The 115,343-nt window shown below is 38.3% G+C and carries 90 protein-coding genes and 1 pseudogene; 41 read left to right on the top strand and 50 right to left on the bottom strand.

The window, feature by feature from the left end; translation table 11 throughout:
• Positions 1-121 precede the first annotated feature (121 nt).
• Positions 122-1,765 carry an ABC1 kinase family protein gene (locus BMW39_RS16810; RefSeq protein ID WP_034978239.1) on the top strand — a complete coding sequence of 548 codons (1,644 nt, stop codon included), beginning with the start codon at positions 122-124 and terminating at the stop codon, positions 1,763-1,765.
• A gap of 17 nt (positions 1,766-1,782) precedes the next feature.
• Here BMW39_RS16810 and BMW39_RS16805 read toward each other — a convergent pair whose 3' ends face one another.
• Positions 1,783-3,021: an MFS transporter gene (locus BMW39_RS16805; RefSeq protein ID WP_034978242.1), complete on the bottom strand. Its 1,239-nt coding sequence runs from the start codon at positions 3,019-3,021 to the stop codon at positions 1,783-1,785.
• A gap of 216 nt (positions 3,022-3,237) precedes the next feature.
• On the opposite strand from BMW39_RS16805, the gene BMW39_RS16800 reads away from it, so the two are divergent.
• On the top strand, positions 3,238-5,445 hold the full coding sequence (locus BMW39_RS16800) for a polyribonucleotide nucleotidyltransferase (RefSeq protein WP_034965439.1): 2,208 nt from the start codon (positions 3,238-3,240) through the stop codon (positions 5,443-5,445).
• A gap of 474 nt (positions 5,446-5,919) precedes the next feature.
• On the opposite strand, the gene BMW39_RS16795 is transcribed toward BMW39_RS16800, so the two are convergent.
• From BMW39_RS16795 to BMW39_RS16785, 3 genes are all read right to left on the bottom strand, one after another.
• Positions 5,920-6,654, bottom strand: a complete 735-nt coding sequence (locus BMW39_RS16795; RefSeq protein WP_051880033.1) for a hypothetical protein — start codon at positions 6,652-6,654, stop codon at positions 5,920-5,922.
• A gap of 228 nt (positions 6,655-6,882) precedes the next feature.
• Positions 6,883-8,733, bottom strand: coding sequence for an NACHT domain-containing protein (locus tag BMW39_RS16790; RefSeq protein ID WP_034978248.1), 1,851 nt, complete (start codon positions 8,731-8,733; stop codon positions 6,883-6,885).
• A gap of 62 nt (positions 8,734-8,795) precedes the next feature.
• Positions 8,796-10,178 carry an RtcB family protein gene (locus BMW39_RS16785; protein ID WP_034978250.1) on the bottom strand — a complete coding sequence of 461 codons (1,383 nt, stop codon included), beginning with the start codon at positions 10,176-10,178 and terminating at the stop codon, positions 8,796-8,798.
• A 188-nt stretch (positions 10,179-10,366) separates the two neighbouring features.
• Here BMW39_RS16785 and BMW39_RS16780 point away from each other — a divergent pair, with 188 nt between their 5' ends.
• The 4 genes from BMW39_RS16780 to BMW39_RS19635 all read left to right on the top strand — a co-directional run bounded on the left by BMW39_RS16780 (position 10,367) and on the right by BMW39_RS19635 (position 16,014).
• Positions 10,367-14,362 (top strand): AAA domain-containing protein, encoded by a 3,996-nt coding sequence (locus BMW39_RS16780; protein ID WP_034978252.1) that lies wholly within the window; start codon positions 10,367-10,369, stop codon positions 14,360-14,362.
• A complete protein-coding gene (locus BMW39_RS16775; protein WP_034978254.1) occupies positions 14,359-14,691 on the top strand; it encodes a HopJ type III effector protein in 333 nt (110 codons plus the stop codon). Before BMW39_RS16780 ends, BMW39_RS16775 begins: the two co-directional genes overlap by 4 nt.
• 151 nt (positions 14,692-14,842) lie before the next feature.
• Entirely contained in the window at positions 14,843-15,847 is a 1,005-nt protein-coding gene (locus BMW39_RS16770; protein WP_034978256.1) for a helix-turn-helix transcriptional regulator, read from the top strand.
• A 41-nt stretch (positions 15,848-15,888) separates the two neighbouring features.
• Positions 15,889-16,014 (top strand): hypothetical protein, encoded by a 126-nt coding sequence (locus tag BMW39_RS19635; protein ID WP_260262220.1) that lies wholly within the window; start codon positions 15,889-15,891, stop codon positions 16,012-16,014.
• 339 nt (positions 16,015-16,353) lie between these two features.
• Here BMW39_RS19635 and BMW39_RS16765 read toward each other — a convergent pair whose 3' ends face one another.
• Positions 16,354-16,641, bottom strand: a complete 288-nt coding sequence (locus tag BMW39_RS16765; protein ID WP_034978258.1) for a rhodanese-like domain-containing protein — start codon at positions 16,639-16,641, stop codon at positions 16,354-16,356.
• A gap of 147 nt (positions 16,642-16,788) precedes the next feature.
• On the opposite strand from BMW39_RS16765, the gene queG reads away from it, so the two are divergent.
• From queG to alaS, 5 genes are all read left to right on the top strand, one after another.
• Positions 16,789-17,712 carry a tRNA epoxyqueuosine(34) reductase QueG gene (queG, locus tag BMW39_RS16760; protein WP_034978260.1) on the top strand — a complete coding sequence of 308 codons (924 nt, stop codon included), beginning with the start codon at positions 16,789-16,791 and terminating at the stop codon, positions 17,710-17,712.
• Between the two features lie 233 nt (positions 17,713-17,945).
• Positions 17,946-18,623, top strand: a complete 678-nt coding sequence (locus tag BMW39_RS16755) for a TIGR02117 family protein (protein WP_034978262.1) — start codon at positions 17,946-17,948, stop codon at positions 18,621-18,623.
• Between the two features lie 2 nt (positions 18,624-18,625).
• Complete coding sequence (locus BMW39_RS16750; RefSeq protein ID WP_034978265.1) at positions 18,626-19,270, top strand: murein L,D-transpeptidase catalytic domain-containing protein; 645 nt, start codon at positions 18,626-18,628, stop codon at positions 19,268-19,270.
• Between the two features lie 135 nt (positions 19,271-19,405).
• Complete coding sequence (locus BMW39_RS16745; protein WP_034978267.1) at positions 19,406-19,783, top strand: GxxExxY protein; 378 nt, start codon at positions 19,406-19,408, stop codon at positions 19,781-19,783.
• A 329-nt stretch (positions 19,784-20,112) separates the two neighbouring features.
• Positions 20,113-22,716 carry an alanine--tRNA ligase gene (gene alaS, locus BMW39_RS16740; RefSeq protein WP_034978270.1) on the top strand — a complete coding sequence of 868 codons (2,604 nt, stop codon included), beginning with the start codon at positions 20,113-20,115 and terminating at the stop codon, positions 22,714-22,716.
• A 74-nt stretch (positions 22,717-22,790) separates the two neighbouring features.
• Here alaS and tatC read toward each other — a convergent pair whose 3' ends face one another.
• Both tatC and BMW39_RS16730 read right to left on the bottom strand, forming a co-directional pair.
• Positions 22,791-23,615 carry a twin-arginine translocase subunit TatC gene (gene tatC, locus BMW39_RS16735; RefSeq protein ID WP_034978273.1) on the bottom strand — a complete coding sequence of 275 codons (825 nt, stop codon included), beginning with the start codon at positions 23,613-23,615 and terminating at the stop codon, positions 22,791-22,793.
• 82 nt (positions 23,616-23,697) lie between these two features.
• The gene (locus BMW39_RS16730; protein WP_034978275.1) at positions 23,698-24,657 is read right to left on the bottom strand and encodes a KpsF/GutQ family sugar-phosphate isomerase; all 960 of its coding nucleotides are present in this window, start codon (positions 24,655-24,657) and stop codon (positions 23,698-23,700) included.
• Positions 24,658-24,834: 177 nt separating this feature from the next.
• Between BMW39_RS16730 and recQ the strand changes: the two genes are divergently transcribed.
• Positions 24,835-27,045: a DNA helicase RecQ gene (gene recQ, locus BMW39_RS16725; protein ID WP_034978279.1), complete on the top strand. Its 2,211-nt coding sequence runs from the start codon at positions 24,835-24,837 to the stop codon at positions 27,043-27,045.
• Positions 27,046-27,149: 104 nt separating this feature from the next.
• On the opposite strand, the gene BMW39_RS16720 is transcribed toward recQ, so the two are convergent.
• Positions 27,150-27,887 carry a hypothetical protein gene (locus tag BMW39_RS16720; protein WP_034978283.1) on the bottom strand — a complete coding sequence of 246 codons (738 nt, stop codon included), beginning with the start codon at positions 27,885-27,887 and terminating at the stop codon, positions 27,150-27,152.
• A 162-nt stretch (positions 27,888-28,049) separates the two neighbouring features.
• Here BMW39_RS16720 and BMW39_RS16715 point away from each other — a divergent pair, with 162 nt between their 5' ends.
• The gene (locus BMW39_RS16715) at positions 28,050-29,120 is read left to right on the top strand and encodes a glycosyltransferase (protein WP_034978286.1); all 1,071 of its coding nucleotides are present in this window, start codon (positions 28,050-28,052) and stop codon (positions 29,118-29,120) included.
• A gap of 47 nt (positions 29,121-29,167) precedes the next feature.
• Here the strand turns inward: BMW39_RS16715 and BMW39_RS16710 are convergent, their stop codons facing one another.
• Both BMW39_RS16710 and mnmD read right to left on the bottom strand, forming a co-directional pair.
• Positions 29,168-29,584 carry an NUDIX domain-containing protein gene (locus BMW39_RS16710; protein ID WP_034978289.1) on the bottom strand — a complete coding sequence of 139 codons (417 nt, stop codon included), beginning with the start codon at positions 29,582-29,584 and terminating at the stop codon, positions 29,168-29,170.
• A gap of 33 nt (positions 29,585-29,617) precedes the next feature.
• Entirely contained in the window at positions 29,618-30,292 is a 675-nt protein-coding gene (gene mnmD / locus BMW39_RS16705; protein WP_034978291.1) for a tRNA (5-methylaminomethyl-2-thiouridine)(34)-methyltransferase MnmD, read from the bottom strand.
• Between the two features lie 83 nt (positions 30,293-30,375).
• Between mnmD and BMW39_RS16700 the strand changes: the two genes are divergently transcribed.
• The 3 genes from BMW39_RS16700 (at position 30,376) to BMW39_RS16690 (ending at position 33,220) form a co-directional block, all read left to right on the top strand.
• A complete protein-coding gene (locus tag BMW39_RS16700; RefSeq protein WP_034978294.1) occupies positions 30,376-31,446 on the top strand; it encodes a branched-chain amino acid aminotransferase in 1,071 nt (356 codons plus the stop codon).
• Positions 31,447-31,537: 91 nt separating this feature from the next.
• Positions 31,538-32,104 (top strand): FKBP-type peptidyl-prolyl cis-trans isomerase, encoded by a 567-nt coding sequence (locus tag BMW39_RS16695; protein ID WP_245750499.1) that lies wholly within the window; start codon positions 31,538-31,540, stop codon positions 32,102-32,104.
• An 18-nt stretch (positions 32,105-32,122) separates the two neighbouring features.
• Entirely contained in the window at positions 32,123-33,220 is a 1,098-nt protein-coding gene (locus BMW39_RS16690; protein ID WP_034978297.1) for a peptidylprolyl isomerase, read from the top strand.
• A gap of 77 nt (positions 33,221-33,297) precedes the next feature.
• Here the strand turns inward: BMW39_RS16690 and BMW39_RS16685 are convergent, their stop codons facing one another.
• The 6 genes from BMW39_RS16685 to BMW39_RS16660 all read right to left on the bottom strand — a co-directional run bounded on the left by BMW39_RS16685 (position 33,298) and on the right by BMW39_RS16660 (position 40,121).
• Positions 33,298-33,834, bottom strand: coding sequence for a biliverdin-producing heme oxygenase (locus BMW39_RS16685; RefSeq protein ID WP_034978300.1), 537 nt, complete (start codon positions 33,832-33,834; stop codon positions 33,298-33,300).
• Complete coding sequence (locus BMW39_RS16680) at positions 33,815-36,019, bottom strand: ATP-binding protein (RefSeq protein WP_034978303.1); 2,205 nt, start codon at positions 36,017-36,019, stop codon at positions 33,815-33,817. The genes BMW39_RS16685 and BMW39_RS16680 overlap by 20 nt, the downstream gene beginning before the upstream one ends.
• A gap of 241 nt (positions 36,020-36,260) precedes the next feature.
• On the bottom strand, positions 36,261-37,502 hold the full coding sequence (locus BMW39_RS16675; RefSeq protein ID WP_034978305.1) for a DUF1015 domain-containing protein: 1,242 nt from the start codon (positions 37,500-37,502) through the stop codon (positions 36,261-36,263).
• Between the two features lie 2 nt (positions 37,503-37,504).
• Positions 37,505-38,461, bottom strand: coding sequence for a D-2-hydroxyacid dehydrogenase (locus BMW39_RS16670; RefSeq protein WP_034978308.1), 957 nt, complete (start codon positions 38,459-38,461; stop codon positions 37,505-37,507).
• Between the two features lie 160 nt (positions 38,462-38,621).
• The gene (gene serC / locus BMW39_RS16665; protein WP_034978310.1) at positions 38,622-39,677 is read right to left on the bottom strand and encodes a 3-phosphoserine/phosphohydroxythreonine transaminase; all 1,056 of its coding nucleotides are present in this window, start codon (positions 39,675-39,677) and stop codon (positions 38,622-38,624) included.
• A gap of 93 nt (positions 39,678-39,770) precedes the next feature.
• Positions 39,771-40,121 (bottom strand): 4Fe-4S binding protein, encoded by a 351-nt coding sequence (locus BMW39_RS16660; RefSeq protein WP_034970704.1) that lies wholly within the window; start codon positions 40,119-40,121, stop codon positions 39,771-39,773.
• Positions 40,122-40,170: 49 nt separating this feature from the next.
• Between BMW39_RS16660 and BMW39_RS16655 the strand changes: the two genes are divergently transcribed.
• Positions 40,171-41,205 (top strand): acyl-CoA reductase, encoded by a 1,035-nt coding sequence (locus BMW39_RS16655; RefSeq protein ID WP_034978312.1) that lies wholly within the window; start codon positions 40,171-40,173, stop codon positions 41,203-41,205.
• A gap of 409 nt (positions 41,206-41,614) precedes the next feature.
• Here BMW39_RS16655 and BMW39_RS16645 read toward each other — a convergent pair whose 3' ends face one another.
• From BMW39_RS16645 to BMW39_RS16635, 3 genes are all read right to left on the bottom strand, one after another.
• Positions 41,615-42,616 (bottom strand): SDR family oxidoreductase, encoded by a 1,002-nt coding sequence (locus tag BMW39_RS16645; RefSeq protein WP_034978318.1) that lies wholly within the window; start codon positions 42,614-42,616, stop codon positions 41,615-41,617.
• A gap of 79 nt (positions 42,617-42,695) precedes the next feature.
• The gene (locus tag BMW39_RS16640) at positions 42,696-43,217 is read right to left on the bottom strand and encodes an STM3941 family protein (protein ID WP_034978321.1); all 522 of its coding nucleotides are present in this window, start codon (positions 43,215-43,217) and stop codon (positions 42,696-42,698) included.
• Positions 43,218-43,244: 27 nt separating this feature from the next.
• Complete coding sequence (locus tag BMW39_RS16635) at positions 43,245-43,796, bottom strand: hypothetical protein (protein ID WP_034978324.1); 552 nt, start codon at positions 43,794-43,796, stop codon at positions 43,245-43,247.
• Positions 43,797-44,360: 564 nt separating this feature from the next.
• Between BMW39_RS16635 and BMW39_RS16630 the strand changes: the two genes are divergently transcribed.
• The 6 genes from BMW39_RS16630 (at position 44,361) to BMW39_RS16605 (ending at position 49,814) form a co-directional block, all read left to right on the top strand.
• Positions 44,361-45,179 (top strand): hypothetical protein, encoded by an 819-nt coding sequence (locus tag BMW39_RS16630; RefSeq protein ID WP_034978327.1) that lies wholly within the window; start codon positions 44,361-44,363, stop codon positions 45,177-45,179.
• A 160-nt stretch (positions 45,180-45,339) separates the two neighbouring features.
• Positions 45,340-45,747: a hypothetical protein gene (locus BMW39_RS16625; RefSeq protein WP_074719368.1), complete on the top strand. Its 408-nt coding sequence runs from the start codon at positions 45,340-45,342 to the stop codon at positions 45,745-45,747.
• An 11-nt stretch (positions 45,748-45,758) separates the two neighbouring features.
• A complete protein-coding gene (csgH, locus tag BMW39_RS16620; protein WP_034978330.1) occupies positions 45,759-46,490 on the top strand; it encodes a curli-like amyloid fiber formation chaperone CsgH in 732 nt (243 codons plus the stop codon).
• Between the two features lie 13 nt (positions 46,491-46,503).
• Entirely contained in the window at positions 46,504-46,917 is a 414-nt protein-coding gene (locus tag BMW39_RS16615; RefSeq protein WP_034978332.1) for a curli production assembly/transport component CsgF, read from the top strand.
• A gap of 21 nt (positions 46,918-46,938) precedes the next feature.
• A complete protein-coding gene (locus BMW39_RS16610) occupies positions 46,939-48,297 on the top strand; it encodes a CsgG/HfaB family protein (protein ID WP_034978333.1) in 1,359 nt (452 codons plus the stop codon).
• Positions 48,298-48,308: 11 nt separating this feature from the next.
• On the top strand, positions 48,309-49,814 hold the full coding sequence (locus tag BMW39_RS16605) for a carboxypeptidase-like regulatory domain-containing protein (RefSeq protein ID WP_034978338.1): 1,506 nt from the start codon (positions 48,309-48,311) through the stop codon (positions 49,812-49,814).
• 86 nt (positions 49,815-49,900) lie between these two features.
• Here the strand turns inward: BMW39_RS16605 and BMW39_RS16600 are convergent, their stop codons facing one another.
• Entirely contained in the window at positions 49,901-50,545 is a 645-nt protein-coding gene (locus tag BMW39_RS16600; protein ID WP_034978647.1) for a response regulator transcription factor, read from the bottom strand.
• 571 nt (positions 50,546-51,116) lie between these two features.
• Here BMW39_RS16600 and BMW39_RS16595 point away from each other — a divergent pair.
• Positions 51,117-54,029 carry a M16 family metallopeptidase gene (locus tag BMW39_RS16595; RefSeq protein ID WP_051880035.1) on the top strand — a complete coding sequence of 971 codons (2,913 nt, stop codon included), beginning with the start codon at positions 51,117-51,119 and terminating at the stop codon, positions 54,027-54,029.
• A 60-nt stretch (positions 54,030-54,089) separates the two neighbouring features.
• On the opposite strand, the gene BMW39_RS16590 is transcribed toward BMW39_RS16595, so the two are convergent.
• The 10 genes from BMW39_RS16590 to BMW39_RS16545 form a co-directional block, all read right to left on the bottom strand.
• Positions 54,090-54,653 carry a hypothetical protein gene (locus BMW39_RS16590; RefSeq protein WP_034978340.1) on the bottom strand — a complete coding sequence of 188 codons (564 nt, stop codon included), beginning with the start codon at positions 54,651-54,653 and terminating at the stop codon, positions 54,090-54,092.
• A gap of 40 nt (positions 54,654-54,693) precedes the next feature.
• The gene (locus BMW39_RS16585) at positions 54,694-55,293 is read right to left on the bottom strand and encodes a hypothetical protein (protein WP_034978342.1); all 600 of its coding nucleotides are present in this window, start codon (positions 55,291-55,293) and stop codon (positions 54,694-54,696) included.
• Positions 55,294-55,396: 103 nt separating this feature from the next.
• Complete coding sequence (locus BMW39_RS16580; protein ID WP_034978344.1) at positions 55,397-56,089, bottom strand: T9SS type A sorting domain-containing protein; 693 nt, start codon at positions 56,087-56,089, stop codon at positions 55,397-55,399.
• 12 nt (positions 56,090-56,101) lie between these two features.
• The gene (locus BMW39_RS16575) at positions 56,102-56,680 is read right to left on the bottom strand and encodes a phage tail protein (protein ID WP_051880054.1); all 579 of its coding nucleotides are present in this window, start codon (positions 56,678-56,680) and stop codon (positions 56,102-56,104) included.
• A 24-nt stretch (positions 56,681-56,704) separates the two neighbouring features.
• On the bottom strand, positions 56,705-57,274 hold the full coding sequence (locus tag BMW39_RS16570) for a phage tail protein (protein ID WP_245750498.1): 570 nt from the start codon (positions 57,272-57,274) through the stop codon (positions 56,705-56,707).
• Between the two features lie 24 nt (positions 57,275-57,298).
• On the bottom strand, positions 57,299-57,880 hold the full coding sequence (locus BMW39_RS16565) for a phage tail protein (protein ID WP_051880036.1): 582 nt from the start codon (positions 57,878-57,880) through the stop codon (positions 57,299-57,301).
• Positions 57,881-58,078: 198 nt separating this feature from the next.
• The gene (locus BMW39_RS16560) at positions 58,079-60,454 is read right to left on the bottom strand and encodes a hypothetical protein (RefSeq protein ID WP_034978352.1); all 2,376 of its coding nucleotides are present in this window, start codon (positions 60,452-60,454) and stop codon (positions 58,079-58,081) included.
• Positions 60,455-60,575: 121 nt separating this feature from the next.
• Positions 60,576-61,403, bottom strand: coding sequence for an alpha/beta fold hydrolase (locus BMW39_RS16555; RefSeq protein WP_034978354.1), 828 nt, complete (start codon positions 61,401-61,403; stop codon positions 60,576-60,578).
• 101 nt (positions 61,404-61,504) lie between these two features.
• Positions 61,505-63,904, bottom strand: coding sequence for a hypothetical protein (locus BMW39_RS16550; RefSeq protein WP_034978357.1), 2,400 nt, complete (start codon positions 63,902-63,904; stop codon positions 61,505-61,507).
• Positions 63,905-64,222: 318 nt separating this feature from the next.
• On the bottom strand, positions 64,223-64,969 hold the full coding sequence (locus BMW39_RS16545; RefSeq protein ID WP_034978360.1) for an SDR family oxidoreductase: 747 nt from the start codon (positions 64,967-64,969) through the stop codon (positions 64,223-64,225).
• Positions 64,970-65,072: 103 nt separating this feature from the next.
• Here BMW39_RS16545 and BMW39_RS16540 point away from each other — a divergent pair, with 103 nt between their 5' ends.
• Positions 65,073-65,405 (top strand): winged helix-turn-helix transcriptional regulator, encoded by a 333-nt coding sequence (locus BMW39_RS16540; protein ID WP_034978362.1) that lies wholly within the window; start codon positions 65,073-65,075, stop codon positions 65,403-65,405.
• A 48-nt stretch (positions 65,406-65,453) separates the two neighbouring features.
• Here the strand turns inward: BMW39_RS16540 and BMW39_RS16535 are convergent, their stop codons facing one another.
• Positions 65,454-67,673 (bottom strand): NADP-dependent isocitrate dehydrogenase, encoded by a 2,220-nt coding sequence (locus tag BMW39_RS16535; protein ID WP_034978366.1) that lies wholly within the window; start codon positions 67,671-67,673, stop codon positions 65,454-65,456.
• A 203-nt stretch (positions 67,674-67,876) separates the two neighbouring features.
• On the opposite strand from BMW39_RS16535, the gene tpx reads away from it, so the two are divergent.
• Positions 67,877-68,374, top strand: coding sequence for a thiol peroxidase (gene tpx, locus BMW39_RS16530; RefSeq protein WP_034978369.1), 498 nt, complete (start codon positions 67,877-67,879; stop codon positions 68,372-68,374).
• 140 nt (positions 68,375-68,514) lie between these two features.
• Here tpx and BMW39_RS16525 read toward each other — a convergent pair whose 3' ends face one another.
• From BMW39_RS16525 to pelA, 5 genes and pseudogenes are all read right to left on the bottom strand, one after another.
• Positions 68,515-69,936 (bottom strand): efflux transporter outer membrane subunit, encoded by a 1,422-nt coding sequence (locus tag BMW39_RS16525; RefSeq protein ID WP_086045790.1) that lies wholly within the window; start codon positions 69,934-69,936, stop codon positions 68,515-68,517.
• Positions 69,937-70,131: 195 nt separating this feature from the next.
• Positions 70,132-73,302, bottom strand: a complete 3,171-nt coding sequence (locus tag BMW39_RS16520; protein ID WP_034978371.1) for an efflux RND transporter permease subunit — start codon at positions 73,300-73,302, stop codon at positions 70,132-70,134.
• A 105-nt stretch (positions 73,303-73,407) separates the two neighbouring features.
• Positions 73,408-74,568 carry an efflux RND transporter periplasmic adaptor subunit gene (locus tag BMW39_RS16515; RefSeq protein WP_034978374.1) on the bottom strand — a complete coding sequence of 387 codons (1,161 nt, stop codon included), beginning with the start codon at positions 74,566-74,568 and terminating at the stop codon, positions 73,408-73,410.
• A 295-nt stretch (positions 74,569-74,863) separates the two neighbouring features.
• Positions 74,864-75,460: a TetR/AcrR family transcriptional regulator gene (locus BMW39_RS16510; protein WP_034978377.1), complete on the bottom strand. Its 597-nt coding sequence runs from the start codon at positions 75,458-75,460 to the stop codon at positions 74,864-74,866.
• A 94-nt stretch (positions 75,461-75,554) separates the two neighbouring features.
• Positions 75,555-76,571, bottom strand: a pseudogene (pelA, locus tag BMW39_RS16505) (pectate lyase).
• 147 nt (positions 76,572-76,718) lie between these two features.
• Here pelA and BMW39_RS16500 point away from each other — a divergent pair.
• The 4 genes from BMW39_RS16500 to BMW39_RS16485 all read left to right on the top strand — a co-directional run bounded on the left by BMW39_RS16500 (position 76,719) and on the right by BMW39_RS16485 (position 85,701).
• Positions 76,719-81,752: a translocation/assembly module TamB domain-containing protein gene (locus BMW39_RS16500; RefSeq protein ID WP_034978380.1), complete on the top strand. Its 5,034-nt coding sequence runs from the start codon at positions 76,719-76,721 to the stop codon at positions 81,750-81,752.
• Positions 81,752-84,121 carry a translocation and assembly module lipoprotein TamL gene (gene tamL, locus BMW39_RS16495; RefSeq protein WP_034978383.1) on the top strand — a complete coding sequence of 790 codons (2,370 nt, stop codon included), beginning with the start codon at positions 81,752-81,754 and terminating at the stop codon, positions 84,119-84,121. Before BMW39_RS16500 ends, tamL begins: the two co-directional genes overlap by 1 nt.
• Before the next feature lie 88 nt (positions 84,122-84,209).
• Entirely contained in the window at positions 84,210-85,352 is a 1,143-nt protein-coding gene (locus tag BMW39_RS16490; RefSeq protein WP_034978386.1) for a 1-acyl-sn-glycerol-3-phosphate acyltransferase, read from the top strand.
• A gap of 133 nt (positions 85,353-85,485) precedes the next feature.
• Entirely contained in the window at positions 85,486-85,701 is a 216-nt protein-coding gene (locus BMW39_RS16485) for a hypothetical protein (RefSeq protein WP_034978389.1), read from the top strand.
• A gap of 58 nt (positions 85,702-85,759) precedes the next feature.
• Here the strand turns inward: BMW39_RS16485 and BMW39_RS16480 are convergent, their stop codons facing one another.
• Entirely contained in the window at positions 85,760-88,111 is a 2,352-nt protein-coding gene (locus tag BMW39_RS16480) for an outer membrane beta-barrel family protein (protein WP_034978393.1), read from the bottom strand.
• Between the two features lie 184 nt (positions 88,112-88,295).
• Between BMW39_RS16480 and BMW39_RS16475 the strand changes: the two genes are divergently transcribed.
• Positions 88,296-89,597, top strand: coding sequence for a sensor histidine kinase (locus tag BMW39_RS16475; RefSeq protein ID WP_034978397.1), 1,302 nt, complete (start codon positions 88,296-88,298; stop codon positions 89,595-89,597).
• Positions 89,587-90,264 carry a response regulator transcription factor gene (locus BMW39_RS16470; RefSeq protein ID WP_034978400.1) on the top strand — a complete coding sequence of 226 codons (678 nt, stop codon included), beginning with the start codon at positions 89,587-89,589 and terminating at the stop codon, positions 90,262-90,264. Before BMW39_RS16475 ends, BMW39_RS16470 begins: the two co-directional genes overlap by 11 nt.
• Before the next feature lie 15 nt (positions 90,265-90,279).
• On the opposite strand, the gene BMW39_RS16465 is transcribed toward BMW39_RS16470, so the two are convergent.
• From BMW39_RS16465 to BMW39_RS16420, 10 genes are all read right to left on the bottom strand, one after another.
• Positions 90,280-91,320 (bottom strand): hypothetical protein, encoded by a 1,041-nt coding sequence (locus tag BMW39_RS16465; protein ID WP_034978403.1) that lies wholly within the window; start codon positions 91,318-91,320, stop codon positions 90,280-90,282.
• An 18-nt stretch (positions 91,321-91,338) separates the two neighbouring features.
• Entirely contained in the window at positions 91,339-91,899 is a 561-nt protein-coding gene (locus BMW39_RS16460; protein ID WP_034978405.1) for a hypothetical protein, read from the bottom strand.
• Between the two features lie 7 nt (positions 91,900-91,906).
• Positions 91,907-92,734, bottom strand: a complete 828-nt coding sequence (locus BMW39_RS16455) for a hypothetical protein (RefSeq protein WP_165569363.1) — start codon at positions 92,732-92,734, stop codon at positions 91,907-91,909.
• Positions 92,735-92,756: 22 nt separating this feature from the next.
• On the bottom strand, positions 92,757-93,491 hold the full coding sequence (locus BMW39_RS16450) for a PA3715 family protein (RefSeq protein WP_034978411.1): 735 nt from the start codon (positions 93,489-93,491) through the stop codon (positions 92,757-92,759).
• A gap of 20 nt (positions 93,492-93,511) precedes the next feature.
• Positions 93,512-95,275: a hypothetical protein gene (locus tag BMW39_RS16445; RefSeq protein WP_034978414.1), complete on the bottom strand. Its 1,764-nt coding sequence runs from the start codon at positions 95,273-95,275 to the stop codon at positions 93,512-93,514.
• An 11-nt stretch (positions 95,276-95,286) separates the two neighbouring features.
• Positions 95,287-96,261, bottom strand: coding sequence for a hypothetical protein (locus BMW39_RS16440; protein WP_034978417.1), 975 nt, complete (start codon positions 96,259-96,261; stop codon positions 95,287-95,289).
• A 19-nt stretch (positions 96,262-96,280) separates the two neighbouring features.
• A complete protein-coding gene (locus BMW39_RS16435) occupies positions 96,281-97,021 on the bottom strand; it encodes a YARHG domain-containing protein (protein WP_083391950.1) in 741 nt (246 codons plus the stop codon).
• 13 nt (positions 97,022-97,034) lie between these two features.
• On the bottom strand, positions 97,035-97,334 hold the full coding sequence (locus BMW39_RS16430; RefSeq protein WP_051880039.1) for a hypothetical protein: 300 nt from the start codon (positions 97,332-97,334) through the stop codon (positions 97,035-97,037).
• Between the two features lie 24 nt (positions 97,335-97,358).
• Positions 97,359-98,225, bottom strand: coding sequence for a hypothetical protein (locus BMW39_RS16425; protein ID WP_131474358.1), 867 nt, complete (start codon positions 98,223-98,225; stop codon positions 97,359-97,361).
• 161 nt (positions 98,226-98,386) lie between these two features.
• Positions 98,387-98,758, bottom strand: coding sequence for a phosphate ABC transporter permease (locus tag BMW39_RS16420; RefSeq protein ID WP_245750497.1), 372 nt, complete (start codon positions 98,756-98,758; stop codon positions 98,387-98,389).
• Between the two features lie 303 nt (positions 98,759-99,061).
• Here BMW39_RS16420 and BMW39_RS16415 point away from each other — a divergent pair, with 303 nt between their 5' ends.
• A complete protein-coding gene (locus BMW39_RS16415) occupies positions 99,062-100,804 on the top strand; it encodes a DKNYY domain-containing protein (RefSeq protein WP_083391949.1) in 1,743 nt (580 codons plus the stop codon).
• An 88-nt stretch (positions 100,805-100,892) separates the two neighbouring features.
• Here BMW39_RS16415 and BMW39_RS16410 read toward each other — a convergent pair whose 3' ends face one another.
• Both BMW39_RS16410 and BMW39_RS16405 read right to left on the bottom strand, forming a co-directional pair.
• Positions 100,893-101,528, bottom strand: coding sequence for a DUF6266 family protein (locus BMW39_RS16410; RefSeq protein ID WP_034978429.1), 636 nt, complete (start codon positions 101,526-101,528; stop codon positions 100,893-100,895).
• A 723-nt stretch (positions 101,529-102,251) separates the two neighbouring features.
• Positions 102,252-102,515: a MerR family transcriptional regulator gene (locus BMW39_RS16405; RefSeq protein WP_034978434.1), complete on the bottom strand. Its 264-nt coding sequence runs from the start codon at positions 102,513-102,515 to the stop codon at positions 102,252-102,254.
• A gap of 390 nt (positions 102,516-102,905) precedes the next feature.
• Between BMW39_RS16405 and BMW39_RS16400 the strand changes: the two genes are divergently transcribed.
• The 7 genes from BMW39_RS16400 to BMW39_RS16370 all read left to right on the top strand — a co-directional run bounded on the left by BMW39_RS16400 (position 102,906) and on the right by BMW39_RS16370 (position 112,994).
• Entirely contained in the window at positions 102,906-103,163 is a 258-nt protein-coding gene (locus BMW39_RS16400) for a hypothetical protein (protein WP_034978437.1), read from the top strand.
• Between the two features lie 50 nt (positions 103,164-103,213).
• Positions 103,214-103,573, top strand: coding sequence for a hypothetical protein (locus BMW39_RS16395; protein WP_034978440.1), 360 nt, complete (start codon positions 103,214-103,216; stop codon positions 103,571-103,573).
• A 252-nt stretch (positions 103,574-103,825) separates the two neighbouring features.
• Positions 103,826-106,642, top strand: a complete 2,817-nt coding sequence (locus BMW39_RS16390; RefSeq protein WP_034978443.1) for a type I restriction endonuclease subunit R — start codon at positions 103,826-103,828, stop codon at positions 106,640-106,642.
• Positions 106,642-108,576, top strand: a complete 1,935-nt coding sequence (locus BMW39_RS16385) for a restriction endonuclease subunit S (RefSeq protein ID WP_074719366.1) — start codon at positions 106,642-106,644, stop codon at positions 108,574-108,576. Before BMW39_RS16390 ends, BMW39_RS16385 begins: the two co-directional genes overlap by 1 nt.
• Before the next feature lie 24 nt (positions 108,577-108,600).
• Positions 108,601-110,505: a DUF262 domain-containing protein gene (locus tag BMW39_RS16380; protein ID WP_034978446.1), complete on the top strand. Its 1,905-nt coding sequence runs from the start codon at positions 108,601-108,603 to the stop codon at positions 110,503-110,505.
• Complete coding sequence (locus tag BMW39_RS16375) at positions 110,506-112,035, top strand: class I SAM-dependent DNA methyltransferase (RefSeq protein ID WP_034978449.1); 1,530 nt, start codon at positions 110,506-110,508, stop codon at positions 112,033-112,035.
• An 11-nt stretch (positions 112,036-112,046) separates the two neighbouring features.
• Entirely contained in the window at positions 112,047-112,994 is a 948-nt protein-coding gene (locus BMW39_RS16370) for a toll/interleukin-1 receptor domain-containing protein (protein WP_034978451.1), read from the top strand.
• A 331-nt stretch (positions 112,995-113,325) separates the two neighbouring features.
• On the opposite strand, the gene BMW39_RS16365 is transcribed toward BMW39_RS16370, so the two are convergent.
• Positions 113,326-113,679: a hypothetical protein gene (locus tag BMW39_RS16365; RefSeq protein ID WP_034978455.1), complete on the bottom strand. Its 354-nt coding sequence runs from the start codon at positions 113,677-113,679 to the stop codon at positions 113,326-113,328.
• Between the two features lie 348 nt (positions 113,680-114,027).
• On the opposite strand from BMW39_RS16365, the gene BMW39_RS16360 reads away from it, so the two are divergent.
• Positions 114,028-114,576 carry a type 1 glutamine amidotransferase domain-containing protein gene (locus BMW39_RS16360; RefSeq protein ID WP_034978459.1) on the top strand — a complete coding sequence of 183 codons (549 nt, stop codon included), beginning with the start codon at positions 114,028-114,030 and terminating at the stop codon, positions 114,574-114,576.
• The last annotated feature ends 767 nt before the right edge of the window (positions 114,577-115,343 follow it).

Genomic DNA, 115,343 nt, shown 5'->3' with positions numbered 1-115,343 from the left:
AATATCAGTCGGAGCAGAATCAAATACTATCAGATGTCAGTTTAAGGTTCTCGAGGACTTTTTTTTTATTAGTAGGAATAATTTTTGGAGTTACTTTGTAGCTCCTTTATTTTTATAAATTATGTTCGATAAACAACAACGAAAACTAAAACGTTCTGCCAGATTAATTTCCGTTCTCAGCAAGTACGGCTTCAAAGATATGATTGCCAGAATGGGGAAGAAGCCGGAAGAAAGTTCTGTGAATTCTGATGAGATCATTTCCAAAGGAACTGTTTATGAGAGGATTCGATTGGTTTTGGAAGAATTGGGTCCGACTTTCGTGAAGCTCGGGCAGACGTTCAGCAATCGGGAAGATCTGCTTCCGCAAGAGCTGATTCAGGAGTTGCAAAAACTTCAGGATAGAGTAGAAGTTGTTGATATGAATGTTGAGGAGATCCTGGAAAATGAATTCAATATTTTGGTCAAAGAATATTTTTCTAAAATTGTTTCCAAACCTTTGGCAACGGCTTCTATTGCACAAGTTTACAGAGCAACTTTGATCACTGGAGAAGAAGTGATTTTAAAGGTCAAAAAACCGGATGTTCTGAGTGTGATCGAGGATGATTTGCTATTAATAAAAGATTTGGTCAAATTAATTTCAACTTATTCTGAAATTGCTTCAAAATTAAATTTAAAACAAGCCATTGCTACTTTTGAAAAGTCTTTGTTAGAAGAGGTTTCTTTGGTCAATGAAAGCAATAACATCAAACAGTTTGCTTTAAATTTCAAAAATAATAAGGAAACCTACGTTCCAATTGTCTACGACGAATTTTCCAATAATAATGTTCTTTGTATGGAATTTATTGACGGGATTAAAGTCACCGATAAAGCTGAACTTCTTAATAATAATATCAATCCAGTTGTCATTTCGGAAGTTGGTTTGAGGCTTTTCGTTTCTCAGATTTTGGATTACGGATTTTTCCACGCCGATCCACACGCGGGAAATATCTTGGTGAAGAAAGATGGGAGAGTGGTTTTCATTGATTTTGGAGCCGTTGGGAAAATCCAGCCGAATGACAAGGAGATTCTTGAAAGTCTGATCGTGGCTTTTGTCGCGAAAAATTCAAATAAGATCGTAAGGTCATTGAAGAAAATGGCAGTCAGTTACGAGATTCCAGATGACAGGCGATTTGAAAATGATGTGGAAGAAGTTCTGAATTTCGTCCATAGCACGTCATTGAAAAATATCGATCCGCATATTATCATTAATAAAATGAAAGACGTTTTGAAGGACAATCAGCTTTATATGCCGGATTATTTTTATCTGTTGTTCAAAGGTATTGGTCTGATAGAAGGCGTTGGGCGAACCATCAATCCTGATCTGGACATCGTTCAAAGTCTGCATCCTTATACCAAGAAAATTTTATCCAGAAAGATCAGTCCGAAAAAGATCTTCAAATCCGGAATGGACAAAATGCTGAATTTCACAGACAACATTGATGAAATTCCAAAAGAATTGCGCTCCGTTCTGCAGAAATTGGATGATAACAAATTCACCATTTCGAGTGAAATTAAAAATATTGAGAAGACCAATCAACTCATCAAATCGAGTATAATCAATCTGATTTTAGCGATGGTTTTGGGTGCAAATATCATTGCAACATCCATCGTTTTCGTCTCAGAATCCGGACCAAGAGTTGGTGAAATGTCTTTGGTCGCTGTTTTGGGATTTGTATTTTCAGTTGTTTTGGTGATCATTCTTTTGTTGAGAATCACCCGAAAATAGATATTAAGATTAAAATTTTAATTCACTTCTTCTGCTTTTAAATTTCCTGTTTCTCTTAAGAAAATAGAAATGACAATCGCGAAGGAAATTCCTATTACAAAGAATAACAGTGAATGTTGTAACAGGGAATCAGCATCTAAACTCTTCGTCAATTTTGAACCATACAATTTAGAAAACAAAGGTGCTAAAAGTGTCGTCACACCAAAGGTCAAGAAATTGATAGCTCCTGTTGCGCTTCCTTTCACTTTGTCGGGATTCACTTCTTTGATGATGGAGTAAGGAATCATCGCGGCGCCAGAACCAATTCCCATCAATAAAAGAGAAATATTTACTGACATCAAATTCGGTAAATACGCTAATTGTAATAAACTCAAAATCATCAAAACCGCACCTCCGATAATGACCGGAATTCTGCGCTTGATCTTATCTGCAACCCAACCTAGAAGCGGACATCCAATTGCCCAACCAATCGGAACTAAAGCGCAAGCTACTGTTGCAGTTTCGTGGGAAAGACCTCGACTTTTTTGAAGAAAATCTACACCCCAGATCATCGCGAAAATCGTTGTCGGAGCGAATAATAATCCCGAAACCAAACCTGACAAATAACTTTGTGGATTTCCGAAGATGATCTTATAATTATCAAGAAAATTCTTTTGCTTTTCAATCTTTTCTCCTGGTTCTGTTTTGGGTGTGAACAAAAATGCCAGCAAAGCTAAGATCAATGAAGTTATACCAAAAAAAATCCAGATGCTGGTAACGCTATTTCCATTGGTCAAATAAGTGTTGCTTAATTTCTGTCCGGCAGAACCTCCCAGCATTCCTAAAGTTTGTGTTATTCCAATTGCTGTGGCTAGATTTTTCCCGGAGAAAGCTTTCACAGCGATGTAAACCGCGGCCGGAAAAGCCATTGCTGAACCTGCGCCCTGCATCAATCTTCCTGCATATCCAACCACATAATGAGAACCTCCAAATAATAATGAGCCAATTGCCAAAACCAAGATACCGAAGAATACTGGTTTTCTCGCGCCCATTCTGTCCAAAAATAATCCCGCAGCCAAACTCGTGATGGAGTAGCTGATGTAGTAGGCGCTGATCATCGAGCTGACTTCCGTCCTGGTCGCGCCGTAAGATTCTTTGAGGTCGCCAATCATCACGCTGGGAGAAGATCGAATCGCATATTCCAATGTATAGAACAATAAGGCCAATATCCAGGAGATAAAGAAGGGATTTTTCAGAAAAGAAGTTTCGGTTTTCATAGGGGAATTTTGGATGTGAAAACAAACATTTTCACCTCGGTTAAAGAGATTTTTTAAAGCTCTTTTAATTAAATGAATTGTAAAAATAGAATATTAAAATCTATATTTCAATGGAATTTCAGAAAATCCAAACAAAAACTGTAAATTTGCACCAAATTTTTAGACGAAATATAATTAATTAAAGCACTCAATACGGAGTGCAACACAAAACAATTTATGAGTATACCTCAAGCAATTACAGAAACGGTCATTCTTGCAGACGGCAGAGAGATCACAATCGAAACAGGGAAATTGGCAAAACAGGCTGATGGATCTGTAGTAGTAAAAATGGGTGGAACAATGCTTTTAGCAACTGTTGTAGCCAGCAAAGAAGCAAAAGATGGCGTAGATTTCTTGCCATTGACAGTAGATTACAGAGAAAAGTTCTACGCAGGTGGGAAGATCCCTGGAAACTTTTTCAGAAGAGAAGCTAGACCATCTGATCAGGAGATCTTGACGATGCGTTTGGTGGACAGAGTCCTAAGACCATTGTTCCCTGAAGATTTCCACGCGGAAGTACAGGTAATGATCTCTTTGATCTCTTACGATGGACAATCCATTCCGGATGATCTGGCTGGTTTTGCAGCATCTGCAGCAATCGCGATCACGGACATTCCTTTCAACGGACCAATGTCTGAAGTAAGAGTGGTAAGAATCGATGGGAAACTTTCTGTTAATCCAAAATTAGAAGACCTAAAGATCGCTGACCTTGATATTATGGTTGGTGCAACTAAAGATTCTATCGTAATGGTAGAAGGCGAGATGAAGGAGATCTCTGAAGCAGAAATGCTGGAGGCTATCAACTTCGCTCACGTTGAGATCAAAAAACAAGTTGAAGCTCAGGAGAGATTGGCTGAAAAAGTTGGTAAATCTTTCCCGAAAAGAGAATACAGCCACGAGAATCACGACGAAGCAATCCGTGAGAAAGTTTGGAAAGAAACTTACGATAAAGTATATGAAGTAGCGAAATCGCCTTCAGGTAAAGAAGAGAGAAGCGATAAATTCAAAGCGGTGCGTGAAGAGTTCTTGGCTCAATATGTTGATAATGCTGAAGAATTGGAAAGAGTAACACCTTTCGTAAAAGTGTATTACCACGATGTTGAGAAAGAAGCGATGCGTCAGATGATCCTTAATGATAAGATCAGACTTGATGGTCGTGATCCTCAAACAATCCGTCCGATCTGGAGTGAGATCGATTATTTGCCAGGCGCACACGGTTCTGCTATCTTCACAAGAGGGGAAACTCAATCTTTGACAGCTGTAACTCTTGGTTCAGTGAAAGATGCGAATATGGTTGACAGCGTAATGATCAACTATGACGAGAGATTCTTCCTACACTATAACTTCCCACCATTCTCTACTGGTGAAGCTCGTCCTTTGAGAGGAACTTCAAGAAGAGAAGTTGGTCATGGAAACCTTGCTCAAAGAGCTTTGGCGAATATGATCCCGGAAGAAAATCCTTACACGATCCGTATCGTTTCTGATATTTTGGAATCTAATGGTTCATCTTCTATGGCGACTGTTTGTGCAGGAACTTTAGCATTGATGGATGCGGGTGTTCAGATCAAGAAACCAGTTTCTGGTATCGCGATGGGATTGGTAACGGACATCAAAACAGGAAAATTCACAGTGCTTTCTGATATCTTGGGTGATGAAGATCACTTGGGAGATATGGACTTCAAAGTAACTGGAACTGCAGACGGGATCACCGCTTGCCAGATGGATATCAAGATCCAAGGATTGTCTATGGATATTATGGAAAAAGCCCTTCTACAAGCTAGAGACGGAAGATTGCATATCCTTGATAAATTAAATGAAACCATCTCTGCACCAAGAGAAGACGTGAAACCTCATGCTCCGAAAATGGTGATGCTAGAAATCTCTAAAGATTTCATCGGTGCGGTGATCGGACCTGGTGGAAAGATCATTCAGCAGATGCAGAAAGATACGGATACCGTGATCGCTATCGAGGAAGTTGGAGAGATCGGAAGAATCGAGATCTCTGGTGTGAGTAGAGAGAAGATCAACGAGGCTATCGCGAAGATCAACGAGATCACTTTTGTACCAACTGTAGGTGAAGTTTACCAAGGTAGAGTTGTGAAAGTAATGGATTTCGGAGCTTTCGTAGCGATCGCTAAGGGAACTGAAGGACTTCTACACATCTCTGAGATCGAGTGGGCACGTCTTGATAAAGTACCATATAGTGAAGGTGACCAAGTGGAGGTGAAATTTATGGGTTATGATGACCGTAAAAAAATGAAACTTTCCAGAAAGGTATTGTTGCCAAGACCAGAAAAACCGGCACCAAAACCAAGACCGGAAAGTCAAGTGAACCCTGAAGGTAAAGACCAACCAGGAGAGCACAAGCCTTTGAACGAAGCATAAGATTAAGTCTTAATTATATTGAATCCCCCGATAACTCGGGGGATTTTTTATATGTGGATTCTGAGCGTGACAGCTTTGTTTTTTTTAGTAGGAATTATTTTTTTATTGTCCTTCGAGAGCCTCAGGATGACTTGGTTGGGGCGTACCTCCGGCACTCTTTTGTTAGTGGGTTGGGCGTTTCTATTAACAGGTTGCTCCTACGGAGTAGTTGTGGATTGGGAATATTGTTTTACCTCAAGAATATTATATGAATGCGTAAGAATATTCTATTTCTATGCTAAAATATTGAGTTACATCGTGACAATATTATGTTGCAACGGGAGAATATAAATTGACATCGTTAAAATATGCGTTTGCATCGTGCCAATATAGAATTACATTACAAAAAAATAAAGTTACATCGCGAGAATGTAACTTTACATTGCAAGAATGTTGGTTTATCCTGCTCTAATATGCTTTTACTTATTGAGAATATTATTTGCGGTTAGTGAATTTGATATCTGCGACATTGAGATATTCAGCTGAGGTAGCACCATAAAGGCCTTTGACGTATTTTTTGACGTTTTGGGCGATGTCATAAAGTCCGGAGCCTTCTGTGTATAGAATCTGGTTTCTTTCTATGAGTTTGACGTTGAGTTCGGCTTCGGTCTGGTCTACGGGTTGGGTGGTGGCTACTAGTGATTCGTGGTAGGTGTTGAGGTTGTTTAACTTTAAATCTTCTTCGTTGGGTATGTAGCTGGGGATGGTTGCCAGCAACTGCAAAAGAATCCCAAAATTCTCTGCCTGTTGGGTGTAGGATTGGCGGGAAGTAGAAATTGGATTGTTGGATGATGGTTGTCCGTTTTCGGGATTTTCTGTTGGTGGTTTTGGTTTGTTTTTGGTGCCTTGGATTGTACGGTTTAACGTTTTTGCCTGATTGAGCGTTCCTTCTGGCAGACCTAAAATGTCTAAGAGATTGATAATTCTTGTGGCGGTTGGTTTCAGGTTTTCGAAAGCGGATTGACGCAGGGCGATGGCGTTTTTGTTGGCGTTACGTTTTTCTTCTACTTCGCTGAGTTTGGCAACGGCAGTGGTGTAGAGAGTCTGGAGATTTGCGACCGACAATCTTGCTACGGGTGGATTGTAAAGGGTGTAAACGGAAACTTGCTCTGTGAGTTTTTGTAGGTTGGCTACGTTTTTAGCGTGGCCTACTTCTGAGGTGCTTGACATAATATTTGTGTTTTTGAATTATTGTTTTCAAATATAAAATTTATTTTGAATATGACAATAAATTGGGGTAATAATTGTGAATAATTGAATATTATGTTAAATTGGGGATGAGAAACCCCGGCTTGGGGGCTGGGGGTTTGTTTTTTTATATTGATAGTGGGAAGCACGGATTGTAAATGCGCGCTATTGGGCTGGGATAGTTGAGCTAACTTTTAATGCTATTATTATCTATAAATTTAATAATTGTGAAGTGCTTAGGAATTCCTCTTTAATCTGAGTATTTAATTCGGAGATTTTTTCGACCATGAATTTATTAAAATTAGATTCAGCATTAATAAGTTTACTACATTTTATATAACTGAGAGCATCCTCAAAATTTTTATGTAAAAATATTTCCAATTCCTGGCTATCATCATTATCATCATCATCATCATCAAAAGATTCCTCTCTTATGTATTCCAACTTGATTTTTTCCAATAAAGATAAACAGCTAAAATTGTTGTAGTCAAAATCTCCAAATACATTTGTCTTATTAAAGAATTCTAAAAATGTATGTATTGGTCTCACACGATAGCCAGTTCCCACAAATACTAAATTTGATTCAATTTTTCTCAAAATGATTCTCATCTCAAAAAATGCAAAGAAGTTTTTTAATTTGTCATTATGATTTATTCCCGTTGGCTCTAAATTGATATATTCCTCACCCAATGGAATTAGAAAATATCTAAGAAATGCTGGTCCATCTACTTCTTCACATAATTTGAAAAAGTTTTGATTTCCGCCAGTAGTTTTATTCCTTAAGAGTTTAAATTTTTCCGTGTAGATCGCTTTTTTTTGTTCATCATTTAATGACTGTATTAGCATTGATACAAAATATTCTTGAAGTGATTTGTGCGGAAAACTATATTCAATTCCATCCTGGATTAATATAGATATAGACACAGAGAAATCGTAAATCAAATCATCTACTTCACAATTTAACTTAAATTTTTCAACAATCGACGCTAAAGTTTGTCTTAAGTATTCTACATCAAAGTTATATTTGCCTTTGAATAATGATATGTAGGAAAACCATTTGAGAATTAATTCTAATTCCTCATTTTTCAATTTAGACTTTCTTTCATGTAGCCAAAATCCTTTCTTAGTAAATGTATCGTGTTTAGTACACAAAGTATCAAAAACATTCCAGTAAAATTTACTCTTATTTTTAGGTATTTCTGGATGAGAACTAAATGTAAATATGAACATTGAGAGAAGCAATGGATTTGTAAAATAATCCAAATAATGTTTATTTTCTTTTTTTTCAATAACTGAAATTATTTTACCAATAGATTCTTTGTTTTCATGATTTTTAAATTGGATATTAACAAACTCATTTACTTGTTTTGAATTAAGTGGTTGTACAAAAAAATTATTAAATCTTTGGAAAGATTCAGCATTAGCGCCAGGTCTTGAGGTTATAATAAATGCATTATTAGGGTATAAATCAACAAGTTCTTCAATTTCATTTGTTATTTTATTTTTATTGTCGGAGAATATTTCATCATAACCATCTAGTAAAAAGACAAAGTTTCCTTCATGCAGTATTTTTTCTAAAATTTTATCTGATTTAGCTAACTTATTTTTTGTTAAAACAGAAGATATATAGTCAAATATTGTAATGTCTAAATCATTCAAATTTCTTAATTCTACAACAATTGGAACAGTGTAAAATTGATGTATGCATGATAGGAAAATATGTTTCATCAACATACTTTTTCCTGATCCCGCCGAACCAATAATTGTAATAAATTTTTCTTCAAATATTATCTTTTTTAAATCATCAGTGTTTTTACAGATTTTAGATGAATTTTTAATTGTAACAGGGTAAAAAACTTCATAAAAATCGATTTTCTCGTCTCTGTATATAAATGTCTTTGTCTTAGAATATTTATTATAATAATTAGTTACGTAATTATTTAGTGAATTATTAAAAAGATGATCTATTTCAATTGTTAAGTTGTTAAACTTTTTAACAATTGGATCTTTAAATGTTGATAATAAAGTTGTGATGGCTGCAGTTGTTGAAATTGGTTCCATATAATAGTTTTTTTCCAAATCTACTTATTAAAATTTGAATTATATTTTAAATTTACTATTAGTTATTTTCTAAACTTCTTCTTCCTCTTCCAAGGCGCATTCTTCCCCACATCGCCTGCCATAATACAACCATAAGGCATCACTTCGTCCAGAACTTCGCAAAGACCGTATTCCTCAATTTGGGCTCTTACGTTTTTGGCGCTTTTGTAGGCGCTTGGGAGTTCGGAGATGTCGATGTCGTTGGAGAAGAAACGGATGTCGAGACCTTGCGTTTCTTCGGCGAACACTTCGTCGATGGTTTTGTGGGCCAGGGATTTTTTGTGTTGTGTTCTGCTGAAGTTTCTTCCCGCACCGTGTGGCGCAAAACCCAGATTTCTGCCGTTGGTGGTCCCGGAAACGATCAAAACAGGTTCCGCCATATTCAGAGGAATCAACCTCGGGCCTGTGATGTCGGGCAAAAATTTGTCGTCTAGTGGTGTTGCGCCCTTCGCGTGGTAAAACAGGTCACCATCTCTGAATACAAAATTATGCTCGTTCCAATATCGGTCTTGTTTTTCGATACTGAGTTTTTCTAAAACAGCGTTGTGGATGGACTCGTGGTTTTCCTTCGTCCAATCTCTGATGCGTTGCAAGGCTTCCCAATATTGTTTTCCTTCCTCAGTCTCGTAGGGAATCCACGCGTTTTCCTTCAAGGTTTCCGGTGAGAGTTCCATTCGGAAACGGTTGGCGACCTTCATCCCTTTGTCGTACAACATTGCGCCAGGCGCTCTGGAACCGTGGTGCGTTACCAACATTGTGTTTCCTGTATTTTTGGAAATCCCGACGAACAAAAAGTGGTTGCCGTCGCCCTGCGTTCCCATATGCGAACGGGCGATGCTGATGAGTCTCTCGTCGTTCAAAAAGAAATTCTCCCGGAAGGCATCCATCAATTCCTGCGACATTGGCATTTGCGACCCTCGGTCTCTACCGCCGTAACCGAAATGTGTGATGGAATGCGCTGTGTCCAAAACCGTTTTCGGGTCTGCCTTTCCAAAATCGGTCGACATCACGGAACAGCAGATGTCTGCAGAGTGAAATCCAGGATGGATGGCATTTTTCGCAACCACCACACCGCCCACGGGGATGTGACCTTCGGGACCTGTAGGGCAAGCATCTGGCATGATGGCACCGCTGACCAAGGTTGGGGTTTTCATCAAGACCTTCATCGTGTTGATGACTTTTTCCACGTTGTCGGTTTCGCTGTCGTTTTCCGCTTTGATGTTGATGATGAACTCCTGTGGCTCGGAATGGAGTGGGATCGGGTCTGGTGCGCGGAATTGTTCCAGATAGTCCAACATTTCGTTTTCGCTTAATTGATTTTCGCTGATGTGTTCCAAGGCTTCTGCAAACCATTTCTTTGGTGTGAATCCTAATGCGATCAATTCTTTTCCTGTGATTGTAGTCATTGTTTTAGTTAGTTAGTTAGTTAGTTAGTTAGTTAGTTAGTTAGTTAGTTAGTTAGTTAGTTAGTTAGTTAGTTAGTTAGTTAGTTAGTTAGTTGTAATTGGTGATGCAAAGTAAAAGGGTGAGTGCGCAATGTTTTTGCGTATCTTAAATTTTTTATACATTTAATGAAAATTTTTTAAAAAGCACAATGGAGAATTTGAATTCGGAGCTCTTTCAGGCCTTTCAAAACAAGCTCAAAACCGGAAACAGGCGAGGCGTTCACCTGAATGCGATTCCCGGAAACTCGAGGTATAAATTCGACCTTGCTCGGTTGTCGGAGATCAGCAAAAGTCTGCCGGAGCATTTCATCATCGATCTGTTGACGCAGAAAAATGTGAATTTCAAATTCTCTGTCCACCAAAAAACAACCGAGAAGCCTAAGAATGACAGTTATCTCTTGGAGGACGAGGGGAAAACCAATGAAGAACTGTTTCCCAACTCTGCGATTGCGGAAGTTCCCCAGGAGAAAAATCAACTGAGCGCGTTGGATAAGCTGACGACCAGCCTGGAAAATCTGATCTTTCAAAATGAGGTGATCCAGTCTGAGAAAGGCGTGAATTCTTTGGGTTTTGGTTTCCCAATTCTGATCCGGAAAGATATGGACGGACAGATCTCGGCGTCACCCATCCTGATATGGTCTGTGACGATAAAAGCCGTCAACGAGATGAATACCTGGGAGATCAGCAGGACGGAAGATGACCCGATCTATGTGAATGAGGTGCTCATCAACCATCTGCAAAGTGATTCTGGCATTAGCATCAAGCAGATCTCGGAGGAAATGCTGGCCGATGGAAAAATCGACAAGCCAGAACTTTTGAACATCTGTCAGAGCCTTTTGGATCAATTGAAGATCACGCAGAATCTGGATTTCATTCTCAATAATTATGAAGAGATTCCCTTCATCAAAGCCAAAGCCTCTTACGAAAACCGAGTTCCGAATAAAGGTGATTCGGTGATCATGAAGTCTGGTGTCTTTTCCATTTTCGAGGTTCAGAAGCAGAATATTATCAATGATTATGAGACTTTGAAGAAGGAATTCAAACCGCTAGAGCATTTCACAAAAGCTGGTTTCCAAAGTATCACTTCCGTAGAAACCGATCCATCGCAACAAGGGATTTTGGAGTCGTTGAGATCACAATCCAAGATTTTGATCCAAGGTCCGCCGGGAACGGGCAAAAGTCAGACCTTGACCGCTGTTTTGCTGAATGCCCTGGAGAATAAACAAAAAACCATCGTGGTCTGCGAGAAGCAAACGGCGCTTGAAGTGCTTTACAATGCGTTGCAAAAGTTGGGTCTGGGACGCTATTGCATTATGATCAAAGATGCTTCGACTGATAGAAAGTTAGTGGTAGATTCTGTTCGAAATACAATCGACTCGGCGGATTTTAAAAAACTGATCCAGCCTTATTCTGAGCAATCGTTGCAAAATCAACTGACGGAAATCTCCCGGCATAAAGATACAATCAATGCAGTTCACGAGCTCTTGAATTCTGAATTGATTCCGGGGAAAAACTGGACGGAGATCGTCGGAAATCTGTTGAGCTACAAAGATTCTAAGGAAAATATCAATCTGCAAGATCTGAAGTTTTATTTTTCTGAAGATGAGGTAAAAGTCATTGAGAATGTTCTGAAAAATGGGGAAGAATTGTATCAAGATTTTAAACCTTTTGAAGCTTCAACGTTCATCGATCCTGAAAAATTGATCAAAGATAATTTTCATAGCAGTCAGCAGAATTTGGATTCGGCTTTTCAGAATTATGATAATTCTTGGAAGGAAATTCAGCGTTTGATCAGTGATTTCAAACCGATCTTTGAGGAAAAGCGGAAGCAGGATTTTGGGAAGAATCTGCATGACGTTTCCAATTATATCAATGAAACCGAAGTTTTGACCTCGACTTTAAATCAAAATTCGGAGGAATTGCATCCTGAAATCACGAATGGATTTTTCTATAAACTAACGGCGCTATTTTCATCAAGCAAGAAAAATAAAATCAAGACCCAGAAGCGATTGCTGGAGTTGAGTTCATTGGTGAAGAAAATTAGTCTGAAGGCGTTTTTTCCGGCCATCAATCTGTCTGATGACCTTTGGAATAACAGAAATGAGATCATTAACTACAGGCAGAAAGTTCAGGAAATTCAGTCGGGTTTTCTTTCGAAGTTAGAAACAAGTTTTGAAGAGATTGATTTTCTTAATGCCTTTGATCCCGTTATTTCTGGAAGGGAAACCGAAATGATCTCGCAAAAGATCCAGCAGTTGCGGAAGGCAATCTCCAATAATCATTGGGTGAAGAATCTGGATTTTGGGAATACTTATCAAAACTTCAAAACTTATATTGATCACACTTTAAATCTTTATAAAACTTACAGAAACAATCCAGAGAATCCTTTGTTGAAAGAGTTTAGCTGGTTTACTTTTTATTATTCGCTTTCGGATTTTCAGAAGTCGATTTTGGAAAAATTGTATCCGACCAGCAATTGGAAACCGACGTTTTATTCAGCTTATTATCCGTTGTTGCTCAATCATTATTCTGATCCAAAACTGAATTTCAGCGAGAAAAATTATGAGGAAATAGAAAAGAAAATCAAGCAATTGGGAATTTCTCAGAAGAGCTTTGTGGAGTTTTTCTGGAACGTTGCCCAGCAAAATTCAGTGAAGCAATTTGAGCAAAATAACAAAGATGTTACGGTTGCGAATCTTTATAACAAAAGAAGCAGTATCAATCACAAAAGGCTGACCTTAAGACAAATCGTTCAGAAAGATATTGACCTTTTTACACATTTCTTTCCTATTATTTTGACAACGCCAGATGCTTGCAGTAATCTTTTTCAGGGAAAGAATTTTTATTTTGACAATGTCGTTTTTGATGAAGCCAGTCAGTTGAAACTGGAAGACAATCTGCCAGCGATCTTGAAAGGGAAAAACGTGATCATTGCAGGCGACGAACATCAAATGCCACCTTCCAATTATTTCAGCAAAGTATTTGATGGAACTATTGAGGACGAGGATGATATCGAATCTGAAACCGAAGTCATCACATATAAAAATGCAATGTTGAACATCGAATCGCTGTTGGACTATGCGATGGAAAATAATTATGAAAAGAACCATCTGGATTTCCACTACCGTTCCAAACATCCTTATTTGATCGACTTTTCCAACCACGCGTTTTACAATTCGAGGTTGAAACCACTTCCGACAAAGTCTGAAAATAAGCCGATTGAGTTTTTCCAAATTGATGGTGTTTTTGATGACCATACTAATAAGGAAGAAACTGATAAAGTGTTGGAAATCTTGGAACATATTCAGCCTAAAAGTGATGGCAGTTATCCTTCGGTGGGAATTGCTACGTTCAATATTTCGCAACGGAATTACATCAAAAGAAAGATCGTGCAGAAAGCCAGTTTGCCTGAAAATGAACATTTCAAAGAGATAATCCAAGGATTGGAATCTGCAGGATTATTCATTAAAAATCTTGAAAATATCCAAGGTGATGAGCGCGACATTATCATCATTTCTACGACTTACGGGCGGAAAGCGAGTGGAAAATTCATTCAGAGTTTTGGACCGGTGAATCATACCAAAGGTTACAAATTGCTGAACGTAATCATTACGCGAGCCAAAGAAAAGATCTACCTCTGCAACTCGATTCCAGATGAGATTTTTTCCAATTACAAAGACGCATTGCAACAAGAAGGTTCCAACAATCGGAAGGCAGTTTTCTATGCTTATTTGGCTTATTGCAAGGCGGTGAGCGAAGAAAATGAGAATGGACGAATTGAGATTCTGAATGTTTTGGATCAATTTGGATATTCAAAACAAGCTAATGAAAGTGGCAATTCCAATCTGTTTATTGACCATATCTTTGACCGATTGCAAAGGGATTTTCCAGATCACAAATTTTCAAAAAATATTGACTTTGGTGGTTATCAATTTGATATTTTGATTGAAAAAGAAGGAAAGAGATTTGTGGTCGTAGAATGTATGAGCAAAGAAAAATACGACGATGAATTGGGCTATCTGGAAGATCTGCACAAAGAAAAAGTGTTGAAGAATTCGGGGTTTGAGTACGTCAGAATTTGGAGCCAGAATGTTTGGCAGAATTTAGAAAATGAACTTCAAAAAATAAATAAAAAATTACTATGATATTTGAACAATTAGAAAAATCAGCGGGCGAGATTCAGTTTAAAGATGTTATCGCATTCATCGATGAACATTACGATTTTACGCCTACTAAATTTACAAATGGAAACACAGTGAATGAGGCCGACCAGAATAATGGCTCTTGCAAGGTTTTCAGTTTTGCAAAGTTGAATGCGCTTTCTAAGGAAGAGACTTTGGCTTTGTTTGGCGACTTTTACAGAACAGATGTTTTGCAGAATCCGGAGGGTGATGACCATCAGAATATCCGAAACTTTATGACGTTTGGTTGGGATGGGATATCGTTTGAAGGTGAAGCTTTGAAGAGAAAGTAAAAATTTTAAAACACAAAGGCACTAAGTTTATTTTGCAAACTAAATGCTTTAAGGCACTAGGATTTATCTTCGATAAATTTTAAAGAGTCGAATAGGCTATCAATATAAATTACATTTTTTTTTGCCCTTGTGCTAATCTAAATCCAACAAAATGTCATCCAACAAAAACGCATTGATCCGTTACAAAACTCTGGACAAATGTCTGAAGAACAAGTACAAAAAATACACTTTGGAAGATCTAATGGAAGAATGTTCCGAAGCTTTGTTTGAGTTTGAAGGCAAAGAATCTTTTGTGAGCAAACGGACCGTTCAGCTCGATCTGCAGAATATGCGAAGTGAGAAGTTCGGTTATGAAGCGCCAATCGAGGTTTATGAAAGAAGATTTTATCGATACAGCGACCCGGAATATAGTATCCATCAGATTTCAGTCAATGAAAATGATCTGAAGGCGATGAATAATGCGGTGCAAATCCTGAAGCAATTCAAAGATTTTTCGATGTTCAAAGAGATGAATGGAGTGATCCAGAAGCTGGAAGATTCGATACAGTCGACGAGTCAAAAATCCATCATTCATCTGGATAAAAATGAGCAGTTGAAAGGGTTGGAACACATTGACATCTTGTACGAAAGTATTTTGAACAAAAAGGTTTTAAAGATCTGTTACAAGAGCTTCAAGGCAAGGGAAATGAATATTCTGACCGTTCATCCGCAGTTATTAAAGGAATACAACAACCGTTGGTTTCTCATCTGTTATCACAAGAACAGCATTATGAACCTGGCTTTGGATCGAATGGAGGAAATTGAAATCGATGATAAATCTGAATATATCGACAAGGATTTCAATGCTGACCGATATTTCGGAGAAGTGATTGGCGCGACCGTTTCGGAAACTCAAAGGCCTCAGAATGTGATTTTCTTCATCACCAAAAAACACGCACCATACGTGAAAACCAAGCCTTTTCATCACAGTCAAGTGATCATGGAGGAAGATGAATTGGGAACGACTTTCAAGATCTGTGTTCAGCTCAATTTTGAGTTGGAAAGAATGATCCTAGGAATGGGAGAATTCATCAAAGTTTTGGCACCGAGGAAGCTAAAGCAGAGAATCCATAAAAGTCTGAAGGAAGCTTTTAATAATTATGAAAATGAAAATTGATCTTGGCTCACTATTTGCAATTTTGTTGAAAATTTAAAATTATGAACCCGAGATTGATTAGAACAGTATTGACGTGGGCAGCGCCCTTTATCATTGGTTATGTCGTAAAGAAATTCGAAGAAAGGCAAGCCAAAAAATCACAAGAAAAAGCAGTTGCCAAAGCATAGAAAAGCCACCGGAAAAGGTGGCTTTTTTAGTTGCTCTACTCATTGTGGAAATCAGCATTTGTCAATAAAATAAAGGCTTTGGCGCAAAGTTTGAATTTAACTCACAAATTTTATTACTATGAAAAAATATATGAATTTCATTCCATTGTTTTTATTAGCAGGAATGTTGACGAGCTGCGAGACAGTCGAAACCATTTTCAAAGCCGGTATGTGGTGGGGAATCATCGTCGTAGTCGGTATAGTCGCTTTGGTATTATGGTTATTATCAAGGGGTAAAAACTAAATAAAAAAGCGTCTCGAATTTTCGGGACGCTTTTTTTATTTTAAAGGATCTGATCTCTAGAGATTATCCAAAACCTCTTTTAGATCAACATAGCCACCACCGTTGTAAACATCGGTCAATCCTTCAGATTTGAAATATTCTGCTGCTTTGCCTGATCGGTTTCCTGACCTGCAGAAGAAAATCTTAGTTCCATTCAGGTTGGTGATTTCCTGTTTTCTATCTTCCAATTCTCCCAATGGGATATTTTGAGCTTCTTCGATATGTCCGTCCATCTCTAGTTCCAATGGTTCGCGCACATCGATCAAGTGATAATTTCCTGCTCTTAATACATCTTCTAAAGCCATAATTTTTTATTTTTTACATTTTAATACTAACAAAATTACAATATAAATTTTTAATCTCAAATAAAAATTTGGCTCCCTTTAGGGTTGGGGATAAACGAATTTTGATTGATTATATCAAATTTTAAAACATTAATTTTGCGCTGTAAAATGGACAACAAAGAGAAATACAGCGAACTTATCAAATCCAAAGCTTTGGCTTTCGGGTTTCAGTCGTGCGGTATTTCCAAAGCAGATTTTTTGGAAGAGGAAGCGCCACGCTTGGAGAAATGGCTCAAAAACAATTTCCATGGAGAGATGCGCTATATGGAAAATCATTTTGATAAACGTTTGGATCCCCGATTGTTGGTTGAAGGTTCCAAGTCTGTGATTTCCTTAAGTTATAATTACTTTCCAGAAGAACTTCAAAACAATCCTGACTTCAAGCTTGCAAAATATGCGTACGGGGAAGATTATCATGATGTGATCAAAGACAAATTGAGAACGTTGGTTGCTGAACTTCAGGACGAAATAGGCGAGTTTGCATTCCGTGTTTTTGTAGATTCTGCGCCTGTTTTGGAAAAGGCGTGGGCCAAGAAATCTGGAATTGGTTGGGTTGGGAAGAATTCCAATCTGATCACCAAGAAGAATGGTTCGTTTTATTTTTTGGCAGAGATCATTTGTGATTTGGAATTAATTCAAGATTTTGAAGTGACAGATCATTGCGGAAGCTGCACCAAATGCATCGATGCTTGTCCAACAAAGGCCATTGTTTCTGATAAAATCATAGACGGTAGCAAATGCATTTCCTACGCCACCATAGAGTTGAAGGATCATATTCCGGATTTCTTCAAAGATAAGATGGAAGATTGGATGTTCGGCTGCGACATTTGTCAGGATGTTTGTCCTTGGAACAGATTTTCTGCACCAACTTTGGAAGAGAAATTCCGGCCTAATTCCGAAATCAAAAACTTCACAAAACAAGAGTGGAAGGACATTACCCAAGAAATATTTTCCTCGGTTTTCAAAAAGTCTGCGGTGAAGAGAACTAAGTTTTCTGGACTTAAAAGGAATCTTGATTTTCTGTCAGAATAAAATTCCTTGCACCATTATTTTCTTTTCTGAACTCTTTTTGGGGCAACTTTTACTCTGATGGTTTTTCTTTTGTTGGATTGGCGATTTTTCGGCATATTTTCATGTTTTTTCGCTATTAAATTTCATCATAAAATTCCATAAAACCAAGAATTATTAAAAAAAATTAACAACTTGATTTTGTTTGAATAATTTTATTACCTTTATAGTTCGCACGATTCGGGAAACCCAATAAGATGAAAAGAACATTAATTTTAACCTTAAAAATAATCGGCTTCATACTCGGAGCCGTTTTTTTGTATATTACTCTGGGAGTTGTACTTCCATTAATTCCCGTCTCTGCGGAAAAAACCAGTGATCCGAAAGTCATCGAAGCCTACATCTTGACCAATGGCGTTCATACCGATCTGGTGGTTCCTGTGAAAACGGAATTTATCGACTGGAGCAGCAAATTACCTTACAGCAACACAAAATCCAAGCAAGAAAACTTCAAGTTTATCTCTTTTGGCTGGGGCGACAAGGGATTTTATCTCAACACGCCAACTTGGGCCGACCTCAAGTTCTCAACAGCCTTCAATGCCGCATTCTGGTTGAGTGAGTCTGCCATGCACTGCACATATTACAACGATTTGAAGATTGGAGAAGACTGCAAAAAAATAATGCTGACCGAAAAGCAATATCAGGCTTTGATAAAATTCATTGATGACAAATTTGACAAAGATGCTTCCAGCAATTATCAATTCATAAAAACTGACGCCGTGTACGGAAATAATGATGCCTTCTACGATGCAAAAGGAAGCTACAACTTCACATACACTTGCAACACTTGGGCAAATGACGGACTAAAAGTAGCTGGACAAAAGGCTGCATTTTGGACGCCGACAGACTTTGGGATTTTCAGACATTATAAATAAAAATGAAATTATTTTTCGGTCTTTTTTTTTTAATCTTCATTTTAGGTTGTCAAAAAGATAACTCAAAAGCTCCAATCCCCATTGCCAATAATTCAGTTACGAATACAAAACCAGAAATCGATATTTCGAAAACAAATCAGAAAGCCAAAGAAGCTTTAGAATTTTGTAAAGCCAAAAACTTCAACACAGATTTTTGCATTCTGATAGACATGAGTTTGCATTCTGGCGTGAAACGATTTTTCATTTATGATTTCAAAAAGAGCGAGATCTCTCAGCAATATTTGGTGGGTCACGGTTGCGGAACTTCATCTTGGAGTGCAGACGATACAAAAGAAAATCCAAGTTTCAGCAACGAAGACAATAGCCATCTTTCGTCATTAGGAAAATATAAACTAGGAGCCAGAGGTTACAGCAATTGGGGCGTCAATATCAAATATTTGATGCACGGCTTGGAAGAAACCAACAACAATGCGCTCAAAAGAATCATCGTTTTTCATTCCTGGGAAATGATGAGCGATGCTGAAATCTATCCAAAAGGTTCACCAGAAGGTTGGGGTTGCCCTACAGTTTCCAACAATGCTTTCAAAAAAATTGATCCATTGATTAACAATTCTAGGAAGCCGGTTTTGATGTGGATTTTTAATTAAATTTGATTGATATTGTTCTGTTATTTGATGAAAATTTTTAAACGCAAAGGTATTTGAGAGGATTCTTGTATTTGAGGAAGCAAAGGCAGATGAATCTGCATTGATGAAGGTAATAAATTAAAAACACAAAATATTATGACTGAGAACGAATTATCCTATAAAGTTATAGGAGCAGCAATTGAAGTTCACAGAACTTTAGGAGTTGGATTGCTTGAAAGTGCGTACGAATCTGCACTTCTTTATGAATTACAACAATTAGGTCTGGATGTAAAAAATCAAGTTTTTCTATCAACAATTTATAAAGGTATCAAGATAGACAAAGCCTACAAAGTGGATATGATAATCGAAAATAAACTTATAGTTGAAAATAAAGCCGTGCGTGAATTGAATCCAATCGACCATTTTCAAACAAATACCTATTTGAAATTAACAGGTCTCAAGCTTGCACTTTTAATAAATTTCAATACGCCACTTCTAAAAGATGGAATCCATAGAATCGTAAATAAATTATAAGATAAGCTTAATCAAATCGATTCACTACTTTGCTTAAGCTTTGCTCACCTAATATCAGAATTTTCACAGAAATCGTTGCATCTTTATGGGTAAACTTTTTTGAATAATGACGATTGATGTTTTTATAGAATCCAAATTATACAAATGGTAAAATCACACTTCATCAAATCAATTTATTGATTAATCTTTGCTCACTTAAAATCAGAAGAATTACAAAAAATCTTTGCGTTATAATTCACTATTTCAGAACAATATTTAATCCAAAATTTCTTAAATTCGCATCCAATAAAAAGCCAGCAGCAAAAAGCAATTAGCCAAAAGACAAGACTATGACTTCACAAGAAATAAGACAGCAATTTTTAGATTTTTTCAAAAGCAAGGAACATTTGATCGTTCCTTCTGCGCCAATTGTTCTGAAAGATGACCCGACGCTGATGTTTTCCAACTCTGGAATGACACAGTTCAAGGATTATTTTTTAGGTTACAAAGAACCGAAATCTTCCAGAATTGCCGATACGCAAAAATGTCTAAGAGTATCCGGAAAACACAACGATTTGGACGATGTTGGTCGTGATACCTATCACCATACAATGTTCGAGATGTTGGGAAACTGGAGTTTTGGCGATTATTTCAAAAAAGAAGCGATTACTTGGGCTTGGGAACTGTTGACAGAAGTTTATAAAATCCCGAAAGAAAATCTTTATGTGACCATCTTTGAAGGTGACGAAAAAGAAAATCTTGACCGCGATACGGAAGCTTACGATCTGTGGAAACAATTCATTTCCGAAGACCGAATCATCAACGGAAACAAGAAAGATAATTTCTGGGAAATGGGAGCGAGCGGACCTTGTGGGCCTTGTTCCGAAATCCACGTTGACTTGAGAACTCCGGAAGAAAAAGCGAAAGTTTCTGGATTGGAATTGGTGAACAATGACCATCCTCAAGTTGTGGAGATCTGGAATCTCGTTTTTATGCAATTCAACAGAAAAGCAGACGGAAGTTTGGAAAATCTGCCTGCGAAACACATCGATACAGGAATGGGCTTCGAGCGTCTTTGTATGGCGCTTCAAAAGAAAGAATCTAATTATGACACCGATGTTTTCACACCTTTGATTGCTAAGGTGGAAGAACTTTCGGGTAAAAAATATACAGGAATTTTAACGGACGAAAAGGACATCGCCATTCGTGTGGTTGTGGATCACATCCGTGCGGTTTCGTTTGCGATTGCTGACGGACAATTGCCTTCCAATGGTGGCGCAGGTTACGTGATCAGAAGAATTTTAAGAAGAGGAATTTCTTACGCTTACAGATTTTTGGACAGAAAAGAACCTTTCCTTTTCGAATTGGTGGCTGTTCTTCAAGATCAGATGGGCGCATTTTTCCCTGAGCTTCAGAAGCAGGGAACTTTGGTTACAGAAGTCATCAAAAGCGAAGAGGAATCTTTCCTTAAAACCATTGAAAACGGTTTGATCCGAGTTGAGAAATTAATTCAACAAACGATTTCTAACGGTCAAAAAGTATTGCCAAGTGAAGAAGTTTTTGAATTGTACGATACTTATGGTTTTCCTGATGACTTAACGAGAATTATCGCGGAGGAAAAAGGCTTAACGATTGATGAAGCTGGTTTCGAAGCGGAAATGGCAAAACAAAAACAACGTTCCAAAAAAGATTCGGCGGCAAAAGTTTACGATTGGGTTGTTCTTGAGGAAAAGCCTGAAACCTTCGTTGGTTACGATGTTCTTGAAACTGAAACGTACATCACAAGATATAGAAAAATAGAAAACAAAGACGGCGAGTTTTATCAAATTGTTTTGAGCAATTCGCCTTTCTATCCGGAAGGTGGCGGACAAGTTGGCGACAAAGGCGTTCTTGAAAATGCAACCGAAAGCTTCGATGTTCTTGAAACTAAGAAAGAAAACGGATTGATCATTTCTTTAATTAATGGTCTTCCGAAAGATGCAGGTGCAATTTTCTATGCAAAAGTGAATGTTGCTGATAGGAAAAATTCTCAAGCCAATCACTCTGCGACGCACTTGTTGCACGAAGCTTTGAGAGAAGTTCTTGGAACGCACGTTGAGCAGAAAGGTTCTTACGTTGGTCCTGATTATTTGAGATTCGATTTTTCACATTTTAGTAAAATGACCGAGGAGGAATTGGCTTTGGTTGAAGAAAAAGTGAATGCGAAGATCAAAGAGAATTTAGCGCTTCAAGAGTTCAGAAATATTCCGATCCAAGAAGCTTTGGACAAAGGTGCAATGGCTCTTTTCGGAGAGAAATATGGCGATAATGTAAGAATGATCCAATTCGGAACGTCGAAAGAATTATGTGGTGGAACTCACGTGAAAACTACGAGCGAAATTGGACATTTCAAATTAACTTCGGAAAGTTCAACAGCAGCTGGAATCAGAAGGATTGAAGCAATTTCCGGAGAAAAATCTGAGGAATATTTTAAGAATTTGGAAACTCAAGTTTCTGAGATTTCACAATTGTTAAAATCAAAAGATTTAATTAAGTCAATTGAGAAATTATTGGAAGAAAATTCAGCTTTAAAATCTGAAATTGATTCTTTCAAAAAAGAGAAAGCAAAAGGCGAGATCCAAAACTGGAAAAATGAATTCGAAGAAAAGAACGGGAAGAAATTATTAGTTAAGAAAACATCTCTCGACGCAGGTTCTGTAAAAGATATCGTTTTCCAACTGAAAAAAGAAACGCCAAATTCTGTCATTATCATTATCTCTGATGCTAATGAAAAACCAATGGTAACGGTCGGCGTTTCTGAAGATTTGGAAGCAAGTTATCACGCTGGAAATATCGTCAAAGAATTGGCGAAAGAGATCCAAGGTGGTGGCGGTGGAAATCCCGGTTTTGCTACTGCTGGCGGAAAGAATCTCGCTGGTATCGAGAATGCTTTTCAAAAGGCTTTGGCAATTTAATTTATTGAAAATTATAAAAAACAAAAACGTCCTGAAATTTCAGGACGTTTTTTATGCTTTAAGATTTGTGATGATTATTTCACCAAATCTTTATTCAGAAGTTTTCTCTGCATTTTCTTGTAAATGACGTTGGACATGATCACACTGATCTCGTAAAGTAAAACCAAAGGAAGTGCTGCGGCCATCATACTTAAAACGTCGGCTGGTGTGATGATAGCTGCTACGACCATGATCAGAACAATCGCGTGACGTCTGTAAGTTCTGAGGAATTTCGGTGTTAGAATCCCAATCGATGTCAGAATGTAAACGGCAATCGGGAAAAGGAAAACCACACCCATTCCCATCGTAACTTGTAAGAATAGCGTCGTGTAATCCGAAAGGTCAAATAGCTGAACGATATTGTCTGAAACTTTGAACAACAATCCGAAATTGATCGCAAACGGTAAGATCAAAAAATAACCTGTCAGAACGCCCAGCATGAACAATATCCAAACTGAATTAATATAAAAAATAGAATTCTTTCTCTCTGCAGGCATCAATGCTGGGCTGATGAATCTCCAGATCTCCCAGACGATGTACGGAAAAGCCAAGACAACGCCCGAAAAAATAGAAACCGCCATCATCACATTGAACTGTTGGAATAGCTGCTTTTGCTGAACACTGAATTTGGCTGGCATAATGAAGCTATCGACACCTGTAAGCTCTCTGGAAAAATGATTCACCACTTTGAAGGTAAAGAAATCGCTCCTTGTAGGCCCGAAAAAAATATGGTCCATGACCCAATTGATATTAAAACCAACAACGATCGCAAGGATGACAATGGCTAAAATGGCTCTTACCAAGTGTGATCTTAGTTCTCCAATATGCCCGAGAAAGGACATTTCTTTTTCTTCACTCATTATTTATTAATGATAATTGATTATTGATAAAAGATTTTCTTAGAACGAAATTAACCTTTTATCTTTATTATTCTGTACTTTCTTAATTAATTCCTTCATCCAGCAATTTGTGAATATCTATGATACCGTAATATTGCCCATCATTTGTCACCACCAACTGTCCGATATTGAACTCCTTCAAGATCTGCATTGCTTCTTTGGCAAGCTGATTTTTGTCGATGGTCTTAGGATTTTTGCTAATGATGTCAGACGCTTTTACTTTGGATATGTCATCTTGATCCAGGAGCATTCTTCGGATGTCGCCATCTGTGATGACGCCGACAATTTTCCCGTTTTCCACAACTACAGTAATGCCGTGTTTGGATCCGCTGACAGAAATGATAACCTCTCTGATAGAAGTTTCGAGGCTGACTTCCGGCTTGTTGGTTGAGACAAATTGCTCGACTTTCGCGGTTAGATTTTTTCCAAGACTTCCACCTGGGTGAAACTTCGCAAAATCGATTTCTTTAAAATCTTTGAGTTCCATCAGGCAAACCGCAAGTGCATCGCCTAAAGCCATTTGAACTGTCGTAGAGCTTGTTGGCGCAAGTTTATTTGGGCAAGCTTCTTTATCAACATGGGTATTGAGGACAATATCTGCTGCTTTTGCGAGTTTACTTTCCGTGTTTCCTGTCATCGCGATGAGTGCAGATGAATATTCCTTCAGAAAAGGCAAAAGATTGACAATCTCCGGCGAGTTTCCAGAGTAAGAAATGCATAGGACGACATCTTGCTTTTGGATCACACCAAGGTCACCATGGATAGCTTCAGCAGCGTGAAGGAATTGAGAAGGTGTTCCTGTGGAATTGAGTGTTGCGACGATCTTATTGGCAACGTGAGCAGATTTTCCTATGCCAACCACAATTAATTTTCCTTTGACTTCGTTGATGGTCAAAACACTTTTTATAAAGCTGTCATTCAGGCGGTTTCGAAGATTGGTAAGTTCGCTTATTTCGATATCGAGCGCCTGGTGCGCATTGGAAAGAATTTCTTTTGGATCCAAAATTTTAAAATGTTTTATTATTTTTTTTAATAATATTAATTTTGTATCTTCACTTCAATAATTTGAAATTACGAAATGAAGTTTTAGGCTTCATTTTTTTATCTAAAAAAACAAAAAATTACTATCTATAATTTGCGTGACCTATAACAATGCAAATTTAGCAAACTATATCAAAGGATGGACACAAAAGACATCAACTTATCTGCCGAACTGAAAAAATATTTTGGATTTTCTAAATTTAAAGGCCAACAGGAACAGATCATCACTGAACTCCTGGATGGTAAGGATATTTTCGTTCTGATGCCAACCGGTGGCGGAAAATCACTTTGTTACCAATTGCCAGCACTTATTTCGGAAGGAACTGCGATTGTAGTTTCTCCCTTGATCGCCTTAATGAAAAATCAGGTCGATGCTGTGAATGGATTGTCTTCGGACGAAGGCGTTGCGCATGTTCTCAATTCGTCATTGAATAAAACCCAGACAAAACAAGTGATGGACGACATCACGGCTGGGAAAACCAAATTACTTTACGTAGCTCCGGAATCTCTGATAAAAGAAGAATACGTTGATTTTCTCAAAAATGTAAAGATCTCTTTTGTTGCAATAGACGAAGCGCACTGTATCTCGGAATGGGGACATGATTTCCGCCCAGAATACAGGAATCTGAAAGGCATCATTGATAAAATTGCAGATGTTCCCGTAATTGCATTGACAGCAACGGCAACACCAAAAGTTCAGGATGATATCCAGAAAACTTTGGGAATGAATAACGCGTTGGTCTACAAAGAAAGTTTCAACAGGGCCAATTTGTTTTATGAGATCCGTCCAAAGGTGAATGTTGATAAGGAAATTGTAAGATTCATCAACCAACACAAAGGAAAATCCGGAATTGTCTATTGTCTGAGCCGAAGAAAAGTAGAGGAGTTTGCCCAGCTTTTGCAGGTGAATGGCGTGAATGCCTTGCCTTACCACGCTGGTTTGGACCAAAAAACAAGAGTTCTGCATCAGGACAAATTCTTGATGGAAGAAGCAGACGTGATCGTTGCGACGATTGCATTCGGGATGGGAATCGATAAGCCAGATGTTAGGTTTGTGATCCATTACGATATTCCAAAATCTTTGGAAAGTTACTATCAGGAAACTGGTCGTGCCGGTAGAGACGGCGGTGAAGGTTATTGTCTGGCATTCTATGATCCAAAAGACATCGAAAAACTTGAAAAATTCCTTGCTCAAAAACCGGTTTCCGAAAGAGAGATTGGACTTCAATTATTAAATGAAGTTGTTGGCTACGCAGAAACATCGATGAGCAGAAGGCAATATTTGCTTTATTACTTTGGAGAAATATTTGACCCAGTAAAAGGTGAAGGTGCTTTGATGTGCGACAATTCTCAAAATCCACCAACTTTAAAAGATGCGACGAAAGACCTTAAGAAAGTCCTTGAAATGATAAAAGTTCTAGGTGAGAAATTCAAAACCAAAGATCTGATCTCATTAATAACTGGAAAAGAATCTGCAGTTACCAAGTCTTATAAACTAGAGCAGACGGAATATTTCGGTTTCGGAAAATCTGAAAGTGATAACTACTGGAAATCCATCATTAGACAAGCGACTGTTCAGGATTATCTTAAAAAAGACATCGAAACTTACGGTGTTCTGAAGATCTCTGAAAAAGGACAGGACGTCATTAATGGAAAGTCAAAGAATATTTTCCAAATTGCGGAAGATAGAGAATATAATCTTGCCCAATCAAAAACAAAAGCGGACAATGAACAAGTTCAGATTCAAGCTGGAGGTGGATTGGACCAGCTGTTATTCGGACAATTAAAAGAACTTAGAAAGACGGTCGCTAAGAAACACGGGATTCCGCCATACACGGTTTTCATGGATCCAAGTCTTGAGGATATGACAGTTCAATATCCGATTTCTGTAGAAGAGGTTGCTAAAATATATGGTGTTGGTGAAGGAAAAGCGAAAAAATATGGGAAAGATTTTGCTGAGTTCATCAAGAAATATGTGGAAGAAAATGATATCGAAAGGACCCAGGATACAGTCATAAAACAAGTGGCAAACAAGTCCAGCCACAAGGTTTTCATTATTCAAAATACGGATAAGAAAATTGATCTGGAGGATATTGCAAAAGCAAAAAACATCTCGATGATCGATCTTCTGTCCGAGATGGAAAGCATCATCTACCAAGGCACAAAACTGAATATCGATTATTACGTCAACGAAAATTTTGACGAGGATATCGTAGAAGAATTCATGGACTTCATGAAAAACTCGGAAAGTGACAGCATGAAAACGCTTCTTGCGGAATACGGCGATGACCTTACAGATGAAGAAGTGAGAATTTTGAGAATCAAATTCATCAGTGATATTGCCAATTAAATTTAATTTAAAATCATATTAAATATAAAAATCCGCTTCAGTTTTGAGGCGGATTCTTTTTGGTTATTAGTTTAATATTGAGGATTGAAAAATTTGAGATACTCTTATGGATTGGGAAGTTTGGTTCCTGTGATCTCAAATGGAAGACTTACCCGTTGTCCGCCATCGTCCAGGTCGGTCCAGGTGGAAGTAGCCACTACAAATTGTTGTGCATTATTGAACTTTGAACCATCGTGTGGCAATTGCGGATAGAAGTGAGTTCCAGAAGATGTTTTAGATCCCCATTTGATCCAATACGTTCCTGGTGTGAGATTCAGGTCTGTGGCTTGGGTCTTCATTTTATAGATTTTTCGTGTTGTGTTGTCAGGCTGACCTTGCAATATTCTGTAATACTTCGTTTCTTCTGCAGTGACATATCGGTTGGTGGTAATGTCTCCATAGACTTTCACAGCGCCTGCAACAGCTGGGTCAGAAGAATAGATCTCAAAATATAATTCACTTACAGGAAATGTTGTTCCCGAAAACCCCGTTTGGTAGGCATAGAAATAGATGTTCTCAATTTTCCATTTTTCGCCGGCTGGTATTTGAAAATCATCTGCAAGCATACGGTCGGTGATGGTTCCATTCAGTCCCCAAGTGGATTGAGGGGTTTTCACTTCACTCCAATTGTATCCTCCAGGAGCAATTGTTCCAGCTACCGATTTGTTTCCTGTACTCATCCCAGCAGATGCGCTAAAAGTGAAGGCTTCTGGTTGTGGTTCAATGACTTCGTCGTCATCACTTTTACAATTTAAAACTAAGGTCGCTGCGGAAAGCAGGCATAGAAAAAATTTAACTTTCATAATATCTTTATTTTATGGTTCAAAGATATTCTGCTAGTGTCAGGATAAAAATGACAAATCGACGAACGACGATTTTAATAGACCAATGATGCGTTGCGTTTGTGATTTCCAGAAAGTATTTGTTCTGGAGGTTTATTATTAAAATTTCCATAATTTTGAGTAATGAAAAAATCCATTATTTTCATATTGCCAGATCTGGAAACGGGTGGTGCAGAACGCATCATCACAACGATTGCGAACCATCTTCCAAGAGACAGATTTTTTCCTTCCATTTTACTATTGAGGAAAGTAGGTGCGTATCTCGATTTTTTGAGACCTGATGTGGAGATCATCGATATTCAAACGCCTAGGATCAGACATTCTTTGAAGCCGATACTTCTGGAGATCAAACGCCGAAAACCAGACATTGTCTTTTCTGGATTTGGAGAGGTGAATGCTTATTTATCATTATTCATCAAGCTATTTCCTAAAACAAAATTTATAGCCAGAGAAACGAATGTTGTTTCCCAACATGTGACGCGAAAAGAGATCAGATTTTTCTATAAATTTTATAATAATTATGACCGCATCATCGCACAAAGCAATGATATGGAAGCAGATCTGATCAATAATTTTGGAATCAGAAAGCAGAAATTGATCAAGATAAATAATCCTGTAGATATCGATTTCATTGAAGAAAAATTGAAGCAGTCTGAAAGACCCACAGAGTTTTCGCCGCAATACAAACATGTTGTAGCAATAGGAAATCTGTCTGCTAGAAAAGGTTTTGATAATCTTTTGAAGGTTTTTTCACGACTCAAAAATCAGAATATTCTGCTGCATATTCTCGGTGATGGAAGGGATAAAGAAATGCTTTTGCAGATGAAAGAGATGCTGGGTCTGGACCACGTGATCTTTCACGGAAGAAAAAACAATCCGTATCAATATCTAAAGTTTGCGGATCTTTTCGTTCTTTCGTCGAGATATGAAGGTTTTCCTAATGTACTTTTGGAAGCGGGAACTTGTGGTATTTATGCGTTGGCCAACAATTGTCCTGGCGGAATAGATGAGATCATCATCGATCGGATCAATGGTGAAATTGCGAATATTGAGAACTATGATGATTTTGCAGAAAAGATAAAGCACGCCGTTCACAGGAATAGCAGTCGAGAAGATATCAAAACCTCCATAAAATCACGTTTTTCCAAAGATATTATTATGAAAAAATACGAGGAGCTTCTTTGGAACTTATAGTTGTTAATGATGAGCCTAATATTAAACTAATAAAAAATTCCTGAAAGTTACTTCAGGAATTTTTCTTTTGCTAGATCAAAAACGCGTTTGTCAATCGGTAGTGGGAAAGGATTTTCGCCATCCAAAGGAAACCATTCGGTCTTTTCGATGCAAGGATCCAATATCAATTGATCTTCCTCATTAAGGATTTCTGCGAGATAGTAGATTGTGATTAATTGTTCATTGTCACGAAATCTAGAAACAAGGAAATCATCTTGGGTGTAAAAATGTTCTTTGATATTGATGTCAAGATTCAACTCTTCCTGGAACTCACGTTTCAAACATTCGATTGTACTTTCTCCGAATTCTAATCCGCCGCCTGGCAATTTGATGAGGAAATCTCCTGCATATTCCTCGTGCAAGGCAAGGATCTTATTATCTTTAATACAAAGGGCGTAAACCCGAATATTGATCTTATCTATCATAGCTGGGATTTGGTGTGTCTAAATTAGGCAAAATTATTTTTTCCAGGCAATCATCATCTCTCTTTTTCCCGGTGGTCCTTGTTTTTTTTCAACTTTGAAACCTAGTTCGATTAGATTCCTTCGCACACTTCCCTTTGAAGAGTAGGTGGTCAGCAAACCTCCGGATGACATTTTTGAAGCGACAATCTCAAGCAATTCCATTTCCCACAGGTCAGGCTGGACTCTGGCGCCAAAACAATCAAAATAGACTAGGTTGATTGGTGGTAATTCGGTCTCTTTTAATGCGAAAAAATCTTTCTTGATCTTACTTAGATGAAAATTCGTTGTCAATTCATTTGATATTTCCCAATCTAACTCATGGATTTTCAATGACAAATCTTTGACAAAATTGTTCGAAAATAATTCGGAATACGAAAGTTCTGAGGCTTCTTCAAAAAAAATCGGATATTTTTCGATTCCAAAATAATTGATTTTGTAATCTCTATTATTTTTCAAATATGCATCAATTGTTACCAAAACGTTAAGACCTGTTCCAAAACCGAGTTCTAAAATATTAATATCATGATCATTTATCAAATTAAGTCCATTATCGATAAATACATGATTGGCTTCCTGTAAGGCGCCATGTTTGGAATGGTATGTTTCTTCTAATCCATTGATTAGCAGTGTTTTGCTTCCGTCTTTTGTGGTAACTAATTCTCTTTTCACCTTAATTTTTTACAAATTTAACATAAATTTTTATTATTAAATATTTATTATATATTTGTAATACCTCAACAAAAAATTAAAAAATGATAATTCAAAAATCTACCAACCCAAGAATTTCAACATTTGATCCAAGCGATTTCTCTTTCGGAAACACTTTTATCGATCATATGATAATCTGCGAATACGAGAACGGAAAATGGGGGGATCTACAGTTGATTCCTTATGGTCCAATCGGATTTACCCCTGCGATGATGGGGGTCAATTACGGACAAGCGTGTTTTGAGGGAATGAAGGCTTATAAGGATAATGATGGGCAAGTGTTCCTTTTCCGTCCAGAAAAGAACTTTGAACGCATTAACAAATCCGCAAAAAGATTGGCTATTCCTGAGATTTCCGAAGAAATGTTCCTTGGTGGCTTGAAAGCTTTGGTAGATATCGATAGAGAATGGATTCCGCAAGGCGAAGGAATGTCTTTGTACATCAGGCCGCTTTTGTTCGCAACAGAAGAAGCATTGAAAGCTAGGATCTCCGAAAAATACATGTTTGCCATTGTGGCAACGCCTGCAAAAAGTTATTATACAGCTCCAGTTTCTGTGAAGATATCAGACCATTATTCCAGAGCGGCTAGTGGCGGTGTAGGTGCAGCGAAGGCAGCTGGAAACTATGCAGCTTCCTTCTATCCAACGCAATTGGCGATAGAGGAAGGTTATGATCAGATCATTTGGACAGACGATTGTTCCCACGAGTACTTTGAGGAAAGTGGAACGATGAATGTCTTTGTTAGAATCAACGATACGATCTACACACCGAAAACTTCTGATAAAATTTTGGATGGAATTACTAGAGATAGCTTCCTGAAACTTGCTGAAAGAAGAGGAATTGAAGTAGTAGTAGGAAATGTGAAGGTGACAGACGTGATCGAGGCACAAAGAAACGGAACTTTGAAAGAGGTTTGGGGCGTTGGAACTGCTGTGGTAACAAGTATCTTCGAAGCGTTGGGTTATCAAGGTGAGCATCTTGAGTTGCCTAGACTTTCTGATGAAGAGAGTTTTGCAGCACAACTTAAGAATGACCTTGTGAATATCCAGACCAACAATGCAGAGGATCCTTTTGGATGGAGAGTATTGGTGGAAGAAAATGTATACAGTGTATAGAATTAAATAAAAAGTAAATTGAAAAGCAAAACCGGAAATTATCTTCCGGTTTTTGTTTTAATAACAATTAAGTCTTTGAAAATTCTTAATTTTGCCAAAGTTTTTCCAGATCAATTATTTTATCTTTCAGAAAAACGATTCTATTATGACGAAACTGATCTACATCGCATCATTCGCTATCGTTGCATCCTGCGCAAAGCAAAATCCTACACCTATACAAGGTGAGCAATATCTGTCTGCAAGCGAGATGGAAGTTTCCAAAAACAGAACCAAAGACCTCAATAATCTCGAGAGGACCCAGATCCAAGACTGGATCAAGTCACAAGAAATCAAATATTATCCGATGGGAATGAACTATTGGGTAAACATAGAAGGTCTGGAGAAGCAAGCTCGCAAAAACAATGGCGAAAAAGTTTCTTACCAATATGATATCTACGATTTTGACAGAACCAAGTTGTATGATTCATCCATTCAAAATACCGATGTGGAATTTGGTCATTTCAAAGAGATGGATGCGGTAGAAGATGTCATTCGTTATCTTAAAAAAGGAGAGGAAGCAGAAATCCTGGTGCCTTCTGTTTTGGCGTATGGAACTTATGGCGATGGTAAGAAGATCAGCAACGATATGCCTCTCATCATCAAAGTAAAAGTATTATAACTAACGACTATATTAAAAATGAAAAAAATTATAGCACTTTCTATAACATTATTAACACTATTAAATTGTAAAACATTGGAAATAGACAAAGAAGTTTATAAAAGTCTGCCAGACGGGCTTTATGGAAATTTTGTAACAAGCAAAGGAGAGATCTTGGTAAAATTCGAGGACGAGAAATCTCCGGTAACCGTTGCCAATTTTGTTGGACTTGCGGAAGGTAAGATCGAGAACAAAGCTAAGAAAAAAGGGGAACCTTTCTACGATGGTACCATCTTCCACAGAGTGATCAAAGATTTTATGATCCAAGGTGGAGACCCACAAGGAACTGGAATGGGAGATCCTGGATACAAATTTGCTGACGAGAGAAATGACCTTCAACACACAGGAAAAGGAATCCTTTCTATGGCGAATTCTGGACCAAATACCAACGGTTCTCAGTTCTTCATTACAGAGATCGCAACGCCTTGGTTGGACGGAAAACATACGATCTTCGGAAAAGTGGTAGGTGGAGAAGCAACTATCGATTCTATCGCAAACGTAGAAAAAGGACCTCAAGACAAACCTAAAACAGACGTTGTTTTGACAAAAGTTGCAGTGTTTGGAAAAGGTGATGCTTACAAACATTACGATGCAGCGAAGATCTTCTCTGAAGGTAAAGCTAAGATTGAAGAAAAAAACAGAGCATATCTGGCAAAAGCGGAAGAGGAGAAAGCTAAGAAATTGGCTGAGTTCGCTGCGAACCAGGAAAAATTGGTCAACGATATGAAAGCTGGAATGCAATCTACGCCTTCTGGTCTTTACTATAAAATCACTAAAACTACCACTGGTGCTACGCCTACGCCTGGTCAAACAGTTGCTGTACATTATGCAGGAAAGTTGATCAACGGTGAGGAGTTTGATAACTCTTTCAAAAGAAATGCGCCAATCGATATTCCAATCGGTGTTGGTCAGGTGATCAAAGGTTGGGACGAGGGAATTCTTCTATTGAAAGAAGGAGAAACTGCAACATTATTGATTCCACCAGCTTTAGGTTACGGAGAAAGAGGAGCAGGCGGTGTGATCCCACCAAACTCTTGGTTGATCTTTGACGTAGAATTGGTTAAGATCGGTGGATAATTCCAGGTCTTATCAAACAAAATAAAAAAGGAGTGAAATTAATTTTTCACTCCTTTTTATTTATAGTTTAAAATCTTTTATGAAAGTAATTGGTAAGCTTTCTTCGCACCAGCTACGCAAGCATCGTAATGTTCTTCGGTAATTTTTTCATCAATAATGGATTTGAATTCCTGCCAATATGGTCCAGTATTCTCGCCATAAACTCCGAAGTAATTGAACTCTACATTCTCGAATTCCGGATTTCTTTTCAATTGTTTTGCGATGACATTTCCACCCAGTGTTGAACCTTCCATTACGTAAAGAGCGCCGAAGGCCTCAGCTTCGTTTTCCAGGTTTTGTGTGGGAACTTCGTTTTCGGTTTTGATATTTAAGTTGTCAAGGTCAGTTTTAAGGGCTTCGATCTTGCTTCTTAATTCTAACTTCAGTTCTGGATAATTTTGAAGTTGATCATGGATCTGAGGTTCGTATCTGCTGATCAGTTTGTAATTGTGGATTAAAAGCGTCTTGTAATCATCCAGGGTATAGGATTTATCAAAGATCTTTTGGGATTGTAGTTTTGCCTCTGTATCGTCGTGTTGTTGTTTGGTTTGTTCTTTAAGAAATACTGAAATCATAGTCAGGTTTTTGAAATTTTAATATAAAGGTCGTTCCGATGCCACTTTCGCTTTCATAAGTGATCTCGCCACCCATTTTTTCCATTAGGTGATGAACGATGCTAAGACCAACACCATTACCATGGAACGCTTTTGCATTACTCATCCTGCTGAAGATCTTGAACATCTTGCCAGCATCTTCTTTATCAATGCCGATCCCGTTGTCAGATATCTTATAAGTTACCTCATTTTCATAAACTTCACCAATGATTTTTACAGTTGGCTTAGAAGCTCTTGAAGAATATTTGATCGCATTCCCAATCACGTTCCCAAAAACTTGATAAACCATCGTTGGATCTCCCAAAACTTCCGGTGTATTCTCGATGATGATTTCTGTGTGAGGCGAATCAAAACTTATCTTAGATTCGTCTGCCAACTTATTGATTAGTGGATCGATCTCTATTCTTTTAAGTTCTATCTCAGATTTTTTGATCTTGCTCAGTTCCAACACATTTTTGATCATGTCGCTCATAGAATCTACTTGGCCGATGATCGTATCCAGAAATTTCTGAGATTTTTCATCTGGTTGTTGCAGTCTTTTCATCAGCTGAGCATTTAGTTTAATGACGGTCAGCGGTGTGTTCAGATCGTGAGAAATGGTGTATGAGAATGAGTCCAATTCTTCATTTAGTTCTTTCAACTGATTGTTGAGATCTAAGATCTGGGAAGATTTGGTGTGAGAAGCTTTCAGAATGACAGAAGTGATCCATTTTGCAGATTCTATCTCTCTGGTCTTCCAAGGTAGAGCCGTATCTTTCACGTACTGTTTCCATACTTCGAAAGATTTTCGTGGAGAGAATTTGATGATCTCTACGCCATCTTTTATTTCGGAGACGGTTTTCTTCTCTGGGTTTCCAGCCCATTTTATTTTTTGTCCTTGCTCTTTTCTCAGCCAGATCAGCATGTCTGATGTGTTGTTGCCTAAGACGCTGATAATAATGCCACAGCTGATTTCAGAATTGTCTAATTCTAAACCGCTGGTTTGACAAAAGGTATTGGAGATAAAAATATTTTCTTCAAAATCCTGATTGTTATCCTTGCTCCAATTGATGATCTTCTCTATGTCAGAGTGGTTTGGAACATTACCGTGCGTCAGAACCTCATTGTTGATCTTGATGATCATGCCTTCCGCAGCACAAGTATTCATAATATCTTCGATATTACTTTCCAAGGCCACGGCAAAATTCTCTTCACTCAAAAGATTTTGACGAAGCGAAATATTACTGAGATTACTCTTTTGATAATCTTCTAAAGTTTGCAGAGACCGATAAGAACCGTAGGCGTTTGCAGCAGTTCTGGTAAGCGTTTCGACCAAAAGTCTGGATTGTAGGTCAAGGTGTTTGGGTGCCGCATTTTGACACGCGACCATTCCCCACAAAACGCCATTTACAATGATCGAAGTACTGAAACTGGATTCTACACCTGCATTTTTCAGATATTGGCGGTGAACAGGCGATGAAGATCGTGTAACGCTGTAGGTCAAATCGATGTTTTCTTTCTGAATACCAAAAATAGGGTAGGTCTGGCCAGAAACGTGAGAGGTAATTCTCACAGTATTTCTTAAGTAAAGTGCTCTTGCTTGTGCTGGAATATCGGATTCTGGATAATGAAGATGAAGATAGCTGTCCAAACCGGGTTTTACCGATTCTTCGATCACTTCGCCGCTGCCATCATACAAAAATTGATAGATCATTGCTCGGTCAAAATCGATAATGTTTTGAACTTCCTGCAACAATAGTTTCCAGATATTCTCATCATTGGACATTTTGAGAATATTCTGAATCGCTTGATATTCCTGATTGATCTTGTGATTGGGAATTACCTTTTCGATCTCGTAAAAAGTAAACCCTTCATTGGTGTGTATGGAAAGTGTGTATTGTTCTTCTTTAAAATTGATATGCTGGATTGCAAGTTCCTGATTATGAGAAAAATTATTCCAGTTAATATCAAGTTGAAATTCATCAAATAAAACTTTGATATCTTTCCCTATTATCGATTGGGAATCCAGAGAAAATAGATCCAGAATATTCTCACTGTAAAAAGTGATCTTTGAATCTTTCGCACCTAAAAGATATCCATATTTTTGAACTTCTCCACAGATATGAATCGGTTCCTGATCGCAATTAATATATTCCTTTGGATACATTTTTTTTCCTTACTTATTTGATGATATACATTTTGGTTCCAAAGTAAAAATATACTTATGTTAATGATGTAAAGATATAAATAAAAAATCTTTTTTTAGTTGATTTTTCCACAACAAAACAATTCGCGAATGAAAGGTATAACTATTTGATTGCAAATGAGGTATAATTTTTAGTTATTTAATGAAAATAAAAAAAGACGTCAATTTTCATCAACGTCTTTTATAAAGGGAGTAAATTTATTTATTTCATGTCATACATCATCAAAGCTGTGATCAGTTTTGGCTCGATCAAAGTACATTTCGGTGGCATTTTGATTTCCTTGTCAGAGATCTTCAGAAGATCGTTGAAGCTGATCGGATAGATCCCGAATCCAACCTTGTATTCTCCAGAATCTACTTTTTCTTTGATTTCTGTAATGCCTTGTGTATCGGAAGTTCCTTTCAAGTAAGTGATCTTGTCTGTGTGTTTTGCGTTGGTGATCCCGAAGATCTTCTCGAAGATGTATTTGTCCACCAAATGGTGATCTAGGTCATTTTCGTTTTTAAGTTCCTCACGGATATTATGCTTCACGTGCAAACTGTAAAATCTGCCACCCAAATACATGCTGATGTGGAATTTTTGAGAAGGAAAATAGGCTGCTTCTCCTTTATCGTGGATTTGGAAATCTTCCTTCAGTTTTTCAAGAATTTCTTCCTCAGACAAACCATTGAGGTCATCCAAAAGGCGATTGTAATCATTGATCTTGATAGATTGGTTGGAAACGATAAAGCTGTAAACAAAATTGTAATGCTCTGTTCCGTGAGACCTTTTGTATTTATCTCTTTGCTTTTTCGCATACTCTGCAACGGATCCGATCCTGTGGTGTCCATCCGCAATGTAAAAAGAATCGATAGGATCAAGAACTTCCTTGAACTGCTGAAGTTTCAATCGGTTATCGATTTTCCAAATCTTGTGTTTAACACCTTTTTCATCTTTGTAATTGATGATCGGAACGTTCTTCTGCTCATGTGTCATCAACAATTCTACTTTGGAATTTGCGTGATAGGTGAGTAGTACTGGCTCTGCCTGGATGTTGACTTTCTCCAGGTAATGCGCCATTTTCATTCTTCGTTCTGTTATCGTAGATTCGTGTTTTTTGATCTTTCCCTCCCAGAAGTCATCCACGCTTACAAGGCCAAGAAGTCCTCGGAAAGTTGTTTTGTCTGGCAAAGTTTGCTCGTATAAATAATAGGCAGAATCATCTTGCGTCAGTTTTTTCTCCTCAAGAAGTTCTTCATAGTTCGATCTGATCTTTCTGAAGTTTCTGTCAATATCTTTAGATTTGCTTACGACAGCAGGTTTGATCATCTGAATATATGAGTTCTCCTGCTGAGACTTTTTGTTGATCTCTTCCTGAGTGAAATTATCCAAGGAATAGGTCGGAAAAATATCCACAAAATCGTGGTTCGGTCTGATTCCTTTAAATGGTTTAAATACTGGCATATTTATATTTGGTCTTTCAGTTTAATAATTTGAATTGCTAATTCTTCCCCAATTCTGTTTTGCGCATCAATCGTGTTTCCTCCAACGTGTGGAGATAATGACATTCCTGCATTCATAAGAATTTCAACTTCTGGTGCTGGTTCTTTTTCGAAAACATCAAGTGCAGCTCCGGCTAATTTTCCATCTTCAATCGCATCGATCATAGAGACTTCGTTGATGACGCCGCCTCTTGCAGTATTGACGATGAACACGCCCTCTTTCATCTTTGCAAACTCATTGGTGTCAATTAGATATTCGTCAGTCAATCCCGTATTGAGGCTTATGAAATCCGACTGTTCCAGAACTTCATCTAAAGTTACTGATTTAATTTCGAAATTTACGGTTTGTCCATCGAAGAAACTGATTTCGATATTGCTTGTTTTCGGAGTTCTGTTGTAAGCTAAGATTTTCATTCCCAAAGAAATACCAATCTTGATGACCTCGATTCCGATGTTTCCCATCCCGACAACACCCAATGTTTTCCCGGAAAGTTCTGAAGCATTATTGAAGGATTTTTTAAGCGCATTGAAATGAGTTTCACCTTCCAAAGGCATCAATCGATTGCTCTCGTGAAGAAATCTCGCTAATGAAAAGAAGTGCGCAAAAACGAGTTCTGCAACAGATTTGCACGAAGCTTTTGGCGTGTTGATGATGTAAAGCCCTTTATCAATGGCATATTCCACATCAATATTATCCATCCCGATGCCGCCGCGTCCAACTATCTTGAGGTTTGGACATTCGTCTATCAGATTTTGTCTTACCTGCGTAGCGCTTCTTACCAGCAGAACATCCACATTATTTTCATTAATGAATTTGCTGAGATGCTCTGGCGAAACACGGCTTTCCAAAACCGTGATATCGGCGTCTTTCAAAAGTTGAATTCCCGATTCGGAAATCCCATCATTGGCTAATACAATCATGTTTAATTCAAAAATGCTTTTATAATTGAGTTTCCTTGAAATGTTTGAGGTAAATTTCAAGGTGTGCTAAGATACGATATTTTCCCAAATTAACATTCAATTAACAAAAAAACGTCTTCAAACAAATTGAAGACGTTTCTAATTTTATGATAAGAAAATCTTAAATACTTTTCATCACATCCACCAAAACCTGCACGCTTTCAATCGGCATTGCGTTGTAGATGCTCGCTCTGTAACCGCCAACACTTCTGTGGCCATTCAATCCGCTGATTCCTGCTGCTTTCCAAGCTGCATCAAAGGCTTCTTGTTTGGATTCGTCAGTCAAAGTGAAAGTTACATTCATAAAAGAACGGTCTTCGATGGCAGAAACGCCTTGAAAATTTGGATTGCTGTCAATCTCGTCGTAAAGCAATTTCGCTTTGGCGTTATTTCTTGCTTCAGCAGCTGCAATTCCTCCGTTATCTTCCAAATGTTTTAATGTCAGATAAGACGCATAGACTGCAAAAACAGGAGGTGTGTTGGACATTGATTCTTTATCGATGTGAACAGCGTAATCCAGATAAGTTGGAATCGTTCTTCCTGTTTTTCCAAGAATCGATTTTTTCACCACAACCAAAGTTGCACCTGCTGGACCCATATTTTTCTGAGCACCTGCATAAATCAAATCAAATTGAGAAAAATCCAATTCTCTACTGAAAATATCAGATGACATATCACAAACCAAAAGCGTATCTACTTTCGGAAACTCCTTCATCTGCGTTCCAAAAATCGTGTTGTTGGATGTACAATGGAAATAATCATATTCCGAACCTACTTTGAATTCTTTCGGGATGTATGAATAGTTAGCTTCTTTGGAAGTCGCCACTACATCTACATTTCCAATCATCTTAGCTTCCTTGATTGCGCCTGCCGCCCAAGTTCCTGTGTTGGTGTAAGCTGCTTTTCCGTCAACCGAAAGAAGGTTGTAAGGAACCATCAAAAACTGAAGACTTGCGCCACCTTGCAAATACAAAACTTCATAATCGTCGCCCAGATTCATCAATCTTTTTACGATAGCACGAGCCTCGTCCATTACTGCAACAAAATCTTTACTTCTGTGCGAAATTTCCAAAAGCGATAATCCTGAATCATTAAAATTAAGAATTGCTTCTGAAGCTTTCTGAAAAACTTCCTGTGGTAAAATACTTGGACCTGCGCTGAAATTATGTTTTTTCATTATTGATAGAAATTAGAAGTTAGAGTTTAGAAATTAGATTTAATAACTTTTTTTAAAGCAAAAAGCTAATAGCCAATTGTCATCAGCAAGTTATTACTCGTTGTGAAGGAAGGCTTTTTTCGCCAAAAGTTGTTCTTCGGTCTCCACATTGTCTTCGTCTGGAACACAACAGTCAACCGGGCAAACAGCGGCGCACTGAGGTTCCTCGTGGAAGCCTTTGCACTCTGTACATTTATCTGTTACAATGAAGTAGTAATCGTCTGCAACGGGTTGTTGTGCGGCATCTGCACTCACAGAAAGTCCGGATGATAGAACCACCATTCCTTTCAGTTCTGTGCCTTCGGATGCTTTCCAATCTACTGCTCCTTCATAGATGGCGGTGTTCGGGCATTCCGGTTCACAAGCGCCACAATTGATACATTCATCAGTTATCTTGATAGCCATTGCTATTTTATTTTTAATTTTGTGCAAAATTACAAAAAAAAAGCCAGCTATGCTGAACGAAAACAAAATTTTGGGACTCGAAAAATTAGGAAATTTCATCAACGAATTTATTCAAAAAGATGATGAAAATTACAATGAGAAAGAAGAGCGATTGGCTTATCTGATGAAGCGTTCTGAGATTGAAAATCCTTGGTTTACTTTAGAAAATCAACGGTATAATCTGAAACAATGGGCAGGCCTTTTCACAAAAGGAAATATTGAGAACTGGTTGTCCAAATATGAATTATCAAATACGCCAAAAAGGGTAGGACTGATTCTGGCCGGGAATATCCCGATTGTAGGTTTTCACGATATCATCTCTGTGGTTTTGAGCAATCATATTCCTATCATCAAATTATCTTCGAAGGATAAATTGATGTTGCCATTTCTATTAGAATTATGGAAAGAATTTTCAAATAACGAGATTGAATTTGAAATTGTTGATAGACTTGAAAACTTCGATGCGGTGATTGCAACCGGAAGTAATAATACGGCGAGATACTTGGAGTATTATTTCAAAAATCATTTGAGTATTATTAGAAAAAATAGAACATCCATCGCTGTTTTGAAAGGTGATGAAACAGTAGAAGAACTTCAGCTTTTGGCGGATGATATTTTCAGATATTTCGGATTGGGTTGCAGAAATGTGACCAAACTTTTGCTTCCAAAAGATATGAAGGTTGACGGATTATTTGAAAACTTTGTTAAATATCAAGATGTCATTAATCATAATAAATACGCTAACAATTACGATTACAATCGTGCGGTTTATCTTTTAAATCAAGACTTATTCTGGGATAATAATTTTGTGATGCTGAGAGAGGATGAGAAGTTGTTCAGTCCGTTATCGGTGGTCAATTTTTCACGTTACGAAACTTTGGACGAAGCGAAACAATTTGTGGAAGATAACAGAGAAGAGATTCAAGCAATTGTTGCGAAACCTGAGTTGGGATTAGAATCTATTGGTTTTGGGGAAACGCAGAATCCTTCTTTGGACACCTATGCGGATGATGTGGATACGATGGCTTTTCTGAGTGTGATTTAATTTAAAACAATGTTGAAAAATTTCGTCACATTTCTATATTTTACTGCTGTTATTGCGATATGTATTTTCATTTTCGTCAGCGTCAATTTTATTATACTATCTAACGATCCTTTACAAAGAAATTACACGAAAATCATCATTGCAAAAATTGCTTATAAAATTATCATAGACATTATCGCTATTATGTTTTCATACGGCTTATTTTTACTTATTAGCAAATTAACGGTGTTAAAAGCAGAAAAAAAAGATATTTTTAAACTTCTTACATTGATTTTCACAGTTGTATCTGTTATATCTTTAGCAGTATTTTCATTCGTAGTAATAAGATGATATTTAACAAACAATAGAGAAAAAAAGACCGTAACATACATTACGGTCTCTTTTTATTCATAAAATAGATTAATTCTTTTTACGGTTGCCCACTTCCGCCAGCAGAACCATAGATCTGACCGGTTGCGAAGCTTCCAGTGTTGTCTGCAAACTGTACAAATATTGATGCTAGTTCTGCAGGTTGTCCAGGTCTTCCCAAAGGCGTGTCACCACCAAATTCTACAAGCTTTTCCTGGGTTTGTCCGCCGCTCACTTCCAAGGCCGTCCAGACTGGACCAGGCGCAACGCCATTTACACGGATGCCTTTTGGTCCTAATTGTTTTGCCAGAGATTTTACGTAGCTGGTTGTCGCCGCTTTTGTCTGTGCATAATCATAAAGGTCTGCAGAAGGGTCGTAAGCTTGTACAGATGATAATCCAATGATGCTGGAGCCTGGTTTCAAATGAGGTAAAGCCGCTTTGGTGATCCAGAATGGGGCGTAGATATTGGTCTTCATCGTGCGGTCAAAGTCTTCTGTGCTGATGTCCAAAATGGATTGATTGCTTTTCTGATGCCCGGCATTATTGACCAAGATATCCAATCCTCCAAGTTGACTTACCGCTTCCGAGACCAGTCTGTTACAGAAGGCCTCGTCACGGAGATCACCTGGAATGGCCACTGCATTCCGGCCAGCTTTTTTGATCAGATCAATAACTTCTGCAGCATCCGATTCTTCATCTGGCAAATAGTTGATGGCCACATCGGCACCTTCTCTCGCAAACGCAATTGCTGCTGCACGGCCAATTCCGGAATCGCCTCCAGTCACGAGCGCTTTTCTGCCGGTCAATCTTCCAGAACCGACATAGCTTTCCTCTCCATGATCTGGGACAGGGTCCATCTTAGCTGCCAATCCTGGAAAAGGCTGGAATTGTTTGTTGAATGGTGGTTTGGGATGCTTGGTGGTTGGGTCCTGTAAGTGGGGATTTTCTTCGTTCTTCAGAGTTTCCTCTTGATCGTTTTCTTGACTTTCCAGAGATTCTTCTGGCGTGATGATATTGACTAATTTGTCCAGTGCTTCTCTTCTGGTGATTTGATCGTCCATATGAATTGTGATTTGGTGTGATTAATTGATTTGAGTTTTATCTTAAGCAATCCATATTCCAACTTGGGCAAGACGGTGGTCATCCAACTTTTTTTCTGGAATTTGTGATCACATTATAGAGCTCCTGCGCATCTGTATCAAGTTCTGACGCTGTGAGGCTGATCGGTAGATTTCCGTCCTCCGTAACCAGTCCATTGGTGAACATGCTGGATAATTTCTTTTTTATTAATGGAAGATAGCGTTCCGGATTCTCAACCGTAAGCGTGATCAATGTATCAGCGCCCACTTTTTCTAGATGGACATCGCTAATGTCTTTCCAAAGAATCAAACCAGCGGCCTTGCTCACGGCAGTTGTTTGGGAAATAATGCCTTCAAGGCTAACTATCACAAGCGGTGAGGTGTCCCGAAGTGTAAACAATTTTTTTAAAATAATAACTGCTAAAACGATGCTGAATATTCCCGCAACAGCAGCTAATTTTGGTCCCACCTGTCCATCGAACAAGCCAATGCTGTAAAGGAATATTCCGATGAAGACCACTAATAATCCTACGCATATCAGGATCATGTTCATTGATTTCTTTTTGTCTCTGTAAAATTCCATTTAAGACTTATTTGATTAATAATGATTTTATTTCCAATCGACATTTAGTTTGTTCTCGTCAGCGAAGGCTTTCCCAGTTTCCATGAGGTCGATGTACATTTTTTCGAACTTGGCTGCATATTTCTGTTCAATCGAATTGGCCAATGCATCTTTCTGTGCTTGGTCAGCCTTGCTGTCGCAGAGTTTCGCATAGTTGGTGTACTCATTTTTATAGACCGGGATCACAAATTCATACAAAGCGATAGATTTTTCTTTAATGGCCTTTCTATCGTCCGACGTGGCATTCAGAGCTTTAATGTCGTTGAGTGACTTCTCCATGTACAAGATATTGTTGCTGATGAGTTTTCCTGCTTCATCGCCATTCTTCTTGCTGGATGGGATGTCTGGAAATTCCACCGTTTCATCATTGATGTGTTTTGCCAAGATCGGCGTTCCAAAATCACTGATGGTGTTCGTATTCAAAATGGCGGTGGCGAAAAATTTGTCAGCTGGCTCTGCGCAAGATTGAACGGATATTGCGAATGCGGCAATTAATATTGGAGCGCTGAAGCGCGTGAGTGTTTGTCTTATGTTTTGCATAATTTTATTGATTTTTAAAGTTTCTGATTGATTTTAATTAATAGCTGTGATTCGGATTTTTACTATGAAAATGCCGATGAATATTGAGATGATCTCATTGCAATTAAGCCTGGTTTGATAGCAAACTTTAGACCTTCGAAGTGTTGTAGAAACAAGTTTTTTATAAAGACTTCATTCTCCGATGCTTTATTTCTGGACATTCTTCGATGCTAAGCCAACCATTTTTGCATTAAAATAAAATTCTTGTTCTTATAGTCGGAATTGCATAGTCATATTGATGTTGAAATTTTCAATTGCAATTCATTGCTGTGTTGAAATTTTCAATTCTTTGATAAATGTTTGTGACATCTATTTAGTCATGATAATTTCGCTGATATTATTAGATTAAAACTGCCAAGCATAATTGTGCGCGACAAAAAATACTTGAAGTGTATGTGATTCTTTATTAGGTGAAAATCAAATCACTACAAACCGTGATTTTTGAAAATTACACTTTTATGATGGTTTTTTGCATGGGTCTTCATGATACATTTGTTCTATTATTAACCAATAAAAATTAGTATTATGAAAAAATTTATTTTTGGTGCTTTTGCACTAATGACCATGAGCTTCTCATTTGCACAATCCAACATCGATCTAAGTGCACAAATTGGAAATCTGAACACTGCAACAGTTGATCAGACAGGAATCTTGAACTTCAACGCCTTGTTACAAGACGGTAATCGCAACGATGCAGATATCGACCAAGTAGGTTGGGCGAACACCAACGTTGCCTTAAGCATGGGAAATCGTAACTCTATAGATGTAGATCAGTGGGGAATTGGAAATTCCAATACAACCAGCCAATATGGTAATAGAAATGAAGCGTCCACTTTACAAGTTGGTTTTCTCAATGAGGTAGAGCAACTTCAAACTGGTAATAGAAATGAAGCTTCTGCAACACAATGGGGTTCTGATAACTACATCAGCCAAGATCAAAATGGTAATAGAAATGTAGCTACCGCCTTGCAAGTAGGTTCTGACAATGAGATCTATCAAGACCAAATTGGTAGAAGAAATGAAGCAACTGCTGTACAAGTAGGATCTGACAACTACATCCACCAATTGCAAGATGGAGACGATAACAGTGCTACACACCTACAAGCTGGTAATAACAATGACGCCGACTCTCATCAAACTGGAGACGACAACACGGCTATGGGATTACAGATTGGTAATGGAAACGAATTGGGTCAATATCAAACTGGTGATGATAACATTGCTATGGATGGCCAAATTGGTAACAACAATTACACAATGGTTGCTCAAAGTGGAGATTCTCACTTCCATGCAGGCTTACAAGTTGGTAATAATAATTCTTTGGTTGTGACCCAGTCTAACTAATCAATACAAGTTTTTTAACCTTGAAAGTGGATAGGAGAAACTTCGGTTTCTCCTATTTTTTTTCTACAAATATTGTAACTCACGGAAAACCGTGATTTTCTCTCAGTAACTATTAACGGTGTTTTATCTCTACCAACATTCAATTACTTTTATAAAAAAAATGATGAGAAATTTAGTTTACATATTACCTTTTCTGATTCTGATTTTTTTTTCTTCGAACATCAGATCGCAACAAGTCGATTGGGGACAGATCAACAGTGCTAATATAATGGATATCATAGCTGGTCAAAATCCTGATATCGGTACATACACATCCACGGTCCAGATTGGAAATCATAACAGCGCACAACTTTTCATTAATGAAAAAACAAGCGTGTCACTAAGTCAAATTGGAGATCATAACAAGCTTTTCTACGTCAATTCTTTCACCGACATAGAAGTGAAGAACACCATCACGACACAAGGTCACAACAATATCATAGACATCACAGGCAGCAACAGCATCTCTGAAAATATGAAAATGAACATCAAAGGTGACAACATGACCATCTTCATGAGAAACTATTAAAATCTGAAAAAATGAAACAACTATATATTCTATTGATTTTAGCGACCATGTTTTTTCCAGTTCTGAAGGTCAAAGGTCAGGATGAGAAGAAGGTTGTTGCGAAAATAGAAACCAAAGACACAGAAGGCCAACTCAAAATGAGTGCAATGGCAACCAATAATTCTGGAACCTATCAGGAACTCAATTATCTGCTGGTTTCTATCAAAAAAGGGAATGGCGGTAATCTTTCTAATAACAAACAGAGCGGAAAATTTTCCCTGAATCCTAACGAGACCAAAAAACTGTCAGAGATGAGCGTCAATATCTCTGATAAAGATGCTCTCAAGACCTTTCTCTATATCCGTGATGAGCAGACGCACAAATTAGTTTCAAAGGACAGTCTGGAAATCAATCATAATTCTTTCCGAAAGAAGCTCAGTAAAGTAGAAGAAGAGGAATCATTCGAACTGAGAGGGCTTACGATCGATGAGACCAAAAGTAAAGTAGGAAAGGATTTTTATGATGCATTCTATCTGCAGTACAGCCAGTTGCCAGAGAAGAGCAACTTTACAATCACAATTTCGGAACTTCCTTCCCGAGGGACCAATGGCCAGATCAACATCATTATAGAAGATAAACAGATCTACAGCTTCATGACCAATCCAAATGAGGATTATCAAAAAGAACAGCTGGCTATGACCTTCCGCTACATCAAGGATTACAATGCCAAACGAAATCTGATCAAAAACGAATTCTTGTATTAAAAAAGACACAGCCATGAAAACCTTATTTTTATTACTATTCGCGATGTTGGGAAACTTGTCTTTAAAGTCTCAACAATTAGTTTATAAGCCTATCAATCCGGCATTTGGTGGTGACACGTTCAATTATCAATGGCTTCTGAGTTCCGCTAATGCGCAGAATCAATTTGATGATGACAAAAGCGCTTTCAACAGCCTGCTGGATGGCCTCGATTCTATGGATAGCTTTACCGATAGTCTCAACAGGCAGATTCTGAGTCAATTGTCTCAAAAATTATTTGAAGACCAATTTGGAGATGGAAAACTGCAACCTGGGAATTATATGTTTGGTTCTCTTTATTTGGAGATCACGCAGTCGTCTCAAGGATTGCTCATCAATATTTTGGATACAAGCAACGGGCAGCAGTCGGAGATTGTGATCCCGAAATAAACAAAACTAAAAACCAAGCTCATGAAAACTAAAATTGATCATAGATTTTTCTATGTGCTGTTATTGTCATTCCTTCAAAGTTGCAGCTCTATATTTAATTTACCATCGAATAAAGAGAAATCAACGATGGGCGAGATCACATCTTCCACCAAAGAGCTAGAAAGTCTGCCGCCGCCGAAAGAAAAGATCGTGATTGGTGTGTACAAATTTCGCGACCAAACCGGGCAGTACAAACCATCTGAAAATGGTAATAACTGGAGTACGGCGGTTCCTCAAGGAACGACAACAATTCTTATCAAAGCTTTGGAAGACAGCAAATGGTTTGTTCCGATAGAAAGAGAGAACATTGCCAATCTCCTCAATGAAAGACAGATCATTCGCTCTACCAGACAAGAATATATAAAAGATAATGATAAATCTGCGCCAGCTTTGCCACCATTGTTGTATGCAGGAATTCTTTTGGAAGGTGGTGTCATCTCTTACGACAGCAATGTGATGACAGGCGGAATGGGTGCAAGATATTTTGGCATCGGTGCTTCAACGCAGTACAGACAAGATCGTATCACAATCTATCTGCGGGCGGTTTCTACTTTGAATGGCGAAATTCTGAAGACGGTCTATACTTCAAAAACAATACTTTCCACCAGTGTCAATGGAAATTTCTTCAGATATATCGATACCGAAAGATTGATGGAAGCTGAGGTCGGTTACACTCAAAATGAACCTGTCCAACTGGCGGTTACCGAGGCCATAGAAAAAGCAGTGAAATCATTGATTGTTGAGGGAATTCGTGATAATATTTGGGGGAAAAAGGCAGCTGATCCTGCTGGTTATAAAAATTTAATCGACAATTACACCATTGAAGAAAAAGATAATGACAAAAGGATTCTTGGAAACAAATATCCCAATCACGATCGGGGAAAATTCGCACTTTTTGCAAATCTGGAAGGTCAGCAGATCAAAGGCGATTACGTAAATCCAAAAGCTAATTTCGGTGCAAAAGCCGGCTTCAAATATTTTTTGAATGATCACGTGAACATAGAACTCAATGCTGGAGTTTTGACTGTAGAAAATGAAAATATCATTAAGAGGACATTTATTGTCTCGGAGGTCAATCTGGAATATCTCATCCTTCCCAATTTTAAATTTTCCCCGTTCATCTATGCTGGTGGCGGAACGATGTTCTTCAACAGTTCCAATTATTACAAAGCGCAATTTGGTGGCGGACTGGAATATCTCATTGATAAGAATATTGCTGTCCGACTATCATCTCAATATGATATTGGCTTTAAAGACAGCTGGGACGGATTTGTACATGGTAACAATGATGATCACGCGATTCGTATTGGATTGGGAATCAATATTTACATCGGAAACTAAAAACTACGATCATGAAAACAATTATAAAAATCACAGTACTGCTTGTCTTTTCCATTTTTCTGATTTCCTGTAACGAGGAATTGGTAGAACAAACACAAACCGGAATATTAAAAGGCAAAGTAGTGAAACGCGGAACCAATGAACCTTTGGCAAATGTGAAGATCTTTACTACGCCAACCACTCAAACGATTTTCAGCGCGGTAGATGGAACATTTGAAATATCTGAGATGCCGATTGGCAATTACTCTGTGAAAGCTGAACTTTCTGGCTATCTCGCAAATTTTTTGAGTGTCAATATGCAAGATCAAAGTCAACTGGTCACCATCGTTTTTGAAATGGAAGATGATGAATCCCTGAATTCTGCTCCCACGGTTCCAAATCTCATCAGTCCTACAGATAATTCAGAAAACCAACCGCTATCTGTGGAGCTGACTTGGAATGCTACCGACCCGGACAGCTTGGATGTTCTGAAATATCGATTGATCGTGAAAAATAATCTTAATACCGATATTTTGGAAGTTAAGGACCTTAAGGAAAATCATTACACTTTGAAGGATCTGAAATTTGGCGTGAGTTATTTCTGGCAAGTGGCTGTTGCGGATGAAATCCATCCAGAGGTTTTCAGTGCGGTGAATAAATTTACCACGAATAAGGTTCCTGCAAATAGATTTCATTATGTGAGAAAACAAGCTGGTAATTTATACATCGTATCCAGTGATGACGCGGGTGTCAATTTTCAGTTCACAACATCGTCTCACAACAACTGGCGACCAAGAAAAAGCAACAATGCAGGACTCATCGCTTTTCTAAGAACAGAAGGCGGTAACACCCATATTTTTACAGCCAAACCAGATGGTTCTGATGTTTTCAAAGTGACCACGGTTCCGCTTTCTGGATTCAACAATTACGAATTGGATTTTGCGTGGAAAACCAATGGTAAAGAACTCATATATGCCAATTTTGATAAGCTTTACAGAATCAATAAAGATGGAAGCGGGCAGGAGTTGATCTACACAACGCCCGACGGAAGTCTGATCTCCGAATGCGACTGGAGTTACGATGGTAGCAAGATCGCTCTCAAAACCAATGATTTTAATGGTTATAATACGAAGATCTACATCATCGATATGCTAGGTGCGACTTTGAAAACTATATTGACGGGAGTTGCGGGCGGAACAGGCGGTCTGGATTTTTCCGTTGATGGTAACTATTTGGTCTACGCCCATGATGTTTCTGGTTATCAGGATGGCAATTACCGACAGTTGGATTCCCATATCTTCATCTATAATTTGATGGATAATTCAGTACGCGATATTTCTGTCGAAAGTGAAAAGGTAAATGGGACCAATGATCTAGATCCAAGATTCTCACCGAACAATGCTCAGATCATTTTCACTAATACTTCCAATGATGGGATTTCACAGAAAAATGTGATGGCGATTGACCTTAGCGGTACAGGTTCCGACCTGGAAAGAACAGTGATGTTCGAGAATGCAGAAATGCCGGATTTCGAATAAAAAATATATTGCAATTTTTTGTGGTAGGAAAGAATTTCATGGCCGGCTCAAAGGTTTTTGAAATTCTTTTTTTTTTATGAAAGGTTTTAACTGATCATGTGATTTTCCATGGCATATTTTACGACACCTGCGGAATTTTTCACATTTAATTTCATAAGGATCTTTTTGCGGTGAGTCTCTACAGTATTGATGCTGATGAAGAGCTTTTCGCATATTTTTTTGCTGCTCAGTCCATCACAAATCAGTTTCAAAACTTCCGTTTCCCTTTTTGTGAGACATTCTATCTGATGTCTTTGATGGACCTGCTTGTGACTTAGGAAATCCATCATTCTCTCTTTTGCGGAATCGCAGATGTAAACAAGGCTGGAACTGAGCGCTGCAATGGATTTTACAAATTCGTTGTATCCACAGGTTCTGTCCAGGTAACTTTTGATTCCTTTCTCAAACAACTTCCGAATATCGCCCACTTCATAAAAATTTCCGATAACGATGATCTTGATATTTTTATGTTGACTTACCAGTTCTTGCACCAATTTGTACATTTCGGTAAGAGCAATCGAGTTTGATCCTAGCATCAGAAATTCTGGAGGTTGAAAGTTGAGGTGGTCAGCAAGCGTTTCTTGATTGTTGCAAATGTTCACAACATCGAAGATTCGGCTTTCAGTGAGGAGTTTGGAGAGCCCTTCTGTATAGAACACGGGCTCATCAAAGATGATTAAATTTGGTTTCATTGGCATTTGTTTTTATTAAGGATGGTTATACTCAAATTTAGTAAAAAATAACTGAAATATAAAATTATTTTGTAAAAATATTCGTTATATGTTGTGATAATCGTAATTAAATCTAATTAAATTGATAAATAATGAAATTAATTACAATTAAAATGGTTTTTATAATCGCTTATTTTTATTCATATTTCAATCAAAATTTAATATGATTACTTAATTGATATTTTATTAATTCTTTTTTTAAATAATTCATTTTTTAATTAAACGATTATTTACTAATTATTTTAATATTTAGAAATCTTGCAATAACTTATAATTTATTGATTTTCAAAATATTGTATTCGATGTTTTGATGTGTTGAATTATCAAAAGTGTATTTATATTGTAGAATTCTACATTCCTTAATAATAAAAATTAACATAAGATAATTTCTGAATTGATATTTGGATTGTTTTTGAAATTCGAAGTTTCAAAGCATATATACTTGCGTAGTTTTCAACGTAACATTGTCCATAAATTTGTGACTAATGAAATGTTGCGTAAATTACGCTCCAGAAAAAAATAAAAGTATAGTATGAAGAAACTATTCATTTCAATTTCACTCTTATTTATGATGAATGCAATGGCACAGAAATTTGAAACACAAACCAAAACCGACGCAGCTGGCTACACTTACGAGACTGTAAAGAATGACCAATCTGGCGTACGTGTTTACACTTTAAAAAACGGACTCAAAGTCTATCTCGCAAAAAATGATGACGCTCCAAGGATTCAAACTTATATTCCTGTAAAAACAGGTTCCAACAACGATCCAAGCGACAATACAGGATTAGCGCACTACCTGGAACACATGGTCTTCAAAGGAACTTCGCACTTGGGAACTCAGGATTGGGAAAAGGAAAAAGTTTTGCTGACGCAGATCTCTGATCTTTATGAACAGCACAAAGCAGAAAAAGATCCGGAAAAGAAAAAAGCACTTTACAAAAAAATTGATGAGGTTTCTCAGGAAGCTTCCAAATATGCGATCGCCAACGAATATGACAAGGCAATCTCATCTCTTGGTGCAACGGGAACCAACGCTCACACTTGGCTGGACGAAACGGTTTACAAAAACAACATCCCGTCCAACGAATTGGAGAAATGGCTGAAAGTGGAGAAAGAACGTTTCTCAGAATTGGTTCTTAGGTTGTTCCATACAGAATTGGAAGCTGTTTATGAGGAATTCAACCGCGCTCAGGACAACGATGGTCGTCTTGTGAATTACGCGATGATGGAAGCGCTTTTCCCGAAACATCCAAATGGTCAGCAAACGACGATTGGAACTTCAGAACATTTGAAAAGTCCGTCTATGGTGGCAATCCACAAATATTTCGATACTTATTATGTGCCTAATAATATGGCGGTCGTTCTAGTTGGAGACTTGGATTTTGATAAGACCATCAAAATGGTCGATCAGTATTTTGGAACCTTCAAATACAAAGAACTTCCGATGAAGAAAATGGTGTCGGAAGAACCAATGACAAGCGTGATCTCCAGAACTGTAAAAAGTCCATCTACGCCAAGAATGACCTTAGCCTGGAGAACCGATTCCTACGGAACTCAGGATGCGAGATTGGCGGACGTGGTTGCAGAAATTTTGAGTAATAATGGCGACGCAGGTCTCATTGATCTCAACATCAATCAAAAACAAAAGACATTAGGAGCTGGCGCTTACGAGTCGGCTTTCAAAACTTACGGCGCATTTGTTCTAAGCGTGGTTCCGAAGGATGGACAAAGTTTTGAGGATGCCAAAAAATTGTTGTTGGACCAAATTGAATTGGTAAAAAAAGGACAGTTCCCAGATTGGATGCTTCATGCGATTGTGAACGATATGAAAGTTCAAAGGATGAAAGGTTGGGAAACTGCTGATGGACTGGCGACAACACTTTATTCAACGTACATCAACAACAGAACTTGGGAACAGGAGCTGGATGAGATCAACCAATACGAAGGAATCTCTAAAACGGATGTTGTGAAATTTGCGAATGACTTCTTCAAAGATAATTACGTGGTAGTTTATAAGGAAAAAGGAGTGAATGATAAATTGGTTCGTGTTCAGAATCCTGGTATCACGCCGATCAAGCTGAACAGAGAAGCGCAATCGCCTTTCCTGAAAGAGATCATCAATGCAAAATCATCGGACATCAAACCTCAGTTCATCGATTTTAAGACTGCTATTGCTACGTCAACCATTAAAGATAAGAAAGTAAGTTTCGTTAAAAACAAATATAACGAAGTTGCGCAGGTGAACTATGTTTTTCCTTTTGGGACAGATAATGGCAAAGAACTGGCATTGGGTGTTACGGTTCTTCAATATCTTGGAACGGACAAATACACGCCGGAACAATTAAAAGAAGAGTTCTATAAATTGGGAATCACCAATCAGTTCAGAACAACCAATGACCAAATGATCATTGCGCTAAGCGGACTGGAAAGCAATATGAAAAAAGGTGTGGAGCTGATGGATCACTGGATCAACAATGTGAAAGCGGATCAATCCATCTACGATCAAACGGTGAAGACCATCCTGGAATCCAGAGAAGTTGCCAAGAAAGACAAGACCAGAATAATGGCAGCCTTGACCAATTACGCCAAGTACGGAAAAGAATCTCGTCTGACGGATGTAATCTCCAAAGAACGTTTGCAAAGCATCAATGTTAATGATTTGATGTCCAAGATCAAAACCTTGAACGATTATCCTTACGAGGTTTTCCTTTACGGAGAAGATCAAAAAGGTCTGGAAAAAGCAGTGAAGCCTTACATTTCCGCTACAAAACTTCAGCCTGCGAAAGCGAAAGAATACAAAGAATTGGCGACTGATGGCAAAGTGTACTTTACCGGCTACGACATGGTGCAAATGGAGATGTCCAAAGTGGCAAAAGCTGGAAATGTAAATCTGGCAAACTTCGGAAAAGCCAGTGTTTTCAATGAATATTTTGGGCGTGGATTGTCATCTATCGTGTTCCAGGAGATAAGAGAAAGTAAATCTTTGGCTTATTCGGCGTACGTTTCTTATGCAAATGCAACAGAGATCAACAAACCGAATTACGTGACCAACTACATCGGAACGCAAGCCAACAAAATGCCTTTGGCGGTTGCAGCGATGAGCGAATTGATGGTAGAGCTTCCGCAAATCCCGGCTCAGTTTGAGAATGCAAAAGGTTCAGCGCTTAAGCAGATCGCCTCCAACAGGATCAACAGGACCGTTATCTTCTACAATCAATTATCGCTGAAAAAATTGGGTGTGGATTATGACTTTAGAAAAGATGTCTATGCAGAGATCCAAAAATTGACACTGCCAGAACTGACTAATTTCTACAACACCGAAGTGAAGCCGCTGTCTTACAACACAGCCATCATCGGGAAAAAAGAAAACCTGAATATGGAATCCATCAACAAAATGGGAACTTTCACAGAAGTAAGTTTGGAAGAGATTTTCGGATATTAATCTTAGTCGATTTCATCAATAAAAAAAGTGGAGCAGGAGTGCTTCACTTTTTTTTGTGCTTTAAGGTTTGGTTGCGCCTTTCACAGTGTAGTAATTATCAAAACTCGTGTAAACCCTTGTCTCATCCAAAATGCCATCGTCATAGATCTCGATTTTGGTGGTGCTTTCTGATTTTTTATCGATGTATCTTATTTTGGTAAGTTTCTTTTTTCTATCGAAATGTTCGGTTTTCAGATTTCTGCCATCTTCCATGTAATGAATGGTTTCCAGATCACCGTTCTTTTTGTATCGGTACGTTTTGGAATTATAAAAATTTCCGTTTTTGTTAATATGATCTTCGTAAGTGAATTCCGAATCGTATTGACCTTCCAAGATCAATTGTCCGGAGTTGTTGTGAATGAAATAGTAAACGCCATTTTTGGGATCTTTCAATTCATATCTTGTTTCAAATTTTGGTGTTTGATGGTGATTTCGTGTCAGAACTTCCTCACGTTTGAAAACTGTAGAATCATTCTGAGAAATCCAAAGCGTATCAATGATCTTTGAATTCGGTTTATAATGAACTTTTGAAATGATGATATTCTGTGGCTCTTTGGAATCACAACTCAGTACGAAAATTGACATTAGGCAAACAATAAGAATTTTCACGTCCAATTATTTTTGATTAAAATAAATTTTCAACCCGCACGTTGTCATTGATCAAATGGATATTATCATGGAAAAATTCAGCCGCTCTCGGATACGTTGTGTAGTAGGTTATTCTAGATTTTGAACCATCGTTCAAATAAATGTTAATTAGGGATCTTCTAAAACGTCCCATATTGATATTCTTGATTTCTACATATTTAATCGAGTTTGGCGGAATCAATTCTGTCTTGAGGTTCCTAAAGATGAACAATCCTTTCTGCGAGATCAAGTATAACGGAACGGTCGGAAACAATCTATAGATAAATTGTCTATAACGCTGATAATGAAACGTAAAACCATCATTCAACGCTTCAATTTCTCTCAGGACGCTGGACGATCTTCTGAAAATTATTATAATTAATGGAGCAAATACAAACGCCAAAACTAATTGAATGGAAACTACAGTTGGAAAAACATAGGTGATAAAATTTTCTTTTAAATTCCGAGATCTATAGACGTCATAAAAATTATATATAAAAAAGCCGATAATGATAAAATTGACCAACACCAGAAACCCGATGGCTATGGCTCTCAGTTTTTTTAGATCTTTCAGTTCTTTCTTCTTGAAATCCTGCATTGGTCCCTATTTTATTGATGCGTTCTGATTTGTCATTGTCTAAAATTAATAAAAAAAGCCGGAAGAAAACTCTCCCGGCCAGAAACTTATGATCACTTGTGCTTTATTTCTTGATAAATCTGAATTGATGGGTTTTATTATCCGCCGTGGTGATCACCAGTTGGTAAACGCCGGATTGCAGGTCTTTCACATTGATCTTCGTATCAAATTTTGAAGACTTTACCAGTTGTCCGCTCATGCCATAGATCTGATAATCTTTAGCATTGGCAACGCCCAGAACAGTGATATAGTCTACCACAGGATTCGGGAACAATAATGCTTTCTCGCTGTTGATGTCATTGATTCCCAAAGTGGTCGTGTGTACATCGCCAGAAAGATTTGAGTTGGAAGTGGTAAGATTTCCGCCACAGTCGCCATTGGTAATAGCAGTATTCTCTACCCATGTACCGATGCTGTTGCTCGGAGGATTGGCTGCAGAAGCGCTTCCGGTCGAGTTGTAGTAGATCAGGTAAGGCGCTGCGAAAGTTCCATCGCCCTCATCTGCCAAAAATTCCCATCTGGAAGCTGTATTGTTCCATTGGATCTTGAACTCGCAAGTTCCCAATCCGCCACAAGGTTGATCGCCAGTAACGGGAGATGTGATGTAGATTCCTTTTCCGTAAGCGTCTGGCGTAGATTGCTTGGTGAAAACGTAATTGGAGGTCTCAAAAAGATTGGGGCATCCACTGAAGGTAATGTCTTGTGCAAAAGCATTTGCAGCTACCATTACGGTTAATAAAAGATATATTTTTTTCATGATTATTTTATATTAAGGTCTGGATGGATAAATACCTTGTAGGGCGATGATGCATTTGAAGGTTACGTAGGGTTGTATATTCGGGTGAGGTTGGTTTCCGCCTGCAATGCTTGTCATACTGGCATTCATGGTTCCTGATGTTGGAGGTGTTGTGCTATATTCCTTGTCAAGCGTTTTGGTATTGGCTGGTAAAGCGCCTGATGGATTGCTAACGTTGCCATCACTGGAAACTGCTTTTAGCAAGTGAGTGTGCTGTGGCATTTCCGCCACAGTCAAGATGTGGCCTTCTTCTCCGCCTGTTGATGCTAGTGGGTAATTAGGCAATCCTGCTCCTTGTCCGTTGCTTAGCATGACGCGTCCTTGGATATTGGGTACAGCAAAAGTGCTGGTTCCATTGCCACCATATGTTGTTCCTAGTAAACTATACAATGCCGAATACTGTGCAATTGATAATTCTTGACCATTGCAATCTGCCCAACCTGCGGGAGCAAAATTAAAGGCAACGTAGGAAATCTGTCCCAAAAACGGGTCGTATTGTGCAAAGCTTTTTGCTGATGTAAATATCAAACAAAATATAATTAAGATTTTCATTTTCATAAGTTGATTTAAATTTGTTTATGGACGTGAAGGATAAACGCCGTATAAAGAAATGATACATTTCAAGGTTGTGTACGGCTGCATGTTGTTATGCGGTAAATTTTGTCCTGCTGGTTGTATCATTTGGGCATTTAGAGTGACATCAGGTGTCTGATTAGAATATTCTGGGTCGGCAGAACCTGTATTAGCTGGTAAATTACCTATCGGAAGATTTTGGTTTCCCGGTGTTGTCACGGTATTGATATTATGTGTATGCTGAGGTATCTGTGAAGAAGTGAGGGTGACTGTAGGTGTGCCTATCATCTCGCCGTTGAAGCGTGGCGTCAGTCCAGTTCCAGCGCCTGATCCAATGATTGCTCTTCCTCGTAGGTCTGGTAATCCAAATGTCTGCATTCCATTTCCGCCATATTGTGTACCTAAAAGGCTATATAGTACTTCATTGCCTGAGATTGGTAAAAGTGCGCCATTACATTCTGCCCAACCACTGGGTGTAAAGTTGTACGGTACCCACAAGATTTGACCAACATATGGTGTATCAGCTTGTGCGGCTAATTTTGAACTTATTGTTAAGATAAGCGTTAATGTCAATAATTTAATTGTTCTCATAGTTTCTTAGTTTCGTGGTGGGAAGATACCTTCTGTTGCAATGACACACTTCATAGCAGTTGTGGGCATCATATTGTAATGGGGTGCAGATGCGCCGGCTGTAGATAATGCATCTGCTTTCATGGTAGAATCTGAAGTTGCATTAGAGTATTCCTTGTCCAAAGCTTTTGTGTTAGCAAGAAAAGCGTTCGCTGGTGAATTCGCATTACCGTCAGAATTGGTCGCTGTGACACCGTGATTATGAGCTGGAATCTGGGCAACTGTTAAGGTGATATTTTCTTGTCCGCCAATCTGTCCCAATTGATATGTGCTGAGATTGGCGCCATTTCCATCATCGATTACCAATCTACCTCTCATATCTGGTAAAGCAAACTTTGTCTGTCCGTTACCTCCGTAAGTTACTCCCAGGAGGGCGAATAAGGCTTGATTCTGAGCGATTGGCAAAAGGCTACCATCGCAATCACGCCAGCCTTTGGGTGCAAAAGTGTACGGTACAAACATAATTTGTCCAATGAATGGTTCAATCTGTGCGCTCAATTTTGCACAACACATGACTGTTCCAATTAGAAAAAGTTTAGTTTTTTTCATGTATATTAATTTTAGACTGTAAATCTAAAAATAATAATTGATTATCAATGAATTATCGATAAAAATAAGGTGGACATCGGGTGGACAAATCATTTTACAATTAAACCTATTTGATAATCAATAATTTGGTCGTACTCGTTAAGTTACACTTGCAAAAAAAAACTTCCACGTTCGAAAGTTTTTATTTCATGTCATCAATTATTCGACGGTTTGGTTGTAGTACAAAAGTTTATTTTCCTTATCAAAACCAATAATAGTAAGTTCACGATTCTTTGCGTTGTCATTGTTATAAAAATTGACTGTTGAATTTGTGAATTCTGGATTCCAGTACAGGACCTGTCTCCAGTCGCTAACGGATGATCTGTATTTTTCTTGAGAATAATCGATCATTTTGCCAGCAATTATTTTATCATAAGCTTTTATTTCAACTTTGTTAGTACTATTAGATGCTTTAGATGTTGGTGTTTTAAGATTGGCGGTGCGCGTGTAAATTAGAATAGAATTACCTATCAGCCTACTACCCTTTATTATCTTTACCATTGCAATGCTATTGATACTAAGCGTCTGTACGGCATCCAGACCTACGTTCATCTCATCTAAAAATACTCCTGCTTCAACGCCTCGGATCACAGGCATATACTTTCCTGGTTCAACCATCATGATACTGAGACCGGCAACACGTCCTTGCAACCATTCCAAAATATTTAGGGAAGCAAAGGCATCTTGATTATCATTCACAAAGTCAAAAATAGTGGCATTCATACTGGAGAACATTCCGGAAGTCAGTTCGTCATTTAGTTTTTTAATGGCATCGCTTTTTTTCTTTACGATTTTCACTTCCTCTATCTGTGTTTCATCCTGCACTATTTTCTGTCTGACCTGCGCATTTGCAAAAGCTTTCTCAACTGCGGGTGGCAAACTGTTATCATTACTTGCTTCTATCAGTTCATATCCAGATCGAGGGAAATTAAGTTTTGTACTATTAGAATCGATCACTGGTTTTAGTTTTAAGGTCAGATTGGTCTGTTGTTTATCATTTGAATTGAGAAAGTAATTCACGAAGTAAGAGTCGTCAAAGTTCAAATTACTTATCAAAATGTCACCATTCTTATCAGTGGTCAACTGTGATAGAAGTGGTTCTCCATCATCAGTCTTGAAAACCAGATTCAACAGCGTGTCCGGCAGTGGTCGACTATTGAGTGCAAGTCTTGCGGTGTAGGAGATGAATTCATTATCCGTTAAATTATATTTGATCAGAGGTTTTTGACCAGCTAGTAATTTCGTCCAATCAAAACGTTTCCACTTTTCGGAGATGAGAAGAGCATCCAAGGCATCAGTATTCGCAGTTTTGGTAAAATACTGAGCGGGATTTTTTATTTGATTTTTTAGATCTTGTGTCAAAAAGAGATTGCTGAGGATATCGTCTTGCGAAGAATCAATGTCCGTCACGTCTTTTACTAGAACAGTGTAATTCCCGGAGTTGGGATTTTCATTAATGTCAAAACTGTTCAAGGTCCTAGGCTGATTATTAAAATTTGAATTTTGGATGGCAATCGTATTTCCCGTTAAATCAGAATGATTTAGAAAACAAAGTCTTTGCGCCACAAGATGGTCTCTATCGTCAAAAATCGAGATCTGTAATATTCCATTTTGCTTGATTTCTTTTGTAGGAATCACACTTGCAACCTGCGAATTGGTCGATTTGATCTTTGCTTTGTAGGCCAATTGATTATTGATAGTTCCTACGACATTGTAATTTTGTACACTATTTTCCAATTTGACAGCGTTAATCGTATATTTAATGCTTGACTTATCAGAAGTTATTTTCAGATTGATTCCTTTATCCGTCACGGTTGGTAAAGTACTGATCTGTGAATTTCCTTCACCATCTTCCACCACAACTTTATAGGTTTTCCCAAATTGAGGTGTCATTTGAAATATGGCAATATTTTCATCAAGCGATTGAAAACTTATAATTTTGTTATCCGGAAGCTCAGAGTCTATCAAATATCCGCTCCATTTTTTTGCTGGTTTACCTTGGTGATTTATTCTCACGGCAATCTTGGTAGAGGTTTTGTCAATGAATGTTCCGCCTTCTGGAAATACCACAACAGACCATTTCGAAGTTACAGATGGAACCAATTTTTTCTTCGATGTCGAATTATAGATTGGGATTGGTTTGATGAAATTCCATTCGTTGTCGAAGTTTGCCATCCAATTCGTGTAAGCTCTCACAAAATAGACATCTTCAGTCAGTGTTTTACTGAGTTCGAATAATCCTGAAGCTTTTCCATTATTAATTAAAATCGTTCTTTTATCGATTAGATTTTTACTTTGATCATACAATTCTACATACAAGGTCTTGGAAATAGAAGATAAGTTATAACCATCAAAAACAAATGATTGAAAAAGTATCTGGTCTCCGGCGACATATTGATCTTTATCAAAAAGGATATAAACTTTTTCCTGCGAATAATTTTCCTCGAGATTCGTGATCGCATTGTCCAATTTGCTCTGAGCATCCATTATCAGAAAGTTGAAGATCACAATGATTGCAGTAAAAATTCCTTTCATAGGTTATCAATTTGATTGTTTATAGTCTGGTCCTTTAGAATTCTTTAAATTATGAATAATATCCAAACAAAAAAAACAGCATTCTAAAAAATGCTGTTTTGAAATTTTATCTTAACTGAGTCTAACTATTGAGGAAGTTGACCAAGATTTTATTTAATTCATCTGCGTGAGTCACATTCAATCCGTGAGGTGCACCAGAAATTACGTGATATTGATTGTTTACAATGCCTTTTGCAGCCTGCTCGCCAGCAGTTTTGATCGGTACAATTTGGTCTTCGTCACCGTGAACGATCAAAGTAGGAACAGTCACATTTTGAAGTTCCAATCTGAAGTCTGTATTCGCCCAGCTTTCAGCAGATTTGATGGTCGCGATAGGAGAGGCGTGGGAAGAGATGCTCCAATCGTAGTTTAATTGCGCCTGGCTCACTGTCTGTGACAACAGTCCATAATTATAAAAATTCTTGTGGAAACCTTCCAGGAAAGTCACGCGGTCTTTTTTCAGATTATCAAGGATTTCGTTGAGGTCTTTTTCCGGAACGCCATCAGGATTGTCATCTTTCTGTTTCACCAATGGAATGATGGATGCAATCAAAGCAACCTTATCAACATTGTCATAACCGTAATTGGTCAAGAAACGGACAACTTCACCGCCTCCCATCGAGAAGCCGACAAGAACTACATTTTTGAGGTCTAATTGTGTGATCAATTCCAAAAGGTCTTCCGTCAATGAATTGTAATCGTATCCATTCAAAGAAGGCTGAGAGTTTCCAAATCCTTTTCTGTCATAAGTAATAACTCTATATCCAGCTTCCAAAAGTGCTGGAACCTGCAACTCCCAAGATTTCCCGCTGAGTGGCCATCCGTGGATCAAGATCACTGGCTGTCCTGTTCCGTGATCTTCGTAATAAACACTGTAATTTTTGTCGATGTCTTTTGTGATGTAAGGCATAATGTTAAATTTTTGATATTAATATTTGAATTTTTTTATCCAAACATCAGACCATAAAAAAAGACTTTCTAGCCAGAAAGTCTTTTTTTATTTATTTAACATTACTTTATGATCTCATCGTAATAAAGCATTTTATCTTCTTTATCAAAGCTGATGATGATGATCTGGCGGTTTTTAGCTTCATCATTATTGAAGAATTTTGCTCTTGGCGCCAGTCCGCCTTCTTCGGAAAGTTTTGGATTCCAGTAGAGTGTTTCTCGTGTGTCCATCGTTATTCTTTTGTAAGCGTCACCTGTGATATCTGGCAGCTCAAATTCGGTCGATCGATCATAGCCTTTCAAAACAAGTTTGTTGACTTTCTCCTTATCTTTATCCTCCTCCGCGATCATATTTCCGCGACGTGTGTAGATTGCAACAGCGTTGCCTACCAAACCATCATTCTTCATAACCTTCACCATCGCAATGTTGCTGATCGGTAAAGAATTGATCATGCTTGCATCCACAGGCATCTCGTCTAGGAACAAACTGGCCTGTGAGCCTCTAATGCTTGGAATGTAGTTTCCAGAACCGTCCATCGTGAATGTAAGTCCCGCAGCACGACCTTGTAACCACTGCAAAATGTTTTGGGAAGACTGTGCGTCTTTATTCTCATTCACCATGTCGAAGATGGTAGCATTCATACTGCTGAATCGGCCACTGGAAAGTTCCTTGTCCAATTCGGCTTTTTTATCCACTTTTTTCGCTGTCACTTGTACTTCTTCAATTAATGTTTCCTTTTTAAAATCATCAATTCCTTTGTTGTTCCTTCTGTTTTGAAGTGCTTTTGCAACGCTTGGGTCTGGAGCCGCATTTTTGTCATTGACCAAACGATAATTGGTAAATGGTAACGGGTTTTTCAATGGAATGCTTGTCACCAAAGCTTGGAAACTCAAATTAATATTATCAGAATCTGAGGTTTGTTTTTTGTCTTTGTTAAGGTAATATGAAACCGTCAAAGGCTCATCAAAATAGATATTATCCAGATAGATGAAACCATTGTCATCTGTCACCGCGGGAACAAAGTTCTTGTCAGAATTTTCAGTTTTCATCAGAAGATTGATATTCTTATTGGGAAGGAATCTTCCATTGTTGGTCACTTTTCCTTTGAAAGAAAGATTTTTCTGAGGCTTGTAATTGAACTCTGGCGTTTTGCCTGCCAGCACAGATTCCCAATCGAAACGTTTCCATTTTTCTGAGATCAATATCGCGTCAAGAGCTTCTGGATTTGCCGACTTTTCAAAATATTGTGCCGGATCGAATATGGCGGAAGTAAAATCGCCTGTCAACCATTTGGCGCTCAGTAAAGTGTTTTCATTTTTAAGTTCAGACGGATTATTTTCCCGTACCAAAACTGTGTAATGCGTGTGGTCTCCATCTGGCTCAATATCAAAACTGTTGAAAGCTCTAGGCTCATTGTTCATCGATAAGGCCAAAGTTGGCTCATCTAGATCAAGTTTTTTTGGATTGAGAAAGAAGAGTCGTTGTGCTGCCACATTTTGCTTTTCATCAAAAATGGTGATGTTCAGAACGGCTGTTTCGTCATTGCTTACCTTGTTGGGAATTTGGCTAGTAGCCTCACTCGTTGTTGTTTTGATGTTTGCTCTGTACACCAATTGGTTGTTTATCGTCCCAATGATGCTGTATCCTTGCAAACCTTGAGAAAGACCGGCTCCATTGATCTTATAATTAATGCCTTTTGGGTCGCTCGTCAGCTGAAGATTGATCCCGGAATTAGAAACTGTTGGTAGAGCAACCGTCTGTTTTGCACCTTTGTTATCTTCAACGATGGCTTTGTATGTTTTTCCAGCTTTTGGAGTGATGTTGAAAACGGCTACATTTTCATCCATATTTTTGAATGTTGTCAATTTCTCATTCGGTTTTTCAGAATCGATGACGTAGCCACTCCAAGCGGTCGGTGGAGTTCCTTGGGAATATAATCTCACCGCGAATTTGGTCGGGATGTTCTCGATGAATGTTCCACTTTCCGGAAAGGCGTTCGCTGTCCATTTTGTGTTTTTATCAAGGACCAATTTCTGTTCAGAATTCGGATTGTAGATCGGAACCTGTTTCATAAAATTGAATTCCTCTGGGAAATTTGCCATCCAAGTCGTGTAGGCTCTTATGAAATAGATATCTTCATTAAGGAAATCATTGAGTACAAAAGTGCCGTCACCTTCGCCATCTTTGAGGAAGACAGTTTTCTTGTCGACCATATTTTTGTTGTGGTCGTACAATTCCACAAGAAGCGTGTTTGAGATGGCCGAACGGTTGTAACCATTGAAGACAAATGATTTGAAATAGATATGGTCTCCAACCACATATTTGTCCTTGTCCAGAAGCAAATAGACTTTTTCCTGCGGATAATTTTGTTCCAGATTTTGGATGGCCTTATCTATTTTGTCCTGTGCATTTAGCTGAGACATTCCCAAAACATAAAGAAAAAAAATGAAGATTTTTTTCATATCAAAAAGCTTATTATAATTGATTTTTAATTAATTATTTTGTTAATATTTAAAATGAATCTGCTCTATTTTGTCATTCTGCAGGAATCTTAACAGTTTGGATTCCTGCGGAATGACAAAATAGTGTTTTCACAAACCATTTTAATTAACACTGGATTGATTGCAGCCCGGCTTGAGCGGAAATCCTTTTTTTGCACTGGCACTGGCGAGGGAAAAAAGATTGGGAGCGGAAGACGGATTAAGCTGCCCAAAAATAGAATTAAAACACAAAACCCTCAACATTTGTCGAGGGTTTTATGTAATATTTAACACGGTTTTCTACAAAATCATTCCGCCATCTATTAGAATTTCTGTTCCAGTCATGAAACTTGCTATGTTATTGTCTGATAAGTAGACAACAGCTTTTGCAACATCTTCTGCACTTCCCATTTTTTTCAGGGGAATTTCGTTGATCAGCCATTCATTGATTCCATTCAAGGTTTCTGTGTCCAGTCCGGCCTTGGTCATTATTTCCGTTTTGGTAGGTCCTGGACTCACCATATTGACGCGGATCTTTCTTGGAGCCAATTCCGCAGCTGCCGTCTTCGCAATAGAATTGAGCGCTGCTTTACTGGCCTGATAAACGGAGCTGTTCGGTTTGTAGGTCGTTGCGACATTTGAAGATAAAAATACTACAGATGCGCCGTCGTTTAATAATGGAATTAAATTGCTTAATGTAAAATAGGCACCACGAAAATTAATGTTCATCACATTATCAAAATTTTTCGAATCCATATTTTCAATTGAACCTAATATCCCTGTAATGCCTGCATTGATAAATAAGATATCTATTTTTCCGTACTGACTTTGAATTTCATTCCGTAAGGCTTCAATATTTTCTAAGTTTCCTTGATCAGCTACGAAAGAAATTGCTTTCAATTCTTCTGCCGCTTTTTCGATGGCTTCTTTTCGTCGTCCTGTAATAATTACTTTTGCGCCTTCAGCAATTAGTTCTTTTGCTGTTGCATAACCTATTCCGCTGTTTCCGCCAGTTACGATGGCTAGTTTGTTATTAAATCTACTCATTGTTCTAAAATTTTTGACAAAGTTATTTCAAATTGATATACTTTTGTAACCAGTATCACGGAGTATATCAGTATCATTCATTATATCATTTAACTTTGCAGCTATGGAAAGAGACCAAAACGAAGAATTAAGAGCATTACAAGACACCCTATATTTCATAGGAGGAAAGTGGAGAATTCCAATTATCAATTCTATTTGTAATGGAAACAAGCGTTTTCGGGAAATTGAGAGAAGCATTCCGGGAATTACGACAAGAATGCTTTCAAAAGAGTTGAAAGATATGGAACTGAATAAATTGGTAAAACGAAATGTCTACCCCGATACACCAGTGTTGATAGAATATGAACCAACAAGCTACTGCAGGACATTTGGAAAGATCATTGCTGAAATGATAGAGTGGGGAAGAGAACACAGAAAAGTGATCATTGAAAATTAAAAAAAGCCCCTTAAATAAGGAGCTTTTGAGTCAATATGAAAGCGGAAATTAAATCCCGTTCACAATTGTATTAAGTGTTTCTGATGGTCTCATTGCCACATCTGTCTTTTGGAAATCTGGTTTGTAGTAACCATCGATATCTTTTGGCTGACCTTGAGAACCGATCAATTCTTCGTTGATCTTGCTTTCGTTTTCTGTCAATGCTTTTGCAACAGGCGCAAATTTAGCAGCGATCTCAGCATCTTTGGTTTGGTTGGTCAAAGCTTCTGCCCAATAAGTTGCCAAGTAGAAATGCGAACCTCTGTTGTCGATCGTTCCCAATTTTCTTCCTGGAGATTTGTCTTCTGCCAAGAATTTAGCATTTGCCTCGTCCAATGCATCTGCCAAGATTTGCGCTTTTGTATTGTTTTGAGTCTGAGCCAAATGTTCCAACGAAGCCTGCAAAGCCAAGAACTCTCCAAGAGAATCCCAACGCAAATAACCTTCCTCAATAAATTGCTCGATGTGCTTAGGCGCAGAACCTCCAGCTCCGGTTTCGAACAATCCGCCACCGTTCATCAATGGAACAATAGACAACATCTTTGCAGAAGTTCCTAATTCCAAAATAGGGAAAAGGTCGGTCAAATAATCTCTCAACACGTTTCCAGAAACTGAGATGGTATCTTTTCCTTCTCTTGCTCTTTCCAAAGTTTCGGTCATCGCATCTTTCACATCCAGGATCTTGATGTCAAGTCCAGTCGTGTCGTGATCAGCTAGATATTTCTCCACTTTTTTGATCATTTCTCTGTCGTGTGCTCTTGCTTTGTCTAGCCAGAAGATTGCTGGTGTATCAGACAATCTTGCTCTGTTGACAGCCAATTTTACCCAATCCTGGATCGGTGCATCTTTGGTCTGACACATTCTGAAGATGTCAAATTTCTCCACTTTTTGCTCAAGCAAAGTGTTTCCATTTTCGTCAAGAACTTTGATTGTTCCGTCTGCTTCTGCCTGGAAGGTTTTGTCGTGAGATCCGTATTCTTCAGCTTTTTGAGCCATCAATCCTACGTTTGGAACAGAACCCATTGTTTTAGGGTCAAGCGCTCCGTTTTTCTTCATATCATCGATTGCAGCCTGGTAGAATCCTGCATAAGAACGATCTGGAATAATAGCCACTGTATCTTCTTCGGCGCCAGCTTTGTTCCACATTTTTCCGCCATTTCTAATCAATGCAGCCATAGAAGCATCAACGATGATGTCAGACGGAACGTGGAAGTTGGTGATGCCCTTGTCAGAATTTACCATCGCTACTTTAGGACCATCGGCCAAAGTTTTGTCTATGTCAGCTTTGATCTCAGCTTCTTGTGGAATTCCGGCAATTTTATCGTAAAGATTTTGCAATCCGTTATTTGGGTTGATGTCCAATTCCTTGAACGTCTCTTTGTATTTATCAAAAACATTTTTGAAGAAAGTCTCAACGATCGCTCCGAAGATGATCGGGTCAGAAACCTTCATCATTGTCGCTTTCAGGTGAGCGGAAAGGATAACACCTCTTTGTTTAGCTTCTTCAATTGCTTCCTGAACAAAAGCTTTCAACGAATTGATATTTAAAACAGAAGAGTCGATCACTTCACCAGCTTTAAGGTTTGCGAAATCTTTCAACACTTTTTCAGAACCATCATTTCCAAAGAAAACGATTTTGAATTTTGAATCATTCTCCAAAGTTGTAGAAGTTTCTGTTCCGTAGAAATCACCTTGTTCCATATTGGCAACATCGGTTTTGCTGTCAGATGCCCAAGTACCCATTTTGTGTGGATTTGCTTTAGCATAATTTTTAACTGCTTTTGGTGCACGTCTGTCAGAATTTCCTTCTCTAAGAACAGGATTCACGGCAGAACCTAGAACCTTTGCGTATTTGGCTTTGATTGCTTTTTCCTCGTCATTTTTCGGTTCAGCAGGGTAGTTTGGCAAAGCAAAACCTTTAGCTTTCAATTCTGCAATCGCTTCTTCCAATTGAGGAGCAGATGCAGAGATATTTGGTAATTTAATAATGTTCGCTTCCGGCGTTGTAGCCAATTGTCCTAGTTCCGCCAATGCATCTCCGATCTTTTGATCATCTGATAGATACTCTGGGAAATTGGCAAGAATTCTACCAGCGAGAGAAATGTCCTTAGCAACAATGTCAACGTCTGCAACAGATGTGAAAGCCTTTACGATAGGCAAAAAAGAATGTGTTGCAAGCATCGGTGCTTCGTCCGTAAGCGTGTAAATAATTTTTGATTTTTCTGACATTATTTAGTTGATTTTATTTCGTATTGAATCACAAAAATACATATTTTATAATGATTTTCTAATAGTGGGAATATGATTTTTGTTCAAATAATGATTAAATCTTTCTTTATTTATAGTAAAAGTTAAATTTTATTAAAGTAGAATGAATTGTTTGAGAATTCAGAAATCAACCATTAACTTTGAAGAAATAAATTATACGAACAATGTCACAAATTACATTCAAAGGAAGTCCGATCAATACCGTTGGGGATTTGCCAGAAGTTGGAACTATCGCTCAGGAATTTACGTTGATAGGAGCAGACCTTTCAGAAAAGCATTTGGCAGATTACACTGGTAAAAAAGTGTTGCTTAATATCTTCCCAAGCATCGATACTGGCGTTTGCGCAGCGTCTGCAAGAGAATTCAACAAGGAAGCTAGCTCATTGGAAAATACAGTTGTCATCAATGTTTCCAGAGATCTGCCATTTGCATTGAACAGATTTTGTGCAGCAGAAGGACTTGATAATGTAGAGGTTCTTTCAGATTTCAGAGGGAATTTCGGTGAAGATTATGGCGTTACACTTAGCGACTCTCCATTGAGAGGTTTGTTGAGTAGAGCAGTAGTTGCTTTGGACGAAACAGGAAAAGTGCTTTACACGGAGCAAGTTCCAGAAATTGGACAAGAACCAAATTATGCAGAAGCTGTAAGTGCTTTGAAATAATTGAAGTTTCCTTTTTATAAACATAAGCTGTCTCGAAAGAGATGGCTTTTTTAATGTTAAATAAAAAAAATGGCCGGAACTTTTCCGACCATTTCTGTTACCCGAAAGTAACTTTTAACAAAAAATAACTTAAACTTTATTTATTTCCATCCGCCACCCAAAGCACGATAGAGGTCAACAATACTGCTGAGTCTTTGTCTCTTGATGGAAGCCAGATTCAGTTCTGCCTGAAGTGAGTTGGCTTGAGCCGTGATCACTTCCAGATAATTTGCCATTCCGCCTTTGTAAAGCAGCTCGGCGCTTTTGATCCCATCTTTCAAGGTCGTCACTTGTTCCGAAGCTTTTATTTCCTGAGCTTTTAAACTTTCATTGGAAACCAAAGCGTCAGACACTTCACCAACAGCATTTAGGACAGATTGACGAAAAGCCAAAACATTCTTTTCTCTCTGTATTTTAGCTACATTCAAATCCGTTTTCAACTGTCTTTTTTGGAAAATCGGTTGTGTGATTCCGCCCAAAACAGACCCAAACAATGAGGCAGGAATCTGAAACCAATTATCAATTTTAAATGAATTCACGCCACCGTTGGCTGTGATCTTCAAAGCTGGATACATATTCGCTTGCGCAATTCCAACCAAAGAATTGGATTCCAACAAAACCAATTCCTGCTGACGAACATCCGGACGACGGCTCACCATCGCTGCTGGAATTCCCGCTGAGATATTTTGTGGTAAGGATGAATCGGACATTTCAATCGTTCTGCTGATCTTATCTGGATTTTCACCTACCAAAATACTCAATGCATTTTCCTGAATTGCAATATTCTGTTCCAATTGCGTGATCAGAAGTTCTGTAGATTCTGTTCTCGCTTTTGCCTGCTGAACGCCCAATGAAGTCGTTTCGCCACCTTTCCAGATCTTCTCCGTCACATCCAACGTGTTTTTGCTGAGTTCCAAATTGGATTTCGCAACATTCATTTGTTTGTCAAGCATCAAGAGATTGTAATAGCCTTGAGCGATTGCTGCGACAACTTGTGTTTGAATGGCTTTCGAAGCTTCATAAGTCTGGAGATATTGAACCCTGGAAATCTCCTGTTGATTTTTAATCTTTCCCCAAATGTCAGCTTCCCAACCAAGATTGAACACTACATTGTAATCTTCAACATGACTTTGCCCTAAAAACAGATTCAGACTTTGCCCATTCATACTGTTTTTTGAAGGCTTCGAAATTTGTCCCGAAACGCCAAAAGTGATGTCCGGATATTGCAGATATTTTGCCTGAAGTAATCTTTCCTGCGAGGAAGCCACTTGTTTCAAAGCGATCTGCAGGTCATAATTATTTTTGATTCCTTTTTCGATCAGGTTTTGCAAGATTGGATCTTTGAAGAATTGTCTCCATTGCAGATCGGCAACGCTTGCTGTATCTGCTGTTGCAGTGTACTTGAAAGTTTCCGGCAACTCGGGTTTTACTTTATCCAAAGCTAATTTTGGCATGCAGGAAACCGCGCCACCTGCGACGATTGTTGCTACCAAAATCTCTTTTATTTTTGTTATGATGTTCATTGATTTTCTTTTATTATTAATTATTTTAAGCATTGTTTTGGATCGTAGAATCTTATGCAGCCCGACTTGAGTGGAAATCCTTTTTGCGGCTGGAAAAGCCGGGGCAAAAAGATTGACTACGTCGAACCACTTCGTTAGGTTTGAGAACGGAAGGCGGAAATAGCTGCCCAAAACAATGCGTCAAATGTTATCAGTCTAAATATAATTCAAAGCCGCTTTTTCTTTTTTAAGTTTGCGTTTCTTTCTGCTAGGCATTTTCTCGTGCAGATATTGGAAGATCACGTACATCACCGGAATGATGAAAATCCCGAATACAACGCCCGTAAACATCCCACCAACTGTACTGATTCCAATCGAATGATTTCCTTTTGCCGCCGCACCTTGCGACCAAACCAATGGCAACATTCCGATGATAAAGGCAAATGACGTCATCAAAATTGGTCTCAATCTTAACCTTGAAGCTTGAAGCGCAGATTCAATCAAAGTCTTACCAGCTTTTCGTCTTTGAACCGCGAATTCCACAATCAGAATGGCATTTTTTGCTAGTAGTCCAACAAGCATGATCAATCCAACCTGAACGTAAATGTTGTTGTCAATTCCAGCCAAACCTGTGAAAGCATATACACCGAAAATACCAGTTGGAATCGTTAAAATAATCGCAAATGGCAAAATGTAACTTTCGTACTGCGCTGCCAACAGGAAGTACACGAACAAAATACTTAGAAGGAAAATAAACCCGGTTTGTCCACCCGTTTTGATCTCTTCCCGCGTGATTCCTGTCCATTCGTAACCATAACCTCTTGGCAATGATTGTTTCGCAGTTTCCTCAACCGCTTTGATCGCATCTCCAGTACTGTAACCAGGTTTTGGCGTTCCATTGATTGTCACCGCGTTGAAAAGGTTATTTCGAGTCACTGTTTCTGGTCCGAAAGTTCTTTTCAAGGTTACCAAAGTTTTTACTGGGACTATTTCGCTTTGATTGTTCTTTACATAGATTCCTTCCAATGAATTAGCATCGGTTCTGTATGGAACATCGGCTTGAGCCATCACTCGGTAATATTTTCCGAATCTGTTGAAATCGGAAACGAAACTACTTCCGTAATAGATCTGCATCGTCTGCATCAAGTCGGTTACTGAAACGCCCAATTGATTGGCTTTGTCAGCATCCACTTCAATGGTGTATTGAGGATTTCCTGCCGCATACGTGGTGAATGCAAACGCAATCTCCGGACGTTTCATCAATTCGCCAATGAAAGCCTGAGTCGTTGTTCCCAATTGTTCGAAAGAACCGTTGGTCTTGTCCTGCAACATAAACTCGAATCCGGAAACGTTACCAAAACCTTGGACAGTAGGGAAGTTGAAGAAGAAGGTACTCGCGTCTTTCACTTGCGAAACTTTCCCTGTCAATGCCGCAGCAATCTGGTCTGGGTCACTCACAGCACCTCTTTTGTCGAGATCTTTTAGCTTAATGAAACCTGCAGCGTAAGGCGATGCGTTGGCATTACTGATGAAATTCAGACCATCTGCCACCCAAAGGTGTTTTGTCGATTCTTCTTTATTAATGATGTTATCGATTTGAGAAGTCGCTTTGTGTGTTCTTTCCAATGAACTACCTGGAGGCGTATTGACAGCGAACAAAACAAAACCTTGATCTTCCGTTGGGATAAATCCTGTTGGCGCTTTGTTAATTAAGAAAATTGTAAAAGCGGTGATCAATACGAGTCCGCCAACACCGACCCATTTGTTTTTAATTAAAAATTTAAGACTGTAGATATATTTTCGAGTCATCTTGTTGAAGGCCACATTGAAAGCATTGAAAAACCTCGCTCCAAAACCTTTTTTCTGACCGTGCTCGCCGTGTTCACCTTGAGGATCACTTAGTAGAAGTGCGCATAACGCTGGACTTAATGTCAATGCATTAACGGCAGAAATTAAAATCGCAATCGCTAATGTGAAGGCAAACTGTCTGTAGAAAACACCTGCTGGACCTTGCATGAATCCAACCGGAACGAAAACCGCTGACATGACCAAAGTGATGGATATAATGGCGCCCGAAATTTCACTCATCGATTCTCTCGTCGCTTGCTCAACTGGCAAACCTGTGTGTTCCATCTTTGAATGGACAGCTTCCACAACCACAATTGCATCATCGACGACAATTCCAATCGCCAATACCAAGGCAAACAAGGTCAACATATTGATACTGAATCCGAATAAATTCAGGAAGAAAAATGTCCCGATAATCGCTACTGGAACTGCAATCGCCGGAATCAAGGTCGATCTGAAATCCTGAAGGAAGATATAAACCACAATGAAAACCAAGATAAATGCAATCACCAAAGTCTCCACAACCTGATGGATCGAGGCGTCCAAAAAGTCTTTGGAATTGTACATGATGATAGGTTCCACACCTTTTGGAAGCGTCGTTTTCATTTGCTCAACTTGCTTCTCGATCTCTGTGATGATCTCGTTGGAGTTGGAACCAGCTGTTTGTAGAATGGCGAAACCAGCAACCGGTTTTCCGTCAACTCTGTTGGATGCGGTGTAGCTGTAAGAACCAAATTCAACTCTTGCCACATCTTTCAATCTCAAAAATGAACCGTCATTGTTGGATTTGATCACGATGTTTTCGTAATCTGTGTTTTGGTTAAGTTTTCCTTTGTACTTTAAAATGTATTCATAAGTTTCCTTGCTTCCTTGTCCCAATCGTCCGGGAGCTGCTTCAAGATTACTGTTCCTGATGGCTGCCAAAACTTCTTGAGGAGAAAGACCATTATCCGCCAATCGGTCTGGCTTTAGCCAAACTCTCATCGAGTAATCTCTGGCGCCGAAAACCTGAGCCTGCGCAACGCCGGGAATACGCTGGATTTCTGGAATGACGTTGATCTTAAGATAATTCTGTAAGAATAATTCGTCGTATTGTTTTGGGTCGTTACTGGAAAGTCCCATAAACATGATCATACTGTTCTGAACCTTCTGAGTCGAGATCCCTGCCTGAACAACCTCTTGCGGAAGCTGACTCATGGCTTTGGAAACTCGGTTTTGAACGTTCACCGCTGCGTTGTCCGGATCTGAACCTTGTTTGAAAAAGATACTCAATGTCATCGATCCGTCGTTGCTGGAATTCGAGGTCATGTAGGTCATATTTTCTACACCATTCACGGCTTCCTCGATTGGATTCGCAACGGAACGGGCGACAACCTCGGCATTTGCACCAGGATACGATGCAGTGACCTGAACGCTTGGTGGCGCAATATCTGGGAAAAGCGTGATCGGTAATTGAAATACCGAAAGTGCTCCCAATAATAATAAGATGATCGAAATGACCGTTGAGAGTACCGGTCTTTCTATAAATTGTTTTAGCATAAGAAGTTTAGTTTTAGTTGGCTTATAGCATTTAGCTTTTGGCTGATGGCTTTAGAAACTTTTGTCATAAAAGCCAATAGCAAGAAGCTAATCGCCATCAGCTATTTACAATGGTGTTGCTGCTATTAAGCTGTCAGAAGAGATCATTTTTGGTTTGATGGATGCACCGTCTTTTAAGCTGCCCAAACCTGTGAAGACAATCTGATCACCTTTTTTCAACCCTTCGGAAATGAAATAGTAATTGTCAGTTTTTCCGGAAATTGTGATCGGTTTGCTGGTCACTTTTTTGTCTTTTCCAAGGACATAGACGTAAGTTTTATCCTGAATTTCGAAAGTTGATTCTTGCGGAATCACAACTGCATCTGATAATAGTTGAGGCATTCTCACTTTTCCTGTATTCCCGCTTCTCAAGGTTCCGTTCGGATTTGGGAATGTTGCACGAACCGTTATCGCACCAGTACTTTTATCAAATTGTCCATCGATCATTTTCATTTTTCCTTTCTCGGAATAGGTCGTGTTATCAGCAATGACCAGATCTACTAAAGGCATGTTTCTCATTTTTTCTTCCAGCGTTGCGCCGACGTATTTCTTTTGAAAAGCAATAAAATCGATTTCACTGATGGAGAAATAAGCATAGATCTCACTAATATCAGATACGAAAGCTAGTGGCGTAGCGTCAGTTCTGGAAATCAAGCTTCCTTTTTTGTAAGGAATTCTACCAAGATAACCGCTGACAGGTGCTGTGATGGTCGTGAATCCATTGGTGATTCTGGAACCGCTCAAAGAAGCTTTTGCCTGAGCTGCGGTCGCCACTGCGACAGCGTAATTGGCTTTTGCCGTTTTCAGTTGAACGTCAGAAACCACTTTCTCTGCAACCAAAGTGGTTAGTCGGTCAACTTCCACCTTCATTTTCTGAATGTTGGCGTTGGCCGCTTGTAGATTGGCGCTTGCCATATTCACTTGTTCGCCATAAGACCTTGAATCAATTTTGAATAATGGTTGTCCTGCTCTTACGAAAGCGCCTTCTTCCACATAGATCTTGTCCAGATAACCATCAACCTGAGATCTGATCTCGACATTGTTTTTACCTTCCAAAGCGGTCGGGAATTCCTGGAACGTAGAAGTGTTAGAAGTGATCACCGTATATACTGGCAATTCAGGAGCTGGTGGCAAAGCGCCTACACCTTCCGCTGCTTTTGTGCAGTTTTGTAAAAGTATGATACTCGATAGAAGTACGATAAATTTTAGTTGTGTAATAGTTTTCATTTGAAGTTTGAATTATAGATTAAGTTAGATATGTTCTGATTAATTTTAAAGTTATATTTCCTAACAGTGTTAATGATTTGTTCAAAAAAATATAATGTTTGATTACATTTAGATTTTAGTTTTCATAATCGTTTATTTAAATTGATAATTAAATTTTATTCCTAACTGTTAATAAATCTAACAGTGTTAATTTGTTAAGGCAAATTGTCACTCTTTTTAAATCATTATTTGAATCAGCGTAAATTAATTAATTGTTAATTTTCCTAACGGTGTTAATTTATTAGAACAAAAAAAATCACAAGGATTTTATAAAAGCAGAAACCGTTTCGTCCAATGTCGTCTTGTTCATTGTCGACGGAATATCCGCATTTCTCATCATCATAATAGAGATCAATCCGTGTACGGCTGAAAACAAAGCATGAGAAGAGTGGCAGGCATTATCAGGATTAGATCCTTTTTTATTGATGATTTCCAAAGTGGATTCGTAAAGCATGTCTTGGAACGAGGAAAACTCTTCCTTCATCAAACCTTTTCCGCTGCATTGCATTCCCAAGCCAAACATCAACTGGTAATATTCCTTGTTTTCAAAAGCAAATTTCCAGTAGGCATCCACAATTGCAGTCAATTGATCTTCTGGTGTCTCATGTTTCTTCTGAGCTTTCAATAATTCGATCTGCAATTGATGAAATCCATTCAGTGAAATTTCATACAATATTGCTTCCTTATTCTCGAAATGATCGTAAACTACCGGCGCGCTATACTCAATCGCATCAGCGATTTTGCGGATAGAAAGGGAAGCCCAACCTTCAGTCTTTGCCAAGTTGAAAGCCTCCTGCAAGATATTTGCACGGATAGATTCTTTTTCTCGTTGACGACGTTCATGTAAGCCCATTATTTCTATTTTCTAACAGCGTTAGCAAAACTACAACTAAAACTTCCTAAGTACCAAACAAATTTATTTTTTTAACATTAATTAAAACAAGATCCTACTCAGAAAGGTGGTTCGTGGTCAGCCATTTAGGGAATTCTTTTTCTATCAGTTTCTCTGCGAAGTCAATGTACCAGCTGTATCCGTTGCGTCGTTCTTCGGAAATATCCAGATAATTATATTTTACACTGCCGTCTCAATCGCCAAAAATTGGTGTGTTGGTTTTGAGGTCATAAAATCTTGCCCACACCACAGAACCTTTTTCCTTTGCTAAAACGCGAACAGCTTTATCATTTTGCTTTATTACTTTGTAACTGTAACCTTCGATTTTATTTTCTCTGAACCACTTTACAGCACTTCTAATGGATTTCTCAATTTCAGGCGTGACTGGTTGAAGCATCAAAAATCTCACAATTCCTACAGATTCGCCAGTGGCCAAAGAAATGGGTTCAAAGGCCCTGGCTTTGGCTGGCTCCAAAGTGATCTCATCGTATTGGTCTGCCCAAATTGTGGGAATGCCATTTTGCAAAACCTGATTTCTAAGGATGGATCCAATTCCTTTTTGAAGTGCAATCTTCGATTTGGATTTCAATTCAGCATTCAAAACATCAAAGTCATTTTTCCCCTCCGATACATTATAAAGAACCGTCAAAGCGTTGATCATCGCATTATCATTGTAGGTGATCTGCTTTCTGTAAATGGATTTGTTAGGAAAATATTGCGGAAAACCACCATTTTCATATTGCATCATCAAAAGATATTGAATCCCTTTTTCTGCAGCAGAAAGATAGGCTGGGTTTTTCGTTGTTTTATAAGCTTTGACCAACATCGTGATCTCTCTGGTCGTCGCATTGTTATCGATTGTGGCGTGGTCGTCTCCGGTGGCTTTTATCTTCTCCAATAAAGCTTTATCAATGCGCAATTTGTAATCTACAGCTTTGCCGTCATTCAGTTGTTTTCCCCAAGCGCCGATCGGCAATTGATAGACCAGTAATTTCTCTGCTAATGTATCTTTTGTTTGAGATGCGTAGCAGCCGGAAATCAATAATGTGAGTGCGAAAAAGCCTGTTTTCATATAGTGTATAGTCATGTAAAATTATACAAAATCTTCGATAGATATATTATTTGTAAATTGTGATTCGATTAAAAATTGATTTATTTTTAATGATAACCTTTTATAGTACGGTATTTGATATAGCTAATTTTGTTAACATTTTAAGATTTGAAAAAACTCAATAAAGGAAAACTATTTAGACGTTTCATCAGAACCATCATTGCGATTGTGGTTTTTTTTGTGTTGCTGATATTTAGTTTAAGGCTGCCATTCGTTCAGAATTTAATTAAAGATAAATTGATCGTCTACCTCGAAGGTAAGATCAAGACCAAAGTGAGTCTGGAAAAGGTTTACATTGGTTTTCCAAACAGCTTGGTCATCGAAAATCTATATTTGAAAGGTCAAAAAGTCGATACACTATTGGCGGTGAGAAAATTCGATGTCGGATTGGATATGTGGCAATTGATCAAATCAAAAGCAGATTTGACTTCAATCGATCTGGAAGGCGTTCGTGCGAATGTAGTTCGTGATCCGCAAGGGAAATTCAACTTTGATTACATCATGGATGCGTTTGCGACTTCGGAAAAAGAGGAAAGTCCATCCAAACCGTTCATTATTTCTCTTGATAAAATTAATCTAAAAGATATCGGCGTTACATTCAACGACCAACAGTCGAAAAATGACATCAAGGTTTACTTCAATTCATTTGATACGCGGGTGAAAACTTTCGACCTTCAAAATAACAAATACGCGGTAAACGATATCAATCTTGATGGTTTAAAATTAAAATTGAAACAAGATTTAATCGAGGAAGTTTCCAAAAATGTGGAGGAAAAAGTGGATTCTCTCAATCAGAAAAAACCAATGCAGTTGGGCTTGAGCGGAATTAAACTAACGAATTTCGATATCGATTACGGCGACGATAATTCTAAAACTTTCGCGAAGGTTTTGTTTAATGAATTGAGCACCAAAGTCAACAATCTCGACCTTCAAAATAATGCTTACGATGTTGGAAACGTTTATTTGACGGGCGCAAACATAAACGCCAACTTGTTCCTTCCAACTTCAAACGCGAATCCAAAAGAGGAAAAAACGCCTGAAGTTTCAAAAAATAGTGCGCAGGAAAAAGCGATGAAAGTCCTTCTCGGAAAGTTGATATTCAATGATGTGAAAGTCGCTTACAACAATACTGCTGTGGCGCCAACCAAAACTGGAATGGATTTCAACCATCTTAATTTTGGAAAACTGAATGTCGACGTTCGTAATTTCAAAATGGAAAATAATGGTTTCGCAGGAAGTGTGAAATCGGCTGAGATTCAGGAAGCGAGAGGTTTGGATATTCAAAAATTCAATACGGATTTTGTGTACTCGGACAAAGAAGCTTACTTGAAAGACCTTTATCTGCAAACTTCTAAAACCATTTTGCGAGACGAGGTTGTCCTTAATTATAATTCTATCGAGCAATTATCAGCCAATCCCGGCGCAATCAAGATCTCTGCAAATATCAAAGATTCCAAAATTGGTTTTGCTGATATTCTGAATTTGGTTCCAACACTTAGAAATACCGCGCCATTCAACAAATATCCAAACGCAATTCTGTCCGTCAATGCCAATGTAAAAGGTTTGGTAAATGATCTTTTGATCAACGAACTGAGAGTTTCTGGTCTTGATCAATTGCGTGTCAATGCATCTGGAAGAATCCGAAATGCTATGAATCCTGAAAATTTGTATTACGATTTGAAGATCGGCGAACTGGCTTCATCTGGAAGAACAATTTTCAATTTGGTTCCAAAAGGGACGATTCCATCCAATATTTCTTTGCCTTCGCATTTCAGCATCAAAGGCTTTGCAAAAGGCACGACCAAAGTTGTGAATACGAATCTTAGTTTGTATTCCACACTCGGAAACGCGGGAATCAAAGCGCAAGTTGATATGCGTAGAAAAAACCGTGAGTTGTACGATGTGAAAGCCAACTTACAAAATCTACAGATCGGAAAGATCATTCAGAACAAAGATCTCGGTGCAATTACGGCTCAGATCTCTGCGAAAGGAGAAAGTTTTGATTTCAAAAATGCAAATGCGAATCTTGTAGGAAACGTACAATCCGCGACTTACAAAGGTTATCGTTATCAAAATATGAATTTGGTGGGCAAGATAAACCGTGGTGCATATAATATAGTCCTCAATTCCAAAGACCCGAATGCAAACCTTCAATTGACAGCTTCCGGTGTTTACGACGACAAGAATCCAACGGTGAAAGTCAATGGAAATATCAATAAATTAGATCTGAACAAACTTGGTTTTTACAGTTCGCCAATGATTTTGGCTGGCGCAATCGATGGTGATTTTAAAAGTCTTGATCCGGACAATCTCAATGGATATTTGAATCTGAAAAACTTCGCCATCTCTGATACGAAGGAAGTTTATCCAATTCAGGAAGTGAATTTGTTGGCCGTTTCTACAGCGGATTCAACGAAGATCAAATTCAATTCTCAGATTGCGGATGTGGAACTGAATGGAAAATACAAACTGACCCAGATCTTCGGGGCTTTGTCGCAAACGATGAATCAATATTATCAATTCCAAAAACCTGGAAAAGCGGCGAAAATCGATGCTGGACAATTTTTCACGGTCAATGCTACGATCAAAAACGACGATTTGATCAGAAAGTTCGTTCCGGAATTGAAAAGCTTTGAAACCATCAATATCACTGGGAACTACAACGCTGATTCTCAAAAGATAGAACTTGATGCAAAAATCCCTCAGGTTTTGTATGGCACCAATTCGCTTGAAAATACAAACTTGAAGATCACGAACGAAAATCAAGCTTTACAATATAATTTGGATGTTGTGGCTTTGAAGAGCGAAAGTTTTGCTTTGAACAAAGTCAATATCAACGGTGATGTCGCCGATAATATCATTAATTATAACATCACGACAAAAGATGATAAAGATGCTACACAATTCCTGATTGCTGGTAACGCCAAATCGATTAATGACATTACAGAAATCTCTTTGAACCCGAATGGTTTGAAGTTGAATTATATGGATTGGGCCGTTGCTGACGGTAACAAGATCCAGATCGGAAGTCAGGGAATTTTTGCGGATAATTTCAGATTATCTAATTCCGGAAGCGAGATCTTGGTTCAGTCAGAAAACACGTCGCCAAACAGTCCTTTGAATGTCACTTTGAAAGATTTTAGGATCGAAACCATTACAGAAATCATTAAAAAAGATTCGCTGTTGGCAAAAGGAACGATCAATGGAACAGCGCAGTTGAGAGATTTGAACAAGAAAATGAACTTCAATGCAGACATCAATGTTTCCGACCTTTTTGTTTACGGAAGTCCAGTTGGGAATCTTTCTTTGAAGGCCAATAATACTTCGGCCGATATCATCAATGCAGATATTGCGCTTTCCGAAAACGAAAATGATGTGAAGATCACTGGAAATTACAACACTGCAGCAAGTAGTTTTGACCTAAATCTGGCGATGAATCAACTTCAGATGAAAACGCTACAAGGCTTTTCTATGAACGCGATCACCAATACAGAAGGTTATCTCTCAGGTGATCTGAAAATTACAGGAACCACGACTGAACCGAAAATTCTCGGCGATGTAAAAATGAATAATGTCGGATTGATGATTGCGCAAACGGGAAGTGATTTCAGAAAGATCAATGATAAAATCGCTTTCACCAACCGAGGAATTGAGTTTGATGAGTTCAAGATCAATGATAAAGACGGAAATTCACTTAAGATCGACGGTCAGGTTTTGACTCAGACCTACAGGGATTTTGCCTTCAATCTTGACATCAATGCCAAAGATTTCAAGGTCGTGAATTCAGAAAAATCAAATGACGCTTTAATGTACGGGATTTTGTCTATCGACGCTGCTTTGAAAGTGAGAGGAAACTTAGACCTTCCGAAAGTTGATGGTAGATTAGCGGTTTCTGATGATACAGATTTTACGTTTGTTTTGCCTCAATCAAGTCCATCGTTGCAGGATAGAGACGGCATAGTGGAATTCATTGACCAAGACCAGATCGCCTTGAACAAAACCATCGTTACAGATTCTTTGGCTGCCAAAAACCAGATCAAAGGAATGGACGTGAGCGTGAACATCGAGGTGAGCAAAGAAGCGAAAATGTCTGTGGTCATCGACAAAGCCAATGGTGATTTTGTGAAACTTCAAGGTGAAGCAGAATTGACCGGCGGAATCGATCCATCTGGGAAAACCACTTTGGTGGGCGTTTACGAAGTAGAGCAGGGAAGTTACGATATGACCGTCAGTTTACTGAAACGTAAATTCGAGATCCAAAAAGGAAGTACCATCACCTGGACGGGCGAACCGACCGCAGCGACACTCGACATCACGGCTGTCTATAAAACGCAAACTGCGCCGCTAGATCTTGTGGAGCAGCAGATCAGTGGAGAAAGTGCCGCAATGCTCAATCAGTACAAGCAAAGAATGGAATTCAATACTTTGCTTCAAATGAAAGGCGAACTATTGAAACCGGTCATCACGTTTGATATTACGACGGATGAAAAAAATAATTCTGTTTCGACCAATGTCAAAGATGTGGTGGACCAAAAATTAGCCCAACTAAGAACGGAAGAAAACGAAATGAACAAGCAGGTTTTTGCTTTGCTTTTATTAAATAGATTTATCGGTGAAAATCCGTTTGAAAATAGTGCTGGACTTTCCACGGAAACTTTGGCGAGACAAAGTGTGAGCAAGATCCTATCGCAACAATTGAATAATCTGGCTTCCGATCTGATAAAAGGTGTTGACCTTAATTTCGATCTGGAATCCTCCGAAGATTATTCCACAGGATCTCAAAACACCAGAACAGACCTGAATGTCGGCTTAAGTAAAAAATTACTGAATGATCGATTGAAAGTGTCTGTAGGAAGTAACTTCGGATTGGAAGGCGATGCCAGACAAAACGAGAATACGACCAATATCGCAGGTGATGTCACAATCGACTACAGCCTTTCCAGAGATGGCAGATATATGCTGAGAGCTTACCGTAAGAACGAATATCAAGTCGCTTTGCAAGGACAGATCGTGGAAACAGGCGTTGGTTTCATCATCACTTTGGATTATGATAAATTCCGTGAGATCTTCCAAAGTTCCAAGCGTGAGAAAAGAAAATTAGAAAGACAAAAAAACAATAACCAAGTAGTAGATTTTAAATAATGAAGAGCCGATTTCCAATCCATTTTAAGCCAGTCATTGCCTTGTCATCCATCGCGATCATCTCATCTTGCAGCAATACCAAATTTCTGAAAGAAGGACAAATGCTTTACACAGGCGCCGAAGTTAAGATCGAAAACGACAGCATTCCGAAGAAGCAAAGGAAAGCTTTGAAGGCTGAACTCGAAGAAAATCTGACGCCAAAACCCAACTCAAGCTTTCTTGGACTGAGACCAAAGTTGTATGCGTACAATATTGCGAAAGAACCTAAGAAGGAGAAAGGATTCAACTATTGGTTGAAGTATAAATTTGGAGAAAAACCAGTCTTGCTGGGCGATGTCGATAAGGAATTCAACAAAGATATTCTGGTGAATTATTCTGAGAACAAAGGCTATTTCAATGCGCAAGCGAAGTACGACACGGTCTCGAAGAATAAAAAAGCACAGGTCATTTACACAGTAAAGCCTGGAAATCAATATTTGATCAGTCAGGTCAAATTCCAGGAAGATTCGACGTTGGTCAATCAGGAAATTCAGAATTTGAAAGACAAGTCTCTTTTGAAAGTCGGAAATCCATTTGATCTCGGCGTCATCAAAGCCGAACGGGAAAGGATTGACAATGGATTGAAGGAGAAAGGTTTCTACTATTTCCATCCAGATAATATCATCGTCCAGGCAGACAGTACGGTGGCAAAAAATCATAAGGTGGAACTAAATGTAAAACTGAAAGAACAAACGCCAGACCTTGCAACGCAGCAATTTTCCATTGATAAAGTGGTGGTTTTCCCGAATTACAACATTCGTGATGTGAAAGACGGAAAATACACTGTTCCGATGAACGAAGATTCCCTTTCCAAATATGCTTACGAAGATATCTACGTGATCGACCCGGATCATAAATTCAAACCAAGGATCTTTGACCGCGCTTTGTACTTTAAAAAAGGCGATGTCTACAATCGCAAAGACCACAATTTGACTTTGAGCAGATTGATCAGTTTAGGCGTTTTCAAATTTGTGAAGAATGAATTCGTCGTTTCAGATTCTTTGAATCATAAGTTTGACGCTTACTATTTACTGACACCAAGACAGATCCAGTCGTTGCGTTTGGAAACTTTGGGACGAACCAACTCGGCCAATTATGGTGGAGGCGAGGTGAACCTAAACTGGACGCACAGAAACTTCTTCCGAGGTGCTGAGCAATTCAAAGCGGCTGTTTATGGTGCTTTCGATGTTCAGTTGGGTGGACCGAAAGATGCGAACAACATCATCCGAGTTGGGGCGAACACACAACTTTCCATTCCGAGAATTGTGGCGCCATTTAGATTTAATTCTTCCAGTGCTTTCGTTCCTAGGACCAATATCAACCTTGGTTATGAATATCAAAGCCGTACGGAATTGTACACACTTCACAACTTCAATGCGTCATTTGGTTACGTTTGGAAAGAGAACGTCAGAAAAGAACACGATTTGAAGGTCATTGATATCACAATGGTTGCGCCTCAAACGATAACAGATAAGTATCGCCAACAAATAGAAGGAGATCCTGAAAATGGAATTCCTGCGAATCCAACTTTGCAAAGGGTAGTGGACAAACAATTGATCTTTGGACCAACTTACACTTATACTTATACCAATACAACTTCGCCAAAGACCAATACGATCTATTACCGTGGAATGTTGGATCTGGCGGGAAATATCACTGGACTTGTAACCGGAGCCAATGCGAAAAAAGGTGACCAGAAAAATATTTTCGGCGTTCCATTCAGTCAATATGCGAAGATGGAACACGATTTCAGGTTCTACCACAAATTCAATGAGAAGACAAATTTTGCTTCCCGAATCATTGCCGGAATTGCCTATCCATATGGAAACTCAGAATTTGTGCCTTACTCACGACAGTTCTTTGTGGGCGGAAGTAACAGTATCCGAGCTTTCCGAGCCAGAACATTAGGACCGGGAAGTTATGATCCGAGAGTTCAAAATGCAAGTTTCTACTTTGACCAGTCAGGTGACATCAAGCTTGAGATGAATGCAGAATACAGAGCCAATATCTACAAATTCCTAAATGTGGCCGCCTTCGTGGATGCAGGAAATATCTGGATGGTAAACGAAGAATTAAATACCGACGGACAGCCTGTGAGACCTGGCGGAAAATTCTCCAAAGATTTCTTGAGTGAGGTAGCAGTTGGCGGTGGAGTCGGTTTGCGATTGGATTTCTCGATCTTGGTTTTGAGATTGGATCTCGCAATGCCTTTGAAGGTTCCTTATTACGAAAAAGGTGACCGTTGGGTGCTGGATAGAGTGAAATTTGGAGATAGCGCTTGGAGAAAGGATAACTTGATATTGAATATTGCAATCGGCTATCCTTTTTAATAGTTTGTTGAGAATTGAATTCAAAAAATTCATAAGCTGAGTTCAATTAATTTTCGTTGTTTTGCAAATTGTTAATTTAAATAAAAATATGTCTAAGTTTGATGATATAAGGCCTTATGATGATGATGAAGTGAATGGCGCTTTGCAAAGTGTTGCGAGGCATCCAATGATGAAGGCTTTAATGAGTTTTACATTTCCTAACCGAGATGAGGATTTTTGGCTCGAGCAATTCAAAAATGTTCATTCGATCAAAGATTTTCAAAGTCAGTTTATTTCTCAGACCGTTCTTCAGATCTTGGAAAGAAGTTCAGAAGGTTTGACGACTTCGGGGTTTGACCAATTGGACAAAAATCAATCCTATCTTTTCATCTCCAACCACCGAGACATTGTGTTGGATACTTCACTATTGAATTTGGCATTGTTGAATGGCGGTTTCGTAATGACGTCATCGGCCATTGGAGATAATCTGGTCAAAAAACCTTTTCTCCACGTTCTTGCAAAACTGAACCGAAATTTTCTGGTTCAAAGAAGTGTTTCGATCCGCGAGCAACTGGATAGTTCCAAAACTTTATCACAATATATCCACAACCTTTTGACCAAGGAAAACCGCTCTGTCTGGATGGCACAGCGTGAAGGAAGAGCCAAGGACGGAAACGATATGACCCAACAAGGCGTTCTCAAAATGCTCGCCATGGCAGCTGGAGACCAAACATTGACTGACTTTTTCAAAAGCTTAAGAATTGTTCCATTGTCCATCTCCTACGAATATGATCCGACAGATTCTTTGAAGATGCCACAACTGATGGCCAAATCCAGAAATGAGGTCTATGTGAAAAATGATAATGAGGATTTCACCACAATGCTAAGCGGCGTTTTGGGACAGAAAAAACGGATCCATCTCCACGCCGGAAAAGTGTTGAACACAGAGCTGGACAACATCGCCAACGAGTTTGATAATAAAAATAAACAACTTCAGGCCATCGCTCAGATCATCGATGATTCTATTATCCAGAATTATAAACTTTGGCCAACGAAATATATCGCCTACGATTTGCTTCACAAGACCGATCAATTTGCTGACCGTTACACAGAAGAAGAAAAACAACTGTTCATCAGAAGATTAGAAATGCGAATCGACAGTTTTGATTCTGCCCTAAAAGAAAGTTTTCTGGCGATGTACGCAAATCCAGTGATCAACAAGATGAAGTATCAGCAAGATCTTTCGTCTTAATTTCATATTTTTGATATCATATTATTAATTTTTTGAAAAATAATATTGAAGTAGGGTAGTTTTCCACAGAATTGGCAAAGAAATTGTGTAGTCCATTATGTACTTAATAACTAACAATTTAAAACTGACCACTATGAATATTTCTTACTACGATTTCAAAAATTTGCCGAATGAATCTCAGTGTGACATCGTTTTGAACCAAGGTCATCTGATGAACGAAACCATCAAAGATGAACTCAAGTTTGTTCTGTACGAGATTTCGTCTTTCACCGTCGAGATTGTTTATAATAAAAATAACAGGATTGCGTCTATGAACGTCTTCCAAAACAAATCAGCCTACGCTAACTAAATATAGAAAACACTATCAGATTTTGATAGTGTTTTTGCTTTCATAGAGATTCCGATTCCTAAAGTCGCTTCTGCTCTTCCGTCTTGTTTCCAGCCTTCGCCTCTTTCACTTTTTGATTTCCAAAATTATATTTCAGATTGATGATGAAATACCGCGTGTCCCGATAATCCTTGAAATATTGATTCTGATTCGCATAATTTGTCGAAATGGTATTTCTGTCCGTTTTGAAAATATCATTGAAAACCAATCCCGCTTCCAACTTCTTATCAAACATTTTTTTATTGATGATAACGTAAGTATTTTGCGAAGAACTGATGTCAAAAGAACCTTGAATCGTCTTTGAATTGTAGACATAACCCACATTCAAATCCCAAGTTTTTGCTTTGTCCAAAGTGATTTGCGTTGATAGATTCGTATTGTAGAAGAACACATCATTTTTGTAAAGGATTTGGTCCACGCCCATAAAATAATTTTCCTGATATTCTCCCATCGCAAAAACATTCAGCTTCCAATATGACTTTATCGAGAAGCTTTTAGAAACATTCGCGCCCATATTTTTTCCGTGGTCGATGTTCGTAAAATTGTAGACCGTTTCAAAAGTCTCAGGATTTTGGATTGAAATTTCCATCGACGGGTCTTTGATGTAAGAAAAGTACGTTTCGAAGTTCCAGTTTTTCACCGTGTAAGTCAAACTCAAGTTGTCAATAATCGTCGATTTCAAATTCGCATCACCTTGAAAATAAGAATACAAATTATAATAAGACCGCGATGGATTCAGGAAATCATAATTCGGTCGGTCGATTCTTTTGCCGTAAGAAAATCCCAATTGCTGGTCATCGTTCAAAGTGTACATCGCATAAAATGTGGGGAAAAGTCCAGTTCGCGTTCTGTTGTTTTCAACGGTTGGATTGTCAGATTTTGTTTTGATAGCGGTTGTTTCCGACCTTAATCCAGCTTTCAGTTCCCATTTTTTCAATTTATATTCTGAGGAAATGTAAAAGGCAAAAATATTTTCCTTGTAATCAAACAAATTGCTTTTCGACGGATTATAGATGATAGATTCCCGAGTTCCATCAAAAAAATCAAGGTCATTTTCATTGTGTACAAAACTATATTTAATTCCACCTTCCAATGTGAATTTTTCCTTTGTCAATCGATAATCCAACTGCGAAGAGTACAGCGAAATATTCTGCATATTCTTACTTCCAAATCGGTTGTAATCTTCAGGCTGGTCCACAAAATTGAGTTGTGTCTCGATATCCTGATTTTCCTTATATTTTTTCGTGCTGAAATTATTGGTCCAGGTTAAATTCTGGTCACCAAATTTCTTATCAAAAACCAAATAAGAATTAAAACTATTATTAAACTGATTTTTCTGATTCGACGTCAAATAATTGGACTGCAATTGACCGTTTTCCGTACTATAAATATTCGTTGGAACCTTGTAATGACCATTGTTATTCGGCGCATTATAACCATCAAAACCAAACTGAACGGATGACAAACTATCCAAACTGTATTGTCCAGCGAAATTGTAAATATGTTGCTCGTGTGCGTGCGTTTTCCGCGTCATATCGCTTTCCCAGCGGGTTTTGTCATTGTTGAAAGTCACAACATCGAAATTTTTCCGAACATAATCGCCGGTCACAAAGTCATAGTTTCCACTTAATTGCCATTTTCCAGTGTTATAAGATTGTGAAGTTCCAATCTTTCCTTTCGCATAAATCGATTGATGGTAACGCGTCGAAATCCGTCCTTTGTAACCAGAAAGCACATTTTTTTTCATCTTGATATTAATAATCGCACTTCCCTGAGCTTCATATTTCGCAGGCGGATTGGTGATGACTTCCACGGACGAAACGTTGCTTCCATCGGTGTTTTCAAGAAGTTGTTTCAATTGTTCCTGCGTCATCAGAGTTTTTTTATCATTAATGGTCACGATGATTTGCGAATTCCCACGAACACTCAATTCTTCATTTTTCACCAAGACATTCGGCGTGCTTTTCAAAATGTCCCAAGCATTCAGATTTTGAAGTGGCGTATTATCGATATTGAATTCCAGTCGGTCGATTTTCCTTTTCAGCAAAGGTTTATTTGCTTTGATGGTCACAGCTTCGATGTTGTTCAAAGTATCTTTTTTAAGGATAATATTCAAAGCCAAATCGCTTTCCTCGAGCGTCAATTCATAATCCCGAAAACCAGATTTTTTGATGATTAATGAAATTGGAAACGACGAAATTCCATCAATCATAAAATTTCCTTGCTCATCAGAATTGTAAATTTTATTTTCATTAATTTGAATAATGCCGTCCGAAATCGGCTCCTGATTTTCATTTTCAAGATGTCCTTTGATGCTTTGACTCCAAACCAAAATTGGGAATATCAGTAAAATTGTGATGTAATATTTCATTTCATTAATTTTCTCCAAAATTGAGACAGTTTGCATCAAAGTTTTGTTAATGAAGGGTTAACGGACGGTTAATGCTATTTTTGAAAGAAATTTGATTGTATTTTTGAACTTGGAAATTTTAACCAACCAAAGTCCCATCGGGACGACCATATCCCAACATAGGAATTCATTCCTAGGATAAACTATGAATCGCAAGAGAAACATCACCATCATTTTGTTCACATTCAGCCTGATTATTTTGGTTGCGCTTCAGGCGTATTACATCCAAAACTCGTACAGACTGGAAGAGAAGGACTATAATAGGCAAGCGAAAGAAATCGCTGGTAAGGTAATGGACGAAATGGACAAATTCGACACCAATGCCAATGACAATCGACTTGTGGGTGATTTTGAACGGTTAAAATTGGGAGTTACTTTTCAGGATGAGCAAATAAAATTTCCCGATAAGATTTACTCATCAGAAATCCAATACAGTCAAAAAATGGAATCTCTACTAAAGAAAAATGTTGGAAATTCCGGATTTGAAATGGCGATGAAGAATGAGATTTATTCTGTTTTGGACGAATTGAAGAATGAAGAACTTCTTCCAAAAGGTAAATCGATTACGCTCTTCCAAACGATTAACAAGGTTGAAAAACCGATGTCGCTGACGGAAAGTATTTGGTCAAGCCACCAATCAAAAACCAATACTGATTTGAATGTTGATGAACGTTATAATTATTTGGTGAAGTCAAAAGCGACGTATCAATTGTTGAATATTCAGTATTTGGTTTTGAGGAAAATTATTCCTTTAATTATCATTAGTTTGTTGATTATAATTCTGATTATTTATTTGTTCAGAAACAGTATTAAAAACTTAAATCGACAAGAGAAGAAAATCTCGCAACTTCACACCACTATCGATTCCATCGCACACGAACTGAACACACCAATCACAACGTTGAAATTTTCCATCGTCCAAACCTCAGATTCTGAAACCAAAGCTTTGCTGGAACGTCAAATCAAACGTCTGGAAAATATTGTAAAATCCATTCACCATTCGGATTCAGAAGATATTTTGATGGATAAGATGGAAATGGAAAATTACTTTACGAATATCAAAAAAACTTATAAAGACATTAACTTTAATATTAATGTAGATTTAATTAAGAATAAAGTTTTTCGTCAAAATGATTTCGTTCAAATGATGGATAATCTTATCGATAATTCTGTAAAATACGGCGCAAAAAATCTTGATATTATCATTAATGACAATCTTGAAATCGAAATCTCCGACGACGGAATCGGAATTCCAAAGGACGATTTGAAATTTATTTTTGATAAATATTACCGCGTTTCCCGAACCGAAAATCTGAACATCAATGGTTTGGGCGTTGGATTATTCTTAGTGAAATCCATCCTTGATAAATACAAAGGGAAAATCTCTGTAAAATCCAATCTTGGCAAAGGTGTAACTTTCAAAATCCAGATTCCAAATGAAAACTAAAATCCTTTTGGTAGAAGACGATGCAGACTTGGGAATGGTTTTGAAACAATATCTGGAATTCTCAGATTTCGAGGTCAATTGGATTCCGAATCCTGAAATTATCATTGATAATAAAGAAATCATCCAAGATTATCAGTTGGCGATTTTGGACGTGATGCTTCCTTTTATGGACGGTTTCGAACTCTCAAAAGAAATCAGAAAAACCTCTGATATTCCTTTCTTATTTCTAACCGCAAAAGGTCAAAGTATTGATAAAATCTTAGGTTTAAAACTCGGTGCCGACGATTACATCACAAAACCCTGCGAACCGGAAGAACTGATTCTGCGCATCAAAAATATTCTGAAAAGACAAACGGAGCCAGTTAATGATATTGTAAAGATTGGAAAATACATCTTTATGCCTTCGCAATTCCAGTTGGTTATTGGAGAAGAAACAATTCAGCTCACCGAGAAAGAATCAGAACTTCTGCTCCTGCTTTCGAAGAACAACCATAAAATCATCAATAGAAAAGAGATCCTGGAAAATATCTGGGGCGAAAACGATTATTTCCTCGGCAGAAGTCTGGATGTCTTCATGACAAGGCTCCGAAAGTACCTTCAAAGAGATGAAAGAATTAGATTTGAATCCGTGCGTGGCGTTGGTTTCAAAATCGAGTTTCCGAATTAGTATTGTTTTTAATAGCTACTTTGGTGCCGGCACAGGTTCTAATGTTCGCATTGGTTGACGGTCATCATTTTTGTCTTCATATTCGATGATTCCATCGTACTTGTAAGATTTTTCCGAACCTTCATCACAGGTTGTAAAGAATAGACTCTTGGTCGAAATATTGTTTTTGTTGAAAGTTTGATCAGCAATGATCTGTCCTTCCACTTTCAGATATTTCCTCAAATAGCGGTTGTCATTGTATTGATCGTTTCGGAAATATGCTTCGTTGTCTTCGGCATTTTTGCTTATGAACTGATTGGTTTTTTGATCCAATGTGTAAGTCGAACTCGCAGGTGTTGGGAAATTTTGGTAATGTTTGTTGAAGAAAACGCCGTTTTTTTGACTGTCTTTCGCTAAATAGTATTCTGATTTCATTTGCAAGATCTCTCTCCAGTTGTTGTCATTTTTGTCCTCATTGCTCTTCTTAAAACCTCTGTCGGACATAGAGATGGTGAGCACTTTTTTTTCCCCTTCAGATTTTAAAATTCCAGTGAAGTTTTCCTCATATCTGCTTGCTTCGTTGTGAACGATTGCCAGGTCATTGTATTCTTTTGGGATCGTGAATTTGCTTTGCTGCCAAGTCCCATCTACAAAATCGGATAGAATGATCTGCGTAGGTTTGGTCTTTGTTTCATAGACATACGGCGAAGCAAAACAGTTAGCGTCATCATTGAAGACCGCTCGTGGTTTTTCCTGGTCAAACTGAACGGCCGCTCCGCCTCTTTCAAATCCGGAAAAGTAGAGTCTTGCCGCGTTTCCAAGCGTAGGATTTTGACTTCCGAAAATCATGAATAATTCCTGTTTGTCGGGATTAAAATTGAGTTGGTCCTTCTCAAAAGTGTATGTTCCAAAGATTGCTGTGGCGTAGCCATAAAGCATATATTTGCCATCTTCGAAGAGACAGATGCCATCGTTTCCGCCATATCTTCCGGCCAGTTCTTTGTATCGTTTATCTGAGTTTTGTTGACCAAACAGAAAGCTGCTGGCGAATATCATTAGCATCAAATAATTTTTCATAGTTATTGTTTTTTTTTATTAATCTGGGGAATTGTTTGTAGTGATGATCACGTCATTTTCTTCTGTTTTGAAGATCATAGTCGTGACGCCACCGGGAAACAAGATCTCAACTTTCAAAGTATTTTGTTGGGGATAAGTGTAAGTGGCGGAAATCGGATAATCTTTGAAGCGCGCAATGTGCTTCGATCCAGGCATTTTCTTTTCCAGATATTTGCCTTCGTCACCGGCTTTATGTCGTTCCCTGAAAGCGTTGTAAGCTTCTTCAAGGTAATAATTTTTGTAAAGACATTCTGTGATGAAACCATTTTCCATATCGCCGCCTTTGTCTTTGCACTCGATACTTTTGGGCGGAAAACAGTCGATAGGCTTTCGAGGTGGAATCTCTGGTACTTTCACAGGAATTGCGTTGGGTGGCGCGATGGTCTTTGTGGAATCCTCATTGGCTACTTTCCCTTTTGGAGTTTCCGTTTTTTGGCTTTGAGCGATTTGTTCTTCTTCCTTTACTTCAATGGAAACATCTTTCTTTTCCTGACAGCAGATCATCAAAGTCATCAAGACGATATTGATTATTTTTTTCATGTTTTTTTTATTGTTTAATGAAATCTAGATTCAATGCGCCGCTCGACTGATAGCGTTTGTCATCCGCAGATTGGATACGTTTCAAAGTCTTGTCGTTTTTTTGAAATTTAATTCCAGTGAGATCCATAAAACCCCAGTAGACTCTCGTGTAAAAATGGAAAGATCGGTAAGGGATCTTATTAAAATCAAAAAGAAAACTTTCGTCTCTGGAGCCTATGATGAGCAACTGATTGTTCTTTGGCATTTCGATAATTAGATAATGAAAAAGAAAGAAATTGCTTGTTTTTGTCTTTATTAATTTGGACTCGTCTAGCTCTTTTCGTTCTATGATATTTATTGGTTTTAATTGATGGTCAATGATGGTGAATGCTTTGTATTCTTGGATCTCGGCAATGTTGTCAAAGTAAATTTTCACTTGATTATCATCCACTTTTTCATCAATCGGGTAGATGTAGGAGAATTTGTTTTTCGCGATCTCCTCATCCGTGAGCTCATGGGTCCCGAAATCCAATTGAGCATTTTCCGGCATCTCAGAATAGAAGATGAGCGTGTCATGATTCATTTTGAATTTGCCTTTGGATTCCGTTTCGTAGCCAACATCATCGCCAGGTTTCAAGATGTACTTTTCCTGATAGCTAAAAGTGGAATCTTTGTAATCCAGCTTCATGATGGTGTTTGTGAGTTTATCATTACTCTTGTAGATTTCTGTTTTTAAAAAGAAATTTGATATTTTCTGCTTTTTGCCTTTTGCTGATGACGACTTGAGTGCCGACAAAGACACTACGCCAATGGCCAAGATCACCAAGGTCATCATTATGATCATTATTGCTTTCATTTTCATCACGCTTAGATTAGCATTATAGGTATTCCTTTCCGTTGTATTTCAGATATTTTGTAGCTTTTTTGGTGGTAACTTTCTCGTCGCAGCCATCATTGGTATTAAAGGTTTTGGTCTGTGTGATCTCGTTTTTGATCATAAGGTCCTTAAAACCGTTGGTCTTGTTTTTATCCATATCGATAGTGCCAAAGATATCTTCAGATTCTCCCGCACATCGCGTGTCCCATTCTCCACTAGATCTGGTGATCTGATAATTGGTGAGAATTCTCTTCATCACATTGTTTTGAATGATGAACAATGACAAGTCGGTGTAAGAATAAGGATTTGGATTGCTGCTTCCTCTATAACTCACCCGGATCCCGAAGGCACGGTCTTTTTCATTAAGCTGATAAAGACCCGTATCAATACTGATTTCCGTTAACACCATTGCGTCTGATGACCATGCGTTCTCCTCAACGAATTTGTAAAGGATTTTTCCGGTTGAGCTGTCTGCGATGACGATATACGCATCCAATTCCAGGAAGAAGTGACCTTCGTTATCTGTTTCATTTGTTCTGTATTTGGGAATCACGACCAATGTTTGAGAAGGTTTGTTGGGTAATTTTTTCTCTCTGTAAAATTCCTCATGGATATTGCTCAATTTCAGGTTGAGCTGTTTCAAAACCTGATTTCGGAGAAAGTTGCTCTGACTGGTCTGGGAATGAACATTTACAAAGAGGAACATTAATAAAATAAGAACAAATGATCTTTTCATAATTAAGGTTTTTAATGATCTTAAAGACTGAAGCCTTCTACATCTACGGTATTCAACTCGTAAGTTTCAATGTTTGGTAAGCGTGATGGTTTTTTGACGCCTTCTTTTTTGGAAGACTTGGGCTGCTGCTTGTCGTCATCCGTGTTTTCGTAGATGTAAATGTATTTTCCTGTACTCAGGTTGTAATCGATGGTGGAAAAGTAGGAGCTGTCACCTATGGTGCTTTCTGCACCGATCAGGTAGAAACCACCATTCTGATAGCGGTATTTGTGGACGGATCCGCCACGGATATAATCGTGATTGATGATGAGAAGTCCTTTCTTGATCTCGGTGTCTCTGAAAAAGGTATTGTTTATATTTTCTCCTGCAATGGCGCCATTACTCTCTGCCGCGAGTGCATATTTGCCATCATTTTGCATGAGCAGGATTCGCAAGGTCCGGATAGCATTGTTTTCTTTCTTTAGTAATTTTTCAGGTTGATAGACCATTACTAGATCATCTATTCCATCTTTGTTCAAATCGCCTTTTGTGATACTATCCGCAACTTGTCCTTTCGGTAAGAAATCTTTCCAATTAGCTGAGCGCAAAGTTTTATAATTGGTCTTGTCGTCAGGGGTGTTTTCCTTTTTTGTTTTGGCAATCTTGTAATTTTTCAATTGATTCTCTGCAACCGGTCTGTAGGCTTGTAACTCCTTTAGATATTGATTATAACTGGTCTCAGAAAGCGAGTTTTTGAGTTCAGATTCTCCAGGTTTGTAATAGGTGAAATTCCGTTTGATAGTACTTCCCGAACCATCCTCATAGACCGAGGTTCTGCTGGTCCAGTTTTTATGGTCGTCATAAGTATATTTATAAAGTGTGATGCTCGTTTTTTCACCTTCAGCATCCACGGTTTCTTTGGTGCAGTCGCCATTTTCATTGTAGGTGTACAGATGTCTTTGAATATATTGGTCAGGCATCTTGCTGAAGTAACCATAATGGTCGCTTTTCAGTTTGCCAAAACTCGTGTAAATGTAGCGATGACCGAAGTCCGAGATTTCGGAAGCATTGTAAATGTAGCGTTCTTCTATTTTTTTGTCATCCTCGTAGCGGTGCCAATACCCTTTGCCCGCATCATAGACATCGGATCCGTTGTAATGGAATGTGATCTTGTTTTTGGGATGACCTTTTTCAACAAATTCAAACATGACAGCGTGATCGTATCTGTCAGCGGTGTATTCCTGACTTTTAATGATCTTTCCGGTGGAGAGTTTTCTGTCCCATTCAAAGGGTACAAATCCCGCTGGGATACGGAAATTGCTTAGGTCGATGGTTTCTTCCGTTTTCTGCAGGTAGATCTCGCCATCGGTGAACCATTTTATGGTGTGCAGGGTAGGTTTGTAGTCGTGTATGTAGTAGTAATTCCAGTTACCGCCTTTCAGGTCGCCACTCAGAAGTGTTTGTCCAGTCGCATCCTGCTGTTCTACTTCAAAGCTTTCTTCCTTGGCACCTTCCGTCCTGTACCATTTTTTGAACAGATGTTTTTTATCCTTTTTGCTGGGATAATAGTATTCTGTATTGGAATTGTAAGCAGAGATCTCTTTTATTTTCCTCTGCCCTTGGTCATATTCCCAGACTGTTTTTAGTTTTTTGGCTTCATCGCTGTAGTCGGGGGTTTCCATCGTCATGGTTTTAACAGGGCCATGAAATATCAGCTCTTGTTCAAAGGCTTGAGCTTTTAGAACACTTGGGATCATCATCAAGGTTAATGATCCTAAAAATAAAAATGCTTGCTGTCTTTTCATAGTTTTAGTTTTTATGGTGCCTCCTTATCTTTGAAATAATCCTCAGTGAAGACATTGTCCTGAACTTTTTCCGTATAGCGCTTCACCCATTCAGGATAGTAGTAGTCAGCTTTCAGGACATTTTTGGTCAAAGTGAATTTTGCAAAAGCTTTGCCGATCACAGGCACCTTTTTCAGTCCAAAGGTTTTCGCTGTACCATTGTCAAACTTGCAATCCATATCCCGTGACCAGATCATCTCAAATTCCGTGGCACTGATCTTTTTGATAGGATAGAAGTACATGCATTGGCCGTGATACTCGAAGGCGAGACCGTCGTCTCCAATATGGAGTGTGACCATGGCATTGCGCCAATTCCCAGGAAGTGTTTTTTCTAATATTTTCGCTTCTTCTCGGTTGATGAATTGGATATCGGTGATCTTCCAAATGTTATGCTCTTTCTCCAGGATGATTTTGGAAAGTGGCTCGTCCTGTCCGCCATAATTAGTGTAAATATCTACCGTTGCATTTTTGCCGTCGATTTGTTTCACATTCTTTGCCATGTATTTATCTGGAACTTCCTGACTTTTGATCCAATACATATAGTACATGTCCGGGCAGTAATCATCAAACGTGTAGGCATCTGCTGCTTCGTAGTCATCGTAATATTTGGTAGCAAGATACTTCCCGCAGGTCGATGTTCTTTCTTTTTCTTTGTTAATGAATTTCTCGGAGATTGTTCCCAAAGCTCTTAATTTCTTGAAATAAGTGGCCGTGTCGAGAAGGGCTTTGTAGTTTTTATTCTTAATGATGTTATAATCAGTAAGACCATTGCTAAAGTACCAATCATAAAACGAGATGCCGCTTTTCTGGATGATTGCAGGGTCATCTTTAACTTCTGTTTTGACGGTGTCCTTTATTTCAGTTTTTGCAGGCGAAACTGTTTCCGTTTTGTCTTTGCAACCGAAAATGACGGTCAGAATGATCATTAATAAAATCAAGATTCTCATAGTAGTTTTATTTAAAGTTTTAACCTGCAATGGCCAATCGGATAAATTCTAATTGGTTACCTTTCAGTTCAAACTGCCAGTTGTACATGAACTCGTTCTCAGAATGGTAATCCGTAAATTCATCAAAGTCTTCGATGATGTTGGAATGAGCCATACGGTTGTAAAACAGATTGATATTTTTACCATCCAAAGAAACTTCGTAGAGAATCTTCATGAAACCATTATCCACCGTGACGGAATATAAACCTTGCTTTTTATAATTATTGATGTCATCCAAATCGATTTTACTCAAAACTTCCTTTAGCAACTTCTGGTTTTCTTCTCCATATTGCGCATCATAGGTAAAGCTGAATTTGGATCTCAATTCATTGATCTTATTTTCAAGCACCAGATTTTTTAAAGACTTCAGTTGACTGATGATGAGTTCTCGTTCCGCTTTTAACTGTTTACTCTGATTCTGGAAAAGGGTGGTGTTTTTCTTCTCAACATCATTGAGGTTTACTTTTTTATTGTCTTTTTTGGAGCTGTACCAAGGTTTGGATTCGAAGTGTTGCTGGAATCTCGGGTTATCAAATTCATAGCCGTTTCTGGCATATATCTCATTGGTAAGTGATCTTATTTCATCGAGACTTAGATCTTTAATTTGTTCTTGCTTAATGATTTTTGTCGCGCAATTAGAACAGTCCTTCAAGGCTTGAGCACTGAAAAATTGAACGAATAAAATGAATATCAAGAAAGCCAATATTTTATGTTTCATCATTGGTTTATTTTGGTTAAAGTTGTCTTTTCAAGCGGTAGTAGAAGATATTAGTTATAATGATAACTAACGAGATCCCGCCAGTGATCATGGAGAACATCTGGAAAAAAGCTTCTGAAAAAGCCTGGTTTTCACCGCCACAGTCGATTTCGCTGCCATAGATGTCAATGCCTTTTTCACCTTCGTACTGCACTTGACTGCAAGCGCAATATTCTGGAATGATCAGGAAAATATAGAACAGCGCTATCGGTACCAGGATCACGATCAACAGGGTACTGAAAAATTTGAGCAAATTGAGCTTATCTTTTATGGTCATCTTCTAATACATTTGGTTTTAATGTCACTTTTTAATGATCCTGTAGATCCCGAATTTTGGATGGTACATATAGGTCTGTCCGCCAAATTCAATTTTGGTCGGATTGGTGGTTCCCGACTTTCCATCAAAATATTTGAATTTGATTTTTCCAATGTTGTAGTAGTAATAATAGTACGAATTTGGGAAAGCCCGATTATCATTGCGATATTCTATCAGAATGCTGTCATCGAATTCATCAAAAACCTTCTGCTGATGTAAGGCATCCACAATGATATCTGTATTTCTGAACAGGATAAGTTGGTCATTCTGAATGATGTAATCCTCATCATTTTTTTGCTTGAAGTGATATTTTCGTTCGAGGATGGATAGCTGAACTTGATTCAAAGAGTCTATGTTGGTGGAAGTTTCTTTTTGAGTTCGTGCCGCTAGACTATCTGTGATATTGATGAGCTTGAGCTTCTTTAACAGCTTGTAATCTGGTGATCCGTAAAAGTTACCATCCAGATAGAGATTCGCATCTTTATCCACAATGATAGGACTGTACTTATCAGTCTTTACTATTCTGGTTAAAAAGGGTCTGTTGTTTAGATCTTCGATCAGTACGTTGTAGACGTTAAGGTGTTTTGTGGTCTTTTTGACGCCGTCTTCATCATTGCCAGGCACTTCTTCCAGAGTCTCCTTTACAGATATATATTTACCATTGTTCAGAAAAAAAAGTTGGTGCGAATCGTGCACTGCGGGATCTCTTGTTACCACAGGTTGGAAGATGCTTTTATCTTGAATGATGTCTTCAAAAAAAGGCACCTCTGGATGTTTGTCATCCTTCGGAATGTAATCGCAGTTGGTCAACAAGAGTATCGATACTACGAAAAGAGATGAGTGGCCTCTCATAGGTCGTGGTTATAGTTTGAGATTTTTACAGCAAGAATGATGCTGATCAGCCCTTATTTGATTTTCTTGATGGTCACCAGACCGTAATGCAGCCAAACCCCGAAGATACCAGACTCGGTATAGAAGGGCTTATCGCGTTTTAGTTCTACCGATGTTTTCGCTTAGGTCTGGCAGATGAAAAAGTGGCCGCCATCAATGCAATTCATCTTTCCAGACTTGTGCAGGGCTGTCCATCCAAATTCTTTGTATTCATCATCCTCGTCATTGGATAGGAAACGTCTTATGGTGATTGCTTCTTTTTTGGAATCCCGTGTCGAGGCAACTTCCCAGCGGGCAAGGTCGGCTTCAAGTTTGGAAGGGACCTGATCGGCGGTGAGGTTTTTGACTTTTTTAATCACCAAAGTGTCAGCTGCAACCTCATCGTTTTTAGGGTAGATGGCATAACTGCCAGACCAAAGGTCGATCTCTGATTTGTTTTGCGCACTTAGGGAAGTGCAGAACAACATCAGGACAATAAAGAATATGGTTTTCATGGACTGTGCATTTTAGTTTCCCTAAAGATAGCAAATGTTTTTTTTAATTGACTTGACCACAGTTTTTGCTACTGATGGATTTACAAAATGTGAAAAGGCATTTCCGAAACCCCGGCTCCCGTCACTTCGAGTGATTCGACTTAAGTCGGATCGTATCGAGAAGTTTTTCCTACGCAACCCGGTTCTCGATACGCTTCGCTACTCGAACTGACGAAGTTTTCGTAAGAATCCCTATCTTAGAAACCACATTCACAAATGGTAAGCTTTTAGCTGTCGAAATACTATTGTTTAAAAACATAAACTATGATGTACAAATACCGGTTCTTGATCTATGGCTTTTTCATTCTGCTCTTTATGCTGATGTTTGGGCTGATGTCGATCTCGTTATTTTCAAAAGATGATCCCATCAATTACAATACAAAGACCAAGGACCTCAATGGAGTTTTCTCAGTGTATGACGGGAAGGTCTATGCGCTGGTTCCCAGCAACGGCCATTATGAGGTAAAAGGCGCTGATCCAGCAAGCTTTAAGGTGATACGTGGCAATTATGCCGACAACCAGATCGGCTACGATAACCAGCACGTCTATGCCGGGAACATCATTTTGAAAGGCCTGAGACCAGAAGGTCTGAAAGTTCTTGGAAACAACTACTACACCGATGGGACGACGACCTATTACTGTGCCCGCAATTCTGAAAATAACGAAGCGTTAAGTGGCGTAGGTTTTATCATCGGTTTGGCTGGGGAAGGTCTTGGACTGGGAGATAAACCGCAGAGCTATTGGTATCCCTTCCAAAAACTTGCGGGAGGTAAAACTTACCAGCCCAAACCAGGCTTTGCCATAGCGGTCAATGATGAGGTGGCTTTTTTCAAAGGGCAGGAAATGAAGGAGTCCAATCCCAAGACCATTCGGCCAATTAAGATCCATTATTGGGACCGCGATGTTAGGAACAGTAATGACTATTTCACAGACGGCAAAAAGGTCTATTACCAAAATGACCTGCTGCCATTAGCCTACAACGACAAAATCTGTCAGATAGGAATCGAAGGCGATATGCCTTCCAGAAGTAATTATCTCATCAATCCCCAAAATGGAATGGTCTATGTCGATGGAAAACCGTTTGATGAATCGAAAGCCCCATACCGACTCCTGGGAATGAGTCTGGAACACGCTTACCAGGCTTTGTTTGTTTCCAAAGACGCTCTGTATTTCTATAACACCGAAACTGAAGAAGTGGAGCGCGCAGGTGACAATCCTTTTCAAGACAACCAGTTTCGGGAGATTGCACCGGATGTATTTACCAGTGGCAACAAAATTTACTTTTTGAAGGCTACCGAATCATGGGCAAGAAATAGAGGCTTGCAGAGCAGAACGACACATCTGTTGGAACTCAAAGGCGTACAGGCTGCCAGTCTCAAAAAGATCAGCCATCCAGATTCCCAACAAGGAAGTGTGTGGCAGGCAGGCAACCGTTATTTTTACTTTGATGACCTCGGCAGTTCGCAGTTGATGGTTTCTTCGATTTATGAGATCAAGGATATCAATGCCCTCAAATCTTTGGCGAGTGCTGGCAGAGTAGGTCCAGATGCTATCAGGAATCTAAGCAGAACCAACAAGATCACCGAGGCAGAGAGCGAAACCATCCTGAAAGCCAAGACCGATAAGAACAATGAATGGTACAGGTCGTATTGGCTGATCTTCGGTGCAGTGGTGTTGGTGTACGTCATCTCTTTTCTGTTCCGCAATGTGAAGGTGCATCCATTCCTTCTCAAAGATGATTATCTGATCTTAAACAACCTGCTTTTCAAAAAATATAAAATAGAAGACATTGAAAAAGTGGTGTTTCGTGCGGTGAAATCCAATCCCAAAATGGGTGGTTACAGTGGCACCATGCGCATTGACCTGAAAAATGGAAAATCCAGCCGAACTACCCTTTTTACGACCCGAATGACCTTCGTTTCTGAGACCGAGACGCAAGTCATCACTTATATCCGGGAATTGCAAAAGATTTTGAAAGCGGCGGGGATTGAGAGTAAGTTTTCTTGATATTCCTCTAAATAGATGATCAGAATCCATTAAGAAATGAAAGTTTTATAAAAAAGAAAAGCACAGAATACTCTGTGCTTTTCTTTGGTTAGATACTTCCGAGGTAGAGGGAGTTTGAGGCGTTGGTCTCGTCCTGATTCTTAAAGGCCATCCAGACATGGAGTGTCTTGCCTTGCAGATGAACTGGAAGATTGACCGTGTAGCTCGCATCCATCCTGACCGCTGCATTCTCGATAAAGGTGGTGTTGATGTCATCTTCCGCCGCTATCAGGATTTGTGCCTGATCCTGCTGTCGCTCTACATTTGTTCCAGAATTGTCTTGCCAAGAGACCTCCAATGTCGTAGCGGTTGGCAGTGCTAAAGGATTGGAGACAGGAGACAAAAGACTTCCCTTTGAGAATAAAATCCCAGGATAATTGACCGTGACCGTAGATGCAACGAAATCGATGTTGAAATTGTTCATCAGATTGGTCATGGCCAGATTGTAACTGGATTTCATCCCAATGCGGTTTCCAAAATAGTTACACGCATAACCCCTGTAAGACTGCATAAATGTAGCGCAATCCTTCATCCTGTCCTGGATCAGCTTTTGTTTGATGGTGGGTGGGGAAGTTCTTTTCCTTGGCCGGATCTTAGTGAACTCGTGGCCAAAGACATTGGCTACCACTATACGACCTGTGCGTCCTGAGGTGCCTGAAAGTAGTGAATCATAAAGTTTGCCCATAATGATACTTTTTTTTTAGTGATGTAAAGTTGAAGAAAAATCTGAATGACCAGACTTATGTGACCGACTTTGCTAAACTTTGCAAAACATTTCTTTTCTCTATTCGTGATGTGCAATAAAGTGACATTAATTGCAGACCAATGCATCCATTCTTCGATGCTGGATGTCTTTTAGAAGGGTTTTTTTTGACAGTTATTTATCCTCTTGTCGTTCTTTGCAGGTAGATTGTATATGTGGTGGGTATTGACTGTTCGATGAGTGTTCGATAGGGAGAGGATGTAGGTTAGAAGTGAGAGAGAGTTGTAGATTTTAAATGGGGATTCGTATGAACCACCCCGCCCGCGAGCGGGCACCCCTCCAGAGGAGGGGAATTTTGTGTCGTGGATTGGTTTTGGATTATTCTGGAATGGGTAGTGTAAAGATTTCATCAATTTTCTTTTCCCCGACCCTAAAGGGTGGAAAATTGATTAAGGAAATGTGGTGTAGGTGATTGTTTCGTCAATTTTCTTTACCCCAACCCTAAGGGTGGAAAATTGATTAAGGAAATGCGCGTTTAGGTAATTGTTTCATTAATTTTCTTTACCCCAACCCTAAAGGGTGGAAGATTGATTTAGAGAGGTGTGGGTGTAGATGATTGGTTGGGTTAATTTGAAATTTGATGATCTTGATAAAAAAAAGCAGGCGTGGGGGCCTGCTTTGGTTTTTTTTTAATGACATCTGTTTTTAATCATTATAGATCTTGAGAATGTCCATCGTCAATATTTGTTTGATGTACATGGTCTTGCTTCCCATTTTGAAGTATTTGATCAAGCCCTTCTTTCTGTGGTTGCAAAGGGTCCTGTAAGAAATACCGAAAATCTTCTCTACCTCTTTGTCGGTCATCAAATCTCTTGTCAGATCGATATCATCTAGATTGATCCCATGGTCATAGCCTAAGCTGGAAATTGCTATTTTCTTAGCCTCTTCCGATTGTAATCTTTTTTTCATCTTATTTGTATTTTGTTGAAATAAAATTAATAAAAATTTTTACATAGCAAATATTTTGGACGTATTTTTTTATTTTTTTAAGGTTAAAGTTTTTAAAATCTTTTTTGGTAGGGGGATTTGTGGTATTTGTGGATTTTATTTTAATTAAAATTGTGGTTGTATTTCTTTAATTATTTTACTGAACGGATATCAATTGATTATTTTTTTTATTTTTAGAGAATAAACATCAACTATTATGAAATTCAATTTTGCACCTAAAGGTCAATTTTTAGAAAGCTTGGTTCAGCTTTAGCCTCCTTATAAGTTTTTTAAAAACAAATGATTACAACCGTTTTGGTCTTTCAATAAACCTTTGATTTTTTTTGTCATCCAATTTAACAATCAACACTTATGATACATCAACACAATGGTATTGCCATTCATCTTTATGATCTGAAAGGCATCAGGATGGAGCCGCAAGAAGATGGCGGTCACCTGATATTCGAATTCAATAACGCCATCATTCTCATGGAGGAGCTCGAAAGTGGCCGATGGGTAGAGCGGTCCTATCGGAATGAACCTGTCTTGCAATACTATGAAGATATGGTGGATTTGGATGCGAACTTTAAGACCTGGGTAGAGGTCTGGAATGACTTTGTAGTCAACTAGTAGCTTCCTATTATTTTAATTTATTTCTAAACTTTTAAAAACCTGATATTATGGTCTATGAACATGGTGGTCTGGCACTCAATCTTTTTAAACTTAAAGCCATCAAAATGGAAAAGGATGACCGTGGTGGTAACCTGATCTTTGAATTTCATAATCTTTTCCGTGAAGTGCAGGTCGATAAAGATCAAGACCTTTGGGAGACCCGCTCTTATGAGGATTCGCCTGTGAGTCAATATTTTGATGACCATGCAGATCTTGTGCTGCACTATGAAGAATGGACTAATCTTTGGTACCAGTGGACGGGTTACGTCAAACGAGGTGACGAAGCCTTGTGGCGTCAACAAAATGGATTTGTGGATGCTTTTTGGGATGCTGCGCAGGAGGAGAAAAAGAGTGAAAAAGAAGAGTGAAAGAATCAAATACTTTTTGATTTAAAATGTTATTTCGGCTCCGCTCAGTCATCTGGAATGCGGTATAGTGATTTATGATTACGGTGCTACTCAACTAAAGGTGCAATGTTTGCCTTACATAGTGATTTGTTTATTGGTACATTATTACACACCTTTCTATTATTTAAATTTAAGTTTTTTTCTTGGAATAAGGAAAACCGTACGGTGATCTTTTTGTTTTTTGTTTATATTTGAAAAAAACTAAAAAAAACTTTGACCCAACCTAATCAAAACCCAGAGCAAAAAGCCCGCGACCAGATTGATGCAATGCTGCAACAGGCTGGCTGGCACGTACAATCAAAGAATAATATTGATTTCAGTGTTGGAGTGGGTGTGGCTATTCGTGAATACCAAACCAGTGTCGGTCCTGCAGATTATGTGCTGTTTGTCAATCAAAAACCTTTGGGATTGATAGAAGCCAAAAAGGAAGATGAAGGACATCGGCTTACCGTTGTTGAAGAGCAGTCAAAAGAATATGCAACGGCTGACCTGAAGTTTTTCAAGAATACAGAAGGATTAAAATACATTTACGAAAGCACGGGTGTTGTTACCCGTTTTACCGATTATACCGACCCAAAGCCTCGGGGCAGAAATGTTTTCAGTTTTCATAAGCCGGAGACTTTATTGGAATGGTCGAAGAGAGAAAAAAGTTTGAGAGGAAGATTTGCTGATTATCCCGTATTGGATGAAACAAATTTGCGTCCGGCGCAGATTATTGCCATTAATAATTTGGAGAAATCGTTTAAAGGCAACCGACCAAAAGCATTAATTCAAATGGCGACGGGTGCCGGAAAAACCTTTACTGCCGCCACTTTTATTTACCGCTTACTGAAATTTGCAAAGGCTAAACGCATTCTGTTTTTAGTCGATACCAAAAACTTAGGAGAGCAAGCCGAGCAGGAGTTCAGAGCTTTTCAGCCACAGGATGATAACCGCAAGTTTACAGAGTTGTATAACGTACAAAGATTGACGTCGAGCTATATCGCCGATGAAAGTCAGGTTTGTATTTCTACTATACAGCGGATGTATTCTATTTTGCAGGGTGAAGAAATGGAGGAGGATGAAGATGTAATCAATCCCAATGAAAATTCATCGTGGATAGAAAAACAGTTGGCAAAAAAAGATGCCATTCCGGTTGCCTACAATCCAAAAGTTCCCATTGAGCAGTTTGATTTTATTATTATTGATGAATGTCACCGTTCTATCTACAATCTTTGGAAACAGGTATTAGATTATTACGATGCTTTTTTGGTGGGCTTAACTGCAACGCCCGATAAAAGAACCTTTGGTTTCTTTAATGAAAATGTTGTCAGCCAATATACATACGAAGAATCGGTGATTGACGGAGTGAACGTTCCTTACGATGTTTATTTAATAGAAACCGATATTTCCAATAAAGGAGCTTTGATAGAGAAAGGTTGGTTTGTGGACAGAAGAGATAAATTATCAAGAGCCAAACGTTGGCAACAGGAAGATGAAGACACCGCTTATCTGCGAAATGATTTAGATAAAAAGGTAGTCAACATCAGCCAAATCAGAACGATTATTACGGCTTATAGAGATGCGTTGAGAAAGGATATTTTCCCGAATCGTTTTGATGAAAATGGTGAATATGAAGTGCCGAAAACTTTGGTCTTTGCCAAAACCGACAGCCACGCTGATGACATCATCAACATCATCAGAGAAGTATTTGAAGAAGGCAATGATTTCTGTAAAAAGGTAACCTATAAAATAGAAGAAGACCCGAAATCGGTGCTTAACCGTTTTAGGAACGACTATTATCCGCGTATTGCTGTAACGGTTGATATGATTGCAACCGGAACCGATGTGAAACCTCTGGAAGTTTTGCTGTTTATGCGGGATGTAAGAAGTATCAATTATTTTGAACAGATGAAAGGACGAGGTACCCGTACCATTTCTGCCGATAAATTAAAACTGGTCACCAAAACTGCCGATGCAAAAACACACTTCGTGATTGTAGATGCAGTGGGTGCCACAAAATCTAAAAAGACCGACAGCCGTCCGCTGGAGCGACAGCCAACTATTCCCTTGAAAGATTTGTTGCAGGCCGTGACAATGGGTGTGCAGGAAGAAGATGTGTATCTTTCATTGGCAAACCGTCTTATCCGTCTGGAAAAACAATTGACCGATGCCGAAAAAGAGAGGATACAGGAACTGGCAAAAGGGAAAAGTCTAAAGCAGATGACCCGTGAATTAATTGAGGCTTTTGATGCCGATGTCATTGCCGATAAAGCGAATGCCATTATTGCACAAATCCCGGTTGATGAACGTACGCCTGCCAAAGAAGCAGAAGCCAGAGCAGAAGCGCAGGAAGCTTTGCTGAAAACGGCATCACTCACCTTTAACGGTAAACTGAACGACCATATTGATAATGTGCGCAAACAGCACGACCAGATTATTGACCACATCAATTTGGATGAGGTGACTAAAGCAGAATGGGATACCGAATCTGTGGACAAAGCCAAAGCCTTGATTAACGATTTCAGCGAATACCTGAAAGCCAATAAAGACGAGATACAGGCGCTGAGTATTTTCTACGACCAGCCTTACAACCGCCGCAACATTACTTTTAAAATGATAAAAGAAGTAATGGATAAACTGAAACTGGAAAAACCGCTGTTGGCTCCTGCTCACGTTTGGAGTGCTTATGCGGGTATAGAAGAAGTGAAAAGCGATTGCCCGAAAGATGAACTGACGGCATTAGTATCTTTGATTAGAAAAGTGTGTGGCATAGATGAAGAACTGAAACCTTTTGATAAGACCATTGACGAGAATTTTAAGCGTTGGATTTTTGCACAAAATGCCGGACAGCACAACCGCTTTAGCACCGAACAAATGGAATGGCTGCGAATGATAAAAGACCACATTGTAAGTTCGTACCATATTGAGCTGGACGATTTAGATTACAACCCGTTTGACAGCAAAGGCGGAAGAGGAAAGATGTACCAATTGTTTGGTAACGAAATGGATAGTATTATTAATGAATTAAATGAAGCGTTAGCTGCATAATGAGAGAAGATTGGATAGGATGTACTTTTAATGAAATTACAGATATAATAGGAGACGGATTACACGGAACACCGATTTATAACGAAGATGGTGATTACTATTTTATAAACGGTAACAATCTTAATGATGGTAGAATAAATATTAAGCCAGAAACTAAACGTGTTGATGTTAGTGAATTTTTGAAATATCAAAAAAAGCTAAACGAACAAACAATATTATTATCAATTAATGGAACAATTGGTAATACAGCTTTTTATGATAACGAGAATGTTGTTTTAGGAAAAAGTGCCTGCTACATAAACTTAAGTTCACAAATTGATAAAAAATTTATCAGATTAAATTTAACAACAAATGGTTTTGTTCAATATGCTTTAAAGAATGCAACTGGAAGTACTATAAAAAATGTTGGATTAGCTACAGTACGGGCATATAAGATTTTATTACCACCTCTTCCCGAACAACGAGCCATTGTTAAAAAATTAGAAACTTTATTTAGCAGTTTAGATGCCGGTGTTGCCGATTTAAAAAAAGCACAACAGCAATTAAAAATTTACAGGCAAGCGGTTTTGAAAAAGGCTTTTGAGGGGGAGTTGACGAAAACAAATAGTGATTGGATAACTAAAAGATTTGAAGAATGTACTGTAAGTTTTAATGGGAAAAGAGTTCCATTAAATAGGGCGACAAGAGAGAAAAGACAAGGAGAATTTCGTTATTATGGAGCAACTGAAATTGTAGATTATATTGATGATTACATTTTCGATGGAGAATTTTTGCTAATTGGTGAAGATGGTGCAAATCTATTATCAAAGTCAAAACCGCTTTCATTTATTGTTGATGGGAAATTTTGGGTTAATAACCACGCTCATATTTTTAAACCAAATGATAATATTTCAATTAGATATTTAAATGCATATTTTAATTCACTAAGTTTAAATGAATATGTCACAGGGACTGCTCAGCCAAAATTGACAAAATTTAATCTTTGTAAGATACCAGTAAAATTACCTTTAGAAATTTCTGACCAACTGCTCATCGTAAAAGAAATCGAATCCCGTTTATCCGTTTGTGATTCCATAGAACAAAACATTAAAGAAAGTTTAGTAAAAGCGGAAGGCTTGCGCCAAAGCATTCTTAAAAAAGCATTTGAAGGTAATTTGTTAACCGCAAAGGAATTGGCAGAATGTAAACAAGCTGCAGATTATGAACCTGCAAGTGTATTGCTGGAGCGGATAAAAGCAGAGCAGAACAAAGCAACGGCTAAACAAAGCAAAAAGAAAGTGGCTCAACCTTTAGTTGTGGCTAAAACAGAAACTTCGGTTGCAAAAATATCAGCAGACATTCACGCAGGTTTAATAGCCAAAGTGATTAAAATTCACGAAGAAAATGCCGCATCAATAGATAAATTAAGTCACATTAAATGTGAAAAGATTGCCCATTTGGTTGAGTACCATTTGCAGATTCCATTAGGCAGACAGCCTGTAAAAGACGCTGCAGGTCCGGATGATTATCCACATTTAAAGAAAATAGAACACCGTGCAAAAATGGCTAACTATTTTGCCATACAAAAGAAGGAGATTGGCTATTCCTATTCTTCGGCAAAAAATTCAGATAAGGCAATCGAGAAATTTCAGTCTGCACTTTCAGATGAAAAGAACAGGCAGTTGAATAATTTAATTGCTTTGTTTATAAAGTTTGATTTAGAGGTTTCAGAAATTATCGCCACCACTTACGCAGGATGGAACAATTTAATTCTTAATGGAAATGCAAATCCATCAGATGAAGAAATCGTTTATGAATCAAGAGAAAACTGGTCTGAGCGAAAGTTAAAGATTGAAAGAGAACGTTTTTTCAAAGCGATTGAATGGATGCATAAAAATGAAATAGTACCAACAGGTTATGGAACGGTAGTTCCTTTCCCGAAAAAGCAGAAGTAAGAAAAACTAAAAAAACAAATAGCAATGGAGTTAAAACCAATTAGTCATTTTTATAACAAGAGAATTTACATTGTTCCACCGTATCAAAGAGGATACAGTTGGGAACAAAAGCATATTTACGATTTATTAAATGATTTAAAACACGCAATCAAATTAGATGCAAATCATTATACTGGTACTATTACAATACATAAACAAGAGGAAACAGAGCGCATCGGTTTGTCGCAATATGAATTGTTTCATATCGTAGATGGTCAACAGCGTTTTACGACAATTACTCTAATTCTCTCATATTTGATTAAAAAATTAAAAGATGTTAAAGAATTAGAGGAAGATGCTACGGAAAAGGAAGCAAACTACATCATCAATAAAGGTAGTTATTTATTTAGGTATCAAATTGACAAAGTCAGCGAAATGTTCTTTAGGTCAATTATTCTCGAAAAAGAAGATTTATCCACTTTAGATGAAAATTTATATACAAGAAACTTAAAGAATGGAAAAAAGGCAATCAAAGATTATTTTAAAGAGCCACAAAACGAAGGCAAAGAATTAGAATATTTAGTTGCAATTGAAGACAAACTTAAGTTCAATGAGTACATTGTAGAATCGACTTCGGATATTGGAGTTGTTTTTGAAACCATGAATAATCGGGGTGTTGGTCTTTCTGATTTGGAAATTGTAAAAAATCGATTGCTTTACCTTACATCAAAAATTAACATAAAGGATGAGGAGCATATTTCCTTACAAACAATCGATAATATTAATACTAAGTGGGCTCAAATATTACGTAATCTCACATTACCAAATAGAGTTTTAAATGAAAATACTTTTTTAAGTAATCATTGGACTATATATAATGGTTGGTCAAAAGACAACCAAACTAAAACAGAAATTCTTGATAAGGAATTTACCATTGAAAAGATGGTTGATAACCCATCTGAAATGATTTCTAACATTAATAATTATGTAAATTCTTTAGCTGTTACATCCTTACACTGGCGATTTATCAATTTTCCAAGAGAGCAAAACGCATTTGTAGAAGTAGAAGATATAAATACTAGAAAAAAAATCCAACGTGTTTTTGATAAATTAAATAGGTTAAGCAATAGTACTGTAAGACCCGTATTATTAAGTTTTTTTGGCTTAATGAAAACAAAGCCTACCGACTTATTGGAATTAGCTCAACTAGCTGAGATATTTTCATTTAGATTATTTTCAATGAATAAAAAACGTTCTGATACAGGGAAGAATGATTTATTTAGGAAATGTAACTTCTTCTACACTACATACGATTCCGAAAATACAATTAAATTGGCAAAGTGGTATTTAGCATGGTACATTGATAACCATGGAGACACTGACCGATTTGAGTTAGAAATTGAAGAATTATTTACATCATCTAAAAAAGAAGGCTATTATACATGGTCTGGATTAGTATATTTTCTTTATGAATACGAGGAAAGTTTAAGAAATAATGAAGACGTAAAGGTTGATTATGAATTTGCAAGCAAAAAAAATAAAAGCATCGAACATATTCTTCCTCAAAATTATAAAGCACATTGGAAAGAAGAAGTTAAAGGTTTAAAAAAAGATGAGCTAAAAAAACATTTACACTCACTTGGTAATTTGGTCTTGATTTCAGCAGATAAAAATTCAAGTTTAAGAGATTCTGCATATAATATTAAAAGTTCTAAATACGCAAACGGAACCTACTCAGAAATAGATATCACTGCTAATAATAAAACTTGGACTTGTGAAAAAATTAAAACAAGAGAAAAAGAATTATTAAAATTTCTAGATAAACGATGGCAATTAGATAAAGATTTTTGTAGTACTTATCCACATCCAGACGCTGTGGAAGGAGAGATAACAGATGAACTATCAGAAGACTTTACAGAAGACTTTACAGAAGAAATAATTGAATTATAAATGACAGAAGCAACAATCGTATCAAAAATATGGAATCTGGCAAATGTAATGCGCCACGATGGAGTTGGTTATGGAGATTATCTTGAACAAATCACCTATCTGCTATTTCTTAAAATGGTGGATGAATTAAATAAGCCACCTTACAACAGAAACCTGAAACTACCAAGACTTAAAGATGTAGAAGGAAAAGAAGTGGAAGGTGCAGAAGTTTGTTCGTGGGAGAATTTGACTTCAAAAAACGGTGCAGAACTTGAATCTTTTTACATTCAGGCACTGCGTTCGTTAGGGACAGAAAAAGGGATGTTGGGGCAAATCTATGTGAAGAGCCAAAACAAAATACAGGACCCGTCTAATCTGCAGCGCATCATCACGATGATAGGCAAAGAAGACTGGAGCTTAATGGGTGCTGATGTGAAAGGAACCATCTACGAAGGTTTACTGGAAAAGAATGCCGAAGATACCAAATCAGGTGCAGGGCAATACTTTACACCAAGAGCATTAATCAGAACAATGGTAGCCTGTGTACAGCCAAAACCTATGAAAACGGTAATAGATCCGGCGTGCGGTTCTGGCGGTTTCTTTTTGGCAGCTTACGACTGGCTTACCGAAAACAATAAACTGGATAAAGACGAAAAGATGTTCTTAAAGAACAGTACTTTTCACGGCAATGAAATTGTAGCCAGCACTCGTAGAATGTGTCTGATGAATTTGTATCTTCACGGTATCGGAGAAATAGATGCAGAGCCTTTGGTAAAATCAAACGATGCACTGATTGCAGCAGAAAGTCAAACTTACGATTATATTTTAGCCAATCCACCATTCGGTAAAAAAAGCGGAATGACGGTTACCAATGAAGATGGAGATATTGAGAAAGAAGATATCAGCTACAACCGTCAGGATTTCTGGGAAACAACGAGCAATAAACAGCTGAACTTTTTACAGCACATTAAATCCTTAATGAAGATTGATGGACAAGCGGCAGTGGTGTTACCTGACAATGTTTTGTTTGAAGGCGGAGCCGGAGAGGAAATCAGAAAGCAACTTTTAAAAACAACAGAACTGCATACGATTCTACGCTTGCCTACAGGTATTTTCTATGCCAATGGTGTAAAGGCAAATGTTTTATTCTTTAATAATAAACCTGCCAATAAAGAGGCGTGGACCAAAGAAGTTTGGTTTTATGATTACAGAACCAACATTCATCACACCCTAAAGAAAAAGCCGTTGGCAGAATCTGACTTATCAGATTTTGTAGCATGCTACAATTCTTCCAACATTAACAAAAGAAAAGAAACCTGGAGCGAAGAAAACCCAGACGGTCGCTGGAGAAAATATAGTTATGACGAAATTATTGCAAGAGATAAAACCAGTCTGGATATCTTTTGGGTAAAAGACCAAAGCTTGACTGATTTGGATAACCTGCCGGATCCTGATGTTTTGGCATTGGAGATTATTGATAATATCGAAGCAGGATTGGCAAGTTTCAGAGAGATTGTGAGTGAGCTGGAGAAGAGTGAAGAGATAAATTAAAATAAACAAATATGAAAGCATTTATATCTTACAGTCATAAAGACTCAAATTATTTAGAGCGATTAAAAGTCCATTTAGCTCAGATGAAGCGAGATGAGGTGATCACTGAGTGGACAGATGAAGAAATACATGCAGGAGGAAGTCTTAGTAATATAATAAGTGATGCGCTAAATTCTTCAGAACTATTTTTGGCATTATTGAGTCCAGACTATATAGCTTCAAACTACTGTTATAACAAAGAGTTTGAAACGGCTCAGAGAATGCAGGAAGACGGCAAGATTATTATAGTTCCTATAATTGTCGAACCATGTGATTGGCAACGAACGCCATTTGGTAATTTAAAAGCTATTCCTAAAGATGGAAAGCCAATTAGTGAATATACTAATCAGAACGTTGCATTTTTAAATGTTGTTGATGAACTTAGACGTTTAACTCAGAAAATCTCTCCGCCATCTTCTGTAATAGCAGAACAGCCTCAGACAAAGGAGAACTTAAGAAGAAACTATAAAGTGAAAAGATACTTTAGTGAGGTAGATAGTTTTAATTTTAAGGAAGAAAGTTATGAAGCAATTAAAACATATTTTCATTCTTCCATTTCAGAATTAAATTCTGTGGAAAATCTACAATCTCGTTTTACCAATGAAGGCAAAGGATTTTTCACTTGTTTAATTTCAAATAGGGCCAACAATCAAAGTAGCTTTTTGACAGTACAAGTTGGAGGTGATGGACAAAGGCATTTTGGTGATTTAAGCTATTCGTTTTCTGATCAGGTTACTACAAACTCTATTCAAATGGGTAAAGTTTTTCGAATTGATAATGATGATTATGATCAATTCTGGAGTAAGAATTCACAAGGTTTTAATTTTTCAAGTCAATCCAATATTCGATTAACAGCTCATCAAGTTGCAGAAGAAATTTGGAATGAGTTTATATCTGAAGTGGGAGTTTCTGTCGATTGATTTTAAAATTTTTTACTCTCTTATGAAGATTTTGATATTTGACGTATAACAAAAATTGGATTTTGCAATCGGTAATCAAATTTTAAAATTACTTGAAGTTAGTGAAATCAATTAAGATGTCTACTAAGCCACTGAAATATCTGCATTGCAGCCATCCTCCATGGTTAAAATCCTCTACGTTGAGCCCACAGAGGAATCTTGGGAATTAGCACAACTTGGGAAATTGGTTTTGGAAGGGTTTATTCTAAATGAAATCTGTCCATAATTTGAATGTAAAAATTATGGAAATCAATATGTTAAACTAAAATAACGAATCTAATTTAGAGATTCATCAATTCAACATCCCACCAGCAGCAATCCGCACACAAGACTCACTCCCCAAATAAAGCGGATTCCCATGTTTCTCGGACCAGAAGCCATCCAAAGTATCGCTGTTGATACAACGGTAGACCGCCACACCTTTGTAGGTTTGCATATCATCGCCATCATAACTGAAATTGATGACCAGAATATCATCTTTGAAAAATCCGGTTCCATTCTGGATATGGTCGCCAATGGTCCAATGGGCGATGATACGCAGGTTCTCGTCAAGATTCAATTGCAATATCCCGTGATAAGAATGTCCACGTTCCTCCTGATTACTGCCTTCAACTGCATAGCTACCCACCAGCTCCTGTACTGTCATTGTCTTCTTTCATTTCAGCAAAATTAAACAATCTCATTTTAATTTTAAAAGATCTCTTCAAGCAGAAATTTTCCTCCCTTTAGGGTTGGGGCAAGAAAATTTTGCCACATACACTTTTAATTTTCTTCCCTTTAAGAATGTGCAGACAAGAAAATTTCGCAACTTAGCAATCATAATTTCCTCCCTTTAGGGTCGGTGCAAGAAAATTTCACCTATTGTCATACAAACTTGCAACCCACAACCCATGAACTCTAAACTTCCGCCTTTAACAAACTTTTATAATTTCCCAAACCCTACTCGGCATCATATTTTCTTGGTTGATGACATACAACCAAAAAATATTATATTATGTCAAAGAAAATTGCAATACTTGCAACCCACGGATTCGAAGAAAGTGAATTGAGCTCTCCAAAAGAATATTTGGAACAACAAGGCTGGACCGCCCACATCGTAAGTCCACAAGATGGCAGCATCAAAGCCTGGGCTGAAAAAAATTGGGGAAAGGAATATAAGGTGGATGTGACGCTGGATGAAGCTTCGGCTTCCGACTATGATGCGCTGGTGCTTCCCGGTGGTGTGATCAATCCAGATAAACTGAGAACCAATCAAGCCGCTATCTCTTTCGTACAGGAGTTCTTCAAACAACATAAACCTGTCGCCGCCATTTGTCACGGTCCTCAGATCCTCATCAGTGCAGGCGCTACAGAAGGCCGAAAAATGACCTCGGTAGAATCGATCAGTATTGACCTTAAAAACGCTGGCGCAATCTGGGAAGACAGTGAGGTGGTGGTAGATAATGGTTTGGTGACAAGCCGTACGCCGGAAGATTTACCCGCCTTCAACGCCAAAATGGTAGAGGAGATCAATGAGGGAAAACACGAAGATCAGAATCTTTAAGCGTTTTTCTATTACATCATATTAAGACCTGGGTTTGCCTGGGTCTTTTTTTTGTTGGAGGGTTTGGGAGTGGGAGAGTTGGAGAGTTAGAGAGTTAGAGAGTTGGAGTGAGAGAGTGTGAAAGTATTTATGAGTTGCATAAATAGGGTGTTTTGTTTTTAGATTATTTTTATGGTTGTCCGTCACTTCGAGTGATTCGACGTCAGTCGGATCGTATCGAGAAGTTTTACCTACATAACCCGGTTCTCGATACGCTTCGCTACTCGAACTGACGAGTAATAATGGTTGGTGTCTGAGCGTAGCCGAAGCCAACACCGTCACTTCGAGTGATTCGACTTCAGTCGAATCGTATCGAGAAGTTTTTCCTACGCAACCACGGTTCTCGATACGCTATCGCTACTCGAACTGACGGTGCAATTTTATATAAATTTAGAACACGAAAACTAGGAGCGTCGACTCCCGTCACATCGAGTGATTCATCTTCAGTCGGATCGTATCGAGAAGTTTTTCCTACGTAACCCAGTTCTCGATACGCTTTGCTACTCGAACTGACGGTGCAATGTTATTTAAATTTAGAACACGAAAACTAGGAGCGTCGACTCCCGTCACTTCGAGTGATTCGACGTCAGTTGGATCGTATCGAGAAGTTTTTCCTACGTAACCCAGTTCTCGATACGCTTCGCTACTCGAACTGACGGTGCAATTTTATTTAAATTTAGAATACGAAAACTAGGAGCGTCGACTCCCGTCACTTCGAGTGATTCGAC

The sequence above is a fragment of the Epilithonimonas lactis genome (assembly GCF_900110605.1).
GTDB classification, from domain to species: Bacteria; Bacteroidota; Bacteroidia; order Flavobacteriales; family Weeksellaceae; genus Epilithonimonas; species Epilithonimonas lactis.
Note: the sequence above shows the minus strand (reverse complement) of the source record. Positions and strands in the feature narration are given on the sequence as shown.

Bases quoted from the DNA above. Each gene is read 5' to 3' on its own strand.
- BMW39_RS16810 (WP_034978239.1), top strand. From the start codon at position 122: ATGTTCGATAAACAACAACGAAAACTAAAACGTTCTGCCAGATTAATT.
- BMW39_RS16805 (WP_034978242.1), bottom strand. From the start codon at position 3,021: ATGAAAACCGAAACTTCTTTTCTGAAAAATCCCTTCTTTATCTCCTGG.
- BMW39_RS16800 (WP_034965439.1), top strand. From the start codon at position 3,238: ATGAGTATACCTCAAGCAATTACAGAAACGGTCATTCTTGCAGACGGC.
- BMW39_RS16795 (WP_051880033.1), bottom strand. From the start codon at position 6,654: ATGTCAAGCACCTCAGAAGTAGGCCACGCTAAAAACGTAGCCAACCTA.
- BMW39_RS16790 (WP_034978248.1), bottom strand. From the start codon at position 8,733: ATGGAACCAATTTCAACAACTGCAGCCATCACAACTTTATTATCAACA.
- BMW39_RS16785 (WP_034978250.1), bottom strand. From the start codon at position 10,178: ATGACTACAATCACAGGAAAAGAATTGATCGCATTAGGATTCACACCA.
- BMW39_RS16780 (WP_034978252.1), top strand. From the start codon at position 10,367: ATGGAGAATTTGAATTCGGAGCTCTTTCAGGCCTTTCAAAACAAGCTC.
- BMW39_RS16775 (WP_034978254.1), top strand. From the start codon at position 14,359: ATGATATTTGAACAATTAGAAAAATCAGCGGGCGAGATTCAGTTTAAA.
- BMW39_RS16770 (WP_034978256.1), top strand. From the start codon at position 14,843: ATGTCATCCAACAAAAACGCATTGATCCGTTACAAAACTCTGGACAAA.
- BMW39_RS19635 (WP_260262220.1), top strand. From the start codon at position 15,889: ATGAACCCGAGATTGATTAGAACAGTATTGACGTGGGCAGCGCCCTTT.
- BMW39_RS16765 (WP_034978258.1), bottom strand. From the start codon at position 16,641: ATGGCTTTAGAAGATGTATTAAGAGCAGGAAATTATCACTTGATCGAT.
- queG (WP_034978260.1), top strand. From the start codon at position 16,789: ATGGACAACAAAGAGAAATACAGCGAACTTATCAAATCCAAAGCTTTG.
- BMW39_RS16755 (WP_034978262.1), top strand. From the start codon at position 17,946: ATGAAAAGAACATTAATTTTAACCTTAAAAATAATCGGCTTCATACTC.
- BMW39_RS16750 (WP_034978265.1), top strand. From the start codon at position 18,626: ATGAAATTATTTTTCGGTCTTTTTTTTTTAATCTTCATTTTAGGTTGT.
- BMW39_RS16745 (WP_034978267.1), top strand. From the start codon at position 19,406: ATGACTGAGAACGAATTATCCTATAAAGTTATAGGAGCAGCAATTGAA.
- alaS (WP_034978270.1), top strand. From the start codon at position 20,113: ATGACTTCACAAGAAATAAGACAGCAATTTTTAGATTTTTTCAAAAGC.
- tatC (WP_034978273.1), bottom strand. From the start codon at position 23,615: ATGAGTGAAGAAAAAGAAATGTCCTTTCTCGGGCATATTGGAGAACTA.
- recQ (WP_034978279.1), top strand. From the start codon at position 24,835: ATGGACACAAAAGACATCAACTTATCTGCCGAACTGAAAAAATATTTT.
- BMW39_RS16720 (WP_034978283.1), bottom strand. From the start codon at position 27,887: ATGAAAGTTAAATTTTTTCTATGCCTGCTTTCCGCAGCGACCTTAGTT.
- BMW39_RS16715 (WP_034978286.1), top strand. From the start codon at position 28,050: ATGAAAAAATCCATTATTTTCATATTGCCAGATCTGGAAACGGGTGGT.
- BMW39_RS16710 (WP_034978289.1), bottom strand. From the start codon at position 29,584: ATGATAGATAAGATCAATATTCGGGTTTACGCCCTTTGTATTAAAGAT.
- BMW39_RS16700 (WP_034978294.1), top strand. From the start codon at position 30,376: ATGATAATTCAAAAATCTACCAACCCAAGAATTTCAACATTTGATCCA.
- BMW39_RS16690 (WP_034978297.1), top strand. From the start codon at position 32,123: ATGAAAAAAATTATAGCACTTTCTATAACATTATTAACACTATTAAAT.
- BMW39_RS16685 (WP_034978300.1), bottom strand. From the start codon at position 33,834: ATGATTTCAGTATTTCTTAAAGAACAAACCAAACAACAACACGACGAT.
- BMW39_RS16680 (WP_034978303.1), bottom strand. From the start codon at position 36,019: ATGTATCCAAAGGAATATATTAATTGCGATCAGGAACCGATTCATATC.
- BMW39_RS16675 (WP_034978305.1), bottom strand. From the start codon at position 37,502: ATGCCAGTATTTAAACCATTTAAAGGAATCAGACCGAACCACGATTTT.
- BMW39_RS16670 (WP_034978308.1), bottom strand. From the start codon at position 38,461: ATGATTGTATTAGCCAATGATGGGATTTCCGAATCGGGAATTCAACTT.
- serC (WP_034978310.1), bottom strand. From the start codon at position 39,677: ATGAAAAAACATAATTTCAGCGCAGGTCCAAGTATTTTACCACAGGAA.
- BMW39_RS16660 (WP_034970704.1), bottom strand. From the start codon at position 40,121: ATGGCTATCAAGATAACTGATGAATGTATCAATTGTGGCGCTTGTGAA.
- BMW39_RS16655 (WP_034978312.1), top strand. From the start codon at position 40,171: ATGCTGAACGAAAACAAAATTTTGGGACTCGAAAAATTAGGAAATTTC.
- BMW39_RS16645 (WP_034978318.1), bottom strand. From the start codon at position 42,616: ATGGACGATCAAATCACCAGAAGAGAAGCACTGGACAAATTAGTCAAT.
- BMW39_RS16640 (WP_034978321.1), bottom strand. From the start codon at position 43,217: ATGGAATTTTACAGAGACAAAAAGAAATCAATGAACATGATCCTGATA.
- BMW39_RS16635 (WP_034978324.1), bottom strand. From the start codon at position 43,796: ATGCAAAACATAAGACAAACACTCACGCGCTTCAGCGCTCCAATATTA.
- BMW39_RS16630 (WP_034978327.1), top strand. From the start codon at position 44,361: ATGAAAAAATTTATTTTTGGTGCTTTTGCACTAATGACCATGAGCTTC.
- BMW39_RS16625 (WP_074719368.1), top strand. From the start codon at position 45,340: ATGATGAGAAATTTAGTTTACATATTACCTTTTCTGATTCTGATTTTT.
- csgH (WP_034978330.1), top strand. From the start codon at position 45,759: ATGAAACAACTATATATTCTATTGATTTTAGCGACCATGTTTTTTCCA.
- BMW39_RS16615 (WP_034978332.1), top strand. From the start codon at position 46,504: ATGAAAACCTTATTTTTATTACTATTCGCGATGTTGGGAAACTTGTCT.
- BMW39_RS16610 (WP_034978333.1), top strand. From the start codon at position 46,939: ATGAAAACTAAAATTGATCATAGATTTTTCTATGTGCTGTTATTGTCA.
- BMW39_RS16605 (WP_034978338.1), top strand. From the start codon at position 48,309: ATGAAAACAATTATAAAAATCACAGTACTGCTTGTCTTTTCCATTTTT.
- BMW39_RS16600 (WP_034978647.1), bottom strand. From the start codon at position 50,545: ATGAAACCAAATTTAATCATCTTTGATGAGCCCGTGTTCTATACAGAA.
- BMW39_RS16595 (WP_051880035.1), top strand. From the start codon at position 51,117: ATGAAGAAACTATTCATTTCAATTTCACTCTTATTTATGATGAATGCA.
- BMW39_RS16590 (WP_034978340.1), bottom strand. From the start codon at position 54,653: ATGTCAATTTTCGTACTGAGTTGTGATTCCAAAGAGCCACAGAATATC.
- BMW39_RS16585 (WP_034978342.1), bottom strand. From the start codon at position 55,293: ATGCAGGATTTCAAGAAGAAAGAACTGAAAGATCTAAAAAAACTGAGA.
- BMW39_RS16580 (WP_034978344.1), bottom strand. From the start codon at position 56,089: ATGAAAAAAATATATCTTTTATTAACCGTAATGGTAGCTGCAAATGCT.
- BMW39_RS16575 (WP_051880054.1), bottom strand. From the start codon at position 56,680: ATGAAAATCTTAATTATATTTTGTTTGATATTTACATCAGCAAAAAGC.
- BMW39_RS16565 (WP_051880036.1), bottom strand. From the start codon at position 57,880: ATGAAAAAAACTAAACTTTTTCTAATTGGAACAGTCATGTGTTGTGCA.
- BMW39_RS16560 (WP_034978352.1), bottom strand. From the start codon at position 60,454: ATGAAAGGAATTTTTACTGCAATCATTGTGATCTTCAACTTTCTGATA.
- BMW39_RS16555 (WP_034978354.1), bottom strand. From the start codon at position 61,403: ATGCCTTACATCACAAAAGACATCGACAAAAATTACAGTGTTTATTAC.
- BMW39_RS16550 (WP_034978357.1), bottom strand. From the start codon at position 63,904: ATGAAAAAAATCTTCATTTTTTTTCTTTATGTTTTGGGAATGTCTCAG.
- BMW39_RS16545 (WP_034978360.1), bottom strand. From the start codon at position 64,969: ATGAGTAGATTTAATAACAAACTAGCCATCGTAACTGGCGGAAACAGC.
- BMW39_RS16540 (WP_034978362.1), top strand. From the start codon at position 65,073: ATGGAAAGAGACCAAAACGAAGAATTAAGAGCATTACAAGACACCCTA.
- BMW39_RS16535 (WP_034978366.1), bottom strand. From the start codon at position 67,673: ATGTCAGAAAAATCAAAAATTATTTACACGCTTACGGACGAAGCACCG.
- tpx (WP_034978369.1), top strand. From the start codon at position 67,877: ATGTCACAAATTACATTCAAAGGAAGTCCGATCAATACCGTTGGGGAT.
- BMW39_RS16525 (WP_086045790.1), bottom strand. From the start codon at position 69,936: ATGAACATCATAACAAAAATAAAAGAGATTTTGGTAGCAACAATCGTC.
- BMW39_RS16520 (WP_034978371.1), bottom strand. From the start codon at position 73,302: ATGCTAAAACAATTTATAGAAAGACCGGTACTCTCAACGGTCATTTCG.
- BMW39_RS16515 (WP_034978374.1), bottom strand. From the start codon at position 74,568: ATGAAAACTATTACACAACTAAAATTTATCGTACTTCTATCGAGTATC.
- BMW39_RS16510 (WP_034978377.1), bottom strand. From the start codon at position 75,460: ATGGGCTTACATGAACGTCGTCAACGAGAAAAAGAATCTATCCGTGCA.
- tamL (WP_034978383.1), top strand. From the start codon at position 81,752: ATGAAGAGCCGATTTCCAATCCATTTTAAGCCAGTCATTGCCTTGTCA.
- BMW39_RS16490 (WP_034978386.1), top strand. From the start codon at position 84,210: ATGTCTAAGTTTGATGATATAAGGCCTTATGATGATGATGAAGTGAAT.
- BMW39_RS16485 (WP_034978389.1), top strand. From the start codon at position 85,486: ATGAATATTTCTTACTACGATTTCAAAAATTTGCCGAATGAATCTCAG.
- BMW39_RS16480 (WP_034978393.1), bottom strand. From the start codon at position 88,111: ATGAAATATTACATCACAATTTTACTGATATTCCCAATTTTGGTTTGG.
- BMW39_RS16475 (WP_034978397.1), top strand. From the start codon at position 88,296: ATGAATCGCAAGAGAAACATCACCATCATTTTGTTCACATTCAGCCTG.
- BMW39_RS16470 (WP_034978400.1), top strand. From the start codon at position 89,587: ATGAAAACTAAAATCCTTTTGGTAGAAGACGATGCAGACTTGGGAATG.
- BMW39_RS16465 (WP_034978403.1), bottom strand. From the start codon at position 91,320: ATGAAAAATTATTTGATGCTAATGATATTCGCCAGCAGCTTTCTGTTT.
- BMW39_RS16460 (WP_034978405.1), bottom strand. From the start codon at position 91,899: ATGAAAAAAATAATCAATATCGTCTTGATGACTTTGATGATCTGCTGT.
- BMW39_RS16455 (WP_165569363.1), bottom strand. From the start codon at position 92,734: ATGAAAGCAATAATGATCATAATGATGACCTTGGTGATCTTGGCCATT.
- BMW39_RS16450 (WP_034978411.1), bottom strand. From the start codon at position 93,491: ATGAAAAGATCATTTGTTCTTATTTTATTAATGTTCCTCTTTGTAAAT.
- BMW39_RS16445 (WP_034978414.1), bottom strand. From the start codon at position 95,275: ATGAAAAGACAGCAAGCATTTTTATTTTTAGGATCATTAACCTTGATG.
- BMW39_RS16440 (WP_034978417.1), bottom strand. From the start codon at position 96,261: ATGAGAATCTTGATTTTATTAATGATCATTCTGACCGTCATTTTCGGT.
- BMW39_RS16435 (WP_083391950.1), bottom strand. From the start codon at position 97,021: ATGATGAAACATAAAATATTGGCTTTCTTGATATTCATTTTATTCGTT.
- BMW39_RS16430 (WP_051880039.1), bottom strand. From the start codon at position 97,334: ATGACCATAAAAGATAAGCTCAATTTGCTCAAATTTTTCAGTACCCTG.
- BMW39_RS16425 (WP_131474358.1), bottom strand. From the start codon at position 98,225: ATGAGAGGCCACTCATCTCTTTTCGTAGTATCGATACTCTTGTTGACC.
- BMW39_RS16420 (WP_245750497.1), bottom strand. From the start codon at position 98,758: ATGAAAACCATATTCTTTATTGTCCTGATGTTGTTCTGCACTTCCCTA.
- BMW39_RS16415 (WP_083391949.1), top strand. From the start codon at position 99,062: ATGATGTACAAATACCGGTTCTTGATCTATGGCTTTTTCATTCTGCTC.
- BMW39_RS16410 (WP_034978429.1), bottom strand. From the start codon at position 101,528: ATGGGCAAACTTTATGATTCACTACTTTCAGGCACCTCAGGACGCACA.
- BMW39_RS16405 (WP_034978434.1), bottom strand. From the start codon at position 102,515: ATGAAAAAAAGATTACAATCGGAAGAGGCTAAGAAAATAGCAATTTCC.
- BMW39_RS16400 (WP_034978437.1), top strand. From the start codon at position 102,906: ATGATACATCAACACAATGGTATTGCCATTCATCTTTATGATCTGAAA.
- BMW39_RS16395 (WP_034978440.1), top strand. From the start codon at position 103,214: ATGGTCTATGAACATGGTGGTCTGGCACTCAATCTTTTTAAACTTAAA.
- BMW39_RS16385 (WP_074719366.1), top strand. From the start codon at position 106,642: ATGAGAGAAGATTGGATAGGATGTACTTTTAATGAAATTACAGATATA.
- BMW39_RS16380 (WP_034978446.1), top strand. From the start codon at position 108,601: ATGGAGTTAAAACCAATTAGTCATTTTTATAACAAGAGAATTTACATT.
- BMW39_RS16375 (WP_034978449.1), top strand. From the start codon at position 110,506: ATGACAGAAGCAACAATCGTATCAAAAATATGGAATCTGGCAAATGTA.
- BMW39_RS16370 (WP_034978451.1), top strand. From the start codon at position 112,047: ATGAAAGCATTTATATCTTACAGTCATAAAGACTCAAATTATTTAGAG.
- BMW39_RS16365 (WP_034978455.1), bottom strand. From the start codon at position 113,679: ATGACAGTACAGGAGCTGGTGGGTAGCTATGCAGTTGAAGGCAGTAAT.
- BMW39_RS16360 (WP_034978459.1), top strand. From the start codon at position 114,028: ATGTCAAAGAAAATTGCAATACTTGCAACCCACGGATTCGAAGAAAGT.